Raw genomic sequence first — 115,343 nt, 5'->3', positions numbered from 1 at the left:
GCGCAGAATCGCCAGAAAAAAGCCAAAAAAGTCGCCCGCAAAAAGGTGACGTCCGGCCCGGCATTGCCCGGTAAGCTGGCGGACTGCTCCGGCCAAGACCCTGCCCAGAGCGAGCTGTTTTTAGTCGAAGGGGACTCTGCCGGCGGCAGTGCCAAACAGGCCCGCAACCGCGAGACTCAGGCGATACTGCCGCTGCGCGGTAAAATCCTGAATACCTGGGAAGTGGAGACCCACGAGATTTACGGCTCGCAGGAAGTTCACGATATCGCGGTTGCCATTGGCGCCGACCCCGGCAGCGCCGACTTGGAAAAACTGCGCTATCACAAGATCTGTATTCTCGCCGACGCCGACTCCGATGGCCTGCATATCGCCACGCTGCTGTGCGCGCTGTTTGTGCGTCATTTTCCAAGCTTGGTAGATGCGGGTCACGTCTATGTGGCGATGCCGCCGCTCTACCGCATCGACCTGGGCAAAGAAGTGCACTACGCCCTGGATGAGAGCGAAAAGGCCGCGATTCTCAAGCAATTGGCTACCAAACGCGGTACCCCCAATGTACAGCGCTTTAAAGGCCTGGGTGAGATGAGCCCGCTGCAGCTGCGAGAAACCACCATGTCGACGGAAACCCGGCGCCTGGTGCAGCTCACCTTGACGGAAGGCGACGGCACCCTGGAGATGATGGATATGCTGCTGGCCAAAAAGCGCGCCGGTGACCGTAAAAAGTGGCTGGAAGATTACGGCAATCTCGCAGACATTGAGGTATAACCCCCGATGACCATGGATATTCAAGTAGCGGAGGGAGACGTAGAACAACTCTCCCTGCGCGACTACACCGAAAAAGCGTACCTCGACTACTCAATGTACGTGATTCTCGACCGCGCCTTGCCCAACATTGGCGATGGTATGAAACCCGTACAGCGGCGGATCATTTACGCCATGCGCGAGCTGGCGCTGCATGCCAACGCCAAATACAAAAAGTCGGCGCGTACCGTCGGCGACGTGCTGGGTAAATTTCATCCTCATGGCGACAGCGCCTGCTACGAAGCCATGGTGCTGATGGCGCAACCGTTTAGCTACCGCTACCCGCTGGTCGATGGCCAGGGCAACTGGGGTAGCCCCGATGACCCTAAATCCTTCGCCGCCATGCGCTACACCGAGGCCAAGCTCTCCAAATTTGCCGAAGTGCTGCTTGGCGAACTGGGCCAAGGCACCGTCGACTGGGCGCCCAACTTTGACGGCACCATGCAGGAACCCCTGGTGCTGCCTGCCAAGTTGCCGCATGTGCTGCTCAACGGCGGCACAGGGATTGCCGTGGGTATGGCTACCGATATTCCGCCGCATAATGTCTCGGAAATTGTCGAAGCAACCTGCCATCTGCTGCGCAACCCCAAGGCCACCACCACCGATCTAATGGAATTTGTGCCTGCGCCGGACTTCCCCACCGATGCAGAAATTATTACCCCGCCTGCGGATCTGCGTAAGCTTTACGAATCCGGCCGTGGCTCGGTCAAGCTACGTGCCCGCTATGAGCGCGAAGAAGCCAATATCGTTATCACCGCCGTGCCTTACCAGGTCAGCGGCGCCAAAGTGCTGGAGCAGATTGCGGCGCAAATGCAGGCCAAAAAGCTACCCATGGTGGCGGACCTGCGCGATGAATCGACCCACGAAGAGCCGACGCGCCTGGTGATTGAGCCGCGCTCCAACCGCATCGACGTTGAGTCGCTGATGGCGCACCTGTTCGCCACCACTGACTTGGAAAAGAACGTGCGGGTGAACATGAACGTGATCGGCCTGGATGGCCGCCCGCGGGTCATGCCGCTGCCCGAAATGCTGGGCGAGTGGCTGCAGTTCAGGCGCAGCACGGTACGCCGCCGGTTAGAGCACCGCTTAGGCAAAGTCGAAGATCGGCTGCATATCCTGGAAGGCTTGTTGATCGCCTACCTGGACCTGGACGAAGTGATTCGCATTATTCGCGAAGAAGATGAGCCTAAAGCCTCGCTAATGGCGACGTTTAGTCTCTCTGAGCGCCAAGCTGAAGCTATTCTAGAGCTGCGCCTGCGGCATCTTGCCAAACTCGAAGAGATGAAAATTCGCGGTGAGCAGGACGAGCTGGAAAAAGAGCGCAAGTACCTACAAGGCCTGCTGGGTAGTGAAGCCAAGCTGACCACGCTGATCGAAAAAGAAATCCGCGCGGCGGGTAAAGAGCATGGCGATGAGCGCCGTTCACCGCTGGTCGAGCGCGAAGAGTCCAAAGCGCTCTCCGAGGTCGAACTGCTGGGCGCTGACCCGATTACCGTGGTGCTCTCGGATAAAGGCTGGATTCGCGCCGCCAAGGGGCATGATATTGACCCTGAAGGGCTCTCCTACAAAGCCGGCGATAGCTTCCAGCTGGCCGCAAAAGGTAAAACCAATCAGCCGCTGGTGCTGTTGGATGACACGGGGCGCGCCTATACGCTCTCGGCGCATAACTTACCTAGCGCCCGCGGCCAGGGTGAACCGGTTACCGGGCGTGCCAACGTGGCCGCTGGCGCCAAAATGGCCGGGCTGATGTTTGCGCCACCAGAGCGGCGCTTTGTACTGGCCACCGACGGCGGCTACGGCTTTGTGGCGCGTCTCGATACGCTCACCGGTAAAAACAAAGCGGGCAAAGCGGTACTTAACTTGCCCAAAGGCTGCAATGTCATGGCCCCGGTTGAAGTGCCTAACGGCGATGAGCTATGGGTCGCTTTGGTCTCCAACGAAGGCCGACTACTGCTGTTCCCCTTGGATCAACTGCCCGAGATGGCCAAAGGCAAAGGCAATAAAATGCTCGATATTCCCGGCCCGCGGGCTGCCCGCCGGGAAGAGTATGCTGGCGGCATTGTCGTGCTGGAGGCAAGCGATGCGCTCGTTATTCATGCCGGTAAGCGTAAGCTAACGCTTAAAGCCAACGATCTGGCGTATTATCGCGGCGAGCGCGGCCGTCGCGGCAGCAAGCTGCCCCGCGGCTTCCAAAAAGTTGATCGGTTAGAGGCAGGAGAGTAACTAATGGCAGGAGCTAAGTGATGGCACGCGGTGATTTGATCCTAACCGTTTTAGCGCCGCGTCTGACCGCGGAGATTCAGGCCCAGGTAAACGCCTTAGTAGTGCAGTTTGGTCTGCAGGAGAAGAGTACTCAGCGCCTTGCCGACAGACAGCATGGCGCGCGCATCGACTGCATTGAGCAGCGTCTAGTGGGTGAAGTGGACGTCGAGGCTGTGCGCAATGCCGCGCTGGTACTCAGCGAAACACTGAGCGTGGATGTGGTTATCCAGGCCGATACTCGCGATCACGTTCAGCCCCGTTTGGTCTGCTTCGATATGGATTCCACGCTGATCAAGGCCGAAGTGATAGACGAACTGGCGCGCCGCCATGGCGTGGGTGACGAAGTCGCTGAAGTTACCGAGCGTGCTATGCGTGGCGAACTGGATTTTAAGGCGAGCTTCCGCGAGCGGATGAGCAAACTAGCCGGTTTGGATGAATCTGTGTTGGCCGAGATAGCCGCCGAGTTAACGCTGATGGAGGGCGTTGAACGGCTGATGGCTAATCTAAAGCGCTTGGGCTACCGCACCGCGATCCTCTCCGGCGGGTTTACCTACTTTGCCCACCATTTACAGGCAACGCTTGGCTTTGACGAAATTCACGCCAACGAGCTGGTCATTGAAAATAGCAAGGTCACCGGCGCCGTGAGTGAGCCTATTGTGGACGCCGAACGTAAAGCCGAGCTGTTGGAAACCATTGCGCTACGTGAAGGTTTTAGCCTGGCTCAAACCATTGCCGTGGGCGACGGAGCCAATGATCTAAAAATGCTCGCCAAGGCAGGTATGGGGGTCGCATTCCGCGCTAAGCCCATGGTGCGCGCCAAGGCGCGCCAGGCGATTTCCGCGGTGGGTCTTGATGGGGTGCTCTATCTGCTGGGCTACCATCAGCAGGATTTAACCCCGTAAAGTAATGCGGCTGAAAACTAATTGTGGGAGGAAGCTTCAGCGTGATCCGACACTTCGGTGGTCCGACACGTCGGCGAAAGGTTCTCAAGGTTGTAAGGCTGGCAGACTAAATCGTCGCGAGCTAAAGCTACCTCCCACCTGAGCTGGGCCCATGTTGTAGGAGGGCGCTTCAGCGCGCGAAGGGTGCCGAAGGCACCCCTTAGTCTCATCAGGCTGGCAAGCTGCGAGCTAAAGCTGCCGCTCACTTAAGTAGGCGTTTTTATTGTTATCGTTTCATCCGTGGCCTTTATCCGGGTGCGGCACCGGTTTGTCGCCTACTTCTTCAGGACGTAGCTCTACCGGCTTACCCTGGGTTTTATCGGCGTGTTTTAACTTCAGGTGCAAGCCCGACTTGGCGAGCAGGTGAGCGCTGACCGGCGCGGTGATAAACAGGAACAGCGTAATCAGCAGTTCCTGGATATCCGGTTTGCCGTCCACGCTCCAGAAATACAGCATTGACGCGATTAGCATGCAGCCGATGCCTAGCGTGGTCGCTTTGGTGGGGCCATGCAGGCGCATATAAAAATCGCGTAGGTGGGCCATCCCCAGCGAGCCAATAAACACAAAAATACCGCCCGCGATCAGCAGCAGCGAAATAATCGCTTCAATGATTACTGACATAGTTCCCCCTGACACATATAAATCATTCGATGATATCTCCGCGCAGAATATATTTGCACACGGCCACCGTGCTGATAAAACCTAACATCGCGATCAACAGCGCCGACTCGAAATAGGTTTTGCTGTTAAGCCAGAGCCCCAACAGTACGATTAGCGCAATCGAGTTAACGTACATGGTGTCCAGCGCGAGCACGCGGTCGGGGAGGCTGGGGCCGATGGTGAGCCGATAAAGGTTCATCAGGAGTGCCAGCACGACCAGGGCGAGGGTGATGTAAAGCGCAATGCTCAACATTCGTAAATCTCCTTGAGCGGACGTTCGTAGCGCTCGCGAATCTGGCTAATCAGCGCTTCTTCATCGTCTACATTTAAGGCGTGAATCAGCAGTGACTTACCGTCTAATCGTAAATTGGCAGAGACGGTGCCGGGGGTAAGGCTGATCGTGCTGGCCAGTAGCGTGATCGTAAAGCGCTCTTCGAGCATCAGTGGGTATTCAATAAAGTGGGGTTTTAGTTTGCGCCAAGGGTTGGCAATCAAGTAGGCCACTTCAAAGTTGGCGGTGACGATATCGCCCAGCACCCGGAAGATAAAACGCAGCAGGGCGAAAGGTTTGGCGATACGTGGCCGTGCATCCCAAAAGCGGCGGGTCAGCAAGGGGATCAAAATAGCCAAGGAGCCCCCAAGCACAAACTGACCAAAGGCGTAGCTGCGTACCAGTAACAGCCAAACGACAAGCAATAAGATCGATAAAACAGGCGTGGGCAGCCAGGAACGCGGGGTGATCATTGGGCATCTCCAGCATCGGGCAGTAGCGTGCGAATCAGCACCTGCGGGTGGGTTAATTGCTCAGCTGTTGCCTGTGTATAGCTGCTGACCGGCCCCGCGAATACCACTAATAGCGGCGCCGCGCTGAGTAGCCAAAGCACCCCAAACCACTGGCGGCGAGAAAGCGGCGTACCGCTGACATTGCCACGGTGGCTGCGCCAAAACAACGTGGAACCCGCCCGTGAAAGGGCAATCAGCGACGCCAAGCTGGTCAGCAGCAGCAGCGGCCAGAGCCATAGGCGCTGCGTGCCCTCGGCGGCATTCATCATTAATGCCTTGCCCAAAGCGCCGGAAAACGGCGGAATACCTGCCACGGCGATAGCGCCGACAAAAAACAGCACGGCAAGCCCTGCACCCTGCACCATGGGGCGGCCTTTCACCAAGCGAGTGCCTGCTTTACCACGCTGCAGGCCAATCATTTCGGCGAGTAGAAATAGGCCACCGGTAACCAGCGTGGTGTGGATCAAGTAGTAGAGTAGCGCCGAAACCGCCTGGGGTGAGCGCAGCCCGATACCCGCCAGCAGGGTGCCTACCGATACCAGCACCAGATAAGCAACCAGCAGGCGTAAGTCCCGCGCGGCCATCACGCCAACGCCGGCGGCTGCCAGGGTGCCAAGTGATAGCCACCATACCCAGGGTTGTTCCAACGCTTCCAGACCGCCAGCGCTATCGCCAAAAATCAGCGAATAGACACGCAGAATGGCGTAGACACCCACTTTGGTCATGATCGCGAACAGCGCCGCCACCGGCGCAGGTGCCGAGGCGTAGGCTTTGGGCAGCCAGAAGTAGAGCGGCAGAATCGCCGCTTTTAAGCCAAATACGACCAGCAGCATGAGTGCGCCAGCGGTCACTAAACCCTCGCGCTCGGCGGGTAGTGCCGCCACCCGGTTGGCCATATCGGCCATGTTAAGCGTGCCCGTGGCGCCATACAGGATCCCCACTGCGATCAAGAACAGCGAAGAGCCCGCCAGATTGAGCACCACGTAGTGAACGCTGGCCTGAATGCGCGCTTTGCCACCGCCGTGCAGCAGCAGGGCGTAAGACGCCAGCAGCAGGACTTCAAAGAAGACGAAGAGGTTAAATAGGTCGCCGGTTAAAAAGGCCCCGTTAATGCCCAGCAGCTGCCACTGGAACAGGCCGTGGAAGTTACTGCCTTTTTCATCGTCACCCGCGCAGGCAAACACCACCGCGCCCACGGCCAGAACGGCCGTTAGCAGCAGCATTAATGCCGAGAGGCGGTCTAGCACCAGCACAATGCCGAACGGCGCCTGCCAATCACCCAGGGCGTAGTAGGTGATGTCACCGCTGGCCGCTTGGCGTAATAAGCCAATCGTTGCCAGCAGCAGTAGCACCGAGGCGGTCACACTCACCGCGCGCTTGTAGCGGACTAATCCCTGGCGCTGATAGAGCAGTAATATGCCCGCGACAAGCGGTATCACAATAGGAAAAACAATCAGGTGCTGCATCATTCTCGGTCTTCCTTGTTACCGTCGACATGGTCGTTGCCCACTTCACTGCGCGCCCGCATGGCCAGAATCACCACGAACGCGGTCATCGCAAAGCCGATCACTATCGCGGTGAGTACCAGCGCTTGGGGCAGCGGGTCGGCGTAGTTGGAACCCTCCGACACAATCGCGGGGCCGTCAGTGGTTAATCCGCCCATCGAAAACAGGAACAAATTCACGGCGTAAGACAACAGCGTGAGGCCAACGACCACGGGAAAGGTGCGGCCTCGCAGCGTTAAGTAAAGGCCACAGGCGGTGAGTACACCGGTGGTCATCGCATAAAGCAGTTCCATTAGCGAGGCTCCTGGGGGGAAGAAGAGGCTGCGGTCGCATTTGCGTCTTTTTCTGTCGCCTCAGTGACCGGACGGTGGGCGGTGGTGACTTTGCCCAGGTTGGCAAGAATCATCAGCGTCGCGCCTACCACCGCTAGGTAGACGCCCAGGTCAAACAGCAGGGCGGTGGCCAGTTCAAAGGTGCCGATCAGCGGGAGTTTGAAGTAGCCAAACGCGGAGGTTAAGAACGGGTGACCAAACAGCCAGCTACCCAACCCCGTTAGTGTGGCAATGGCCACCCCGATGACGGCCACCGGTTGGAAGGGGAAGTCCAGGCGCTCTTGTGCCCAGGCCACGCCCCGTGCCATGTATATCAAGATCAGGGCAACGGCGGTAATCAACCCGGCGATAAAACCGCCACCAGGCTGGTTATGGCCACGCAGGAAAATAAACGCAGAGACTAATAACGCCAGCGGCAGTATCGTCATGGCGATCGAGGTCAAAATTGCCGGATGGCGGTCAGGCGACCATACGCGTCCTTCCCCATCGCTGTGAGGGATAAACAACCTCAGGCGATTCAACAGCTTGAAGATGGCCAAGCCGGCCAGGGCCAGCACGGTGATTTCCCCCAGCGTATCGAAACCACGGAAGTCGACCAAAATAACGTTCACCACGTTGTAGCCGCCACCGCCGGGCTTGCTGTTTTCGATGAAGAAGTTGGAAATCGACAGCGTCTCGCGGGTCATGACCGCGTAGTTAAGGCTAGCGACCACCAACCCCAGCGAACCCGCCAGTAGCAGGTCGCGGACGTTACGCAGCGGGCTGGATTCGCGCGGGGTCTTCTGAGGCAGGAAAAACAGCGCCAGCATCAGCAGAATCATGGTCACGACTTCCACCGACAGCTGTGTAAGCGCCAGATCGGGCGCCGAGAAACGCGCAAAGGTGAGGGCCACAAATAGTCCCACCACCGACAGCATTAACAGAGAAATTAACCGGTAACGGTGGGTAGCGGCCGTAGCCACGCCGCCAAACATCAACATGCCAGCGCCCAGGATAAGAATGCCATCTATTGCTTGATTGCCAGCAGCACCCGTTAAATCGGTGATCTGCACTAGACCAACCCCGCCCATCACCAGTGCTCCCAGCCAGAGCCAGCCCACGTAGCGCTGTAGCGAATTGCCTTCGAGGCGGGCAACGAGCTGCTCGGCGCGATAACCGATAGCCACGAGAATGCGCTCAAAGACACGCCTGGCATCGACCCCGACAAACTGCTGGGTGAAGCGGCGTACATCGCCATGGCGCCAATACAGCGCAATGCCAGCGACAAAGGCCAGCAAACTCATCATGAGGGGCAGATTCACGCCGTGCCAAATGGCCAGGTGGAAGTCGAGCGGGCTACCGATCACCGCCTGACTGGCGAGCTCTAACAGCCCCGTTGCCATAAAGGCCGGGAACAGCCCCACTACTACGCACAAGACGACCAATATTTCCACCGGCAGGCGCATCAGATGCGGCGGCTCGTGGGGTGCTTTCGGCGGTGCTTCGCGGGCAGGTTTAAAGAAAACGGCGTGTACCAAGCGCAGCGAGTAAGCCACCGAGAGAATCCCACCGAGAGCTGCTAACGCAGGCAGTAGCCAGCTTAGGCCACCTAAAACCGGGGTCGCCAGCGATTCGGTAAAGAACATTTCTTTGGACAAGAAGCCATTAAAGAGCGGTACCCCCGCCATGGCGGCCGCCGCCAATGTGGTCAATAGCGCCGTCACCGGCATGGCTTTTTTCAGCCCGCCGAGCTGTTTCAGTTCCCGGGTGCCGGTTTCGTGATCGATAATCCCGGCGCTCATAAACAGCGCGGCTTTAAAGGTGGCGTGATTCAGAATGTGGAACAGGGCCGCCAAAATCGCCATGGGGCTGCCGATACCCAGCAGCACGGTGATCAATCCCAAATGACTAACGGTAGAAAACGCCAAAATGCCTTTAAGGTCGGTTTTCATCAGCGCAAACCAGGCGCCATATAGCATGGTGACGATGCCGACCAGCGAGACGACCACGCTCCACAGTTCGCTACCCGCAATGGCGGGGTGCAGCCGCGCCATGAGGAAAATGCCCGCCTTAACCATAGTGGCGGAATGCAGGTAGGCCGATACCGGCGTAGGGGCCGCCATGGCGTGGGGCAACCAAAAATGGAACGGGAACTGGGCCGATTTGGTAAACGCCCCCAGCAATACCAAGCCGAGCATTAGCGGATAGCGCGGGTCGGCAACAATGACCTCGCCGCTGGCGAGCACGTCCCCCATATTGAAACTGCCCGCCATATCGCCCAGCAGCAACAGGCCTGCCAGTAGCGCAAGGCCACCCGCACCGGTAACGGTGAGCGCCATACGTGCGCCTTTACGGGCGTCTGACTGGTGCGACCAAAAGCCGATCAGTAAGAATGACGATAGACTGGTTAACTCCCAGAATAGCCAGAGCAGAATCAGGTTGTCGGACATGGAAATGCCCACCATCGACGCCATAAAAAGCATCAAAAAAGCGTAGAATCGACCAAAGGGCTCATCTTTGGCTAAATAGTAATGGGCATACAAAATGATCAGCAGGCCAATGCCGAGAATCAGCAGGTTGAACAGCAGCGATAGCCCATCCAGGCGAAAGGCTAGGTCGAGCGCCAGTTCTGGCATCCAGGAGGCCGAAAAACGCAGCTGCTCACCGTCTAGCAGCGCTGGCACGTTAAGTAGCGTCATTACTAACGCAACAGCGGGCAGCACGGCCGTGGCCAGTGAACAGTAACGGCGACCGCGCCCTGCGGTGAGTGTCGGCACCAGTACGCCCAGCAGAGGCAATAAGGCTATCCACAGCAGTGTCATGGGATCCATCCAGCGGCTAAAGTTAAAGTCAAAAGAGTGCCAATAGGGCGCCTAAGAAGGCGTTCTAGCAGCACAGGATACATTAGGTGAAACAGCAGGATATCACTTGTGTAGTAGGTGTGTAATTTTAGTATAAAGTGACCGGCCCTAGCCGAACTAACCGTTAAGAGATTTTTTGTTACATGAGCGAGCCCTTTACTACCTGGCAGGCCCGCTTTGAAAAGCTGCGCTCCAACAAGCTTTTCGAAGCGGTGGTGATTGCCATTATCGTTATCTCGGCCCTGGTGATCGGCGCAAAGACTTACGAAGAAACCACCCGGATTGAGCAATGGCTGAGCTATCTGGATATTGCCATCACCGTGTTTTTTCTGGTGGAGGTTTTAATTCGGATGGCCGCCGAGCGCACCTTGCGCGATTTTTTCAAGCGCGGCTGGAACATTTTCGACTTTCTGATTGTGACCGCCAGTTTGATCCCCATGGACGAATCGGAAATGGTCCTGTTGGCGCGGTTACTGCGGATTTTCCGGGTATTGCGCCTGGTGTCGATGATCCCCGAGCTACAGATGCTGCTCGGCGCCCTAGTGAAGTCGATACCGCGAATGGGCTATGTGGTCCTGCTGATGTTTATCATCTTCTATATTTACGCCGCCATTGGCAGCTTTTTGTTTGCCGATATCGATGAGTTCCTATGGGGGAATATTTCGACAGCGATGCTGACGTTGTTTCGCATTGCCACCTTTGAAGATTGGACAGACGTGATGTATGCCACTCAAGAGATGTATGCCTGGAGCTGGCTTTATTACCTGACCTTTATTTTTCTTACGGCGTTTATATTTCTCAATATGATGATCGGTATCGTATTGGATGTTATGCAGAAAGAGAGCGCGCAAATGGCGCTGGACAACGGCGAAGGCGAAGAAGCCGAGCTACAGTCGCTGCGCAATGATGTTCGCGGGCTGAAAACACAGCTTGACCGCATGGAGTCAGCCCTCGCTCAAGCATATTCGACAGCCCCCACGCACCAGAACGACGCGGGCAGTAAGTACAATAAGCCCACAACTGACTGATTTTAGGAGAGCCGCCATGATGTTGACTGACCCAGCCAAAAAGTACCGCCCCTTCGTGGCCGTTGATTTACCCGACCGGCAATGGCCAAGCCAGCGGATCGAAACGCCGCCTATCTGGTGCAGCGTTGACCTTCGAGACGGCAACCAGTCGCTGATCGACCCCATGGATCATGAGCGCAAGCAGCGCTTATTCGACCTGCTGCTCAGCGTTGGTTTTAAACAGATCGAAGTAGGCTTTCCCTCTGCGTCGCAAACCGATTTCGATTTTGTGCGCTCGTTGATCGAGCAAGACAAGATCCCCGGCGATGTGACCATTCAAGTCCTGACCCAGGCGCGCCCGCACTTGATCGAACGCACCTTTGAAGCTCTAAAAGGTGCTCAAAATGCCATCGTCCATGTTTATAACGCCACCGATCCAATGTTCCGTCGGGTGGTGTTCAACGTCGATAAGCCTGAGTGCGTGCAAATCGCCGTGGAGGCGACCCAGCAGATCCGCGCGCAGATGGAAAGCGCGCCGGAAACCAACTGGACGTTTCAGTACTCGCCGGAGCTTTTCACCACTACCGAGATGGACTTCGCCGTCGAGATTGTCGAAGCCGTTATGGATGCGTTTGAGCCGAGTGTTGAGAAGCGCATGATCGTTAACCTGCCGGCCACCGTGGAGGTCGCAACCCCCAATAACTACGCCGACCAAATTGAATGGTTCTGCCGCCACGTCAACAACCGTGATCATCTAATTGTCAGCGTTCACCCCCATAACGATCGCGGCACCGGTGTCGCGGCCGCTGAGCTGACGCTGATGGCAGGGGCTGACCGCGTTGAGGGTACGCTGTTCGGCAACGGCGAGCGTACCGGCAACGTCGATATCGTTACTCTGGCGATGAATATGTATACCCAGGGCGTTCACCCCCAGCTCGATTTTTCCAATATCACCCCGATCATGCGCGAAGTGGAGTATTGCAACCAGCTGCCGGTGCACCCGCGCCACCCCTACGTGGGGGACTTGGTATTTACCGCTTTCTCCGGCTCCCACCAGGACGCGATCAAAAAAGGCATGGCGGATCGCCGCGCGAATCCCGACGCGCTGTGGGATGTGCCCTATCTGCCGATTGACCCGCTGGACGTTGGCCGCAGCTACGAAGCCGTTATTCGGGTTAACAGCCAGTCTGGGAAGGGCGGCGTTTCTTATCTACTTGAGCAAGAGCACGGCATTGAGTTGCCACGTCGGCTATCTATTGAATTTAGCCAGGTAGTGCAGGAAGTGGCAGAGCGCACCGGTAAAGAAATCACCGCGCAGATGATTTATCAGGCGTTCGCTGACGAATACTTGGCGCAAAGCGCGCCCTTTGCACTAGTGAGCCACCGTTTGTCGTCCGAGCCCGACAGCCCCAAAGTCACGCTGGACGCCGTCATTGAAGAGAACGGCGCAAGGCAAACGCTCAGCGGCGAAGGCAACGGCCCGCTAGCCGCCTTTGTTAAAGCGCTGGCCGCCGCCGGGCACGATGTGGAAATTATCGACTACCATGAACACTCCCGCGGTCAGGGCGCCGATGCCGAAGCCATCGCCTACGTGGAAGTGCGCATTGATGGTAAAGCGGTGTTTGGGGTAGGCACCGATGAGAGCATTACCAGCGCCTCCATGAAAGGCGTCCTGAGTGCTATCAATCGCCACCATTCGACCCAGGCGCCCGCCGCCAATGTCACGGCGGAGACGTTGGGGTAGCCAGATAGCGTTTTAAGCCCTATAGGCTGACCCTAATGCTTAACTCAGCGTTCGGGCCTGGTGTTACTGTCGCTTTCCGACACTAGGCTCTCGAGTACCTCGCGAATCTCGCTGGTTTCCAGCGTTTCGCGCTCCTCTAGGGCTGATGCCAGCGCATCCAGCGCTTTGCGGTTTTCTTCGAGCAGTTGGCGGCCGCGATCCTCAAGGCGGTTGAGCAGTTCGCGCACTTCCTCGTCAACCAGGCTTGCCGTAGCGTCGCCAAACTCGCGCGGCTGGCCTATTTCCTTGCCCAGGAAGACGTGTTCCTGGCTTTGCGCGAAGGCCACCGGGCCAATGCGGTGATTCATGCCCCAGCGGCCCACCATGCGCCGGGCGGTCTGGGTGGCCTGCTCGATATCGTTTTCGGCACCGCTTGAGACTTCGTCAAACACGATTGACTCGGCCAGGCGGCCGCCGAACATGACCGTGATGCGGTCGCGCAGGTAGGCTTCTCCCAGGTTGTGGCGTTCTTCGTCAGGCATCTGGGCAGTGACCCCGAGTGCCTGGCTGCGGGGTAGCACGGTGACCTTTTCCAGCGGATCCGCTTTTGGCAGTAAATAGGCAAGCAGGGCATGACCCGCTTCGTGGTAGGCCACGATATGGTGCTCTTCGTCTGACAAACCCACGTCTTTGGCCTGGCCTAAAAGCTCGCGGTCACGAGCGTCCGAGAAGCAGCGCCAGTCAATCGTATCCTGTTGACGCCGCCCGGCTTGCAAGGCGGCTTCGTTGGCTAGATTGGCTAAGTCAGCGCCGGAGAAACCCACGGTCATACTGGCAAGGCGTTCAAGGTCCACGTCGTCGGCGAGCGGCATTTTGCGGGTGTGCACCTCAAGTATATGTTGTCGGGCATGGCGATTGGGGTTTTCCAGCGTCACTTTGCGATCAAAGCGCCCCGGCCGCAAAAGCGCTTTATCCAGCACGTCAGGCCGGTTGGTGGCTGCCAATACGACCACCGAATCGTCTTTTTCGAAACCGTCGAGTTCGGCGAGAATCTGGTTAAGCGTCTGCTCGCGTTCATCGTGGCCGCCGCCCATGCCTGCGCCGCGAGTACGGCCGATGGAATCGAGCTCATCGATAAATACCACCGAGGGCGCTTGTTTTTTGGCTTCCTTGAACAGGTCACGCACCCGAGAGGCGCCCACGCCGACGAACATCTCAATGAATTCAGAACCGCTGATGGAGAAGAAGGGCACCTCGGCTTCGCCAGCCACGGCCTTGCCGAGCAGCGTTTTGCCGGTCCCGGGTGGCCCCATCATCAGCACGCCGCAAGGAATCCTCGCGCCCAGGGAACGGTAGCGGTCGGGATTCTTGAGAAAATCGATGACCTCGGTGACCTCGCGTTTGGCGTTTTCGGAGCCAGCGACATCGTCTAGACGAACGTCGCTGTCTTCGCTTTGCACCTGACGGGCCTGAGATTTGCCCATGTTAAAGAGGCCGCCACCGCCAGCCATCATGCGCTGTTGCATGCGCCCCCAAAACCAGAACAGTAGCCCCAGAATAAGTATCCAGGGTAGTGCTCTGACCAATATCTGCTGCCACCAGGGCGGCTCCACCGGGCGGGCAGCCACTTGGATACCGTTTTGCTCCAGACGCTCAAGCAGGCGCTCGCTCTCAATCACAGGGCGCGTGGTTTCGAAGGTCTCGGCGTCACCGACGTCCATAGCCCCGCGGCCGGCTTCGGTGAAGCTGCCTTCCACCGATTGCCCACGCAGGGTCACCTCATCAATATGACCGTTTTCTACCGCTGCGAGAAAGTCGGAGTAGGCCAGATCCACCTGCACCGGCTGTTCTACGTCCTGCAGGTAATAGAAAAGTAACAGGATGGCAAACGTCATCCAGACAAACAGCCCCCACTGATTGGGCTGCCTGTCCTGGGGAGGTTTGCGCATAGAGAAAGGGTCCATGGAGCGGTCGGAGTCTTTCGGTTGCGAATTTGAATCCTGTGAGGCGTTGTTTCTGAAAAGACGTGAAGAGAGAGTTGGTCGTGTCATCGCAGGCTCACTAAGGTAAAAGGTTTGTCATTTACACGATTGTTTTAGGATGCTGATTACAAAGTAGCCCCTGAGCATAAAGCTCAGAGGCTCCAATCGCGTCTACACCAAGCGCCGAGGAATACGGTAGTCCCAAGTGTTGCAGAAGATACGCTGGCACCCCTCGTAGGCATCCAGCGTGGCATGCACCTTGAAGTTCTCGGCATCCGAGGTGATCACGCAATAAGTCACGGTACTTATTTCCCAATCACCGCGCTTTAGCGACCGATGCCAGCGAGTCTCGCCGCGGATGGATTCAAAGTCATCATCCCAGGAACTATAGTTTTCTTCGGCCCGGGTCTGTACTTCAAGCCCCGAATCATCAAGCCGTATACGTCCAGCATCGTTGATCACTTCAAGCGTTGAGACATCCTCTGCCAGATCGCGATGCACGCACCAGTTGTGGTAGGAGGGTTCAAGGCGGGTAGACTCGATAGTGGGCGCGCCTTCTGGTTCCTCGAAGGGGCGTACATCGGCATCCTCGGTTCTAGGCTCGCGCATGGGCAGGTTGAGCACGCTGCCTTGATCCTTAATCGAGAGGCGTACATGTTCGGGCGATGGCCAGGCGATGGGCCAGTAAGAGGTGGAGAGCGACAGGCGTAGCCGATGCCCACGGGGGAATACCTGCGCCACGTCGTTGAGCTGCACGCGCACGTTATAAAAGCGTCCCGGCTCCAACGGTTCCGGATTCTTGTGGCTGTCGCGGTGGGTCAGGTTAAGCAGGCCGTAGGTGACCCGTGTGGCTTTGCCATCTGGGGCGACGTCAGAAAGCCGAACCGCGATCATGGCCACCGCTTTATCCGCGGCGATTTCAAGGTTTACCTCTGGCGCACCCATCATCTCAGTATCTTGATCAAGCGGCAGGGTATCGAAGGTTAACGCACCGCCATCCTCCTCGCGCTGATCGTGGGCAAGGTCAGGGCCAGCGGCATAGGAACACCATTTGCCGGCGTAGAGACCGCAGCTAAGCGGCGACTGCACGCTCATCACCGCCGCGTCCCCGGCGGGCTGTTCTTCTTCCAGCAACTGCCCCGGTGATAGTGACAGCCGCCAATTATGGATATTGGGCGACGGCCAAACGGGCTCGGTGACCCAACGCCCCGGGCGTTGAGTATAGCGGGTAGTAGGTGGCATGCTTTCCTGCATCCAAACTCGCAGGGCGGGGTCGTCTTTCGCCCCCGTATCCTTACCCTTGAGCCATTGATCCCAAAAGCGCAGGCACTCTTGAAGAAAACCGATGGCGGGTCCTGGCTCGCCAAGGTGCGGATACTTGTGGCTCCATGGACCAATGAGCCCCTTACACTGACCGGGCAAGGCCTCCACCAGACGCGAGACGGCATTAGAGTAGCCGTCGGCCCAACCGCTAGCTGCCAGTACCGGTACTTTGACCCGAGCAATATCCTCGCACACTGAGCCGTGCTCCCAGTAGGCATCCCGATGCGAGTGTTCAAGCCAGGTGGCAAGCCAGGGGCGCAGGCCCTTGAGGCGTTCACGCCACATCTCCCGCCAGCGCTCACCCACAATTGAAGGATCTGGCGGCAACGAGTTGTAGGCGAACATGGTTGAGGCCCAGGAGAGGTTGTCGCCCAGCATGCAGCCGCCCATGTAGTGCACATCATCAGTATAGCGGTCGTCCGTTGAACAGATGGTGATCACGCCTTTGAGCTCGGGTGGCTGACGATAGGCCAGCTGTAGGCCATTAAAACCACCCCAGGAAATGCCGATCATTCCCACATTGCCATCGCACCAGGGCTGGTCGGCAAGCCAGGCAAGGATGTCCTCGCCGTCTTGGAGCTCTTGTTCTAAGTACTCGTCGTAAAGCACACCTTCCGAGTCGCCGGTGCCGCGAATATCCACCCGGACCGAGACATAGCCATGGCCGGCAAAATAGTGGTGGTGAATGGCATCGCGCAGCGCTGAACCGTCGCGTAAACGATAAGGGATGTACTCCAGAATGGCTGGCACTGGTGCCTGTTCGGCCCCTTCGGGTTTCCAGATACGGGCATTGAGGCGGGTGCCGTCTCTCATGAGAATCCATACCGGATCAATGCACTCCACGTCGTGGGGAAACTCGCTCACCACTTTCATGATTTCTCCTCATCTATTGGATCGATCTCGAAAGGCAGCATTGCCATACAGCGTTCGATGTTGGCGTCGAGCTGTGCCTTGTTCTCGCCACCGATAAAGACCACGGCTAGCTCATAAGAGAAAGAGTCCTGATGAAGCAGCTTGGACAGACGCTTACCTTCCTCTACTTCCAGGTTGACCTTGGTGCCGGGAAAGGTTTCCTCTACCTTACGGATCTCTTCCTGGGTGGGAATCCGCTTGACGATGCCGTCCTCGAATACCCGGATCATCTGCTTAGCGGCGATGTTATAGCGCCCTTCGCCTTTGGGCATGCGGGTGTCGATACCGATGGCTACATCCACCATGACTTGGAAGTGGGGCGCGCCGTCAACCAACTGAAAAATGGCCGCATGGGAACGCGATAGTCGTGAGTTGACCTCAAGGAGGCGAAGTTCGTCGCTGTCGCGGTGGTAGTAGTACTCGATGTTGAACGGCGAATCATCGAAGCCGAAATGGCGCATTACCTTAGCGGAAATAGTGAAGATCCGCTGCTGTACTTCCTGCGGCAGACGAGAGGGGTAAATGTAGCGCATGAGTACCGAACGGTGCTTCTCATCGCGCTCGGTATCAATGAGCCCCGTCATATACGCCTCACCATTTTGCATGTAGCCCTCAATGGTGCACTGCTCGCCCTGGGAAATAATTGCCTCGGCGATGCAATGGTACCCGGTCACCTTGGCGATCTCTTCGGGGGCGCTGGTATAGGCCATGACCTCTTCAAAGGGCCGAGCGAAGCTGCCGATTTTATCGCGGATTTTGGGGATGGCGTTACGCAACTGATCGGCGTTCTCAATCATAAACCCGAGGTGCGAGGAGTGAGCCTTGATAGGCTTGATCCAGAAGGGATAGTCAATGTGAATCTGCGCTACCGGATCGTCGCCGAAGGGGTCTACGACCTGGAAGTCGGGCACACATTCGGGCGCTACCTTCGCTTGCTCAACCCGGCTCCAGTACTTGTGTTCACACTTAAGCACGGCTTCAAGGCTTGGCCCGGGTAAGTTAAAGCGTTGGCGTAGCACTGGCGCCAGTGCCGTGGTGGGGAAGTCCCAGTATCCGACGATAGCGTCTGGCGATACCTCGGCATGTTCGATCTCCTTTACCGCATCCTCCACCAGCTGGTCAAAATGGTAATTGCGGGCGTAAACCACCTCGTTCAGCGGCAGCAGAGGGTAAAACGCGTAGTTATCCGCGTACTTTAGCTCTGGAGTGAGACGCTTTCCCAAGTCGTCGTAACCAATTACAAATACATTCCATTTCATGGTGTGTCCTTACTTTTCTGGAATTCACTATAGAAAAGGTGGTCGATGGTTTCGAATGCAGCAAGTTGGATTGCGAACGGCCCCTTTTAATACGGTCCCTTTCAATATAGGCGTAAGAAGACACCAATGGCTGAAGAAGTTTGCTATCAAGTTTGACTGTTCTAGAGGCACTATAGGAAATCATGTGGCGTGTGGATTCTGTGGATGTCCATTTGGTAATCACACCGCTGTTATGACTGCTAGTGCCGATGATGCGGCTGTGTTGCAAGAACGCTAATAAAACGTTAGCTAAGCGTGTCCATAAGCAGGGTGATGACGTCGTCTGAAAAGCTGCTGGGTTATATTGACAGCCGTATGCAGCACTGCCGGGGCAAGCCATAGCTTGCCCCGGCGACGAGAATGGTTATTCTTCGTAGGGCGTGATTTGGACATCAACAGGCTCGTGGCGATTGAGCATCTCTTGTGCTTCACGCTGGCCGGGGTCGGGTACGATTACCTTGACCACGTTAGCGTCTTTATCGAAAAATACTTTTTCCCGTGGAAAATCCATGGATATCAGCTCGTCGTAGGCGTTGACGGCTTGCATAGTGCTATTGTAAGTGGCGGAAACGACTTGGGTCATGGCATCCTCCATTGATATCGGTTTTGTTTGAAAACGAACGTCATGTCCGGTTATTGATAAGGGAAGGCAGGATTTTCTTGCCTGCGCCTGCTTTTAGCGTAGTCCAAGAAGCATAGGGGTGCCCAGGCATCAGTTATCACCCCCTGCTGCCATTAGTACTGGTACTTGTATTTCAAGAACGCTAATTCGTGCGCATCGTTGTAGTAGGGTAACGGGACGAGCCAGTAGCTCGCCCCGTTAACTAGATCGATTATTCAGGTAACGCATAGACCGCGATCTGGTCACCGACCTGATCTTTCAAAATGGTATTGCCGCCTGCCACAAAGGCGACATATTGACGACCCTCATACTCATAAACCGCAGGATTTGAGACAGAGGGCGCTTCGACCTGATCCGACCACAGCTCCTCACCGGTTTCGAGGGAGTAGGCACGTACCTTGGCATCCATGGACGCGCCAATAAACACGACACCGCCAGCGGTTATCGCCGGGCCGCCGATGGTGGGTGACCCCCAACTTTCGGGCATAAAGAAGCCATATTGTTGCGATGCCCCCATGGGGCGACGCCATTTAACATCGCCAGTGGTCATATCCAGAGCGACGAGTTCACCGAAGGGCGGTTCCCAGCAGGGCATGCCTAGCCAGTTCTGAGCGATTTCAAGCCGAATTCCATAAGGAGCGCCTTCCTGGGATGCAAAACCACTCTCATTACCTGATGCTCTTTCGGCTGACTCATAAGCCTCTCGATCATAGAGTTTCAGAGTTTGCACAATATGCGAGGTGTTGACGAGGGCGGTTTGGCTTTCAGGATCAAACGCGACGCCACCCCACTGCACACCGCCGGCAGTGATTGGGTAACCAAGCGTCCCTTCGCCTTCAGTTGTGGGAGGCGTGTATAGTCCCTCATACCAGAGGTTCTCCCAGAGTGCCGAGCATTCACCAAAGCCGACAGCATCGGCTAGCGCCCATACGTCGGGTTTTTCCGACTGGTCAAGTAATGGTGCTGGTTTGGTAGGGAATGGCTGTGTCGGGGCGTAGACTTCACCTTCGACGTTTCCATCGCCTTGAGGTACAGAACGCTCTTCAATCGGCCATACGTCTTCGCCCGTCTCGCGATTCACCACAAACAAAAAGCCCATTTTGGTCGCCTGGACCAGTGCTGGAACCTCCTCGCCATCCACGGTGATGTCCATCAGCGTTGGGGCGGCGTTAATGTCGTAATCCCAGATATCGTGATGGACCCACTGACGTGACCAGACCACTTCACCAGTCTCGATATCCAAGGCAGTGGTCGAGGTAGCTAACGGCACTTCTTCGGTACGATTACCACCCCAAAAGTTCGGTGAGGGAGAGGAGACGGGCAAATAGACCAAACCGAGTTCCTCGTCGGCGGACATATGCGTCCAGACATTGGCGGTGCCGCTCTGTTCGCGCATCTCGTCACTCAGCGCCTGGAAGGTCCATTCCTGTTCGCCGGTACGCGCATTGATAGAAAAAACGGTGCCCGGTGGTGCCTGTTCATACGCCCAGTCCATTCCCGCCCAGCCAAGAATCAAACGATCACCGACCACGGTGGGGGGCTGCAACAGCGACAACGGCCACTTTTCGTTGGTGTCGTTCCACTGATTGACGTTAAGCACGCCGTTATCGGCAAATCCTTCGCAGCGTTCGCCGCTATCGGCATCAAGCGCAAAAAGCTGGGCGTCCATGGTGCCCATATAGACAATTTTCTGGCAAGACTCGCCCGCCACTGGATTGTCGGCCTGCCAATAGGCGACACCGCGATTCTTCAAGACAGGCTGGGTCAGTGCTTCCAGAGAAGATTGAGTATCAAAACTCCACTTTTCTTCACCCGTGGCTGGGTTGAGCGCAAGAAGCCGATAAAAAGGAGTGCCGACATAGAGCGTGTCATTGGCGAATACGGGAGTGGCAGACCAAACAGTGGCGGGTAATTCGCCCGAGCCGTCGGCAACATCTCCCGTATGCACTTCCCAGACTTTATTCAGCTCACCTACATTATCGGCATTGATCTGGTCAAGCGGGCTATATTTCTGGGCGTTAAGCTGGCCGTGGAAGCTGTCCCAGGTTGGCTCGCCGGGAACCAGCGGAATAGGGGCGGCGCTAGTCGCTTCTTCCTGTGTGGCGTTCTCTTGCTCTCCTGGCGATGCCTGTTCATCTGTCTGTGCTTGAGCAGTGGGTTGCTCCGTATTTACTGACGGCTCCTGGGCGAGTAGCGGCAAGGGCGTAAAGCCAATAGCCAGAGCGGTAATCGCGCCTAAACCCGAGGTAACAAATTTAAACGGAGTGCTCGGGGCGGATAATAAAGTTGGCATGGGCAGCTCCTTAGGTGTGGGTTAGACGGGCGTGACGTGCTGGGCGAACCATATCCACAATCAAACCGATCAGGCCGAGCACCATGGCAACGCCAATCCACCACTGATGGAGCAGCATTGCGACGAAAAATGTACCGGCAAGCCCTAGCAGAATAAGCCCTCGCAGTGTGAGGGAAGCCCCGCGCGTTTTGACTTGCATTAGCAATAGTGCCATCACCGCAAGAACGAAACAGGCCACAATGGCAACCAGTGCCCCGAGTGTTCCCGTGACCCCGGTCAGTGGTGTGAAATAGGCGTACAGAGCGATTGCAAGCCCGGCGAGTGAGGCTATCAGAAGGACGATAGCGCCCGATTTGGATGAGAGAGGTAACGACATAACGTGTTGGCCTCCTGGTGATTGAGGTAGCCAACATTGAGGCTAAGTCAATGTCGGAAATCATTAGCCCTATAACTTTAGCAGAAAACGATGCTTTTACGACCTTAGTAGGCCACTTTAAAGATGCTAAAAAAACCCACTTTCGGCGTTATTACTTCTGCAAGTGCGCCGTTAGTGGGCTTTGAACCATTTCCAATGACATTATGACCTAGAGGCTTTTGAGAACAGTTAAGCAGGTTGCTGGTTTTAGGCGGTCTGGGTTTTCAACCACCCCCGCCAGCCACCAAATTCGCTGATGTCTTCTGCTGCGCCACCTTCATTGAGCGCCCCTGCGGTGCAGATAAAGCCGCACTTCCAGCTACCGTCGGCAAGTTCCACCTGGCCTAAGCCGAGGGGAGCGGGAATACCCGCTAAAAAGCTGCCCAGCGTCTCAATCGGCAAACGCCACACTTCCACTTCAATGGCCTGGCCGTTGGCATCGCGTACCATCGCCGGGCGTTTGGGTGGCCCGCCTGCCAGAGCAAACAGCTTGTAGTGCGGCGCGCTATGAGTGCTGCTAACCAGTACACCACCGCGTTCAGTCAGTTGATGGTTAAGCGGCAAGCCTTGCAGGTGTGCACCGCACGCGACTAGCTCCATGGTGCCGTCTTGGGCATTGGTTAATGGCGCCGGCAGCGCCGGATGGACAACGCCAGTGGCACCTAATGGCAGCATTAAGCGGGCTTCGAGGGCGCGGCCCAGGGAGAGCAGTTTTAAATCGTCGAATACCGGCCCAAACAGCGTGACGCCTACCGGCAGATCTCGCTCAGTAAAGCCTATCGGAACGGCCAGGGCGCTGTAGTCGAGCAGGTTCATAAAGTTGGTCCAGGTACCCAGGCGTGAATTCACGCCGATGGGGTCCGCCGCCACGTCGGCCTTGGTGGGATGGGTCACCGTGGTGGGCGAGAGCATCACATCTACTTGGCTGATGAGCGCGTCGGCCTGACGCTTATACTCGGCGAGCTTATAGCGGGCATCAAAGGCATCTACCGCCAGCGGGGTGGCCCCGCCCTGGGTGATCTGAAAAGTGACCGGATGCACCGCCTCCGGGTGGCTCTCCATCAAATCGCGAATCACATGGTAGCGCTCGGCTACCCAGGGGCCTTCATAAAGTAAGCGCGCTGCGGCCAGCAACGGCGCGCAGTCGAGCTCGACTTTCTCGCCACCAAGCGCTTCCAGCTCGGCAACCGCCTGGTGCATGCCTTGGGTGTACGCTGCATCGGTTTGCCACTGGGATTGCGTCGGCACACCAAAGCGAAACGCAGCAGGCGCTTTGCCGTAGCGCTTACCGTGCACGGCAAAATCGTGACGGCGCGACCAAGCGCATTGATCATCGTAGGCAGCGGTAATGTCGAACACTTTCGCCGCATCGTCGGCGGTGAGGGTAAACAGGCTGATAGTGTCTAGCGTCGCGCAGGCGGGTACCACGCCTCGGGTGCTAAGCAGCCCCAGGCTGGGCTTAACGCCGTATAAATTGTGGAAACAGGCAGGCACACGGCCGGAGCCGGCTGTATCGGTGCCCAGTGCAAAGCTCACCATACCCACAGCAGTGACCACCGCCGAGCCACTGCTGGAACCGCCGGGAATATAGTCGGGGTTAAAGGCGTTGGCCGGCACGCCGTAGTCACTCAAGGCGCGCTCACCCACCAAGCCGGTGGCGAACTGATCCAGATTGGTTTTACCCATGGGTATCGCGCCCGCATCGATCAACTGCTGCACCACAAAGGCGTTTTCGGTGGGCGTGTAGGCATAGGCCGGGCTGCCCACTGTGGTGGGAATGCCCGCCAAGTCGATGTTGTCCTTCATCGCAAAGGGGATTCCGTAAAGCGGTAACGTGTCAGGCGACTCACCTTCCAGGCGTTGCAGATAAGGGGCCAGCTGTTCACGACTTAAACGGGTAATCCAAGCGGGCTCGTTGCCGTGGGTGTCGGCTTGCGCCAGCAGTGCGTCGATTAACGTTGCAGGTGTTAAATCACCCTGCATATAGGCGGCATGGAGGTTTGTGATATCGAGTGCTAGGCGCTGTGTCATAAGGAAAATCCTATATTTATTAACCGTGGCAGAATGCTAAAAAGCGCTGTTCGTTGGTCAGTATCACGCCTACACCTCACTGCTAAGCACCACAATGGGCTGCCCGGGGGCAATCGACGCCCCTTCAGAAAGCGGCAGGCGAACAACGCGGCCATCACAGTGGGTGGTGATCTCGACTTCCATTTTCATCGACTCCACCACCGCTACCGGCTGGCCAGCCGTGACTTGGTCACTTTCTTCAACCAGTAACTTCCACAGGCTGCCGGTTACGGGGCTTTCGATGCCGATTTCGTTGTCATCAAGCGCTGTGACTTCGGCACTTTCCGGCGCCTGATCCTCAAAGGTGAACTGGCCATTGGCGCGCCAGGCGGCCATCTCCGCCTGGAAGGCGGCTTCGCGCTTGGCGCGGAAGGTCTCAATCGCCTCGGCGTTCTTGTCGATTTCGGCCTGGTAATCCGCCAGGCGAAAACGCGTTGTTTCAATGGGTAAGTCATACCGACCATGGGGGAAGTCGCGGCGAATCTGGGTTAGCTCGTCGTGGCTGACCTCGAAAAAGCGCAGCTGGTCAAAAAAGCGTAGCAGCCAGGGGTTTTCAAAGTGCTGCGTGGTGCGGTAGCGGTTCCACATCTGCAGCGTGCGACCGACAAACTGGTAGCCGCCAGGGCCTTCCATGCCATAAACGCACAGGTAGGCGCCGCCAATGCCCACGGAGTTTTCGGCGGTCCAGGTGCGCGCGGGGTTGTACTTGGTGGTCACCAGCCGTTGGCGCGGGTCAAGCGGGGTCGAAACAGGGGCGCCCAGGTAGACATCCCCCAGTCCCATCACCAGGTAGCGGGCATTAAAAACGATATCGCGCACTTCCTGTTCGCTTTCCAGGGCGTTGATGCGGCGAATAAAATCGAGATTGCTGGGGCACCAGGGGGCATCCGGGCGTACGCTGCGCTGGTATTTGTCGATGGCTTCCTGGCAGGCAGGGTCGTCCCAGGAGAGCGGCAGATGTACCACTCGCGACTCGACTTCCAGCGATTCCACGTCGATCAGCGCCTGCTCGGCGTTTTGCAGGTGGGCGAGCAGTTCATCCAGGGTCAGTTCCAATGGCTCATAGTGAATCTGCAGCGAGCGAATACCGGGAGTTAACTCGCGCAGGCCAGGTAGCAAGTGTTCCTGTAGCCACAGCATCCAGGCGTGTACCCGAAAGCGCAGGGCGATATCCAGCTCCATGGCGCCAAACTCGATGAGCAGAAAGTCATCCCCTGCGCGGCGGTAAATAATTCGCTCACCGGCCTGCTCGGCGGGCACATCGCGCAGGATGGGCGTGTCGCGCTCTTGCTGAATATCTTCAACAGGATTCGCTGTGAGGGTTTCCAATTGGGTGAGCTGGCGCACTTCCAGGGCGCGAGCAGTGGCCAAACTCACCGGCACAAAGCGTATGCTGTCACCGGCGGCGAGTTGACCCAGCTTCCAGCGCTCGGCGCGCACCACGGTGGCGGGGCACACAAAGCCGCCCAGCGATGGGCCATCGGGGCCGAGGATCACCGGCATATCGCCGGTAAAGTCGATAGTGCCAAAGGCGTAGGCGTTATCGTGGATATTGGAGGGGTGCAAGCCCGCTTCGCCGCCGTCGGCCCGTGCCCACGCCGGGCGGGGGCCAATCAGCCTGACGCCGGTGCGGCTGGAGTTGTAGTGGACCTCCCACTCATGGGCAAAGAATTGCTCGATATCGTCATCGGTAAAAAAGTCCGGCGCGCCGTGGGGGCCGTAAAGCACGGCTACCTGCCAGGTTTTACCCCCGTCTTGATGGCCGAAAGTGGGTCGTAATGCGTTATCAAGCTGAGCCGCTGAGATGGGTGCGAGCGCTGGCAAGTCGAGCATATCGCCGCTGCGCAGTGCGCGGCCGCCATGGCCGCCAAACTGGCCCAGGGTAAAGGTGCTACGCGAGCCTAAATAGCGCGGGCAATCAATGCCGCCGCGCACCAATAAATAGGCGCGAGCGCCCGCGGCGGCTTTGCCCAGCGTCAGCGTGGCACCGGCAGGAATATCCACTACCTGCCAAAAAGCTAGCGCTTCGCCATCCAGCGTGGCAGGCAGTTCGGCACCCGTCAGCACGATTTGTGTGGCATGGTGAAAGCGCAGCGTCGGGCCGGTGAGAGTGATTTCCAGCCCGGCGGCATCGGTGGGGTTGTCGAGCAGGCGGTTGCCCAGGCGAAACGACCAGTCATCAAAGGGCCCTGAGGGCGGCACGCCGACATCCCAGTGGCCCTGACGACCGGGGTAATCCTGAATCGTCGTCATTGTGCCGGGCGCCAACACTTCTATGGCGGGCGGCGCCCAATCCAGCGTTGTCAGCCAGTGGGTATCCAGGTCGGCGTCTTGAAAACGCTTGGCGCGCAGCACATGAGCAAGCCAGGTGCGGTTGGTGGTAATGCCATAAACGCTGGCGTTATTCAGCGTGTCCGCCAACTGCTCGATAGCGGCGCCACGGTCGTCGGCGTGAACAATCACCTTGGCCAGCATGGGGTCAAAAAGGGCAGAGATTTCCAGCCCGGCTTCGATAGCATGGTCGATGCGCAGGCCGTCCGCTTGGGGAAAATCGACCTCAGTCAGTAGCCCGGCGCTGGGACGAAAGTCATGAGCAGGGTCTTCGGCGTAAAGGCGCGCCTGAACCGCATGGCCGCTGGGGACGAGATCTTTAGTAAGTGACTCAAGATCGGGCAATTGTCCCGCGCCGAGTTTTACCATCCACTCGACGATATCAATGCCATACACCATCTCGGTAACGCCGTGCTCGACCTGAAGGCGGGTGTTCACTTCGAGAAAATAGAAGGCCTCACGCTGGGTATCGTAAATAAATTCGACGGTGCCGGCGCTGCGGTAGTTGACTGCTTTGCCCAGTTGAACCGCGGTGGCGTGCAGCGCCTGGCGAACGTGTTCCGGCAAATTGGGGGCCGGGCACTCCTCAAGTACTTTTTGGTGGCGGCGCTGGGTGGAGCAGTCACGCTCACCCAGAGCCACCACATTGCCGTGGCCGTCGCCAAACAGCTGCACTTCAATATGGCGGGCGCGGGCAATATAGGCCTCCAGAAACACGCCACCATCGCCAAAGTTACGCTCACCCAGGCCTTTGACCGAGTCAAAAGCGCGCTCAAGCTCGGCAGCGGTTTGGCACACTTGCATGCCAATACCGCCGCCACCGGCGGTGGATTTGAGCATTACCGGGTAGCCGATCTGTTCGGCGCTGGTGAGAGCGTCATCAACGCTGGCGAGAAGTTTGGAGCCGGGCACTAGCGGTACGCCGGCCTGTTCGGCAAGGGCGCGGGCCTGGTGTTTAAGGCCAAACCGTTCAATCTGCTCGGTAGTGGGGCCTAAAAAAGTGAGCCCAGCGGTGTCGCAAGCGTCGATAAAGCGGGTGTTTTCTGACAAAAAACCGTAGCCGGGATGCACCGCTTGGGCACCGCTCTGCTTGGCAATAGCGATCAGCTTGTCGATATTAAGATAGGTGTCGCTGGCGCCGCCCTCACCGAGTGGATAGGCCTCATCGGCTTGATGAACATAAGGCGCATCGCGGTCCGCATCGGCGTAAACCACCACGCTACCTACGCCTAGGGCTTTCAGGGTACGTAAAATACGCGCGGCAATAGCGCCGCGGTTGGCAATCAGGACTTTGCTAAACGTTGTATGGAGTGACATGGTATTGCCTGCAAACAAAGGCGGGCCGTCCCGCAGGTTGCTTTGCCTTCTAGGGTCGTCCCTAGGGCTAATCACTTATTCCCAAACCAACAGCTCAATGGGCGTGGGGTTGTAGCCGTTGCAGGGGTTGTTGAGCTGGGGGCAGTTGGAGACCAGCACGATCACATCCATCTCGGCGACCATCTCCACGTACTTGCCCGGTGCGGAAATGCCGTCTTCAAAGGTCAACCCACCGTCGGCGGTGACCGGCACGTTCATAAAAAAATTGATGTTGTGGGTGATATCGCGCTTGGTAAGGCCGAACGCTGGGTAGTTGGCGATGGCCTGCATCCAGTTGTCGCGACAGGAGTGCATATGGCGCTTTTCCAGGTCGTAGCGAACGGTATTGCTCTCGCTGGCGCAGGCGCCGCCCAGGGTGTCGTGACGGCCGCAGGTGTCGGCGCTAATGGTCAGCATGGCGCGCCCTTCGCTAGAAACCAGTGTCGTACCGGCGGTGAGGTAGACAGCGCCTTGCTCGCGTACCGTGTCCATGGCGCTGTAGCGCTCGCTGGTATCGTCAGCGCTGAAGAACAGCGTATCCGCGGCCTGGTTACCCTCTAAATCGAGAATACGCAGAGTTTGGCCGCGCTTCACGGTGCCAATGTAATGATCGCCCGCGTTAACCGTTGTACGGCTCAGGGCATTTTCGGGGCGTAGGGTGCTTTCAATAATCATGGTGTTCGTTCCCCCTTATAGGCCGAGGTGGTAAAGACGGTTATTGGCGAAGCCGCGGGCGTTTTCGGGCCGCGAGCGGTAGCAGGGGTCGTCTTGCGTGGGCGGCTCGGTGGTGCCGAGGGCAATATCGACGCCGCGACGGGGGTAGTCAGCGCTGGGGTCGAGCGGGTGGGGGCAGGTGTGTAGCAGTACCAGCGTGTCCATCTCGAAACGCAGCGTGACGCTTTGGCCGGGCTGGCAGTGGCCGGGCACATAGCGCAGTTTACCCTCGTCGTCGCTCTCGACCCGGGCGAACAGGTTGAGGTTGGCGGCCATATCCCGGCGGCCCAGGCCATATTTGGCAAGCTCGACCAAAAAGGCGTCGAAGCCGGTGCGCGTCCAGTCGTTGTGGCCCTGTTGATAGCTGACTGGCTGCCAACCCTTGGTCAGTAAATGCTGGGGCATCAGATTGCCGCCCACGTTGTCGTGCCAGCCCAGGTCATCGTGAGTAATGGAGGCAAAAATACGCCCCATGTCCGAGTAAAGGCAGTGGCCCTGGGTCAGCTTAAAGGTGTGCTGGCACTTTAAAGTGTCGGGCAGGTTTAAACGCTCGAGCAGATTTTCCGGGTTGTAGCACAACAGCCCTACGTTGCTATCGGCGTGTTGGGCGGTCAGGGTCAGGGTGGTTCCACGGCGCAGGCGCAGCGACCAGTGATGCCCGCCGGGTAAATGGGTGGTGTAGTCCGGTTCGCTCTTCATAGCAGCGTCTCCTGGGTGTGGGTTTGCAGGCCGCCCTGTTGCAGCTTTTCCTTCAATGCTTCAGACGGGCGGTCTCGGGAGATAGGCAGGTCGTAAGTGATCGTGGCGCCATAGGCTTCCGGCGCCTGGGGGTCGTGGCGAGTTTTATCGAATACCCATAGCCGGGTGCCCAGCTCAAACGCCTCTTTTAAGTCGTGGGTGATCATAAAGATGGTTAGCTGCTGCTCTTGCCACAGGCGGTTGATCAGCACGTGCATGTCTTGGCGAATACCTGGATCCAAGGCGCCGAAAGGCTCATCGAGCAGTAACATGCGTGGCCGCATCATCAACGCCTGGGCGATGGCCAAGCGCTGCTGCATACCGCCGGAAAGCTCATGCGGGTATTTATCCAGGGCTTGGTCTAGGCCGACTTCGTCAATACGGGCGTGGGCTTTTTCAATCGCGCGACGCTTAGCAGCACCGAAACTTTTGCCCAACAATTTAGAGCTGTGCAGCTCATCGGCCATCATTACGTTGCCCAGCACGGTCAGGTGCGGGAACACCGAGTATTTCTGAAACACCACGCCACGGTCAGGGCCCGGCTCGTTGGGAATGGGTTGGTCGTCCAGCGTTAAGCTGCCTTTAGAGATGGCTTCTGTACCCAGCAGCATTTTCAGAAAGGTGGTTTTGCCGCAGCCTGAGGCGCCCACTAGGGTGACAAACTCGCCGGGTTCAACGCTGAAATTGAGATTCTCAAGGACAACATGGTTGCCGTAATGCTTTTCTAATCGTTTGGCCGCTAGCAGGCTCATGCGTTGTCTCCTTCACCTGAGTGGTACCAGGGGAATGCCAGGCGTGATACCCAAGCCAGCAGCTGGTCAAGCAAAAATGCCAGCAGGGTGATCCAGGCCACATAGGGCAGGATGATGTCCATGGAAAGATAGCGACGGACGAGAAAGATGCGGTAGCCCAGCCCCTCTTGGGCGGCGATGGCCTCGGCCGCAATCAAAAACAGCCAGGCGGTACCCAGCGCCAAACGGGTGGCATTTAATAGTCGTGGGGTAAGCTGGGGTAGCAATACCCTTAACAGTACCTGCCAGGAGCTGGCGCCCAGCGTTTGCGCTTTTATCAACTGCTCATCGGGTAGCCGCAGGGCGTGGCCTTGAAGGTCACGAATCAAAAACGGCGTTACACCAATCACGATCAGCGCAATCTTGGCGGCTTCACCGGTGCCAAAAGCGATAAATAGAATGGGCAGTATCGCCATGGGGGGAATCAGTGAGGCAACGGTGACCAGTGGCGATAACTTGGCGCGCAGGATAGGGAGGCCGCCACTGACAATGCCTATTATCAAGCCAATGAAAGCACTAATGCCCACCCCTATAACGATACGCTCCAGGCTGGCGAAGGTGTCAGCCCATAGCACAATTTGCCCGGTGCGGGCGTTCTCGGCGGTGGCCAAGTGGTAAAAAGTGCTGGCCATGTTGGCGGGTGTGGGCAGCAAGCGGTCATTGGGATTCTCTGCCAACCGTGCGTTGGAGAGGCTTATATAAAGCATCGCCAGTAGCAAAAATGGCAGCAGACCGAGTAGCCAACGGCCGCCCCGCGAGGGCGTGAGATTAATTAATCGCTTCATGGCGGTGTCCACAAAAGATGAGAGCTGGGGAGTGGCAAGCGCCACTCCCGTGACACGAATTACTCAGCGTCGAGATAGGCTTGGGTAAAGCTGGGGTCGAAGCGCAGTTGTACATTGCTCTCATCGCCAAACACGCCGCTGGGGGTTTCAATGCCGACGACGCTTGCGTTGGGCGCCATATCGCCGAGTAGGCCGTGTTCAAAGCTGAACTCGGCGACCCGCTCCATCGTGTCGAGCAGTTCTGGGCTTTGCATTAATTCGATGGCTTCCGCCGGGTCGGTATACATGTAGGTGGCGTCGAGCTGGGCGCGATAGCCTTCAAGGTCAGTCCCTGCCGCATCGGCCATGATGCTGAGTGCCTGCTCATCGTCGGCTTCTATCAGCTCCATCACTTCATACCAGGCACCGACTAAGGCATGACCCAGCTCAGGATTAGCCGCCAGCGTGTCGGTATTGACCACCATCATGTCGAGAATTTCGCCGGGAATTTCCGCTGAGGTGTATACCACGTTGCCTTCGGGCATCTCCGCGATCGCGTTTAGTTGGGGGTTCCAAGTGACCACGGCTTCGGTGGTATCGCTTGAAAATAGCCCGACGATATCCGCATCGGAGGTGTTAACCGTTTCGATGTCGCGTTCGGTGAGACCTACGCTCTCAAGCGCACGTGCCAGGAAGTAGTGGGAAACGCTGAACTGAACGAGATTGACTTCGCGGCCTTCGATATCGGCAAGGTCATCGCTGCCTTTAAGCACGATGCCGTCGTTGCCATTTGAGTAGTCACCGACAATCAGTGCGGTAGAGTCGACGCCGCTGGCGGCGGGAATGGTTAGCGCATCCATATTGGTCATCGCGCAGCCGTCAACGTTGCCAGAGGTAAACTGGTTAATCGACTGGACGTAGTCGTTGACCTGGACCACATCGATGCTGATGCCGTATTCATCGGCCCACTTATCGACCACGCCTTCTACATCGGCGTAGGCCCAAGGCATCCAGCCAGCATAGATCGACCAGCAGACGCTAAACTCATCGCGCTCTTGGGCCTGGGCAGGCGTTACAGCCAGAGGAGAGGCAAGCGTAGCGACCAACAGCGCCGCGGATAGCGGAGCAAGGGGCAGGCTTTTGGCGGACATACGCTGATGGTGCGTAGAATTCAGGGGAGTACGAATGGCACGGGTCATAAAAGCCTCCAACGGCTAGGGGAAAACTCGGGGGCATCGGCGCATCGCTGCACCTTATCCTCCCGGGCTTTTGTCCCGCCGTGTAACCTACCGCCTAAGCGTTAGGTCGATTGCTCTCGGACCAGCCACAGCCATCAGGGGTGATACGTTGATGGTGTCGGAACCCTAGCGATCTATTGGAAACTAGATTGTCTGGCAGCGTTTGCAGCCAATACCCCGTATGTATCACTCAGGTACAAAGCAAAAACATGGCCGATTAGCTGAAATATTTTTTAATTCAGCGGTTTGAAGTCAATAAATAATGATAGTTAATCCACTGCCAATGGCATTTTGAACCATATTAGTGCGATTAAAGCGGTGTTTGCACTTTTTTGGCGCGCTTGTGGCGTGGTGAGTCCTTGCTTATGCTATTCACAGTGGCGTTTTACTCCCTTGGCCGGGAATTTCACGCACCAGGCGCGGCATTAAAAATCCGGGGAGGTGCTCGCGCAGTTGAGTCACCAGCTCGCGGGCTTCGTCATCAGACACATCAAAGTGGGCGGCGCCTTGCACCGGGTCGAGCACGTGTAAGTAGTAGGGCAGTATGCCAGCGTCGAACAGCCGCTCGGAAAGCGTGGCCAGCGTATCGACGCTATCGTTGACCCGGCGCAGTAGCACGCTTTGGTTGAGTAGCGTTGCGCCTGCCTGTTTAAGCCGCGAGCAGGCGTCAACCACTGCCTGATCGATTTCGTTGGCATGGTTGATATGTAACACCACGACTTTTTGCAGGCGGGTGCCAGCCAGCCAGCCGAGCAAGGCATCATCGACCCGGTCGGGAATCACTACCGGCAGGCGGGTATGAAGGCGCAGCCGTTTCAGGTGCGGGATGCTTTCCAGCTGCTCGACCAGCCAGGCCAGTTGGCGGTCATTGGCGGCCAGTGGATCGCCGCCGGAGAGAATCGCCTCGTGCAGCGTGGTGTCGGCGCGCAGGTAATCCAGCGCCTCCTGCCACTGCGCTCGGGAAGGCGAGTTGTCGCTGTAGGGGAAATGGCGGCGAAAGCAGTAGCGGCAATTGATGGCGCAGTTAGGGCTGGCGATAAGTAGCACTCGGCCAGCGTACTTATGGATCAGGCCTTTCGCTGGCCGATGCTCGGCTTCTTCCAGCGGGTCGGTAACATAGCCCTGGGGCGTTAACGTTTCATCGCTAACAGGCAGCACTTGACGCAGCAGTGGATCATTGGGGGCGTTGGCCGCAATACGCGCCAGATAAGCCTCAGGCACGCAGATTTCAAACAGTTGCCCGCCTGCGCGCGCGCCGGGCAGCCAGTGATCGCTCAGCCCCAACCGTTGGCAGAGGGCGAGAGGATCGCGAATGGCCTGGGAAAGCTGCTGCTGCCAGGACAGAGAGGCCTGGGCAGATGCCTGCTGAGCGGCGATAATCATGTTCTCCTGCAAAAAAGCCCTCCTTCGGGTTATCATGCGCGCACCTAATTTAATAACGCCATTTACGACGCTATGCGCTACGCCATTGGCAAATAACCAAGCTAATAGCGGCAAAGTATGGCGTTATGCACCACATTGTGAAATACATAACTGAAATGGATGATTGAGAGACATTTATGGCGAACTATTCTACCAACGAATTCAAAGCCGGTTTGAAAGTAATGCTCGATGGCGACCCTTGTTCGATCGTTGAGAACGAGCTGGTCAAGCCGGGCAAGGGCCAGGCGTTTAACCGCGTTAAGCTGCGGAACCTGATGACTGGTCGCGTAGGTGAGAAGACTTTCAAATCCGGTGACTCGCTGGAAGGTGCCGATGTCATGGATTTGGAGATGGAGTATCTCTACAACGATGGCGATATGTGGCACTTCATGAAGACTGACGGCTCATTTGAGCAATATGCGGTAGAGAAAAAAGCGCTAGGCGATACCATCAAGTGGCTGAAAGAGCAGGTGCCCTATATCATTACACTATGGAATGATAAGGCCATTTCCGTGACGCCGCCTAACTTTATCGAGTTGGAAGTCGTGGAAACAGATCCCGGTTTGAAGGGCGATACCGCCCAAGGCGGTTCTAAGCCTGCGACGCTATCGTCGGGTGCCGTGGTTCGCGTACCGTTGTTTATTAACCAGGGCGAAGTACTTAAAATTGATACGCGTAGTGGCGAGTACGTTTCCCGCGCCTAAACTGTTAATTAACACTATTTAATGGCCACGCAGGGTGCGTGGCCATTTTTATTTGGGAAGCGTTTGTCTAAGGAGTCGTAATGGTCATTGATTGGCAACCCTCGGCGTCAATTGAAACGCTGCGCGAACGGGCGCGGTTAATGGCTAGCGTGCGGGCATTTTTTGCCCAGCGCGACGTGCTGGAAGTAGAAACCCCGGCGCTGGGCCAGGGGGGGAGCACGGAGGTGCATTTGGTCTCGCTGCACACCTTGGCACGTACGGATAAAGGCCAGCGCCGCCTGTGGCTACAAACGTCTCCGGAATTCCACATGAAGCGCCTGCTGGCGGCTGGCAGCGGCGCTATTTTTCAGCTTGCCAAAAGCTATCGCGACGGCGAGGTGGGCAGCCGCCACAATATTGAATTTACCATGCTGGAGTGGTATCGGCCGCAGTTTACCCTGGAAAAGCTGATTGATGAGACGGCAACGCTGGTGATGACGCTGCTACCTAGCTTCCCAGGTCCCGTGGTGCATTACCGCTACCGCGAGCTGTTCCATACCTATTTAGCGGTTGACCCTTTTACCACTTCCTTGGAGAAGCTGCGGGACGTTGCCGCGGAACGGGCGAAAATGCCTGCCCATGCGCTAGCCGATGAAGGCCGCGATACCTGCTTGGATTTGCTGATGAGCGTGGTAATCGAGCCGCAGTTGGGCCAGTACGAGCTTAGCGTGGTAACCGATTACCCCACCAGCCAGGCGGCGTTAGCGCGGCGCCATCAGGATGCCGACGGAGAGTGGGTGGCTTCCCGCTTCGAGCTTTATTTGAACGGTATTGAGTTGGCGAACGGTTACGATGAGTTAACCGATGCCGCTGAACAGCGTGCGCGCTTTAGTGAGGATAACGCTGAACGTCGTCGCTTGGGTTTGCCGGAAGTCGATATCGATGAGCGCCTGTTAGCGGCGCTTGAGCACGGGATGCCTGCGGGTGCTGGAGTCGCGTTGGGCATTGACCGTTTGATTCAGCTGGCGCTGGGCAAAGCACGCCTGGACGACGTGCTCGCGTTTGCTACCCCTAATTGTTAGCTAGCGACTCTCCCATGCTGACCATGGTGGGCAGAGCACGCGCTTCGAAATTAACCGGCTTGGCAAAGCACATGACCACCGTGGAGCCGAGCTTGAAGCGGCCCATTTCAGCGCCTTTTTCTAGCGTGATGGGCTTGCCAAACTGCATGCGCTGAGGTTGGCCGGAAAGCGGTGTGACCTGGCCCGACCAAACGGTTTCAATCGCGGCGACGATCATCGCTCCCACCAATACCATGGCCAGTGGCCCTTGGGGGGTATCAAAAATACACACCAGCCGCTCATTGCGGGCAAATAGGCCCGGCACGTAGTTGGCGGTGGCCTGATTGACCGAAAACAGCCGCCCCGGTACGTAGATCATCTCGCGCAGCGTGCCGGTGACCGGCATGTGGACGCGGTGATAATCCCGCGGGGAGAGATACACCGTGGCAAAGCTGCCGCCCATGAACTCTTCTGCCAATGCCGTATCGCCGCCGAGCAGGGTTTGGGCAGAGTAGGTGTGACCCTTGGCCTGCACCAGTTGCCCTGCCTGAAGGCGACCATATTGGGAAAGCGTGCCATCAGCGGGGCTCAGGATGCCTTCGCCCAAGGGGCGTGCATCGGCTTTTAGCGCGCGGGTGAAGAAGTCGTTGAAGGTGGCGTAGGCGCTGGGGTCTGGTTCCAGCGCCTGGCTCATATCGACGTTAAAGCGTTTGATAAACGCTTTAATCAAGGTGTCTTTCAGCCAGGGGTTATCGCACTGGGCGAACTTGCCGGTCAGACGCGACAGCGCGTGTTGAGGCAGCGGATATTGAAGTAGCGAAAAAGCTTTTTGGGCAAGAGTCACGGTAATAGTTTCACTTCTCAATCGGGGTGTCGTCGCGGTTGCCCCATTCGCCCCAGGAGCCCGCGTAGCCGCGCATATTAAAGCCCAAGGCTTTACCGACCAGCCATGTAAAGCTGCTACGATGGTGGCTTTGGCAGTGGGTGGCAATTTCCATTTCCGGCGTTAAGCCCAAGGCGTCCAGCTCGGTGATCAGTTCGGCGTAATCGCGTATGCGCAGTGCGCGCTGACGATCCATGGCGTTAAGCCAGTCCATATTCACCGCGCCAGGGATGTGGCCCAGATGCTTGTTATTACCGCGGACGCCGTCGTATTCATCCTTGGAGCGTGCATCCCACACCGCGAATTGTTTATCATCAAGCTTTGCTTTGATTTCATCCGCCGTGATCAGCGCCTGAGGATTCAGAATCTCCGCATGGTAATCGCTGGGCGTGGGCGCCGTGAGTTCGGTGCTCTCTTCAAGACCCGCATCGCGCCAGGCATGAATGCCGCCGTTTAAGTAGGAGTAGCGGGTGTGGCCGATGAGGTCTAGCGTCCAGAGTAGCCGGGCCGCCCAGCCGCCGCCTTCGTCATCGTAAGCTACTACGTGGGTATCACGGGTCAGGCCAAGCGCACTAAATAGCTGTGATAGCGTCTCGACGCTGGGCACATCGCTAGGAACGGGGCCGTCACCGCGCATCAAATAGCGAAAATCGAGGAAAACAGCGCCGGGCACATGGCCTTGGCGATAGCTGTCGCCGTTAACCGGCACATCGATAATCAGCAGCTGCGGATCTGCTAAATGCTCTTGCAGCTGTTCGGGCTCAACGATCAGCGGTAGCAGGTTAGCTTCTGACGATTGGCTTTCAGTACTCATGGGTAACTCCTGTCAACGTTAGCCATCCAAGCTATCAAGAATGCGTCGATAGCTGGCAAAGCGTGCTGGATGAATCTTGCCTGCCTCGACCGCCGCGAGTAAAGCGCAGCCGGGTTCATTACGATGGCGGCAATCACGGAAACGGCAGTGACCAATATAGTCGCGAAACTCGATAAAGCCCTCGGTGACTTCCTGCTCGTTAAGATGAACCAGGCCAAATTCGCGAATGCCCGGCGAGTCGATCAAATCACCATCGGCCACTTCTGCGCGGCTCATGGTGTAAAGCCGTGCTGTGGTGGTGGTGTGAGTGCCTTTGCGAGAGTCCTCCGAGAGCGCGCCAATGCGCAGCGTTTCATCGGGTAGCAGCAGGTCAATCAGCGATGACTTGCCAACGCCGCTCTGGCCAACAAACACGGAGGTGCGCCCTTCAAGCTGGCTGCGTAGCTCGTCCAGCCCGGTTTCTGTGGCGGTGGTGGTGCGTACCACGGGGTAGCCCAGGTCGGAGTAGCGTTCAAGCAGCTTGCCCAAATCGCCGCCACCTTCCGGCAGCAGGTCGGTTTTGTTGAGCACCAGCACCGGCGCAATGCCGGTGGCTTCGGCAGCGACCAGGTAGCGGTCGATAAGGTTGGCGTGGGGCGCGGGTTCCACCGCAAACACGATCAATAGCTGATCAATATTGGCGGCTACCGGTTTGAGCAGGCCGCGGGCGTCGGGGCGTTTAAGCACGCTATCGCGCTCTTCACGAGCCACCACGACGCCAGAGCCTTCCTGCCCCGCGCGCCATATCACCCGGTCGCCGGTGACAAGGCCCGCCAGGTTGGCGCGTAAATGGCAGCGGACCGGTTCATTGTCGCTGTTACGCACCTCTAGGGTTCGCCCAAAGTGAGCAACGACGCGGCCCGGCTGTTCGGCGCCGTATTCGCCGGCGGCAAGCTTTTCAGCATCTTGCACATCGCGCTTTTCAGCGCGCTGGGCACGTTCCGCCTGGACTTTATCGACGCGCCACTGCTGCTGGCGACTTAATTTGCGTTTGCTCATGACCACCTGATGATCGTTACAATAGACGTTATTGTACCTACCAACGGGGCAAGCTGTCCTGTATGGCCTGCTTGGCAACGCGATTTAAGACACATTTTTGAATTTAAGGCACAATTGCACACTGATAACCGCCAATCTGGCAAAGGAACGAAGCGAATGAGTAACCAAACGACAGCGCCGCGGGATGATCTACTGGTCTGGATTGATCTGGAAATGACCGGTTTGGACCCGAATAAAGAGCGCATTATTGAAGTGGCAACGCTAATTACCGATGCGGATTTGAATGTCGTGGCGGAAGGCCCGGTGATGGCGGTGAAGCAGCCCGATAGCCTGCTGGCGCAGATGGATGACTGGAATCAGAAAACCCACGGCGAGTCCGGCTTAGTCGCACGGGTGAAAGCCAGCAAGGTAGAAACTGCAGAAGCTGAGCAGCAAACCCTGGCGTTTTTGCAGCAGTACGCGGTGGCGGGGTCGTCGCCCATGTGCGGCAATAGTATTCATCAGGATCGGCGCTTTTTGGAGCGCGAAATGCCGGCGCTGCTCAATTTTTTCCACTATCGCAACCTTGATGTATCGACCTTGAAAGAGGTGGCCAAACGCTGGAACCCTGGCGCGCTGGTGGGCTTTAGTAAAAAGAATGTCCACTTGGCGATGGATGATATTAAAGAGTCGATTGCCGAGCTTGCCCATTACCGCAACACGTTTTTGATTGTTGATCAGCACAGCGACGAAGAAGAGTAGGTGTCAGTAGCAATACGCTTAACGCGCTTCCCGCGCTGTTCTTCAAGTGCCCAGGCGACGTGTTCACGCACTAGCTCACTTGGGTAGGCTCTGCGTGACCATAGTGCGGCTTCTACGGCCTCGCTCCAGGGCGCATTGCCCAAGCCAACGGCGATATTGCGCAGCCAGCGTTCATAGCCTATTCGCCGAATCGGGCTGCCGGCGGTTTTATCCAGAAACTCCGCTTCGCCCCAGGCGAACAGGCTAATAAGCGACGCGCGGTCTAGGTCGTGGCGCGGTGCAAAGTCATTCTCTTTCGTTATGCGGGTGAAGCGGGTGAACGGGCATACCAGCTGGCAGTCGTCGCAGCCGTAGACACGGTTGCCCATGGCGCGGCGAAACTCAACGGGAATGGCGCCATCCAGTTCGATGGTGAGATAAGAAATGCACTTGCGCGAGTCAATGACTTTATCATCGACGATAGCGCCGGTGGGGCAGGCGGTACGACAAGCGCTACAGCTGCCGCAGTGTTCCTCGCTAAACGGCGTATCGACGGGTAACGGCAGGTCGGTATACAGTTCACCCAGAAAGAACAGCGAGCCCGCTTTGGGGTTGAGCAGCATGGCGTTTTTGCCAAACCAGCCAAGCCCGGCTTTTTGCGCCAGGGCGCGTTCCATGACCGGCGCGGAGTCGACAAAAGCGCGGTAGCCAAAGTCGCCGACTTCGTGCTCAATTTTTTTGGCTAACTGGGCTAACCGTTTGCGCATAAGCTTGTGATAATCGCGCCCCAAGGCGTAGCGCGATACATAGGCGCGGCTGGGTTGACCAAGTACCTTGGTGCTTTCGACCTCGGCGGGCAGGTAGTCCATGCGCACGCAGATAATGCGCTGCGTCCCAGGCTCAAGCTCAGCGGGTCGCGTACGCTTGGTGCCATGTTTGGCCATAAACCCCATTTCGCCGTGGTAGCCTTTTTCGAGCCAGGCGTCCAGGTGGGCTTCATGGTTTGAGAGCTCAGTATCGGTGATGCCCACCTGCTGAAAGCCCAGCTCGCGGCCCCAGGTTTTGATCAGGTCGGCAAGGCGAGCAAGCGCTTGGTCAGAAAATGCGTCGCGAGAACGTGCTAAGGCGGTGGAATCCGGCATGGTTCTTCAAAATGGCTCTGAAAATAGTAGTGTCTACAAGTCAGTCAACGGCAAGGCGTTAAGCGCTATGCTAACGCATTAGCAGCCATCAAAATATGCGCAAGGAGAGATCGTGACGGTCCCCAATACTTCCACACTACGCCCTCTATACAAAGCTGCCCAGGTGGGCGAACTTGACCGACGCACCATTGCCGCTGGCATCGACGGTTTTGCATTGATGCAGCGCGCTGCATCAAGTGCCTGGCACAGCTTCCGTTCACGCTGGCCGCAAGCGCGTAGTTTAACCGTTATGTGTGGGGGCGGTAATAACGGCGGCGATGGCCATGTGCTGGCGGCGTTGGCCATGCAATCAGGGCTAAAAGTGCAGCGAGTCGCGCTTAAACCCCTTGATGAGCTAAGCGGTGATGCCTCACAGGCCGCGCAGTTGGCAACCTCGGCGGGCGTCGGCTGCGAAGATTGGCACGCCGGGATTGAATTGACCGGGGAAGTGATCGTCGACGCGTTGCTGGGGACTGGCTTGACCGGCGAAGTAGCGGGACGCTTTCGCCGCGCGGTTGAAATGATCAATGCCGCGCATCGCCCGGTACTGTCGATTGATATTCCTTCGGGCTTAGTGGCTGATACGGGCGCCGCGCCGGGCGTTGCGGTACAGGCCGCCTGCACGGTGACGTTTATCGGCGATAAAATCGGTTTGCACACCGGCGATGCGCCAGCCTACACCGGGGAGATCGATTTTCGCCCTCTGGGTGTCAAGGCCCAGGCCTATTTCGACATTTTTCCCACCGCTTGGCGGCTGGATGATTTGCTGCTGACAGAGGCGTTTGCGCCGCGCCTACGCACGAGCCATAAAGGCGACATGGGGCACGTACTGGTGATGGGTGGCGCGCCCGGTTTTGGCGGTGCGGCATTGCTGGCTTGCCAGGCCGCCGCGCGGTTGGGCGCAGGCAAAGTGAGCTTGGCGACGGCCCCCGAGCATATTGTCGCCAGTTTGCTACGCTGCCCTGAAGTGATGGCACACGGTGTACGTGGCGGCGCCGATGTCGGTGAGTTGCCTGAGTCAGCGGACGTAGTGGTGGTAGGGCCAGGCCTTGGCCAAGCCGCCTGGGGGCAGGCGGTGCTACAAAGTGCGCTGCAGTCAGAGGCGCCGCTGGTGATCGATGCTGACGGGCTTAATTTATTGGCCAGCCAGTGGCCGGACACTCAGCGTGAAAACTGGGTGTTGACCCCACATCCTGGCGAGGCCGCGCGGCTGTTGGGCTGTTCTGTAGCGGAGGTTCAAGCCGACCGTCCTGCCGCTGCCCAGGCGCTTCAGCGCGCTCGCGGCGGTGTGGTGATTTTAAAAGGCGCGGGTAGCTTGGTTGCTGGCCCTGGCGGGCTGGTGGTGTGCCCCTACGGCAATCCCGGCATGGCCAGCGGCGGCATGGGCGACGTACTCAGCGGTATGCTGGGGGCGCTGATCGCCCAGCGCGGTAACATCGAGTTCAGCGCCTGGCTGGCCACCATGGTACATGCGCTAGCCGCTGATCGTGCCGCCGCGCAAGAAGGTGAGCGTGGCCTGCTGGCTAGCGATCTGGCATCCTATGCGCGAATGTTGATCAATCCGTGAAGGCAGCCTTTATGCAGGTGCAAGTAGATAATGAAGAGGCTCAGGTCGCCTTTGGCGAAGCGTTAGGGCACGTATTGGAAGCACGTGGGCGGGTTTATCTGGAAGGCGAGTTAGGGGCCGGTAAAACCACCCTGACGCGGGGCATCCTGCGGGCTTATGGTTATCAAGGGGCGGTCAAAAGCCCCACTTATACGCTAGTCGAGCCTTATGAGTTGGGAACCCTGCGCGTTTATCATTTAGATTTGTACCGCTTGGCGGACCCTGAGGAGCTTGAATTTATCGGCGGCCGCGACGTGCTCGCCGACGAGGCGCTCAGCATCATTGAGTGGCCCAGCCGCGGTGAAGGGTGGCTACCCGCGCCGGATCTTCGTCTGATGCTGGAGGTGGCGCCTCAAGGGCGTCGCATCTCGTTAACGGCCTGTAGTGATAACGGCCAGCGTTTGCTGGCTTTATTACACCACAAAGTGGGTTCCGAGCAGCGGGGAAACGGTGTGATTCAATGGAAATGAAGGGCACAGTGGCGCGTTTATGTCGCCTGTTGGTCGCCAGTTTTTTTGCCCTTGTGGCGGTTAACGTCCAAGCCACCACTGTCGAGAGTATGCGCCTCTGGGCGGCGCCAGATCATGCGCGGTTGGTGTTTGATTTATCCGCGGCAACAGACGCCAACGTGTTTTCGCTTGAGAACCCCGCACGCTTGGTGATTGATTTGGAGGACACCCAAATAGACACCGACCCCAGCACGCTGCCGCTAAATGACAGTGCGATTACCTCGGTGCGAACCGGCGTGCGCGATGGCGGCGGTTTGCGTGTGGTGCTTGAGCTCAACCGGGAAATACAGCCGCGCCATTTTACCTTGAGGCCCAATGATCAATACGGGCACCGCCTCGTGGTCGACCTTGAATACCCTGGGGAAAGCGCCGTTGAGAACCCCATTGACCCCATTGAAGCGATGATTCGCGATCAGGAGACTCAGTCCCAGCGCCAAGCGACCGCGCAACAGCAAGTGCCGGGCAGCGCGTCGTCCCCGGACGAAGCCGTAAAAGTACAGCCAGCCAAGCCGCACCCGCGCAGAGACATTATTATCGCCATTGATGCCGGTCACGGCGGCGAAGACCCGGGGGCAATTGGCCCCTCAGGCACCCGTGAAAAAGACGTGGTGCTGGAAATTGCCCGGCGTTTAGCTTCTGAGGTTAATGGAACGCCGGGCTTTAAGGCGGTGTTAACGCGGGATGGCGACTACTATATAGGGCTGCGTCAACGTACGGCCTTGGCGCGTGAACAGAAGGCGGACTTTTTCGTTTCCATCCACGCCGATGCCTTCACCAGCCCACGGCCTCAAGGCAGTTCGGTGTATGCGCTTTCCCAACGCGGCGCGACCTCGGAAACCGCTCAATGGCTGGCGGATAGCGAGAACCGCTCCGACCTGATTGGCGGTGTTGATGGCACCCTTTCGTTACGTGATAAAGATCAGGTGCTGCGCGGCGTCTTGTTGGATTTGACCATGACCGCCACGCTCAACGACTCGCTGTCGATCGGCGGACAGGTATTAGAACAGTTAGGACGGATGAATCGGCTGCACAAATCACGGGTGGAACAGGCCGGGTTTATGGTACTGAAGTCACCTGATATCCCCTCGCTACTGATTGAGGTTGGCTTTATTTCCAATCCCGATGAGGAGCGTCGCCTACGCGACCCGGTGCATCAGTCGGGGCTTTCGAAAGCTATATTTAGTGGTCTGCGCGAGCATTTTGAGCGCTATCCGCCACCGGCCAGCCTGCTCGCTTGGCAGCGCGATAATCAGCGCCGTCCTTCGGGTAATGAGTACCGGATTCAGTCGGGCGATACCTTGTCGGCGATTGCCGTACGCCATGGCGTACCGGTCAATCAGTTGAAGCAGGCCAATGATATTAATGGCGACGTGATTCGTGTCGGCCAAGTGTTACAAATTCCCCGTTCATGAGATTCCGTTTATGAGGTGCCGAGTTGACTGATAGTACCGCTACCGCGCCGCGTATTCATGTGCTTGATCCCCGGCTGGCTAACCAGATTGCCGCGGGTGAGGTGGTCGAGCGGCCTTCGTCGGTGACCAAAGAGCTGATTGAAAATGCTATTGATGCGGGCAGCCAGCGCATTGAAGTGGAGATTGAGCAGGGCGGTGCGCGGCTGATTAAGGTGCGCGACGACGGCATCGGCATTGGCGAAGAGGATTTACCGCTGGCATTGGCCCGCCACGCCACCAGTAAGATCGGCAGCCTGGAGGACTTAGAGGGCGTTAGCTCGCTAGGCTTTCGTGGCGAAGCGCTGGCCTCAATTAGTTCCGTCTCGCGGCTGGAGCTGATCTCCAACGCCGAAGACGACCCCCGCCATGGCTGGCGGGTAGTCGCTGAAGGGCGAGGAATGGACGCGCGGGTGACCCCGGCACCACATCCTCGGGGGACTAGCGTCGGCGTGCGCGATCTGTTTTTTAATACGCCCGCCCGGCGTAAGTTCCTGCGCACCGAAAAAACCGAATTTGCCCACGTGGAAGAGGCGTTTCGCCGTCAGGCGCTATCGCGCTACGATATTGCCTGGGTGCTGCGCCACAATCAAAAAGTGATTCATCAGCTACCGCCGGGGCACTCGACGGCTGCTCGCGAGCGGCGTATTGCCTCGCTACTAGGCAAGAACTTTATCGAGCACGCTCGCTATATTGAGCGTGAAGCCGGTTGGTTGCGATTAAGTGGCTGGGTAGGACTGCCTACCCATTCACGCTCTCAGGCCGACCAGCAGTACTTTTTTGTTAACGGGCGCGTAGTGCGCGACCGCTTGGTCGCCCACGCGGTACGCCAGGCCTACCGCGACGTTTTGTTTAACGGCCGTCATCCGGTGTTCGTGCTTTATCTGGAGCTTGATCCGGATGTCGTGGACGTTAACGTGCACCCCACCAAACACGAAGTGCGCTTTCGCGACGGTCGCATGGTCCACGACTTTCTCTATTCGAGCTTGCATCACTGCCTGGCGTCCGCGAAACCCGCCGAGAGCATAGCTGAGACCGATGCTGCCGATACGTTAGGCGCATCGCCACAGGGTGTGGCAGACTCATTTGCGGGTCCAGGTGAGGGTTCTGGTGAGCATTCAGGCGCTAGCGAGCAGGCCCGCTGGCAGCAGCAGGGCATCGCATTAACCCACTCGCCGGATCGCCACCCAGGTGCGGCGCGCGTGCGCCGCTTTATGCAGGGCTATCAGGCGCTTCACCCCAATCATGAAGAGTCGCTGTTAACGCCGCAGGTGAGTGCGGCTAATGAGCGCGGCAATGAAGTACGCGAAGCACCGCTGGCAATGCCTGCTGACGACCCCACTGCGCCGCCGCCGTTAGGGTTTGCGCTGGGTCAGTTGCACGGTATTTATATTTTGGCCCAGAACGCCGAAGGGCTTGTGCTGGTGGATATGCACGCCGCCCACGAACGGATCGTTTACGAGCGTATGAAAAACCAGCTGGCTGCCGCCACAGGGTTGGATGCTCAGCCGCTGCTGGTGCCAGTTTCCATCGCTGCTAGCCGCGCAGAAGTAGCCACCGCCGAGAGCGAGCAAGCCGCCATCGCCAAACTGGGGATTGAACTGGATATTGCCGGGCCAGAGACGCTGCTGGTGCGCCAATTGCCCGCGCTGCTGGCCCAGGCTGACCCTGAGGCGCTGGTGCGGCAAATGCTGGAAGAGTTGGCGCGCTATGGGCGTACACATCAAGTGGAGGCGCGGTTGCATGAGCTACTTTCCACCATGGCTTGCCATGGCAGTGTGCGCGCCAATCGGCGGCTGACCATCGATGAAATGAATGCACTGCTGCGCGATATGGAGCGCACCGAGCGCAGCGATCAATGCAATCACGGGCGCCCTACCTGGACCCAGATGGGGCTAAAAGCGCTTGATCGGCTCTTCTTGCGGGGGCAATAGTCGTGCGACCACTAGCCGTGTGACCACTAACAACCATTTTCTTAGCTAACGGAACCGCGCATGGCTGATACCCGCCCCTGGGCGATTTTTTTGATGGGCCCCACGGCCGCCGGTAAAACCGATACCGCGATAGCGCTACACGAGCGTTTAGGCCACGAGCTGATTAGCGTTGATTCAACCATGGTGTATCGTGGTATGGATATTGGTAGTGCCAAACCCAGTGCGGCGGAGCTTGCCCGTGCGCCACACCGCTTAATCGATATTCGTGATCCCGCTGAGCCCTATTCGGCGGCCGATTTTCGCCAAGATGCGCTAAGCCATATGCGACAAATCAGCGCGACGGGTAACGTGCCTTTATTGGTAGGGGGCACAATGCTCTACTACAAGCATCTGATCGAAGGCGTGGCCAATTTGCCTTCAGCGGACGCCGCCATTCGCCAGCAATTAGAGGTGCAGTGGCAATCACAGGGCCTTGCCTCGCTGCATGAAACGTTGTCGGCAGTGGACCCGGTATCAGCTCAGCGTATTCATCCCAATGATCCGCAACGGCTGATGCGCGCGCTAGAGGTCTATTACGCCAGTGGGCGACCGATGAGTGAGCTATGGGCGGAACAGCAGCCGGAAACCTTTCCCTGGCGGGTGTTGTCAGTAGCCTTAGCGCCCAGCGATCGCAACCTTTTGCACCGTCGTATCGAGCAGCGTTTTAAACTAATGTTGGCACAGGGCTTGATAAATGAAGTGGGCGCCCTCAGAAAGCGTAATGACTTGCATTTAGGTCTACCGGCGATGAAAAGTGTTGGCTATCGTCAAGTGTGGGAGTACCTGGAAGGTAGCTACGACTATGCCACGCTTGTTGAGCGTGGCGTGATCGCCACGCGTCAGCTCGCCAAGCGACAATTAACCTGGTTAAGAAGCTGGCCCGAGCTTACCTGGGTAGATTCACAACGGCCAGACGCGTTGGATAAGGTGCTGAAATTCGTGCGTGAAAGCAGTGCTTAGCGTAAGATGGTTTTTTAGGATAGTGTCTAGTAAGTGTGTTTTCGGCCGGGCTGTTAGCTAAGCCTTTCGAGTAACACAGGCTCTTCGGGCAACACTTGACCTTTCGGGCAGTAAAAAAATAGTGCGGCGTAGCACCAGTAGGGCACGCCATTTGATAATTAACCCCAACGACAGTTTTAGGGAGAGCAACATGTCCAAAGGGCAGTCCCTTCAAGATCCGTACTTGAATATTTTGCGTAAAGAGCGCATTCCGGTCTCTATCTTTTTGGTCAACGGCATTAAGTTGCAGGGCCAGATTGAGTCCTTTGACCAGTTTGTTATTTTGTTACGCAATACCGTTAGTCAGATGGTTTATAAACACGCTATTTCCACGGTTGTGCCATCTCGTAACGTACGTTTGCCTGCGCAAGACCCGGCAGAGCAAGATGCGGAGATTTAACAGCGCTGGATAAGCAAGAGAGTCCACGAGGTATTGATTGTTTTTCGAACGCCCAGACGCCGGTGAAACGGCAGTTCTTGTTCACGTCGATTTTCATGATGAACAAAAACGTGAAGACCCGGGTGAGTTTTTAGAGCTCGTACGCTCTGCTGGTGCAGAGCCTGCGACTCTACTCACTGCTAGCCGCCATCGACCTGATTCGCGTACCTTTATCGGGTCAGGTAAGTTGGAAGAGTTGCGGGCATTGCTCGCCGCTCATGCGGCAGAATTGGTTATCTTCAACCACAGTTTAAGTCCCTCTCAAGAGCGCAACGTTGAGCAAGAGCTTAAATGTCGAGTGCTTGACCGTACTGGTTTGATCCTCGATATCTTTGCCCAACGGGCACGAACCCACGAAGGTAAGCTGCAGGTTGAACTTGCTCAGCTTGAATATATGTCGACCCGCCTTGTGCGGGGCTGGACACACCTTGAGCGCCAAAAAGGCGGGATTGGTCTGCGTGGCCCAGGTGAGACGCAGCTTGAAACGGATCGTCGCCTGCTGCGTGGGCGAATTAAATCGATTCATAAACGGCTGGATAAAGTCCGCAGTCAGCGCGACCAGAATCGTCGTGCCCGCTCGCGTGCTGAAATTCACAGTGTTTCGCTGGTGGGTTACACCAACGCGGGCAAGTCGACGCTGTTCAACGCCTTGACCAATGCCGAGGTGTTCGCCGCGGACCAGCTGTTTGCGACCCTGGACCCCACCTTACGGCGGCTTGAGATTGAAGACGTGGGTCCCGTGGTGATGGCGGATACCGTGGGCTTTATTCGCCACTTGCCGCACAAGCTGGTCGAGTCGTTTCAAGCCACGCTGCAGGAAGCCTCCGAAGCCACGCTGCTAGTCCACGTGATTGATGCGGCAGACCCAGACCGTGAGCTGAACGTTGAGCAGGTAGAGTTGGTGCTTAAAGAGATCGGTGCCGATGATGTACCGGTGCTTAAAGTCATGAATAAAATTGATAAGCTGGATAGTTCGCCGCGTATTGAACGCGACGGCCAGGGTGTTCCAGAGGTTGTGTGGCTTTCAGCCCAGCAGGAACAGGGGCTTGAACTGCTGCACGAGGCGCTTTCTGAGCGCTTGGCAAAGGATGTTATTGGCTTTTCGCTGACACTAAACCCTGAGCAAGGTAAGCTGCGTGCTGGCCTGCATGAGCTGAATGCCGTTCGCGGGGAAGACTTTGACGATCAGGGACATTCGGTGTTGGATGTGCGTTTGCCGCGTCGCGATTTTAACCAATTGATGGCACAGCTGGGCGAACGCGCCAATACCTATTTACCTGAAGCACTGCGTGAAACTGATGAGTGGTAGTCTATCCACCCTGTTTTCTAGTACGCTGCAGTATGCTACCTCGTATAAAAATGGTACAAGATTTATATAGCAACAATATCAAAACGTGGTGGCATCGTTTAACCACGACGCCACTGGCGTTAGTGAATACCTTAGTGGAGACGAAGTATGGCCTGGAATGAGCCTGGTGGTGGCAATCAGCACGACCCTTGGAGCAGTGGCGGCCGACGCGGTGGAAACGACGGCGATGGCAACCGTGGCGGTAATAATGGCGGCAATAAAGGAGGCAACAACCAAGGCCCTCCCGACTTGGATGAAGCGCTCAAAAAGTTTCAAGACAAGCTAAATAGCATGCTGGGTGGCGGCAAGAAGGGCGGTGGCAAAAAAACCGGCGGCGGTGGTGGCGGTAAAAGCCGTAATCCTTTTGCGCTGCCGGGCTTGCTAATTGTCGCCGCATTGGCGATTTGGGCGGCGATGGGGTTCTACCTCGTCGACCAATCCGAGCGCGGCGTTGTGCTACGCTTTGGCGAATTCCAAAGCATTGTCGATCCAGGTTTGCAATGGAACCCGCCGCTGATCGACGAAGTGCGTATGGTTAATGTGACCCGCGTACGCTCACTGACGCAAACGCAGTCGATGCTGACCCGTGACGAAAATATCGTTGAAGTGGAAATTTCAGCGCAGTACCAAGTGGCTAACCCTGGTGACTTTGTGCTCAACGTGCGTGATCCGGCCACTTCGATTGAAAACGCGTTGGATTCAGCATTGCGCCACGTGGTGGGTGGTACCGATATGATCGATATCCTTACCTCGGGCCGTGAGATTCTGGGTAGCTCGGTGTCTAGCCGTTTGCAGTCCTATCTCGACAACTATGGTGCCGGTATTCGTTTACAAACCATCAACATTGAGTCCACCTCGGCCCCCGAGCCCGTGATTGACGCCTTTGATGACGTTATCCGTGCCCGTGAAGATCGTCAGCGTACGATTAACCAAGGTATCGCTTACGCCAACGCGATCATTCCTGAAGCGCAAGGTCAGGCCCAGCGTGTGGTTGAGCAAGGCCAGGGTTACCGCGAGTCAGTGGTTGCTAGAGCGCAGGGTCAAGCTAACCGCTTTAATTCGCTGTTGACCGAGTACCGCAATTCACCGGGCATCATGCGTGAGCGGATGTACCTGGACGCAATCGAAGAAGTCTTTGGTAATACGCCGAAGGTGTTGCTGGATGTGAGTGACAACGCCCCGCTAATGTATCTACCGCTGGATCAGCTGCGGGGTGGCAATCGTTCATCGTCGGGTAATAATGCCAATAGTAACGAGTCGCTAGACCCCGCTGTGCTTGAGCGCTTGCGCAATACACAGGGCAGCAGTTCCTCATCCAGTAACAATAATAGCTCTATCCGCAGGGAGGGCCGGTAAATGATTAATAATCGATCCCTGCTGATTGTTGGTGGTCTAGCTGCCGTGGCGTGGCTGGCGAGCAACACTCTGTACGTGGTAGATGAAACCGAACGCGCCGTGAAACTGCGTTTTGGTGAGGTCATCGAAGAGAACATTCAGCCTGGTTTACATACCAAGGTGCCGATCGCGCAAACGATTCGTAAATTTGATGTGCGTTTGTTGACGCTGGACACCGATACCAGCCGCTATCTGACCCTTGAGCAGAAAGCGGTGATCGTCGACTCCTACGTCAAGTGGCAGGTGATTAACCCCACTCGCTACTACGAGGCGACGGCGGGCGATGAGTTAATGGCGGTTCGTTTGATTCAGCCGCGGGTGGATGAAAGCCTGCGTAACGAGTTTGGCCGCTTGAATCTTCAGGAAATTATCGCCGAGCGCCGCGATGATCTAATGACCGGCCCTACTGCAGAGCTAGACGAGTTAATGCGTGACGAGCTGGGCGTGGCGATTCGCGATATTCGTATCAAGCGGATTGATCTACCCCAAGACGTCTCCGCGGCTGTGTTTGATCGCATGCGCTCTGAGCGTGAGCGTGAAGCCCGTGAATGGCGCGCCCAGGGTGAGGAAGAAGCCGAGCGTATTCGCGCTAACGCGGATCGTCGTCGTCAAGTCCTGCTTGCCCAGGCCAATGAGCGCTCTGAGACACTACGCGGTGAAGGTGATGCCCAGGCCGCGGCGATCTTTTCAGAAGCTTACGGTCAGGATCAGGAGTTCTTCTCTTTCTGGCGCAGCCTAAATGCTTATCGTGAAAGCTTTGCTGACGATAACAACATGATGGTCTTGGAGCCGGATAGCGATTTCTTCCGCTATCTGCGCAATCCTTCACCAGCAGGTAGTGACAGCGAGTAACTCGTCACTGGTCGGGTCTCCCCGCCTCGGTTTACCTACCGCCAAGCGGGGTTCACCCGGCCAATAAACGTGATAGAATTTATTAACCGGGCGTCGCCCGGTTTTTTTGTGGCCCTTATTCAACGCTGATGCAGTCAATGGCCAAGTGCCAGTACTGCCTGAATGGATTGGGCCTTCATCGTCTTGCAGGATTGTTCACATGACCATCGCTGACCGCTGGCTATTGCCCGACGGCATGGATGAGGTACTTCCGCCTCAGGCAAGCCGCATGGAAGAGCTGCGCCGTGCGCTGCTCGATCTTTATCATCGCTGGGGCTACGACCAGGTAATGCCGCCGCCAGCAGAGTTTCTGGACTCCTTGTTAACCGGCACCGGTACCGACCTTGATCTCCAAACCTTTAAGCTGACCGATCAGTTAACCGGTCGTATGATGGGCGCTTCGGCGGACGTTACGCCACAGGTGGCGCGTATGGATGCCCATTCGTTAAAGCGTCAGGGGCCAGTGCGCCTGTGCTACTGCACTAACGTTTTACGTGCCAAGGCAGACCAGCACCAAGGTGGGCGCAGCCCCGTGCAGGTGGGTGTTGAGCTGTTTGGGCATGCCGGTCTTGAGGCTGACGGGGAAATTATTCACTTGGCCCTGGCCAGTCTGCAAGCAGCGGGTGCCGAAGAGGTCCACTTGGCGCTAGGGCATATCGGTATTTACCGTAGCCTTGCCGAGGCGGCAGCACTCAGTGACGAGCAAGAAAGTGCGCTATTCGAGGCGCTGGCGCTGAAGTCGCCTAGCCAGTTGGCGCAGCTTGTACATGCCAGTGTGAGCGACCCGGCAATAGCCGACATGTTGTTAGCCCTGGGTGAACTGCATGGCGGCGCGGAGGTTTTAAGCCAAGCGCGGGAGCGTTTCGCGGGCGCGCCGGCCTCGGTCACCGCGGCGCTGGATCAGCTGGATGCACTTTATCAAGGCGTGTTGGCACGCTTTGACGTATCGCTGTACGTTGACTTGGCAGAGCTGCGTGGCTATCAATATCACACGGGCATGATGTTTGCTGCCTACGTGCCAGGCTACGGACATGCGCTTGCGAAAGGTGGGCGTTACGACGATACCGGGCGAGCCTTTGGCCGTGCGCGCCCGGCCACCGGTTTCTCGATGGACCTGAAGCAGCTGGCCTCGTTAGCGCTGGTATCGCCGCGTAGCGGCGCTATCTGGTCGCCCGCCAAGCAAGATGAGTCGCTTAACGCTGCCGTTGTTGCGCTGCGTGAGCAGGGGGAACGCGTGATTCAAGCGCTGCCTGGGCAGCGTACTGGGCCGGCGGAGCATGACTGTGACCGCCGTCTTGAGCTTATCGATGGTCGTTGGCAGCCAACGGCCCTGACACAAGAGACGAGTGCATCATAATGGGTAAGAATGTTGTAGTGCTGGGCACCCAATGGGGTGACGAAGGCAAGGGTAAGATTGTTGACCTGCTCACCGAGTCAGCCTCCGCCGTAGTGCGTTTTCAGGGTGGTCATAACGCGGGTCACACGCTAGTGATTGACGGTGAAAAAACCGTCCTCCACCTGATTCCCTCCGGCGTTTTGCGCCCAGGCAAAAGCTGTGTGATTGGCAATGGTGTGGTGCTTTCGCCGGAAGCGTTAATCAAAGAGATGCGTGAGCTGGAAGCCAAAGGTGTTCCAGTCCGCGAGCGCTTGCGCCTGTCGCCTGCCTGCCCGCTGATTCTGCCTTACCACGTGCGCTTGGATCAGGCTCGCGAAAAAGCCCGTGGGATTGCCAAAATTGGCACGACCGGCCGCGGTATTGGTCCTGCTTACGAAGACAAAGTCGCCCGCCGTGGTATCCGCCTAGGCGATATGCTGCACCGCGAGCGGTTTGCCTCCAAGCTGGGAGAAGTGCTCGACTACCACAACTTTGTGCTGGTCAATTACCACGGCGAGCCCGCGGTGGATTTCCAGGAGGTGCTCGACACCGCGATGCAGATGGCAGAAGAGCTGCGTCCCATGGTGTGCGACACCGTCAGCATGGTGCACGACCTGCGCAAAGCCGGTGAGAATATCCTGTTTGAAGGGGCGCAAGGCTCGCTTTTGGATATCGACCACGGCACCTACCCGTACGTGACCAGCTCCAATACCACGGCGGGCGGCACCGCGACAGGCTCTGGCGTTGGCCCGCTGTATTTAGACTACGTGCTGGGTATCACCAAAGCGTATACCACTCGCGTTGGTTCAGGCCCGTTCCCCACCGAGCTATTTGACGTCGATGGCCGTCATCTTGCCGAGCGCGGCCACGAGTTTGGTGCCACCACCGGTCGTGCGCGCCGCTGCGGCTGGTTTGACGCCGTGGCACTGCGCCACGCGGTACAGATCAACTCGGTCTCGGGTATCTGTTTGACCAAGCTTGACGTGCTGGATGGGCTGGAAAATATCCGCGTTTGCGTTGGCTATCGCAGTAAAGATGGCGACGTGCTGGATAACCCGGTGGATTCGGAAGGCTACGAAGCCATCGAGCCGCTTTACCAGGACCTGCCAGGCTGGAAAGAGTCGACGCTGGGGGTCAAGCAAGTCGCCGATTTGCCTGCCAATGCCCGCGCTTACATCAGCTTCCTGGAAGAGCAGGTGGGTACCAGTATCGATATTATTTCCACCGGTCCTGATCGTATGGAAACCATCGTGCTGCGCAACCCGTTCGATGATTAAGCGTGGTTCAAGCGGGTTATTAATGAATAGATGAGCAGATGAACAAAAAGGGGCAACTACGTTGCCCCTTTTGCATTGCTAAATCGCCATTAAAAGTCGATGCCGCGACGCGCCTGTATCCCATTGTTAAAGGCGTGGCGCACTTCCTGCATTTCGGTCACCGTATCGGCCATGTCGACTAATTCGCGGTGGGCGTTACGGCCAGTGATAATCACCGTCTGCTCCGTCGGGCGATTTTCTAGCGCCTGCTTGACGGTAGCGATGTCCAGGTAGCCAAACTTGAGCATATAGGTGATTTCGTCGAGCACCACCAGATAGGTGTCTGGGTCCGCCAGCATGCGCTCGGCTTCTTTCCATACTGCGTGACAGGCGTCGGTATCCGCTTGGCGATTTTGCGTATCCCAGGTGAAGCCGGTCGCCATGATCGCCACTTCTAGGTTGGTATCCTCCTCCAAACGATTGCGTTCGCCACACTCCCAAAGCCCTTTAATAAACTGCACCACGGCTACTTTATAGCCATAGCCTAACGACCGGGTAACCGTGCCCCAGGCGGCCGTTGTTTTGCCTTTGCCATTGCCGGTGTTAACGATAACCAGACCGCGCTGCTCATCGGCACTGGCGACTTTCTCGTCAACGCGGGCCTTGAGTTTTTGCATGGAGGCTTTGTGGCGGGTGTCGCGGTCACTCATGGTATCTCCTGGTAAAAAAAGAGTAGGTTGAACAATAGACGATTTTATAAACCGCTAGCCTAAGCCATCCGGAGAGGGTTGAACATCTTTACGGAGGTGCTTGAAGATAATTTCTGTACAAATATTTTTCAGTCTTGGCGAAGATTTGTCTTAATAATGGGTGCGGTAAAGCAACAAAAAACAACAGAATTGGCCCCTAGGGGGTTGGCTGCTCTAGAATAGGGGGTCATGTCTCGCCAGGAATTACATAATGCCCTCATTTGATATTGTCTCAGAGTTCGATAAGCACGAAGGCGCCAACGCCGTTGATCAAGCCAACCGAGAAGTGCAGTCGCGGTTTGATTTTAAAGGCGTCGATGCCAGCTTCACCCTTGAAGGTGACAAAGTGCAGCTCGAGGCTGAAGTTGATTTCCAGCTTAAGCAAATGCTCGATGTGCTGCGTGCACGTCTTATCGCCCGGGGCATCGATGCCCGCTGTATGGATATCCAAGACCCCGTACTCACAGGCGTGAAAGCGCGCCAGGAAGTCGCTCTCAAGGAAGGGCTCGACGCGGCGGAAGCCAAAGATGTGGTTAAGCGTATCAAAGCCAGCAAGTTAAAAGTGCAGGCGCAAATCCAAGGTGAGAAAGTCCGGGTAACGGGTAAAAAACGCGACGACTTACAAAACGTCATGGCGCTACTACGCGGCGAAGAGGGGCCGGATCTACCCCTTCAATTTGATAATTTCCGCGATTAAGCGGTGATGTTAACTAAACTGATTATGTAATATTCGTTTTATACAGGAGTCCCGCACTATGTCTGATCCGCAGCCGGTTTATTTAAGCGACTACCAGCCGCCCGCCTACCGGGTAACCCATACCGAGCTGACGTTTGATCTTGACCCCGCCGCGACCCGTGTGAAAGCGCGACTATTGATGGAGCGTCATCCAGAGGCTGACGCTAACGCGCCGCTTGTGTTAAATGGCGAGCATTTAAAGCTGATCTCCCTGGCGATAGATGCAGCGCCGCTGGAGGCCTCTGCTTATACGCTGGACGAACAAGCCCTGAGCATTGCGCAAGTGCCCGAGCAGTTCACGTTGGAAAGCGAGGTGGAGATTGCCCCGCAGGAGAACACGGCGCTAGAAGGCCTGTATCAATCCAATGGCATGTACTGCACTCAGTGCGAGGCGGAAGGCTTTCGGCGGATCACCTTTTACCCCGACCGCCCGGACGTTATGGCGACGTTTAAGGTCACTGTCATCGGCAATCAGCAACATGAGCCGGTTTTGCTGGCCAACGGCAATCCGCTAGAGCGCGGCGAGCTGGAAGGTGGGCGTCATTTTGCGACTTGGGAAGACCCGCACCCCAAGCCCTGTTATTTGTTTGCTCTTGTTGCGGGCAATTTACACAGCATAGAAGACCACTTCACCACCATGAGCGGTCGCGATGTCACGCTGCAGATTTGGGTGGAAAAAGACAATCTAGACAAGACCGAGCATGCCATGGCCTCGTTAAAGCGCGCCATGGCGTGGGACGAGCAGACCTACGGCCGCGAATATGACCTGGATCTGTTTATGATTGTGGCGGTCAACGACTTCAATATGGGGGCGATGGAAAACAAAGGCCTTAATATTTTTAACGCCGCTGCGGTATTGACCCACCCCCATACGGCGACTGACGCTGCTTTTCAGAGTGTCGAAGGCATCGTTGCCCATGAATACTTTCACAACTGGTCGGGTAATCGCGTCACCTGCCGCGACTGGTTTCAGCTCTCGCTGAAAGAGGGCTTTACGGTCTTTCGTGATCAATGCTTTTCGGCGGACACCAATTCTGCCCCGGTCAAGCGTATTCAGGATGTGTCGTTTTTCCGCACTGCGCAGTTTGCCGAAGATGGCGGCCCAACGGCGCACCCGATTCGCCCCGACCATTTTATTGAAATTACCAACTTCTATACTCTGACGATTTATGAAAAAGGTGCCGAAGTCGTGCGCATGCTGCGCAACCTGGTCGGCTGGGAGAATTTTCGTCGCGGCTCAGACCTGTATTTTGCTCGCTTCGACGGCCAGGCGGTGACCATTGAGGATTTCGTCGGCTGTATGGCGGAGGTTTCCGGTGAAGACCTGAGTCAGTTTATGCGCTGGTACGCCCAGGCAGGCACGCCCGAGATCGACGCCCATGGCGAGTACGATTACGTGCATGGTGAGTACCAGCTAACGCTACATCAGCGCACGCCTGCAACGCCAGGGCAGCCGAATAAGCAGCCGCTGCATATCCCCGTGCATATGGGCTTGGTGGGCACCAAGTCGGGCCAGGATCTAACCCTGACGCTCGATGGCGAAAAGATCGGTAAAGACGCGGTTATTCACCTGCGTGACGACGAGCAGACGTTTGTCTTTACCGATGTTGCCGAAGCGCCGGTACCTTCCTTGCTGCGTGAGTTTTCTGCGCCGGTTAAGCTGAATTACCCCTATTCCCGGGAGGAGCTGGCCTTTTTGCTGACCCACGACAGCGATGGCTTCAACCGCTGGGATGCCGGTCAGCGATTGGCCTTGTTAGCGTTGGAAGACTTGATTGCCGCCCACCGCAACGGCGTCGAAAAAGTCATGGATAGCCGCGTGGTGGATGCCTTTAAAGCATTGCTGACCGGGCCAATGAACGATAAGGCCGTATTGGCAGAGATGTTGACGCTGCCTTCTGAAGCGTATATCGCCGAGCAGCAGCCCATTGTCGACGTTGAGGCCATTCACGCCGCGCGTGAATTTGTGCGCCAGTCCCTGGCCGTTACCCTGCGCGATGAATTTCTCGCTATCTTTGCGGCCAATGTGGCGGAAGCGCCCTATGCGCCGACGCCAGCACAAATAGCTCAGCGTAGCTTGAAAAACGTCGCGCTTGCCTATTTGATGTCGATTGAAGACGAGCAGGGCCTAGCACTGTGTGAAGCGCAGTTTGCCGACGACCACAATATGACCGATGTGCGTCAAGCGCTCACGCTATTGGTGCACAGTGACCGCGATGATCTTGCCTCGCCAGCCTTGAAAGCCTTTGGCGAGAAGTGGGCTCACGACCCCTTGGTGATGGATCAGTGGTTCACTATTCAGGTATCGCGCCCTCAGCCAGACGTGCTGGAACGGGTGAAGTACTTAATGCAGCACCCTGCTTTTTCGCTCAAAAATCCCAACAAGGTCCGCGCGCTAATCGGTGCGTTTGCTCAGAACCGGGTTAATTTCCACCGCATCGATGGTCAAGGCTACCAACTATTGGCTGATGTGGTTATTGAGCTTAACCTGCTCAATCCTGAAATTGCCGCGCGGCTCATTACCCCGTTAACGCGCTGGCAGCGCTTTGATGAAACCCGCCAGGAATTAATGCGGTCACAGCTTGAGCGGATTAAACAACAGCCCCTTTCTGCCAATGTGTATGAAGTGGTCGAGAAGGCGTTAGTGCAGTAAGGCGATAGGTGCTTAAAGCGGTTAACCAAGGAAAGGATTAACACCAGTGACAGACTCTAAGCAGCATTATTTACTGATTGTCAACGGTAAATCGGCCGGGAATCCGGCATTGCGCGAAGCAGTCGAAGGGCAACGCCAGGCAGGGAAGCAGGTTACTGTTCGCGCTACCTGGGAAGGGGGAGATGCGGAAGATATTGTCGAGCAATATGGGGCAACGGATATCACCCATGCGATCGCCTGTGGTGGGGATGGTACCGTGAGCGAAGTGATGAATGGCTTAATGCGCTTGCCCCACGATCAACGTCCGGCGTTAGGCATTGTGCCATTAGGCAGCGCCAACGACTTTGCAACGTCGTTAGGTCTGCCGCTGGAGCCCGGGCCGGCTTTGGCGTTGGCAATGACGCTAAGTGCTTACCCGATTGATGTCGTCCGAGTATCGGCGGGGCGTGGTAGTGAATCGTCTACTGGCTACTATATCAATATGACCACCGGCGGATTCGGCGCTGAAATAACCTCCTCAACGCCGAAAACCCTGAAACGCATGCTGGGTGGCGGCGCCTATTCGTTAATGGGCGCGCTAAAAGCGTGGCGTCACCGTAGCTATCGCGGCTCGCTGCACTGGGACGAAAAACAAGAGGAGGCGTCACTGCTATTATTGGCGCTAGGTAATGGCCGCCAGTCGGGGGGCGGGCAGGTGTTAGCGCCTCGCGCCAAGCTTGATGATGGTCTTTTGGACGTGTTGCTGGTCAAAGACTTCAAATCGATGATGGAGTTGACCAAGCTAATCAATGAGCTACAGAGCTTTCCTTACGACGGACGCTTTGTGCGTTACTTCACGACGACCAAAATGACGGTAACGGCGGAGGCGGGTGACCCAGCCTGGCCGCTCACGTTGGATGGCGAGGCGCGCTGTTATAAACACTTTTGCGCTGAAGTGGTGCCTCTCGCGCTGCGGGTGCTAATGCCCGATGATTGCCCTTTGTTGTCGGCAAATCATGCGGCTTAAGTGTTTAATACCCACGTTCTACTGTTTATATGGAGAAAAATTAAATGGCTAATCGCATATGGATACCCGCACTCGCCGCCCTGGCGCTTATGTTGAGCGCCTGCGGAGACGCCCAGGAAGAGCCCACCGCGCCTTCAGACGATGAAAGCGCAACGGTCTCGGAGGGCGAAACGGTAGGCGAGGAAGAGGCCCCATCGGCTGCGGCCGAAAACACGCCAGCCAGCGCTGACGAAGTGGAAGACACTATCGAGGCACAAGCCGCCGAAGAGCTTGAGCAGGCTGAGACCATGCGTGAAGGCAGTGATACGGAAAATGCCGAGGCGGCTACCGCACCCGCTGAAGACGTTGACGCTGGAGAAGAGACGCTCGCCGCTGATCCTGAGGATGTGCTCAATGAAGAGAGCGCAATGCCCGGCGAGGCGACTCGTTCCGATGTGGATGAGATGATCGCCGAAACCGAACGCCGTTTTGAAGAAGCCGAACAGCGTCTTGAAGAACAGTTTCAAGAGGTAGAGCAGCAGGCACCTACGTTAGAGCCAGCCGAAGATGAAGATTTCTCGTCTACTTGGGAGACTGAGGGCAGTGTGCCCGAGCGGACGCCCCTAGACGATGGTCTTGAGTCTACCGATGTAGACGCCCTGATTGAGGAGACCGAGCGTCGCTTCGAAGAAGCGGAGCAACGTCTTGAGGAGCAGTTTCAAGAGCTGGAAAGTCTAGATCCTGAGAGCGGGGCCGTATTGGAGCCCGGCGAACTGGACGCCGGTGAGGACAGCCAGGAAGTCGGTGATGGTGGTAACGGAGAATCTCGAAGCGAAGGCTAACCGCTAAAGTGATGATGGTCGGTGCTGAAGTATTCAAATAGGCAATAAAAAAAGGCCCGCTTATGCGGGCCTTTGTCCATCCGTTTGCAATTAAGCAGGGCGGATGTTGGAAGCCTGAAGGCCTTTTTTACCCTGAGTCACTTCAAAGCTGACTTTTTGACCATCTTGCAGGGTCTTAAAGCCTTCAGCTTGAATTTCGGAGAAGTGGGCGAACAAGTCGTCTCCGCCGTCATCAGGAGAGATGAAGCCGAAGCCTTTAGTATCGTTGAACCACTTAACGGTGCCAGTTGCCATTTTCTGTTTCCTTAACTTGCTTAGTTATCTTGCTTAGTTACAACGGGCAACTCGATTGTTCACCCGCTATAATTACTCTAGATGTAAACACCGCCGTCGTCCAGCGACATTGCTAAGATTTTTTCTTTGGTTGCGAGCAGGCTCACATGACCCAGTTTGGCTTTATTGATGCGCAGTTTGTTTCTTTTCTGGTGGCGATCACGCTGCTAACGATTAGCCCAGGGGTCGACACGCTGCTGGTGATTCGCAATACGGCCCGGGGTGGCGTTCGCGATGGCGTCACCACCAGCGTCGCGATCTGCTGTGGCCTGTTTATTCATGCGACGATTTCGGCGCTGGGGATCTCGCTCATCCTGCTGCAATCAGCCTGGGCCTTTCATGCCCTGAAGTGGGTGGGCGCGGGCTATTTGATTTGGCTGGGTATTACCAGTTTATTGGCGGCGCGGCGTGGGCAGCCGCTACCGGTTAATGGCGTACTGGAAGGCACCTCCGTAAGCTCTCGCTGGCAGCCGGTCAAAGAAGGCTTTTTGTCCAATGTGCTGAACCCTAAAACGGTGGTGTTCTATATGGCCTTTTTGCCTCAGTTCATCGCGCCGAGCGACCCGGTATTGCTGAAGTCGCTATGGTTAGCAGGGGTACACTTTATGATTGCTAATATATGGCAAATTAGCGTTGTGTTAATGGTGGGGAGTGCCACTCGGTGGTTAGCCAATGCGCGTTTTGCGCAAACCTTAAACGCCGCCACTGGCACCGTGTTGATTGCCTTTGGAATTCGCCTCGCGCTAACCCAGCGCCCGGTATAACCGGGCGCGAATGCAAACAGCGCAGCAGGGTGGCTTATCGGCGGGCGAGTAACGCACGATCGTAGCGTACCTGCTGCTCGCTATCGCTAAGCAGTGAAACGCCTTCGCTATTACCGCCGTTGGCGAGGCTCTCAAAAATCACCCGGTAGGTAAGCACCGCCTGCACATAGTTGCGGGTTTCTCGGTAGGGAATGCTCTCTACAAAGAGATCAAAGGCCTCTACGCCATCGCCAAGCCATCGGTCGACGCGCCCAGGGCCTGCGTTATAAGCAGCGGCGGCGGCCAGGCGGTTGCCCTGGTAGCGTTGCAGTTTGTCGCGCAAGTAGGTGCTGCCCAGGCGGATGTTGAGCTCTGGATCGAGCACGCCGTAAGGGCCAGGGTCATTAATGCCCAGTTCACGGCTGACTTGGCGGGCGGTGCCCGGCATTAATTGCATTAAACCACGCGCGCCGGCGGGCGAAAGCGCATTGGGGTTATAGGCGCTTTCCCGACGGGTAATCGCCATCAGCAAGTAAGGATCAACGCCGGTGAGACGGCCCCAGTGCTGAAAGTCATCGTGGTAGGCCTGGGGGAAGCGCCAGTCCAGGGCATCCCACATTTCGGCGGCAATGGTGGTCTGCACTAAGCGGGCGTGCCACTGCTGGCGGGCGGCGTAGTCGGCCAATTCCCGTGCCTGCTCAGGAGAGCCGTTCTGCGCCGCGTGCAGCCACTCGCTGTTGGCGAGGCCGTCTTCGCCGATGCGCAGGAGGGCCTCGGTACGTTGCACAACGGGGAGTTGAGCAATACGTTGCCGTGATACTTCGTCAAAGTGATGGCGCTCAAGATTTAGCTGATAGGGTTGACCAAGTTTTTCGGCCGCGGCAAAGCCGTAAAAACTGCGATCCTGAGCGGCCTGCTGATAGCGCGCTTCAGCGGCTGCCTGGTTGCCAATCTGCGTATTGGCGCGGCCCAGCCAGTACTGCCAGCGGCTATTTTCCTGCTGACCCGCGGGCATTTCAGCAATCCAGTGGATCACATCGTTCCAATCCCGGTTAGCCAACGCATGGCGAACACGCAGTTCTAACACACGCTCGCTTTCAAGGCTGGGTAGCACGCTGTCGACCCAGCTCAGCGTGCCGGGTACTTCGCGCACCAGGGCATAAAAGGCCAGTTCTTCTTCAATGGCCTGCCGGTCGCTGGGCAACAGATTCAAGCGTGGCGAGAGTGCTTGCCAGGCGGCAAACGCGGCCGGCGTGTCCTCGCGGGTGTAGCGCTGCATGGCGGCCCGGTAGAAGCTTGCTGTGGCGGCACACTCCGGGCCCAAACAGGCGGGCGCCTGAGTAATTGCGCCACTGCGCTCGCTGACGCTTTCCATGGTCTCAACGGCGGTTTGCCACTGGCCGCTTAATAGCCCACCCAGGTAGCTGGATAGACGTGACTCACCCGCCTGCCAGGCCAGCATTTTGCGTTCCCAAATCGCCGTGGCATCAATCGTGCCGTTGGCCCGCAGACGGTCAAAAAGCGGGTCGCAAGCATCGGGCTGAGAGCTGCCGACGTGCCATAGCTGCAACCCGGCCGCATTTGCCTGCTGCGGTTGAGCATCAAGCAACGCCGTGTAGTAGTAGCATTGGCGCGCCGTGCCAGCGGGTTCGCCGTCAGCAACGGCGAGCAGGTCGCCATAGCGACCCGCATAGCCGTATTGAGCAATCGCCTGACCCCGGAGCCACACAGCCAAAGGAGAGTCGGCGTATTGGTCAAGAAAGCGCTGCACTTGCTCAGGGGAAGCATTCGGCAACTGTCCTTTTAGGCGGTGGTATTCGACATAGCCTCGTAGCGGGTGGTCTTCAATCGAGCGTTCATCAACCCGCGCCCACTGTTGTTCCCGGGCCGCGGCGAGGGCGTTGCGTAACTCACTATCGGATGCGGCCCACGAGACGGCGGGCATTCCCACCGAAAGGGCGGTGCCCAGCACAACGCTACAAAGTGCACGGGCGGTATGGCGAAATGGCGAAACCAGCATGGTGCTCTCTCTCTATCGATGTCAGGCAATGGTGATCTGGAAAGGTGGGGCGGTGACAGCTGAGCGCTTGCTATAATGAACGAATGTTGACAGCGACTATCCGACATTACAGGTACTCAGAGGATTCAATGACAATGGCCCCATTATCCACTTGGTGGTTCTTGCGTCGACTCAAATCTCGCCTTTGGGCGACAAAACGTATTGTGCGTGCGCTAAAGCTGTTCCTGCCCATGACCCGTGACGTGCTGCGTGGCCGTTTTCGGCCTGTTCCCTGGTCAGCCTTTGCCATGATGGCCCTGGCGCTGGGCTACCTGATAATGCCGTTTGACCTGATACCCGATTTTTTGATGCTGATCGGCGTGGTCGATGACGTGCTGATTGTCGGTTGGCTGCTCAACCGTATCGATCAATGCTTAGAAGATTATCGCGCCTGGAAATATGGCGACCCCGATATAACTCCTTCTTAATGCGCAGCCGCTTGAAAAAAACGCGGCGTATCCCCATATCAGGCTCACGAACTAACTTTATGCCTCTGCTGCTATGGCGCAGAGGCGAATGACTCAACGTGATCTATAAGGGCTAAGCGCATGACGACAGCTACCCACGAAACAGCCAACCACGAAGAAACGCTAGGCTTTCAGACGGAAGTTAAGCAGCTGCTGAATTTGATGATCAATTCCCTGTACTCGAACCGGGAAATTTTTCTACGCGAACTTATCTCGAATTCGGCGGATGCCTGCGACAAGCTGCGCTACGCGGCACTCGATAACGACGCGCTGTATGAAGGCGACAGCGAACTGCGTATCGAAATTGAGCATGATAAAGAGGCCAACACCATCACGTTACGTGATAACGGTGTGGGCATGAACCGCGAAGACGTCATCGCCAATTTAGGCACCATTGCCCGTTCGGGCACTGCCGAGTTTCTTAATCAGCTCTCCGGCGAGCAGCAAAAAGACGCTAAGCTGATCGGGCAGTTCGGCGTTGGCTTCTACTCGGGCTTTATTGTCGCTGATGAAATTGCGGTACGCACGCGCAAAGCGGGCACAGACGTTGCTGAAGGCGTTGAATGGCGCTCCAAAGGGGAGGGCGAGTTTACCGTTGCCGATATCGAGCGTGCCCAGCACGGCACCGAAATCACCCTGCATCTGAAAGACGACGCTAAAGAGTTTGCCGACGACTATCGCCTGCAGGGCCTGGTTCGTAAGTACTCGGATCACATCGAAGTGCCGGTGCGCATGCCGAAAACCGAAACGGCCAAGGATGACGAAGGCAACAGCATCGAAGGCAGTGAAGTGACCACCTGGGAAACCGTCAATGAGGCGACCGCGCTGTGGGCGCGCCCCAAGAGCGAGATTTCCGACGATGAGTACCAAGCGTTTTACAAGCACGTTGCCCACGATTTCTCTGACCCGCTGACCTGGAGCCACAACAAGGTAGAGGGCAAGCTTGAATACACCAGCCTGCTTTATGTGCCGGGTCGCGCGCCGTTTGACATGTTTGATCGCGATGGCTCGCGGGGCGTTAAACTTTACGTCCAGCGGGTCTTCATCATGGACGACGCTGAACAGTTCCTACCGCTCTATCTGCGCTTTATCAAAGGCGTGCTAGATACCCGCGAGCTATCGCTAAACGTTTCTCGCGAATTGCTTCAGCAGGACCCGAAGGTCGACAAGATCAAAGCGGCGCTTACCAAGCGCGGTTTGGACATGCTCAAGAAGCTCACTCAAGATAAAGAGCAGTATCAAGCGTTCTGGAACAGCTTCGGCAGCGTGCTCAAGGAAGGCCCCGGTGAAGATTCAGCTAACCGTGAAAAAATCGCTGGCCTGCTACGTTTTGCCTCAACTCACACCGATACGGCGGCCCAGGAGCATGGCTTAGCGGACTACGTTGAGCGCATGAAAGAAGGCCAGCAGAAGATTTACTATGTGGTAGCCGACAGCTTCAATGCGGCCAAGAGCAGCCCGCATCTGGAAATCTTCCGCAAAAAAGGCATCGAAGTGCTGCTGCTGTCGGATCGCATCGACGACTGGCTGATGAGCCATCTGACCGAGTTCGATGGCAAAACCTTCGCCGATGTGGCCAAAGGTGAGTTGGACCTGGGCGATGTAGAGGACGAAGAAGAGAAGAAGGCTCAGGAAGAGACGGCCAAAGCCAAAGAGGATCTGGTCAAGCGCGTTAAAGAGGCGCTGGACGGTGGTGTTCAAGACGTAAAAGTGACTCACCGCCTCACTGATTCGCCGGCCTGTGTGGTATTGCCGGAACACGAGATGGGCTATCAGATGCGCCGCATTATGGAAGCCGCCGGTCAGCCATTGCCTGAGGTGAAGCCGATTCTAGAGCTTAACCCCGAGCATGCCCTGGTCGCGCGTTTAGAAGGCGCAGAAGGCGATCTCTTCAACCAGCTTGCCTATATCCTGCTTGATCAAGCCATTATTGCTGAAGGCGGTCACCTCGATGATCCTGCCGCCTATGTTAAGCGTTTGAACAGCGTATTGACCGCTTAGTTTAGGTTTTATCGCTAGGGCACTATGCTTATCTGTGCCTAAGACGGCCCGTTTGGTTTCCCAAACGGGCCGTCTGTTTTGATGGGCCAACTTTGATAGACCAACCTTATTAGAACCCCGATTTGATGGGCTCGATTTGATAACCCCGATTTGATAAACCAAGTTTGTTAGACCAACTTTGATAAAGTAGCGATATACGTTCTGCAAGATTGATTAGGACATCCTTATGGCTGAGCAACAAACCAACGTCGCGGTACTGGGGGGCGGCAGCTTCGGTACGGCGCTAGCGAGTATTGCTGCCGATAACGGCGCCTGCGTTCGTCAGTGGATGCGTGACGAAACGCTGGTCACGCAAATCAACCGAGAGCATCGTAACGGGCGCTATTTGCCGCACTACGCAATGAATCCGGCCGTGGAAGCCTCAACGGATCTTCAAGCGGTGCTGGCCGATGCGGAGCTGGTGCTGATTGCGATTCCTTCAAAGGCGTTTCGCAGCGTCGTTCAGGCGGCGAAAGCCTGGCTGCGCCCTGAGCAGATACTGGTCAGTACCACCAAAGGTATTGAGCAGGACGGTTTTTTGCTGATGAGCCAGGTGCTTGAGCAGGAGACGGGTTATCACCATGTGGGGGTGATCGCAGGGCCTAACCTGGCCTCAGAAATTGCCGACAAACAGCTGACCGCTACCGTGATTGCCAGCGCCGACCCGCTAACGCGTACCCGGGTTCAGCAGGCGTTAGGCTGTGGTTACTTCCGCGTTTACGCCAGCGATGACCGGCACGGCGTTGAGCTTGCCGGTGCGCTGAAAAATATTTACGCCATCGCCGCGGGTATGGCGGCAGCACTGGGGATGGGCGAAAATACCCGCAGCATGTTAATGACCCGCGCCTTGGCGGAAATGAGCCGTTTTGCCGTTGCCCAAGGGGCTAATCCCATGACCTTTTTAGGCTTGGCGGGGGTAGGCGATTTAATTGTCACCTGTTCGTCGAATTTATCCCGCAACTATCGGGTCGGTTATGCCATGGGCGAAGGGCGTACGCTGGAAGAGGCCGTTGATGCGCTTGGTCAGGTCGCGGAAGGGGTTAATACCGTTAAACTTGTCTGCGCCAAAGCGCGTGAAATGGGCGTTTATATGCCCCTGGCAGAAGGCCTTTCCCACGTGCTGTTTGACGGCGTGGCGGCTAAGGAGATGGCGCGCACGCTAATGATGGGTGAACAGAGCAGCGACGTTGAGTTTATCCTGCCTCGTGAAGCCGTGCAGCAGGCGCATCGGGACCAGGCTCCTCACAACCCAGCGGCTAACAGCCACGCTCCTCAAAACCAAGCTCCTCAAAACCACGCTCCTCACAACAGTGGAGGCAGAAATGCCTGATGTGCTGATAATGCGCCACGGTGAAGCAGCGCCGGGGGCCCCCGATGCGGCACGTCGCTTAACATCGCACGGCGAACAGGAAGCCGAAAAAATGGCGCGTTGGCTGGTAAAGCGAGTGGTCGACGGCGAGCTGGCAATGCCAAGGCTTTACGCCAGCCCCTACGTGCGAGCGCAGCAAACCGCCCGGCAACTGTGCGATGCGCTGGGCTGTTCGCTTGAAACGCTGGCTATGATTACCCCGGATGACTCGCCCAATGCGGTGAGTGACTGGCTGCTTGAGCAGCCTGATGGCGCGCCGATTATGCTGGTCAGCCATATGCCGCTGGTGGGCGATCTGGCTGGACTGTTGGTCGAGGGTAGCCCTGCCCAGGGCATTGGTTTCCCTACCGCCGCTATCGCCGAGCTTGAGGCCGAGGTGTGGGCAGCAGGCTGTGCGCAGTTGAAGCGATTTACCCAGCCCAGCCAGCTGTCCTAGTTTAGATTTGTGCCATTAAAAAACGGCTGCCAAGGCAGCCGTTTTTTAGGTTTTACAGCAACGCGTCGAGCTTCTCTTTTAGTAAGCCGTTCACCTGCTGTGGATTGGCGGTGCCACGCGATGCTTTCATCACTTGGCCGACAAAGTAGCCGATCATTTTGCCCCGCTTTTCCGGCTCAGCGTCGCGGTACTGGGCAACCTGGGCGGGGCTATCGGCGATGACCTGATCAATCATCGCTTCAATGGCGCCGGTGTCGGTCACCTGCCTGAGCCCCTTGGCGTCAATGACCGCATCGGCGCTTTCGCCTTGGCCATTCCACAGCGCCTGAAAAACCTCTTTGGCGGCTTTGCCGTTAATGGTGTCGTCCAGCACCCGGCTGATCAGTTCGCCAAGCTGGCGCGCCGAAATTGGGCTATTGGCAATGCTCAGGCTTTCACGGTTAAGCGCCCCGGAAAGCTCACCCTGCACCCAGTTGGCGGCCTGCTTGGCGTCGCCGCATTCGTTATGCACCGCCTCAAAGAACTCGGCCATATCGCGGCTGGCGGAGATCACGTTGGCGTCATAAGCAGACAGGCCAAGCTCGTTCTTAAAGCGCGCACGCTTATCCGCCGGTAGTTCCGGCAACTGGCTGCGCAGGTGATCCAGGTAGGCCTGGTCGAGCACTACCGGCAGCAGGTCGGGGCAGGGGAAGTAACGGTAGTCGTTGGCTTCCTCCTTGGTGCGCATGCTGCGGGTTTCGTCGCGCTCAGGGTCGAACAGGCGTGTCTCCTGCACTACGCTGCCGCCATCTTCGATCAGCTCAATTTGCCGCTCGACCTCGAAGGCAATCGCGCGCTCGACAAAGCGAAACGAGTTAACGTTTTTAATCTCGGCGCGGGTGCCGAATACATCCAGCCCTTTGTGGCGTACCGAGACGTTGACATCGCAGCGCATTGAGCCTTCGGCCATATTGCCGTCGGAAATGCCCAGGTAGGTGACGATCGAGTGAATCGCCTTGAGATACGCGGCGGCTTCTTTGGCGTTGCGCATATCCGGCTCGGAGACGATTTCCAACAGTGGTGTGCCTGCCCGGTTCAAATCGATACCGGTCATGCCGTGAAAGTCTTCGTGCAACGACTTGCCGGCATCTTCTTCAAGATGGGCATGATGAATGCGGATACGCTTGGTACTGCCGTCTTCAAGCGTGATCTCAACGTCGCCCGGGCCGACGATGGGGTGATACATCTGAGTGGTCTGATAGCCTTTGGGTAGGTCGGGGTAAAAGTAATTCTTGCGGTCAAATACCGACACCTCGGCGATATCCGAATGCACCGCCAAACCAAACTGCACGGCCATGGCCACGGCCTGCTCATTAAGCACCGGCAACACGCCGGGTAGACCTAAATCCACCGCGCAGGCCTGGGTGTTTGGCTCCGCGCCAAACGCCGTTGACGCGCCGGAGAAAATCTTTGAATGCGTTGCGAGCTGAACGTGGACTTCAAGCCCAATCACGGTTTCCCATTGCATTAGGCGTACTCCTCGGCAAAGGCAGGGCGTTGTAAGTGCCAGTCGGTCGCTTGCTGAAACTGGTGCGCGACGTTAAGCAACTGCGCTTCGGCAAAGTGGGTGCCCAGAATCTGTAGGCCCACAGGGCGATTGCCGACAAAACCCGCCGGTACGCTGATGCCGGGGATGCCGGCCAGGTTGACCGCGATGGTGTAGATATCCTGCAGGTACATCGATACCGGGTCTTTTTTGGCGCCCAGGTCAAAGGCCGGCGTGGGCGAGGCGGGACCCATCAGTACATCGACGTCTTCAAAGGCGTCCAGAAAGTCTTGGCGGATCAGGCGACGCACCTGCTGGGCCTTGGTGTAGTAGGCGTCAAAGAAGCCTTCAGAGAGCGTGTGCGTGCCGATCAGGATGCGGCGTTTGACCTCTTCGCCAAAGCCTTCAGCCCGCGAGCGGGTGTAGAGGTCGATCAAATCGCTGGGGTTGTCGCAGCGGTGGCCAAAACGCACCCCGTCGTAGCGTGACAGGTTGGAAGACGCTTCCGCAGGGGCGATGACATAATAGGCCGGGATCGCGTAGTGGGTGTGCGGCAGGCTGACATCGCGCACCGTGGCGCCCAGGGATTCGTACACTTTCACCGCGTCGCGGACGGCTTTTTCGACTTCAGGGGCTAAGCCATCGCCAAAATACTCTTTGGGAAGGCCGATTTTAAGGCCCGAGAGCGGGGCATCAAGGCTTTCTACATAGTCGGGCACACCGCGGGCAACGCTGGTGGAGTCGCGGCCATCGTGGCCGGCAATCACGCCCAGCAGGTGAGCGCAATCTTCGGCGCTGCGTGCCATCGGCCCGGCTTGGTCAAGGCTGGAGGCGTAGGCAATGATGCCAAAGCGCGATACCCGGCCATAGGTGGGCTTTAACCCGGTGATGCCACAAAACGCCGCGGGCTGACGAATAGAACCCCCGGTATCGGTACCCATGGCGGCAGGTACTAAACCCGCCGCTACCGCCGCCGCACTGCCGCCTGAGCTGCCGCCGGGCACCGCAGTGAGATCCCAAGGGTTTTTGACCGGACCGTAATAGCTATTTTCGTTGGAGGAGCCCATGGCGAACTCATCCATATTGGTTTTGCCCAGGCTGATGGTGCCAGCGGCGCTGAGTTTTTCAACCACCGTGGCATCGTAGGGGGCGATAAAATTATCCAGCATTTTCGAGCCGCAGCTGGTTTTAACATCACGGGTACAGAAAATGTCTTTTAGCGCCAGAGGGATGCCCGCTAGCGTTCCCGCGGTGCCATTGGCTCGCGCATTGTCGGCTATTTCCGCCTGTTGAAGTGCCTGCTCAGCGGTCACGCTGATAAAGCTGTTCAGCTTGGTGTCAGCTTTTTCAATGCGCTGTAAATAATGCGCGGTCAGCTCGCGGCTGGAAAACTCGCCACTTTTTAGCGCCGCAGCGAGTTGCGTTAATGTTTTCTCATACATGACCCGAAAGCTCCGTTCAGGGGCGAAAAAAAGAACCGATGGGTGTGGCTCGGGTGAACTCGAAAGCGCGCTGATTCATTCAGCCCTATTCGACGACGCGCGGAACGAGATATAAGCCGTTTTCCACCGCCGGCGCGCAGCGCTGAAAAGCGTCGCGCTGATTGGCTTCGGTTACTTCATCGGCGCGCAGTCGCTGGGTCGCATCTAACGGATGGGAGAGCGGGGCAACGCCTTTAGTATCAAGGCTTTGCAGCTGATCAACCATATCCAGTATGCGGCTTAGGTCGTCGACGAAGCCACTGGCTTGGTCATCGCTGACGGCGAGTCGGGCCAGGTGAGCAGCCCGGCGCACATGAGAGTCTTCAAGCGCCATGATCGAGATTTCCTCGCAAACGTGATGGAACATATTCCACATTAAGCGGTATACATACCGACATCAAAGAAACGTCTTGTGTAGCAGACGTGGAAAATAGCCGCAAAAGGTACCACATCTTGGCCTCAACGGGCAGTGTTAGGCGCGACTCGTGCTTGCTGCCAGGGGGTTGCGGTGATACCGTTTGCATCCGCACAGGGTTCCCGGTCTGCACTAGGTAACAACATCCATGTTTAAACGTTTGAGGGGGCTGTTTTCCAGCGATCTATCGATCGATCTGGGTACGGCCAATACACTGATTTACGTACGCGGTCGCGGTATCGTGCTTGATGAGCCGTCCGTGGTTGCCATTCGCCAGTCAGGCAATATGCGCAGCGTTGCTGCGGTAGGCACCGATGCCAAGCGAATGTTAGGGCGTACGCCTGGCAACATTACCGCGATCCGTCCGATGAAGGATGGCGTTATCGCCGACTTCACCGTGACCGAGCAAATGCTCCAGCATTTTATCCGCAAAGTTCACCAAAGCACTTTCTTGACGCCGAGCCCACGTGTACTGGTGTGTGTGCCTTGCATGTCAACGCAGGTTGAACGCCGCGCAATTCGCGAGTCTGCCGAAGGTGCCGGTGCCCGCGAGGTGTTCTTGATAGAAGAGCCCATGGCGGCGGCAATTGGCGCAGGGCTTCCGGTTGAGGAAGCGCAGGGGTCGATGGTCGTGGATATTGGTGGTGGTACCACTGAAATCGCGATTATCTCACTCAATGGCGTGGTCTACTCCGAGTCCATTCGCGTAGGCGGCGACCGCTTCGACGAAGCCATTACCGCCTACGTGCGGCGCCACTACGGCAGCCTGATTGGCGAGGCAACGGCCGAGCGCATTAAAGAAGAGATTGGTTGTGCCTACCCCGGTGGCGAGCTGCGTGAAATTGACGTGCGCGGGCGCAACCTGGCCGAAGGCATTCCGCGTAGCTTTACGCTCAACTCCCACGAAACCTTGGAAGCTCTGCAGGAAACGCTGGGTTCCATTGTTGCCGCCGTGAAAAGTGCGCTAGAGCAATCGCCGCCTGAGCTGGCGTCCGATATCGCCGAGCGTGGCTTGGTGCTAACCGGCGGCGGCGCTTTACTGCGCGATCTGGATAAGCTGATTGCTGAAGAGACAGGGCTGCCGGTCATCGTTGCCGAAGACCCGTTGACCTGTGTCGCGCGCGGCGGTGGCAAGGCGTTGGAAATGATTGATCAACACACTTTTGAGTTACTGTCGAGCGACTAATCGCAGCGGTTAATTGCGGGGGGATTGCCTATTAAACCGCTGTTTTCGCACGGACCACTGCCGGGCTATCGGCTGTTTTTCTGCGTATTGGCCGCCAGTGTCTTGATGTTTGTCGACGAACATTTCACGCGCATGGAACAAGTGCGCGCGCAAATGTCGATGGTCGTTGCCCCCATTCAATGGGTCGTTAGCGTGCCTAGTGACTTATTGAACTGGGGGTCGCTGGCACTCTCGGATCAACAGGCCTTGGTGGACGAAAATCGCCGCCTGCGCGAGCAGATTCTCACCCTTTCTCATCGCGGCCAGCGGATGGCGAATCTGATAGCGGAAAATCAGCAACTGCGTGATTTACTAAAGGCCGCCGAGCGCCGAGAAATTCCGTCTATTACCGCTGAGCTGTTGTCGCTGGATAACGATCCTTTCAGCCATCAAATGGTGGTTAATCGCGGCCACCGCAACGGTGCTTACGTAGGCCAGCCGGTGATTGATGCGACTGGGCTAGTGGGGCAAATTATCGCGGTGTCGGCTTACTCCAGCCGTGTATTGCTATTGGCGGATGCCAGCCATGCGCTGCCGGTTCAATTGAACCGCAACGGGCTGCGCTTTATTGTCCAGGGGGCGGGGCGTTACAGCAGCGTTAATGTGATGCACGTGCCCGATACCGCCGATATCCGCGAGGGTGATTTGCTCACCACCTCGGGCTTGGCCGGGCGCTTTCCACCGGGTTATCCCGTTGCCCGCGTGACGGAAGTTTATCACGACCCAGGGCAGCCCTTTGCGCGGGTAACGGCTGAACCGATGGCACAGCTGCAACGTTCGCGTCACTTTTTGCTGCTTTTTCCGCCCCCGCAAGAGGAAGTGGATGAGCAGGCGTGGGATGAAACGTTGGATATCTCGGCAGAGGCATTGCGCTCTTCGCTTCAGCTCTCCGATTCTGACATATCTCTTAAAAGAGCTCTGGCCGTACAAAACGCATCATCTCAAGAGGTGCCCTGATGCCCCGCGCACCCGCTGTTCCGCTCTTGGTGGTTTGGTTTAGCCTTATTTTAGCGCTGTGCCTTCAAGTCATGCCGCTGGCCGATGGATGGCAAGTCTATCGACCTGAATGGCTGGGGCTTATGCTCATTTATTGGTGTATGCGTACCCCCGATAGAGTCGGCGTTTTCCACGGTTTTGTGCTGGGCATTCTGATGGATTTGATTGAAGGCACCGCGCTGGGACAGCATGCGCTCATTTATGCGTTATTAGCTTTCTTATGCGCCCTGGTTTATCCCCGTTTTCGGGCCTATTCGCTGGTACAGCAGTCGGCGCTCGTGCTGGTGTTGCTTGGCTTGATGCAGTTGGTCGCCCAGTGGCTACGCACCATTGTGGGCGATTTTTCGATTCATTTAGCCTTTTTGATTCCTGCATTGATCAGCGCCTTTCTATGGCCCTGGCTGGCGACCATGTTTCAGGCCCTTGAGCGTCGGTTGGTGGCCTCATGAGCGCGCCTGTGTTGTGCTTAGCGTCCGCCTCTCCGCGCCGAAAAGCCTTGCTGGCATCGATTGGTGTGCCGGTCGCGGTTCACCCTTGTGATATTGATGAGACCCCGCTGGTCGATGAGCCTGCCGATGCCTATGTGCATCGTTTAGCCGTCGCCAAAGCCGAGGCCGCCGCTCCATTAACTGACCTACCTACCCTAGGTTCAGATACCGCCGTCGTCGTTAATGGGCGTATTCTAGGCAAACCCGGGGGTTTTGATGAGGGCGCAGCAATGCTGCGGCTGCTTTCGGGAAGGCAGCATGAGGTGCTTACCGCCGTGGCGGTGAAGGGGCCTGAAGGCATGCTTTCCTGCTGCGTGGCTACCCAGGTCACCATGCGTGATATCGACGCACAGGAAATTGCCGACTACTGGCGGACTGGCGAGCCCGTCGATAAGGCCGGTGGCTATGCCATACAGGGATTTGCCGCCATATTTGTACAACAGATTCACGGCAGTCACTCTGCAGTGGTAGGGCTACCACTGTTTGAGACGACGCACTTGCTGCGCCGACAGGGGGTTCCTATCTGGCAGCGCGTCTAAGTCTTTGGATGAAAGGCATCGACGCCTGTAACGCTGGCAAGGAATACGTCAACCAATAAGGATTTTCGCATGAGCGGTGAAGTTCTCATCAATTTAACACCCATGGAAACCCGCGTTGCGCTGGTGGAAAATGGCGTGTTGCAAGAGGCACTGATCGAACGTTCCCGTCGGCGCGGCATCGTAGGCAATATCTACAAAGGCAAAGTGGTTCGTGTACTGCCTGGCATGCAGGCTGCCTTTGTCGATATTGGCTTAGAGCGTGCGGCATTTATTCATGCTCACGAAGTCATGCCGCCAAGCACGCCGCCCGATGAGCAGCAAACCATCGGCCAACTGCTTCACGAGGGCCAGGCACTGGTCGTGCAAGCCACCAAAGACCCTATCGGTAGCAAAGGGGCACGCTTAACCACCCACTTATCGATTCCTTCCCGCTATTTGGTGTATATGCCCGAATCGCCGCACCACGGCGTTTCTCAGCGCATCGAAGACGAGCGCGAACGCGAGCGTTTAAAAGCCCTGCTGGATAGCAGCCTGGCGGAACAGACGCTGGAAGTGACGGGTGGGTTTATTGTCCGCACGGCGGCGGAAGGCGTTGGCGACGAAGAGCTGAAAGGTGATATGCACTTTCTGCTGCGGCTATGGCGCAAAGTGAGCGAGCGCAAAGTGACCGCGACGCCGCAAAGCGTGATTTATGATGACCTGCCGCTGTTTATACGTACGCTACGCGATGTGATGCGCGACGATATCGAAAAAGTGCGCATCGACTCGCGGGAGAATTTTGTCAAGCTGGTCGAATTTGCTGAAGAATTTATGCCCGACGCGGTTGACCGCATCGAGTATTATCCCGGCGAGCGGCCTATCTTTGATCTGTATAGCGTCGAAGACGAGATTCAAAAAGCCCTGGGGCGTAAGGTGCAGCTGAAATCGGGTGGGTACCTGGTGATTGACCCCACCGAGGCCATGACCACTATCGATGTTAATACCGGTGGTTATGTCGGCCATCGCAACCTTGAAGAGACCATCTTCAAAACCAACCTTGAGGCCGCCACGGCGATTGCCCGCCAGCTTAGGTTGCGTAACCTGGGCGGCATTATCATTATCGACTTTATTGATATGGCCGATGTGGAGCATCAACGGCAAGTATTGCGCGTGCTGGAAAAAGCCTTGGAGCGCGATCACGCCAAAACCAAGTGCACCGGCGTGACCGAGTTGGGCCTTGTTCAGCTCACCCGTAAGCGTACCCGGGAGAGCTTAGAGCAAACGCTCTGCGAAGCGTGCCCTACTTGCAGCGGGCGGGGGACGCTTAAAACCCCTGAAACGATTTGCTACGAAATTTTTCGCGAGATTCTACGCGAAGAAAGGGCTTACAGTGCTGAGACTTACATGGTGCTAGCGTCGCAGTCTGTGGTTGATCGTTTGTTGGATGAAGAATCAGCGGCGGTGGCCGACCTGGAAACGTTTATTAATAAAACCATTCGTTTTCAGGTTGAGCAGCACTATTCCCAAGAGCAATACGACATCGTACTGATGTAAGCCATGGCAACTCGTTCGCTGGTGCGTTGGAGTTGGCTAATCGCTGCCTGGTTGTTGGGCAGTGTCGCAGTACTGCTGCTACTGTTCCGCTTGGTGATTAGCCAATCCAACGCCCTCACCCCCCATATCGAAGCGCTGCTTGAGGCGCGGATCGGCGCGCCAGTGACAATTGAGCGCTTATCGCTTTCGCTTGCCCGTAATGACCTGCTATTACGCCTGGAAGGGGTCAACGCGGAAACCGCCGATGGCCAGGCGCTGTTTGGGTTGGACCGCATGGCGCTGCGTTTGGATACCTGGGCGTCGCTTGTCAATCGGGCGCCTATTTTTAGCGATGCACGGATTAGCGGTACCGCGTTTCATCTCTATCAAGGCAGCGGCATGGCTTGGCAATGGCCTGAACCCGCCGAATTGCCGCTGCTGGCGACGGAGCCCGACGTGGACCTGACCGCTATTGATGACTGGACGGGCTTGATTTTACGCCAGCGCCTATGGGCTAACGACACCCGCGTAGTGCTCCACGGCCAGCACAATACCGTGATGTTGTATGCCCAAACCTTATTGCTGTCGGGCGATGAGCGGCGCACGCGCTTAGAAGGGGCCATTAATATCGCCGAATCGCTCGAGCAAGCCCGCGAGCAGGCGCTGCCTGCGGCGGAAATGAAGGTTGAGATGCAACCTGGGCAGCATGGCTTTAGGGACTTTTCGGCTGCCTTGCAGTTGGATATCCAGCTTGACCAGTTAGTGGTGCTGGCCGATATGTTCCGGCCTGATCATGCGGCCTATTTAGAGCAGGCCGGTGGCAGTGCACGGCTTTGGGGGCGATGGCGCTCAGCCCGCCTTGACGAAGCGCGTATGGCGGTTGATATTCCCCAGCTAACGCTGCGCCATCAAGTGCAGTACGCGGTGTTAACAGATATTGAGGCCAACGGCTTGTGGCAGCGCGACGGTGAAGGCGGCGAAGCCTGGCTAAGCGGCGATGCCGATAGCGTCGAATGGGCGCAGCCCGCTGGGGGCAACGTTGGGCCCGCGTTACCGCGCCACTGGCACGCGACCCATCAGCCGGGAAACTGGGAAATGCGCACCAGTGCCTTTGAATTGGCATCGCTTACCGCCTGGCGCGACTATGTGCTGCTACCCGAGTCGGTGACACGGGTCTTACAGACGCTAGCACCTCGCGGGCAGGTTCAGGGGTTGCACGTGGGGCAGCAAGATGGTCACTGGGGCGTCAATGCGGCGATAACCGGTTTGGAAGTGTCGCCTTGGCAGCAGGCGCCAGGGGGAGGCCCGTTGGACGCCTGGGTACAGGCGCGGGATTTACGGGGCCGCGTGCTGTTTAGCAGCAATGGCGACAGCACCCTCTACTTCCCGCAATTTTTTGCCGTGCCCATGCAGCTGCGGCGCGCCGCAGGGGAAGTTGAATGGGTGTATGACGGCCCCAATACCATGGTGAGCGGCAAACGACTCAGCGCTGACTGGGACGGCGCGCAGGTGTCAGGGGGGTTCGGTTTAGTGGCGGGTAACCAGCGAGGGCATTTAGGCTTAGACCTTGAATTTAGCGACGTCGATGCACTAGAACGCCCGCTGGCCCAGTGGCTGCCGTTAAAGGTGATAGACGACGAGCTGCGTGAATGGCTGCTCAATGATATTGGCGGTTATGTCAGCGATGGCTCTTTGCAGCTCAGCCAGCCGTTAGGCAGCGGCGCCACCGCCGACGATTTGACCGCAACGCTGGCGTTGGCGATTACCCAGGGACATTTGCCGATTGCCCCAGGCTGGCCGCGCCTCGATGAGGTTGAAGGCCGCCTGAAATGGCAGAACAGAGTGCTAAAAGCCGAGATAGACCATGCGCAAAGCCATGGCATTACCGCTTCCCAGGGCGCGCTGGTGATGGCGGATGAAACGCTTAATCTGTCTGGACAGCTAGCGGGCGACGGCGCCTCGCTAAGGTCTTTTTTACAGGCAATGCCCGATGTTGACCTTTCGCCACTTAGTGATTTGCGGCTAACGGGCGACGTTAATGGCGACATATCGCTGGCGTTGCCATTGGAAGCCCCCGAGGCTCTGCAGTTGGAAGTCAATGCGCGGCCGCGTTTTTCTGAGGTGGTCTATCTGCCGCTGGATCTAGCCCTTCGGTCGGTAGAGGGCGACCTAGCCTGGCTGCAGAACGGTGAGCGTGGTGGGTTAGTGGGCAGTGCCAGTGGCCGACTGTTGGGGGGCGAGATTAATGCGGATATTGATACACTGCGCGATCACATACGGCTACGGGGCAATGTCGCCACCGGCGCGCTTTTCGGCCTGGCTGGGTTAGACGCTAGCCAAGGGCGCCTGCCGCTGGAAGGCCAGCTGCAGTGGCAAGGCGATGTCGACCTACTGCCCACGCCTTCCCTGCGACTGGAGAGTCGTTTGCTGGGGGTCACCAGCCATTTGCCCGACCCCTTTGCCAAATCGGCGCAGCAGCCATGGCCTTGGGTCTTGACGGCGGATATCGCCGCTGGGCGTATTGAGAGTCAACTGGCTAATATTGCCTCTGCCCGACTCCAGCAGCGCGATGGCGCTTTCGCCGGGGCGCTCACGTTAGGCAGCCAAGCGCAGCGTTTGCCCGCCTGGCCCGCCCAGCCGGGGATTAGCCTCGATGCGGCTGTGCCGCGCTTGGACCCGCTAGCCTGGCAGCAGGCGATTAAGCCGCTAATGGCGGCAGGTGTACCATCACAGGGCAGCGAGGGCCAAATGCCGCTAGCGGTGTCACTAACCACCCCCTGCGTGGTTTACCAAAACGCGTGCTTGGGCAGTCTTGGCGCGACCGGCGACATTAACCCCGGCCTGATTGATATGGCGCTAAGCGGTAATTTGCTCACCGGGCGATTAAACTACGATGTTCAATCACCGCAGCCGTTGGACATGACCATTGAAGCATTGGGGCTTGATCGCCTGCTGCGGTTAGCCAACGTGGCGTATGACAGCGACGCGCCAGCCCCCGACTCCTGGCTAGAATCGGTCGAAACCCAGCGCGAGGCGCCGGCGACAATGCCTAATTGGCTGGCCGATGTGCCCGACGGGCGCCTGCGGATAGCCGAAATTGCCATGGGCCAGCGCCGCTTTGGGCCCTTAACCGCGTATTGGCAAACCAGCGGGCAACGCTTTTCGTTGACCCCGGTGGGGCTGACCATCGGAGAGCTCTCCGCGCGGGGTGAGCTATACTGGGAGGGGAATTTGGCAACCAGTCATACCCGCGCGAATATATCCATTCTAGGCGGGGATCTAGGCACGGCGCTGGAGCGCCTTGAGCAACCCGTGGTCATGCGCAGCCGCAGCACCGATGTGGATGCCGATCTCGACTGGCCGGGCGCCCCCTGGCAGTTGGATTTAAGCCGCGCCGACGGCTCTATTCGTACCGATATTCGCGATGGGCGCTTTTTAACCCTGGAGTCCGCACCGGCACGGTTAATTGGCCTACTGAATTTCGATAATATTTTACGCCGCCTACGCCTAGACTTTTCCGATGTCACCGGGCGAGGAACGGCATTCGACCGGGTCAAGGGTATTGCGGACGTGACCGGTGGACGATTGACGCTACGTGGCCCATTGCAAATTGACGCCCCGGCCACCACTCTAACGCTTACCGGCAGCGCAGACCTTGTTTCGCGTGAACTCGACCAACGGCTTGGCGTCACACTGCCAGTGACGCAGAGTTTGCCTATCGCGGCGATTGCCGTTGGTGCGCCCATTGTGGGCGGCGCGCTGTTCATCGCCGACCAGCTGTTTGGCGACGCGCTAGATCGCGCCACGACACTCCATTATCGCGTGCGAGGCCCTTGGACCTCGCCGCAGGTTACTTTAGAAGGCCCCCAATGACCGCATATAAAAGTGATGTAGATACGGCTGCTGCCATTTTGTTAACCCCCGGTGGACTGGATTTAGACGCGCTAGAAACCGGCTTGGACTACGCCATGGGCGCGGGCATTGATTACGCCGATCTCTACTTCCAGCGTACCTGGCAGGAAGGCTGGGTACTCGAAGATGGCGAGGTCAAAGAGGCCAGCTATAACATCGACGGCGGTGTCGGCGTACGCTCTCTCGCCGGTGAAAAAACCGGCTTTGCCTACTCCAACCAAATTACTGCCGATGCGCTTATCGATACCGGCCGCACCGCAGCGGGTATTGTGCGCAGTGGCAAGCGCTTGCCGGGGCAAGTGGTTCACTCGGTGTCTGCGCTATCACGCTATGTCGGGGTTGATCCGTTGGCGGGGCTAAGCGCGGATGAGAAAGTCGCCATGCTCCAACAGGCCGACCGCGTGGCGCGCGCCGCAGACCCCAGTATCAGCCAGGTGAGCGCTTCTTTATCAGGCACCTATGAGGTGGTGCTGGTGCGCGCCAGCGATGGCACGCTAGCGGCGGATATTCGCCCCCTGGTGCGTTTTAATGTCAGCGTGATCGCGGTTAAAAATGGCCGCCGTGAGCGCGGCAGCGCCGGCGGTGGTGGCCGTTATTCGATGGCTCGACTACGCGATGAAAATGTCGCGGAGCAGTATGCCAAAGAAGCCGTACGCCAAGCGTTGGTTAATCTTGAAGCCATTGATGCGCCTGCTGGGCAAATGCCGGTGGTGCTAGCGTCCGGGTGGCCGGGGATTTTGCTCCATGAGGCGGTGGGCCATGGTCTGGAAGGCGATTTCAACCGTAAGGGCAGTTCCGCTTTTGCCGGGCAGATGGGCCAGCGGGTCGCCGCTAAAGGGGTGACCGTCGTGGATGATGCCACCTTGGCAGATTGCCGTGGCTCCATGAGCGTGGACGACGAGGGCACGCCGGGCCAATACACGCCGTTGATCGAAGACGGCATTTTAACCGGCTACATGCAGGACAAGCTCAATGCGCGCTTGATGGGCATGGCGCCCACTGGTAATGCCCGCCGTGAGTCGTTTGCCCACTTACCGATGCCACGCATGACCAATACCGTTATGCTCGCCGGGCAAGACGAGCCCAGCGATATTATCAAAAGCGTTAAGCGCGGCATTTACGCAGTGAGCTTTGGCGGCGGACAGGTAGACATTACGTCTGGCAAGTTCGTGTTTTCTGCCAGCGAAGCCTACCTGATTGAAGACGGTAAAGTGACCGCGCCAGTGAAAGGCGCCACGCTGATTGGCAACGGGCCGGAAGCGATGGGGCGGGTATCCATGATTGGTCACGATATGGCGCTGGATACCGGGATTGGCGTGTGCGGTAAAGAGGGGCAGGGCGTGCCGGTGGGTGTCGGTCAGCCCACCCTGAAACTGGATGAACTGACCGTCGGCGGCACGCAATCTTAAAGAACGGTCTTTAAAGGGCGAGGGTTTCGCGCAGGTGCTTGAACAGCTTGCGCGAGCTGGTGGGCGGTTTACCCTGTTCGCGCTCACGCTGGGCGTTGCGAACTAATTGACGCAGCGTCTGGCGGTCGGTGTCGGGGTTCTCGGCCATGAACAAGTCGACCGCCGCATCGCCTTCGTCGATTAAGCGTTCCCGCCATTTTTCGAGTCGGTGAAACGCGTGGTCGCGCTGCTGCTGTTCCTGATCAATTGAATCGAACACCCGCTGAATGGCGGCAAGATCCTCTTTACGGATTAATTTGCCGACATACTGCATATGGCGGCGGCGCCCTTCATGAGAACGGATGCGCGCGGTTTCTTCGATCGCGCGCAGCATATCGTCAGAGAGGGGGAAACGGGCGCGTTCCGCCGGTCGCATGGCGATCAAAGTTTCCCCAAGTGCCTGTAAGGCATGCATTTCGCGTTTGAGTTGCGACTTGCTGGGGCGTTCTTCCTGCTCTTCTATTGCTACGGGATCGGGACGTTGCTTACGCATAGTGTGACTCACAGACAAGATTCGTGGCGGCATTATACCAGCTGCGAGAACAACATTGATTCCACCGAAGGCATTCGGTTGAGAAAGGAGGCCATATGGCACAGGCATTTGATGCATCGGCCCAGCAGTCGTTACTGACCGCCCGGGCAGAAGAGGCGCTCGCGCTGGCCAAGCGACTGGGCGCGGATGCCGCTGAAGTAGGCGCCAGCGTTGATCAAGGATTAGGCGTCAGCGTGCGCTTGGGTGAGGTTGAAACGGTAGAGTTATCGCGTGATCAAGGCATCGCCGTCACGCTATACGTGGGGCAGCGCAAAGGCAGCGCCTCGTCCACCGATGCTAGCAGTGTTTCGATTCAGGCGGTGGTTGAGAAAGCGCTGGCGATTGCCCGTTATACTGGCGAAGACCCGGCCTCGGGGTTGGCCGATCCGGCGCTAATGGCGACCGAGCTACCCGATTTAAAGGTGCACCACCCTTGGGCGCTAACGACCGATGAAGCCATTGAGTTAGCGCTTGCCTGCGAGCAGGCGGGGCGCGATGTTGAAGGCATTTACCAGTCGGATGGTGCGTCGCTCTCCAGCGGTGAAGGGGTGCGCGTTTACGCCAATAGCCACGGCTTTTTAGGCACTCAAAAGGGCAGTCGTCACTCGCTCTCGTGCATGCTGATTGCTCAAGACGCGGCAGGCATGCAGCGCGACTATGATTACACGTCCGCCCGTGATCCTCAGGCGCTGCGTGATCCCGCCGAGGTGGGCCGCGAAGCCGCCACCCGAACGCTGCGCAGGCTGGGCGCTAAACGCCCGCCAACGGGTACCTTCCCGGTGCTGTTTGACCCGTCATTGGCCGGTGGCTTGATCGGCCACTTGCTGGGCGGTTTAGCCGGCGGGGCGCTCTACCGTCAGGCCTCGTTTTTATGCGACCGGCTTGGCACGCCGCTGTTTCCCGACTGGTTTAGCCTTGAGGAGCGGCCGATGGAAATTGGCGCCACGGCAAGCTCGCCGTTCGATGGCGAGGGGGTGCAAACGCGCAACAATCGCTTTATCGATCAGGGCGCCATAGCCAGCTACATGCTCTCGTCCTACAGCGCTCGGCGGCTTGGCATGCAAACCACGGGGAACGCCGGGGGGGCACGTAACGTGCGTTTGAACGCGCCGCTGCAATCCCGCGATAGCCTGCTGCAAGAAATGGGGCGGGGTATTTGGGTCACTGAGCTAATGGGCCAAGGTGTCAACGGCGTGACCGGCGATTACTCGCGTGGGGCCGCAGGCTTTTGGGTCGAGAACGGCAAAGTGCAGTACCCGGTCGAAGAGTTCACGATCGCCGGAAATCTTGAACGGATGTTTGCAGGATTAGTGGGCGTTGGCGATGACACCGATACCCGTGGCAGTGTTCACACGGGTAGCTGGTTGATTGACGCCATGACGGTGGCGGGTGACTAAGCACTAAAAGCGGTTACTGGTCCTCTTCAAAGCGAGCGTCGAACAGTGCTTGAATGGCATCAAGCGCCTGTTCGGCGTCATCGCCTTCGGCGGTGATGGTAAGCTCGGTGCCGCAGGGAGCGGCAAGCATTAGCAGCGACATAATGTTAGCGGCGTCGGCCATCTGCCGCTGCTTATAGACACGTATGTCAGCCGCGAACTGCTGGCCACATTTGACCAGTTTCGTGGCTGCGCGGGCATGCAGGCCGCGTTGATTGGTGAGGGTAAGTGTTCGTTCTGGCACCCTGGTTCCTTTTCGCCGAGTGGTGTCATTAATCAAAAGAAGCGCTTAAGAAGTCTCTCGCGGCTCATCGGTGTGGCGCACGTTGGCTGGCGACGCGGCAGGCTGTTCGCTTAGAGTGTGTAGTGCAGCCCAAGCTCTCGATGGCGCAGCTGAACCTCTCCCATGCTCGCCGTTAGCCGTTTAGCGAGCTGCTCTGCCATATACACCGAACGGTGCTGGCCGCCGGTGCAGCCAATGGCGATTGTCATATAGCTACGCTGGCTGTTCAGGTAGGCCGGTAGCCAACGCTCAAGCCACGCCTGTATATCCTCGCTCATGGCGTCGACAATCGGGTAGCCGCTCAAAAAATCGACAATTTGCTCATCGCGGCCGGTAAATTGCCGCAAGGTCGGGTCCCAATAAGGGTTGGGCAGGCAACGTACGTCAAAGACCAGATCGGCATCCAGGGGGACGCCGCGCTTATAGCCGAACGATTCAAGCGTCAGGGTAAGCTGGTCGCGCTGCTGATGGGCGACTTGATCGGTAATACGGCGGCGTAAGTCGTGTACCGACAAGCGCGATGTGTCGATTAAAAGATCGGCCAGATCGCGAATACCGTGCAGCGTTTCTTCTTCTTTATTGATCGCTTCTTCGAGCGTCATTTCGCTATCGCGGGTCAGCGGATGGCGCCGCCGCGTGGCAGAATAACGCTCAAGCAGAATGCGCGCATCGGTGGTCAAATAGATCACTTGGAAATCTATCTGACGCTGGCGCAGCTCCTCTAGAAGCGAAGGTAATTGTTCCAGCGCCCCCGGTAAGTTACGCGCATCAATACTGACCGCCAAATGAGCACGGTCACCCTGGTCGCGTAATTCGTCCACCAACGACCCCAGTAGCATGGCAGGGAGGTTATCAATCGCGTAATAGCCGAGGTCTTCCAGCGCTTGCAATGCGATAGACTTACCGGACCCGGAGCGGCCGCTAATGATTACCAGTTGCATAGAATCTCTCTTTACTTTGCTCAAGCGGCATTGGTAGGGGTGGGCGAATAACCAACTGTCGTAAGACCAGCATCTTCGGTAACAGTGCATCCCCCTGCTGAGGGATGGTTACTCGCGAATTTTGGCGGTGATCAGCTCGAGTAGCTCACGCTGACTGCTGGCTTTGCGCAACTGCTGGCGGGTCCCCGCATCATTCATGATGGTGGCTACCTGACCTAGCAGGGAGAGGTGGGTGTCATCTGCTTCTTCTGGTACCAGCAGGACAAACACCAAGTCAACTGGTTCGCCGTCGATGGCGTCAAAATCAATCGCTTCTGAGAGCTTTAAAAACCCAGCGATCGGGGCAGCGCAATGGGGGCTGCGCGCGTGGGGAATAGCCACACCGTTGCCGATGCCGGTACTGCCTAAGCGCTCGCGGCCGATTAACCGGCTAAACACTTCTTGGCTGTCCAGGCTGGGAATATTTTGGGCAATAAAGGTGCTGTAAAACTCCAGCACCCTTTTTTTGCTGCCCCCGGGTACGTCAAATAGCACTCGTTCCGGGGGGAGTATGGTTTCCAACGTCATTGATTTAACGCACACCCGCGCCTTGGGCGCGCGCTTGTGCTTTTTCCTTATGTTTGACGAGTTGACGGTCAATTTTGTCCGCCAGGGCGTCGATCGCGGCGTACATATCACTGTCCTGGGCCTCCGCGTGTAAATCGGCACCGGCGGCATGCAGTGTACACGCGGCCTGCTGGCGCTCTTTCTCAACCGATAGGGTGACTTGCACCGTGGTTATATTGTCGTAATGGCGCTCTACACGCTCCAGCTTTTCATTAACATAGTCACGCAAGGCGTCAGTCAGTTCTACGTGATGACCAGTGATATTAACTTGCATTGACGTACTCCTTATCCATCGGACTGTGCTTTGATTGTAACCCTTTTTGCCATGTTGCAAAGCCCCTGTCGAGAGTTTCCTAAAACGGCAGCCGGGCCTAGCGCAAGCGACGCCGTTCGCTGGACGAGGGAATGCCCATGGCTTCGCGATATTTCGCCACCGTACGCCGCGCCACTTGAATCCCTCCCTCGTCTAACAGCGTGACCAAACGGCTGTCAGAAAGCGGTTTGCCGGGTGGTTCTTCGTGGATGAGTTTCTTGAGCCGAGCACGAATGGCGGTGCTGGAGTGGCTGTCGCCATCTTGGCCGCTCACCTGGCTTGAGAAAAAGTATTTGAGCTCGAACACGCCTCGAGGAGTATGGATATATTTTTGCGTCGTTACCCGCGAGATAGTCGACTCGTGCATCTCCACGGCGTCGGCAATATCGGCCAATATCAGCGGCTTCATGGCTTCCTCGCCGTGTTCCAAGAAACCAATTTGGCGGGTGACGATTTCACGCCCGACGCGCAGCAAAGTGTCGTTGCGGCTAGAGAGGCTTTTAATTAACCAACGCGCTTCCTGCAAGTGCTCTTTGAGAAACTGGTTGTCCTGGCTTTTATCCGCACGCTTTATCAAGCTGGCGTAGTCAGGCTGAATGCGCAGCCGCGGTAAGGCTTCAGGGTTAAGTTCTAAATGCCAGCCCTCATGGTCGTGGCGTACCACAAGGTCGGGCGTCACATAGCTGTCGTTGGTATCGCCGTAGGCACTGCCGGGGCGTGGGTCAAGGCCGCGAATCAATTGAATAACAGCGTTGAGCTGTTCGTCGTCGAGTCCCAAGCGCCGTTTTAGCAAGCGCATGTCATCCTTGCCTAAGGCCTCAAGAAATTGGCGCACAAGTCGGCGTGCGGGCACTAGCAGCGGGGTGTCATCGGGAAGGGCAGCGAGCTGCAGCATTAAACATTCGCGCAGGTCCCGGGCAAAGATACCGGTAGGTTCGAACTGCTGTAGTTTGAGCAGGATAGTTTCGACTTCGCGCTGGCTGAGTCCCTCCACGCCTTGAGCGCGGAGCCCTTCGCGAATGTCGTTAATCGGCTGGGTCAAATAGCCGTTGGCGTCCAGCGCGTCGATGAGGCTCTCGGCGACGAGCTGCTCGCGGGCACTGAAGTCGGTCATGGCAAGCTGCCATAAAAGATGGCCATGCAGGCTTTGGCCAGCGGCCTGGCGTTCGAAATCGGGGCCTTCGCTGCTGCCACTGCTACCCGTATTGCCCAGGTCTTGATAAGTGTCTGACCAGTCGCTATCGACGGATAATTCAGTGGGAATGCTCTCTGACCACTCCTCCTCTTTAGGCTCGCTGGCAGCCTCTTCGCTGAATTCGTCCTCCTGCTCCAGCATGGGGTTGGCATCTAGGGCCTGCTGGATTTCTTGACGTAGATCCAGCGTCGACAGCTGCAACAGAGCGATTGCCTGCTGCAGCTGAGGTGTCATGGTCAGCTGTGTGCCAATACGCAGCTGTAGAGAAGCTTTCATGACCATCTGAGAACCACTCGCTAATCGGAAAGGTTTACCCTAGTGCGAGTGGCTGTCAGGTGCAAGTGCAATAAGCATGCCATTGGTCGTAAAGTTGTTGCAGAGCGCTGTTTATCGGCAGAAAAAATGAGCGTAGGGATAAAAACAAGCCTACAGGCGGAAGTCGGCGCCTAAATAAACATCCCTTACTTTTTGGTTGTTGAGAATCGACGCCGGTGGGCCGCTGGCAATGATTTGACCATCGCCGACAATGTAGGCGATGTCGCAAATATCCAGGGTTTCGCGCACATTGTGGTCGGTAATCAGCACGCCGATATGGCGCTGCTTAAGGGCGCGAATGATGGTTTTGATCTCACCCACCGAAATGGGGTCAACGCCGGCAAAGGGTTCGTCGAGCAAGATAAAGGCGGGCTCAGTGGCGAGCGAGCGGGCAATTTCTACCCGCCGACGCTCACCGCCCGAAAGGCTCATGCCCAGGTTGTCGCGAATATGGCTGATGTGGAAATCGTCAAGCAGCGCCTCCAAGCGCTGTTCGCGGTCGCTGCGGCTAAGCGCTTTGCGGGTTTCGAGTATCGCCATAATATTGTCGGCAACCGACAGTTTACGGAAAATAGACGCCTCCTGGGGAAGGTAGCCAATCCCCGCCGCTGCGCGCTCGTGCATGGGTGCGCGGGTCAGATCCAGCGCGTCAATGCCCACGTTGCCCGCATCGGCTTTCACCAGCCCGACAATCATATAGAACGAGGTGGTTTTGCCCGCGCCATTCGGGCCGAGTAGGCCGACAATGCTGCCTTGGGCAATTTCCAGGTTGATATCTTTTACCACCCGGCGGCGCTTGTAACTTTTCGCCAAGTGGTGGGCATAGAGGGTTTTGATCGGCGCCGTTTCAGTCGTTTCAGCAGTTGCCACAAGTTGACTCCCTATTCTTCCGGCTGAAGGGTCATGCGAATCCGCTGGGGCTCGCTGCCGTCAACGTCTGAGCGCGCTTGAATCACTTCACGGTCAATAAAATATTCGAGCCGCCCGCCGTTAAAAGTATCTTGTCGTTGGATCAGTTCGGCTTGGTCGATCAGCTCCACCCGGCGTTCGGCGACGTGATAAATAATCCGCCGTGCCCAGCCTTCGGTAGGGGTGTCCTGGTTTTGCGCTTGATGGCGCAAGTAGGCGCGCTCACCGGTCGAGGTCGCGCGGGAAAGTTCGCCGGCGTCATTGCGTTGGATTTCGACCCGCTCGCCACGCAGCTGCATTTCGCCCTGGCGTACCTCCACATTTCCGGTGTAGACGGCGGTGCCGGCCCGCTGATCAAGATCTAAGCGGTCGGCTTCAACTTCCACAGGCGCTTGTTGCGGGGCAGCGTCGGGTTGGGCTGCCGCCGTGAACGGTAGCGCAAGCGCAAAAAGAGCAGCGTAAAAGAGGGTGTTGTCGATAAGCGCTTTCATGGCGATTCCTATTAACGTTGCGTGGTCGGCGGGTGGATGCCGCGGACATTGTCAGTGAGCCGAACCCGGCTATCGTCAAGCCATGCATCCATTCGTGACGCGGTCATTTGCTGGGGCGGTTGCTGCAGCATTACCGGTGTTTCGCTCCAGGCATGCCGGTGTAAACCATCATAGTGCAATTCTTGCGTATCCAGTTGCCAGCCTTCGTCCGGGGCGGTAAGTCGCGCTGAGCCCGTTAAAACCAGTTCCTGAGTCGCAGTATTGAGCGTGCCCTCATCGGCGTTGGCCAGCCATTGGCGGCTGTCGCTGTCGTACAATACCGCTCGGGGCTCTTCCGCCCAGGTGTCGTTGAGCTGAGGGGTATGAATCAGGCGCGGCGTTTTTAGCGACTGCATGATCTTGCCATCGTCACCAAACAGCGTTATTTCAGCGTTTTCCAGCACGTGGCCGGGCTCTTGGGCCTGCGCTTCGGGGTCGATGGCGGTTGGTTGCGGTCCGCCTGGGCCAAGCCATACCAGTAGCGCGCCCAGGGCAATAACCAGCCCCGCTAGCCAGGCGCGCGTTTTTAGCCGCTTAAACATTTACCCACGACCGTGCAAATAGGTATCGAGCACCGCGCCCCAGTGCCCCTGGGATTCAAGCAGTGTGTCGCAAATTTCGCGCACAGCGCCGTGCCCACCCAGTCGCTCCGTTGTCCAGTCGGCATGGGTGTGCATGTAGTGGGGGGCGTTGGGCACGGTGATGCCGACACCGCAGCGCTTGATAGCGGCGAGGTCGGGCAGGTCGTCGCCGCCATAGGCCACGTTTTCCAATGCTAAATCCAAACGCTGGCAAAGCCCCCGCAGAGTGGCTAGCTTGTCTTCGCAGCCTTGATGGACATGATCAATGCCAAGCGCCGCGGCGCGCTGGCTAACCATGGGTGAGTCCCGGCCGGTAATCAGGGCAACGTGGATGCCTACGCGTTTAAGCAGTTTTAATCCATGGCCGTCCTGGGTATGGAAGGCTTTGATTTCGATACCGTCAGCCTGGAAATAGAGACGACCGTCGGTCAGTACACCGTCAACATCCAGCGCCAATAGGCGGACGCGGCGGAGTTGATCAAGTAGCGCAGCAGATAGCGTCATAAAGTCTCCCTAAAAAATCGGTAGGTCTTGCTGTTGATTAGTTGCTGTTAATTGGTTAGATAACGCCGCTCGCCAGCAGGTCGTGCATATGCAACGCGCCAATGGGGCGCTGCTGTTCATCGACTACCGCCAGCGCCGTAATTCGGCTCTCTTCCATAATGCGCACGGCTTCTGCTGCCAGTATGTCGGGGCCAATGCGCTTGCCCGGCCGAGTCATCACATCATCGACGCGCACATCGTGCAGGTTATGAAATTGGTCCAAAGTGCGGCGTAGATCGCCGTCGGTGTAAACCCCGGCGAGGCGTCCGTCACTATCCACAACGCAGGTGAAGCCTAAGCCCTGCCGGGTAATTTCCAATAGCGCGTCGCGCAGTGGGCTGCCTAACGCGACCTGGGGCAACCGTTCGCCCGCGTGCATTAGGTCTCTAACGCGCAGCAGTAACCGTTTGCCCAGGCTGCCGCCGGGGTGGGAAAGGGCAAAATCTTCGGCAGTAAAGCCGCGCGCTTCGAGTAGCGCGACGGCGAGCGCGTCGCCCAGCGCCAGGGCCGCCGTGGTGGAGCTGGTAGGCGCGAGATCCAGAGGGCACGCTTCGCGTTCAACGCCGCTGTTCAGGTGCGCATCGGCGTGTTTGGCAAGAGTAGAATGAGGACGCCCCGTCATGCTTACCAGCGGCGTGCCCAGGCGCTTTAGCAGCGGCAGCAGGGCGGTCACTTCGGCGGTTTCGCCCGAATTGGAGAGCGCCAACACCACATCTGTGCGGGTAATCATGCCTAGATCGCCGTGACTAGCCTCCCCCGGATGCACAAAAAAGGCCGGTGTACCGGTGCTGGCAAGCGTCGCGGCGAGCTTGCCCGCTATATGGCCGGATTTCCCCATGCCGGTGACGACCACGCGCCCTTGGCAGGCCAGTATCAGCTCGCAGGCGTGGTCGAAACCTTCGTCAAGCTTGGCCTGGAGGCCGCCAATGGCTGCCTGCTCAATTTGCAGCGTACGCAGGGCACTTTCGCGTAGTAGGCTGGGTGGGGCCATGGCGTGATCTCTTAACGATTGAAAATATAAAAGCTATATCAAAACTAATAGCCGCTTAGAATAACACCTTGGCGCCCCTGATAGGCAGTGCTGAGCCCGCGGGTATGCTGGTAGACGCTATTAGTTAGTGAACCACTGGCGGATTAAGGCGCTTAAAATCGAGCGATAATGTTATGTAGCGTTATAGTACAATGTTTGATAACGTTTTAGAAACGCCGTTTTTTAACTGCGAGAGCAGCAAGTAAGGTATGATAGCCAATCAATATGATGCGCCTCGCTAAGGGTCAACTAAGCCATGACAGACGCTCCCTTTATCGAAATTGAAGAGCTTTATTTTTCACGCGGCGATTACGAGATTTTTCGCGGCGTGAACATGACCATCCCACGTGGCAAGGTAACCGCGATCATGGGGCCCAGCGGCTCCGGCAAAACCACGCTGCTCAAGCTGATAGGCGGGCAGTTGACGCCAGATCGGGGGCGGGTGTTGATTGACGGACAGGACGTGCATCGGCTATCCCGCAAAGCGTTGTTCTCGCTGCGTAAGCGGATGGGCATGCTGTTCCAAAGCGGCGCGCTTTTTTCCGATTTGGATGTATTTGAGAACGTCGCTTTTCCGCTGCGGGTGCATACCGACCTGCCCGATACCATGGTGCGTGACCTGGTGCTGCTTAAGTTGCAGGCGGTCGGTTTACGCGGCGCGTATCGGTTGACGCCCGCTGAACTGTCGGGGGGAATGGCGCGTCGGGTTGCCCTGGCGCGGGCGGTGGCACTCGATCCTGAGCTGATTTTGTACGACGAGCCGTTTGTGGGTCAGGATCCTATTTCCATGGGCGTGTTGGTCCAGCTGATTAAGCGTCTTAATCAAGCGTTGCAACTGACCTCGGTAGTGGTGTCGCACGATATTAAGGAAACCTTGAGTATTGCGGACTACCTCTATTTGATTTCGGATGGTCAGGTAATCGCTCATGGCACACCGCAAACCCTAGACACCAATCAAGACCCGCGGGTTAGCCAGTTTATTCACGGTGAACCCGATGGTCCGGTGCCGTTTCACTATCCCGCTGACGCTTTTTATCGCGATATCTTGGGTGACACCATGACCACGAAGGCAGGGTAAATGCAGTCAAAATTTTCTAGCAGCAGTGCCCGCATCACCCGGTTGGGGCGTAGAGGGTGCGATTTGATCGAAGCCTGGGGCCGGGCTGGCGTGTTTCTTGCTCAGTCGGCAGTCAGTGTGCCCTCTCGGGAGGGCTGGCGGCTATGGCTGCATCAGATGCACTTTGTGGGCGTGCTTTCGCTAGCCATTGTGCTGGTGTCGGGGCTGTTTATCGGCATGGTGCTGGCGCTGCAGGGATATACCATCTTGGTCGACTTTGGCGCTGAGCAGGCGTTGGGGCAAATGGTGGCACTTTCGCTATTGCGCGAACTCGCTCCCGTGGTGGCCGCGCTGTTGTTTGCTGGCAGGGCGGGCTCCGCCTTGACAGCTGAAATAGGTTTGATGAAAGCCACCGAACAGCTCACCAGCATGGAAATGATTGGCGTTGATCCGCTGCGTCGAGTGGTGGCTCCGCGCCTATGGGCCGGCTTTGTATCGCTGCCGATACTAACGATCGGGTTTGGCGTGGTGGGTATTTGGGGTGGCTACCTGGTAGGCGTCGAGTGGCTAGGCGTGTTTGAAGGCTCTTACTGGAGCAACATGCAGGCTAACGTGAATTTTATCAGCGATATTGGCAACGGTGTCATAAAAAGCATGGTATTCGCTGTGGTGGTCACCTGGATTGCGGTCTTCCAGGGCTACGACCTGGTGCCCACGTCTGAAGGTATTTCGCGCGCGACCACGCGTACGGTGGTGTATTCGTCGCTTGCAGTTCTGGGGCTTGATTTTGTCTTAACTGCCGTTATGTTTGGCGGTCTTTAATGGGTGGAGCAGTTTCATGAAACGCAGTAAAACCATGGAGTTCGGTGTTGGTCTGTTTATGATCGCGGGCATCTTGGGACTGGTATTCCTCGGCTTGCGTGTCAGTGGTTTAACGCTCTCTGCGCCCAATCAGTCGTTTCAATTGGAAGCCAATTTCGCCAATATTGGCAGCTTAAAACCACGTGCTCGGGTCACCATGGCCGGGGTGACGGTGGGGCGGGTTGAATCCATTGAGCTGGATACCCAGTGGTACGATGCGCGTGTGGTAATGAGCCTGGATAGCGAGCTTGAGGGCCAGCTGTCTCGAGATTCCATTGCCTCTATTTTGACGGCCGGTCTATTAGGCGAACAGTACGTCGGCCTTAGCGTGGGCGGGGATCCCGAGACGTTGGAAGATGGGGATGCCATTCGTGATACCCAGTCGGCGCTGGTATTAGAAGAACTTATCCAGCAGTTTGTGTCCAATATGGCAAGTAATTAAACACTAATCCAACGTAGGTTGGGGTAGGGAGGTAGACGTTATGAAGGGAGTAAGCTGGGTGCTAAGTCGTTGGGTATTAGCGGTTACGACGATGATCGCATTATTGGCGTCGCTGCAGACGCAAGCGCAGTCTCAGACGCCAGAAGAGCTGATTCGCGATAACGTTGAGTCACTGATGGCGGATATCGAAGGGCGTAAGGAGTACTACGCCAATAATCTTGACGAACTTGAAGCTTTGGTAGATAGCAATCTGGAACAAGTGGCCGATTTTCGCTATATCGGGGCTAGCGTCATGGGCAATTATTTCCGCAATGCTACCCCAGAACAGCGCCGCCGGTTTGCCGAGGTGTTTCGTCAAACGCTGATTGATACGTACACCCGTGGTCTGGTGACATTTGATTACGAAGAGCTGCGGGTATTGGATAACCAGCAGTCTCAGCGTTATGAGGATCAGGCCAATGTTGCTATGGAAGTGGTCGCTGATGACGGTGACGTCTACCCGGTGAGCTATAGCTTGCGGCGCTCTGACGGTGAATGGCGGGTGGTCAATGTGATCGTTAATGGCATTAATCTGGGGTTAACCTTCCGTAACCAGTTTGATCAAGCCATGCGCGATAATAACCGCGACTACGATGCGGTCATCGATGGCTGGTCACCTGACGTGGGTGTTGAAGAGCTGGAGCAGGGAGGCGATGCGTGACAGCCCTATTCTCGCGCGGTAGCGTTGCTGTGGTTGAAGAGGGTGAAACCTTGTCGGTGACAGGCGATGTGGATGTGACGCTGGCGGCCGATGTGGCCGCCAGTGGCGTTCAATGGCTGCAGTCAACGTCGCTTTCAGCGGTTACGCTGGATTTTAGCCAGGTTAATAAAGCTAGCAGCGTTGCTATTAGCGTCCTGTTTGAATGGTTACGTATTTGTCAGCAGCGTGCTATCAGTGTCCAGGCGATACATTTTTCAGCGCCTTTGTTGCGGCTTGCGTCCCTAGCGGAGCTGGATGATTTAATCGAACACCCAGCGGCCACGCTGGGTGTTTAATGCGCCGCCATCGCCAAGCGCGCTGGTTTTCTTTATTATGTCGCTCCAATCACGCTTATCAATAATGACGACCCCAAAGGAGTTTTTTGCGCCATGCAACCCAACGAGGTTAAAGCACTGCTTGAATCCCGCATCGACGGATGCCAGTTTCATATCCAGGGTGAAGGCTGTAATTTTCAGGTGATTGCGGTTGGTGATGCCTTTGAAGGTCTCTCTCCGGTGAAACGTCAGCAGCTAGTTTACGCTGCGCTTAGCGACGAGATCGCCTCGGGGGCGCTCCACGCCATTAGCATCAAAACGTTTACCCCGACGCAGTGGCAAACTGCGCCGGAAAACGTCCAATAACGGCCGCCAAATGGATAAATTACTTATTACTGGCAACGGGTCAGTAGACGGTGAAGTATGGGCAAGCGGCGCTAAAAATGCCGCGCTGCCCATCCTGTGTGCCAGCCTATTGGCCGATGGACCGGTGGTGATTGGCAATTTGCCCCATCTACAAGATATTACCACCACGCTAGAGCTGCTCGGCCGCATGGGGGTTGAGCCGGTGATGGGTGAAAAGCTAAGTATCCAGCTGGATGGTTCGCAGGTCACTCAATGCCACGCGCCCTATGAATTAGTCAAAAAGATGCGCGCCTCCATCCTGGTGCTGGGCCCTCTGCTTGCCCACTTCGGTAAAGCCGATGTGTCGTTGCCCGGTGGCTGTGCCATTGGCTCGCGTCCTGTCGATTTGCATATCCGTGGCCTGGAGGCCATGGGCGCTAAGATTCGCGTTGAGGCTGGCTATATCCGGGCGAGCGTCGATGGCCGCTTGAAAGGGGCGACGATTTACTTCGATACCGTAACGGTCACCGGTACCGAAAATTTGCTGATGGCCGCAACCTTGGCCGACGGCAAAACCGTGCTGGAAAATGCTGCCCGCGAGCCTGAAATCGTCGACTTGGCGGAGTGTTTGATCAAAATGGGCGCTAAAATCAGCGGCCAAGGGACTGACACCATTATCATCGAGGGTGTCGAAAAGCTCCACGGCTGCGAGCACGATGTGATGCCTGACCGTATTGAAACGGGCACTTTCCTGGTCGCCGCCGCCATGACCGGCGGGCGCGTTAAAGTTAACCGCACGCGGGCAGATATCCTCGATGCGGTGATTGCCAAGCTCGAAGAAGCCGGGGCCGAGGTGACTAGCGGTGAGGGCTGGATTGCCCTGGATATGCATGGCAAGCGTCCTACTGCCGTCAATATTCGCACCGCGCCCTATCCGGCATTCCCGACGGATATGCAGGCACAGTTCGTGGCCATGAACGCCGTCGCCGTGGGGCATTCTCGGGTGGTCGAGACCATCTTTGAAAATCGCTTTATGCACGTTCAAGAACTCAACCGCATGGGCGCTAATATTGTGCTGGAAGGCAACACCGCCTTGATTGAAGGGGTTGAGAAGCTTTCCGGTGCGCCGGTGATGGCAACCGACCTGCGTGCTTCTGCTTCGCTAGTGATTGCAGCCATGATGGCTGAGGGCGAAACCCTGGTAGATCGTATCTATCACATTGATCGTGGCTACGAATGCATCGAAGAAAAACTGCAGCTGCTGGGTGCGCGTATTCGCCGTATTCCTGGGTAAGTCATGCTATTAATCTCCTGCATGCGAATAACGACGGGCCGACACGATGAGTAAGCAACTGATTTTAGCCCTCTCGAAGGGCCGTATCCTGGAAGAGACGCTGCCGCTGCTAGCCGACGCGGGTATTGCCCCCGTTGAAGATCTCAGCAAAAGCCGCAAGCTACTCTTTGCTACCAACCTGCCCGATGTAAAGCTGGTGGTTATCCGCGCCACCGACGTGCCCACCTACGTTCAGCTCGGGGCCGCCGATGTAGGGATTGCAGGTAAAGATGTGCTGCTGGAGCACGGCGCTGAAGGGTTTTATGAGCCGTTAGATCTCGATATTGCCCGTTGCAAATTGATGACGGCTGGCGTTACCGGTGAATTGCCTGCCCGTGCGCGGCGCCGGGTGGCGACTAAGTTTGTCAATATCGCGCGCCGCTACTACGCCGAGCAGGGCATCCAGGCCGAAGTCATCAAGCTCTATGGCGCCATGGAACTTGCGCCTTTGATGAATCTGGCCGATGAAATTGTCGATATTGTCGATACTGGCAATACCTTACGTGCCAACGGCATGGAGCCGCGTGAATTAATCGCCCATATCAGCACGCGATTGATCGTCAATAAGGCCGCCATGACCATGAAACATGAGCGTATTAAGCCGTTATTGGCCCGTTTAGACAGTGCGGTTAAAAAGCGTCAGGCACAGCTTGCCGAATAACCTGAGGTGACCTATGAGCGATCCTACTAGCGAACAAGCGATCAGCGAACAGCCCACGATTACTCGTCTATCGACGAACGATACGGGCTTCCATCAGCGGCTTGATAGTCTGCTGGATTGGGAAGGCGTGTCTGATAAGGCGGTGCGAACGCGGGTTGAGGAAATACTCGCCAGCGTTAAGCAGCGTGGTGACGCGGCCGTTATTGAAGCCACGAATCGTTTTGACCGGCTCGCTGTGACCCAGATGGAAGAGTTACAGTTAACCCCTGAGCAGTTAAAGCGAGCGTTTGATCACCTGCCCGCCGAGCAGCGCGGGGCGTTGTCTAGCGCCGCCGAGCGGATTAAGCGTTACCACGAGCGTCAAAAGCCTGATTCTTGGCAGTATCAAGAGGCCGATGGCACGGTGTTAGGGCAGAAAGTCACCCCGCTGGATCGCGCCGGCATCTATGTTCCCGGTGGCAAGGCGGCGTACCCCTCGTCGGTGCTGATGAATGCGATTCCAGCCCACGTAGCCGGTGTGCGCGAAATCGTGATGGTCGTACCCACGCCTGACGGCGTATTAAACGAGCTGGTGCTGGCGGCTGCACATTTAGCCGGTGTTGACTACGTCTTCACCATCGGTGGGGCTCAAGCCATCGCCGCACTTGCGTATGGCACAGAAAGCGTTCCTCGGGTCGATAAAATCGTCGGGCCGGGTAATATCTATGTCGCCACGGCAAAGCGCGCCGTGTTTGGTCAAGTGGGTATCGATATGATTGCCGGCCCATCGGAAATTATGGTGGTTTCCGATGGACAGACCGATCCCGAGTGGCTGGCGATGGATCTATTCTCTCAGGCCGAGCACGACGAAGACGCTCAGGCAATCTTAGTTAGTTGGGATTCTGACCACCTGGATGCCGTGGAAGCGGCGATTGAGCGGCTGCTGCCGAGCTTAGAGCGCGCAGAGATCGTGCGTGAGTCGCTGCGTAAGCGGGGCGCATTGATTCACTGCCAGGATGCTCAAGACGCCATTGCCATGATTAACCGCATTGCGCCTGAGCACCTGGAGCTTTCGGTGTCTGAGCCTGAGACATGGTTGGATGATATTCGTCATGCTGGGGCGATCTTTATGGGGCGCTATACCGCTGAAGCCCTAGGCGATTACTGTGCCGGGCCCAATCACGTCTTGCCTACCTCCGGTACAGCGCGCTTCTCTTCACCGCTGGGCGTTTACGACTTTCAGAAACGCTCTTCGATTATTCATTGTTCTGCTGCCGGTGCTTCTGAGCTGGGCAAAATCGCCTCGGTACTTGCGCGAGGGGAATCGTTAACCGCTCACGCGCGCTCAGCGGAGTACCGGATTCGCGACTGATGCTGCTAAAAGGCGCCTAAGCCGTAGGTGCGCTAGGCGTTTATATGCGGCCGTTAATGAGATCATTATGAGCCGCGTTGGCGTGGCATGCCTTCTTCGTTAACCGTGGGGGTGGGCGGCGGGCGTTCTCCCACCTCAAGGGTCATTTGCATGCGCTCGCCGCTGCGTACGATCGTCAGCGGAAGGGACGTGCCGGGTGGGATGGAAGCAATGTCACTCATGGCGGTACGTGCATCCAAAATAGGCTCTCCATCGACGGCGAGCAAAACGTCCCCCGGCTCTAGTCCCGCTTTGTCGGCTGGGCCGTTATTGACGACCCCCGCGATAATGACCCCCTGCGGCGTCTGCAGGCCAAAAGAGGCGGCCAGTTCGCGTGACAGCGCCTGCGCCTCGATACCCAGCCAGCCGCGAATCACGCGGCCTTGGGTGACCAGTTCATCAAGAATGCTATGGGCGAGGTTGGCAGGAATCGCAAACCCAATGCCCTGCGACCCGCCTGAGCGTGAAAAAATCGCGGTATTAATGCCAACCATGGCGCCCTCTGGGTTGACCAGCGCGCCGCCTGAATTGCCCGGATTGATGGCGGCATCGGTTTGAATGAAGTCTTCGTAGGCGTTAAGGCCGAGGTGGTTGCGTCCTGTCGCGCTAATGATCCCCATCGTGACGGTTTGTCCTACGCCAAAGGGGTTGCCAATGGCCAGCGCCACATCGCCTACCGCGACATCGGCTGAGTCCGTCAGCTCTATCACTGGCAAGTCGTCCAGGTTAATTCTTAACACGGCCAAGTCGCTCTCAGGGTCGGTGCCGATCACTTCGGCCAGTGTCTCACGACCATCGCGCAAGGCTACCTGGATCTCGTCGGCACCGTTGATGACATGGTGATTGGTCAGCACATAGCCGTCCTCGCTAACGATCACCCCGGAGCCTAGGCTCGAAAGCATGCGTTGGTGGGTTGTCGCGTCATCGCCCTGGTTATCAAAAAACTGTTGGAAAAATGGGTCCGACATCAGCGGGTGCTGATCGCGCTCAACAATTCGCGACGAGTAGATATTAACGACCGCGGGCGCCGCTTGGTTCACCGCGTGAGAGTAGCTTGCAGGCCCTTGGTTGCGGGTTAGCGGTGCTGCCTGGTGAATTTCGGGCGCAGGGCGGTTAGTATCTCGCTCAACGGCGGCCGGCGTCGTGGAAATGGCAGGCGCCGGCGTTTGGGGGGGCGTATCACTCAACGGATTAGGCAGTCGTTCGGGGAGAGCAACTAAAATTAATATAGCGAGCAGTACGCCTGTGATGACAGGCCATAGGTAAGGCAGCACATAGCGTCGCATGCAAACATTCCTTAACGGGGTCGGTCTCGCTATTGGCGATGCGAAGAAGCGAGTCTTTATAATAAAGTGATGGTAACACTTTATTAGCAAGTTCCTCACGGGTGCATTTTAATCATTAACGGAGTCTTTATGATTCATCGCGACCAATTAGTGGCAGCCTGTGATCATCAGTTGCGCGCCTCACAGTTTAAAGACTTTACGATTAACGGATTGCAAGTAGAGGGTGGCGACCAAGTTAGGCGAATTATGACCGGCGTGACGGCCTGTCAGGCGTTGCTGGATGAAGCGGTCGCCTGGCAGGCGGATATGCTGTTGGTGCATCACGGCTATTTTTGGAAAAACGAGCCCGTGGCGATTACCGGCATGAAGCAAAAGCGGATTAAAACGCTGCTTGATCATGATATCAGTTTATTGGCGTATCACCTGCCCCTGGATGCTCATGCAGAGATGGGTAATAACGCCGAATTGGCTAGGCGTCTTGGCTGGAAGGTTGAGGGCTGTCTTGATGGGGAGCTTGGCGACGGGTTGTTATGGTCTGGACGCCTAGCGCAGCCTCAGACTGTGCAAACCTTGGCCGCGCATGTTGCGTATACACTGCAGCGTGAACCGTTGGTGATTGAGGCCCCACAAGTGGGCAATATAGAGCGTATTGCCTGGTGCACCGGCGGTGCACAGGACATGATAACGGCCGCGTTTGAGGCCGGGGCGCAGGCCTTTGTGTCGGGTGAAATATCCGAGCGAACTACGCATCTTGCGCGTGAAATGGGCATTCACTACATCGCAGCGGGCCACCATGCGACTGAGCGCTACGGTGTTCAGGCCCTGGGCGAATGGCTAAGCGATGGGTACGGTGTCGAGCACCGCTTTGTGGATATCGATAATCCCGCCTAATGAAGGGCTTGCCCCCTAAGCGTCGATGACGTTCAAGGGGGCTCGGTAACCTCTTGGGTTGATTAATAACGCGGGGGCTGAGGCGTCGCTGCTTCTTTGCCCTTCAAGCCAAAGTCTTCCGATAGCGTGCCGTTTTTGCCGTCGGCGTAGTCGCGGGGAGTTGCCGGGGCGGCGCTTTCCTCGGTCGACTCTTCGCCTGCGTCTATGTCGGTTAGATCAAGGCCGGGTTGAATGGCGGCGTCGCGAATATTCCACTCTTCGGCGTCCGCTTTGAGCTGTCGCTCTAGCTGGTTGGCTTCATCACGTATGTTGCTGAGGCGTGTGTATATCCCTGTCAAGTGACTGCCCACGCTGCTCTTCAGTTCAGCGATTTGGTGTTCGTGTTCGAGTAGCTGTTGCCGCAAGGCAGCTCTCTCGCGCTGGCTTTTGCTGAATAAGCGATAGCAACCCATGCCAGCGATAAAGCCGACGATAAGACCGATCACAGCAAATGTTAATGGTGAGCTTGCGTCCACAGTGTTCTCCCTGGCGCTTTGTAACTATAACTGTCGGCTGCATTAGCCATCAGCTTAACGATCAAACAGGCTGCTATTATAGGCGTCAGTCAGGCGGTTGGGTCAATCCGCTCATGCGCGATGGCGTCTCAGTGGGTATAATCGCAGTCTTCTTAGGGGTGCCAGCGGTCATGCTGGTGGCTGCGTTTCATGGTTTGGGAGGCGATTGCATGTCATTAACACCTGCGGGTAAACCGATGTCAAAAGCGCGTCCTAAAACGCCGATAGAGCGCTATCGAGCGGATTTGGAGCGTGATGATTTTCAATACGATGCGGCGCAGGAAGCCGCAGTTAAGCACCTTCAGCGGCTTTACGATGAGCTGGTCGCCGCGCCCACCACCGTGCCTAAAGCCCTGGTCGCTAATAGAGGGCTAAAAGCCAAAATGGCGGGTTTTATGGGCAAGAGGTCCTCATCGGCTGATGCCCCCGTTTTGCCCCAAGTGAAGGGGCTGTATTTTTGGGGTGGGGTAGGGCGTGGCAAGACCTACTTGGTGGATACCTTTTACGAGGCGTTGCCCTTTGCCGATAAAATGCGTACCCACTTTCATCGTTTTATGCAGCGTGTGCATAACGAGCTGACCCATTATAAAGGCGAAAAAAATCCGTTAACGCTGATCGCCGGTAAATTTGCGGCGGAAGCACGGGTTATCTGCTTTGATGAATTCTTTGTCAAAGATATTACCGATGCGATGATTCTAGCCAACTTGCTGGAAGCGCTGTTCGAGCGCGGGGTCGTGTTAGTGGCGACCTCCAATATCGTACCCGATGAGTTGTATAAAAACGGCCTGCAGCGGGCGCGTTTCCTGCCCGCTATCGCGCTTGTTAACAGCCACTGCGAGGTGGTCAACGTTGACTCTGGGGTTGATTACCGATTGCGTGCGCTAGAGCGTACTGCCATCTTCCATTCGCCGCTGGATGAGGCGGCTGAGCGTGAATTGGCGCGTAGCTTTCGGGAAATAGCCGGGCACGAAGGCGAAGCAGAGGCGTCGCTAGAGGTGAATCACCGCGTGTTAACAATGCGCCGTCTGCATGACGACGTGGCGTGGTTTGAGTTTCTCGAGCTGTGCGACGGGCCGCGCAGTCAGAATGATTATATTGAGCTGGCTCGGGAGTTCCACACGGTGCTGGTATCTAACGTCGTGCGGATGGATGCCCAAAACGATGATCAGGCGCGCCGCTTCATTAACATGGTCGATGAATTTTATGACCGTGGTGTAAAGTTGCTGATGTCGGCGGAAGCGCCGATAGAAGAGCTTTATAGCGATGGCAAGCTAACGTTTGAATTCCAGCGCACGCTTTCACGCCTGCAAGAAATGCAGTCTAAAGAGTATCTCGCCATGGCGCATAAGCCCTAGCCTGAACCGTCGGCAAGCCCGCGATAAAAAAGTCGTGATACGGCTTAACTTGTCATATTCCTTGCTGTAGAATGCGCTCGCTACATGTTGCTTGCCATGCTTGCCATGCTTGCCATGCTTGCCATGCTTGCAACCAAAAAGAATAGGGATGGTGCTTCGCCGTGCAACGGTGTAAGTCACCCCATACATTTAATCTGGTGATTTCATCCATGAAGACGTTCAGTGCTAAGCCGCAGTCCGTCCAGCGCGACTGGTATGTAGTCGACGCCAAGGACAAAACGCTCGGTCGTCTGGCAACCGAGATTGCTCGCCGCCTACGCGGTAAGCATAAACCCGAATTTACCCCTCACGTTGATACCGGCGACTACATCGTCGTTATCAACGCAGAGAAAGTCCACGTAACCGGTAATAAGGCGAAGGCTAAAACCTACTATCGCCACACGGGTTACCCGGGCGGTCTGCGCTCCATGACATTCGACAAAATGCTTGATCATGCGCCCGAGCGCATCATTGAGTCTGCCGTTAAAGGCATGTTGCCGAAAGGTCCTTTGGGCCGTGCCATGTACACAAAACTAAAAGTGTACGCCGGTGCCGAGCATCCGCATGCTGCCCAACAGCCGCTTGAACTGAACCTCTGAGGAAATCTTCGCCATGACACAGCAGTATTACGGTACCGGGCGCCGCAAGACTTCCACCGCTCGCGTGTTTATGAAGCCGGGCTCTGGCAAAATTAGCGTCAACAACCAAGACCTCGATCTCTATTTTGGTCGTGTTACCGGTCGCATGGTTGTTCGTCAGCCGCTTGAATTGACTGAAACATTGAATCAATTCGACATCTTCGTCACCGTCGCTGGTGGCGGTGGTTCGTCTCAAGCTGGCGCCATTCGCCACGGCATTACCCGCGCCCTGATGAACTACAACGAAGACCTGCGTCCTTCGCTACGTGCCGCTGGCTACGTCACGCGTGACGCACGTCAAGTTGAGCGTAAGAAAGTCGGTCTACGCAAAGCGCGTCGTCGTCCGCAGTTCTCCAAGCGTTAAGCCTTTACGCTATGCGACAAAACGTCCAGGTCTCCGACCTGGGCGTTTTTTATTGGAATATCAAAAAACTATATTGCTGTTACCACTATGGTCACGGGCGGTTGTTCTTGTGCACAGCGCTTAGTTTTTTTACCATAGAGCGTAATTAATATTCGTCGCCGCAGACACCTTTTGTGGCGGAACGGGTAAGCTGATGGGAGAAACCTTAAATGGCAGATAACGGCATAAACAAAGGCCGACGCCGTTTCCTTGTAGGCGCCACCTCTGTTGTGGGTGCGGTGGGCGCTGTCGGGGTTGCGGTCCCCTTTGTGGCTTCTTGGCAGCCTAGTGCCAGGGCAAGAGCGGCGGGTGCTCCCGTTCAGGCGGATATATCCAGGCTTGAACCAGGGCAGCGCATGACTGTGGAATGGCGTGGTCGTCCTATATGGATCATCAACCGCACACCGGAGATGATTGAGCGCACTGAAGCTCTGAATGCCGATAGCTTGGCGGATCCTGATTCAGAGGTGCCGCAGCAGCCAGTGTACGTGACCAGTGAATTGCGCTCCATTAGACCAGAAATCGGCGTGTTAATTGGTATCTGTACCCACCTGGGCTGTTCGCCGCTTTTCCGGCCAGAGCCTGATGCAGAAGGTGTGGGCGTTGATAACTGGCCGGGTGGTTTCTTCTGTCCTTGTCATGGGTCGCGCTTTGATCTGGCGGGTCGCGTGTTTAGTAACGTCCCCGCGCCGACCAACCTTGAGGTGCCACCCTATCGCTTTGAAAACGATGACATCATCGTGGTGGGCGAAGATGAGGAGACTGCCTGATGGCCAATCCCAATAAAGCCAAAGCAGAAAGCGGCATCATGCGCTGGGTAGACGACCGCTTTCCTGCTACTCAGATGATGCAAGATCATCTGACAAAGTACTACGCACCGAAGAATTTTAACTTCTTCTATCTGTTTGGCGTGCTAGCGATGCTGGCGCTCGTCAATCAGATACTGACGGGCGTATGGCTTACCATGAGCTATAACCCTTCCGCAGAAGGTGCTTTTGACTCCATTGAGTACATCATGCGTGATGTCGAGTGGGGTTGGCTGATTCGCTATATGCACACGACAGGCGCGTCTGCCTTCTTTGTCGTCATTTATATGCATATGTTCCGCGGGCTATTATATGGCTCTTACAAGGCGCCTCGCGAACTGGTGTGGATATTTGGTATGACCATTTATCTGGCACTCATGGCGGAAGCCTTTATGGGCTACCTGCTGCCATGGGGGCAGATGTCCTACTGGGGCGCTCAGGTCATTATCTCACTGTTCTCCGCTATTCCGGCTATTGGCCCCGATTTGGCGCAGTGGGTGCGTGGTGACTTCCTGATTACCGGCATTACCCTTAACCGTTTCTTTGCGCTGCACGTGGTGGCGTTACCAATCGTGATTCTAGCGCTTGTGGTGCTGCACATTATTGCCCTTCACGAAGTGGGTTCTAATAACCCAGACGGTATCGATATCAAGCAGAAAAAGGATGAAACCGGTAAACCGCTGGATGGTATTGCGTTTCACCCCTACTACACGGTTAAAGACCTAGTGGGCATTGCGATCTTCCTGTTTGTATTCTGCGTGGTGGTGTTCTATTTCCCGGAAGGGGGCGGCTACTTCATTGAGAAGCCCAACTTTGAGCCGGCTAACCCGCTGAAAACGCCGGATCACATTGCGCCTGTCTGGTACTTTACGCCGTTCTACGCCATTTTGCGTGCGATTACTTTCTCGGTGTTTGGCTTAGACGCCAAGTTCTTGGGGGTCATATTTATGGGCGGCGCTATCGCGGTGCTGTTCGTTCTGCCGTGGCTTGATCGCAGCCCGGTACGCTCCATGCGCTATAAAGGCTGGATCTCTAAAACCATGCTGCTGCTGTTTGCCATCAGCTTCGTGATTCTGGGCATCTTGGGTGTGTTGCCATCGACTGAAGGGCGAACCCTTCTTGCGCAGGTGTGCACCGTCGTCTACTTCGCCTACTTCGTCTTGATGCCTTTCTACACCAGGCTAGAGAAGACTAAACCTCTTCCGGAAAGGGTGACTGGCTAATGAAAAAGCATCTATTAGCACTACTTTTCGCGATAGTGCCAGTAACCGCGATGGCTGCAGGGGGCGCCAGCGTGTCTCACTCGATGGACCCTGATCTGCACGATAAGGCTTCCTTACAGAACGGTATGAAACTGTATGTGAACTACTGCATGGGCTGCCACTCGCTTGAGCACCAGCGTTTTGCCCGTGCGGCTGAAGATCTGGCAATGCCTCAGGATCTGGTGGAAGAAAATCTAATTTTCTCACCGGCATTAGGCTACAACGATCAGATGCATATCGCCATGGACAGCGGCGATGCAGAAAGCTGGTTTGGCGCGGCGCCGCCGGATTTAACGCTAGAGGCGCGTCTGCGTGGAACCGATTGGATTTACTCTTATTTGCTCGGTTTCTATAAAGACCCTAGCCGTCCGACAGGCGTCAACAACACGGTGTATGAGTTGGTGGCGATGCCTAACGTGCTGGAGCCTTTGCAAGGCGTTCAGGAAATGGTTTGCGCGGAAACCGATCATCCGGTCGAGGGCCAGGAGCCTGATCCTCTGTCGGGTAAATATCAGTCGTGCGAGGTGCTGCAAGTCACCGAGCCGGGGGCGCTCGAGCCTGATGAGTTTGAGGAAGCGGTGTATGACCTGACCAACTTCCTGGCTTATGTGGGTGAGCCTTCTAAGCTGCAGGCGCAAGCATTAGCGCCTAAAGTGCTGATCTTTATCTTTATTTTCGGGGTGGTCGCGTACTTCCTTAAACGTGAATACTGGCGAGATGTGCACTAATTAGCAGTGGCTGATGATCAAGAGGGCGCACGGCGTAAGCCGTGCGCCTTTTGTTTGTTGGTAAGGCAATATAAGCAAAGCAAGCTAGCTTCCCCTAAGGGCGGGCTGGCATGTTATTATCCAAGATTGTTTTGATGCGAGGATGCTTTCATGGGTGTTGTGGCCAAGCGGTCGTCGATGATCTTTTACTCAGGTGGTGATGATCATTTCAGTCATCGTGTGCGCATTGTGCTGGCCGAGAAGGGGGTTGCCGTCGATATTGTCGATGTGCTCGACGAAAAACCGCCGGAAGAGTTGGCAGACCTCAACCCGTACAACAGCGTACCGACGCTGTTAGATCGAGATTTGGTGCTGTATGAATCCAAGGTCATGATGGAGTACTTGGATGAGCGTTTCCCGCATCCCCCGTTGTTGCCTGTTTATCCCGTAGCCCGCGCGCAGAGTCGGCTGTGGATGCACCGTATTGAGCGCGAGTGGTGCCCGATGGTTGATCAGATTCGCAGCGGCGGTAAGAAAGAGGCGGATAAGGCGCGTAAAGAGCTGCGTGAAAGCTTGATTGGTATCTCGCCGATTTTCGAAGATATGCCTTATTTCATGAGCGAAGAGTTTACCCTGGTGGATTGCTGTTTAGCGCCCGTACTGTGGCGTTTGCCGGAACTCAACATCGAGTTGCCTGAAAAACAGGTTAAGCCGCTGTTGGCCTACATGTCACGGGTATTTGAGCGTGAAGCGTTTAAGGCATCTTTAAGTGAGCGTGAAAAAGAGATGCGCGCTTGAATTCATTTGGCTCCTTTGCCTGTGATAAAGGTGGGGGAGCCTTACTTGTTAGGAGGAGGGAGTCCAGATGAAATCGAGTCGCCCCTATCTCGCCCGAGCACTGTATGAGTGGTTGTTGGACAATGAGTTAACCCCTTATGTAGTGGTCGATGCCACCTTGCCTGGCGTCGAGGTGCCCCGCCAGTTCGTTCAAAATGGTCAGATTGTTTTGAACGTGGCACCAACGGCCGTGCGCGATCTGTTCATGGAGAACCAGGCGATAGGCTTTAATGCGCGCTTTGGCGGGCAACCCATGCAGGTAATGATTCCCACGCCGGCGTTAATTGCTATCTACGCTCGAGAAAACGGCGCGGGCATGGTCTTTGGCCATGAGCCTGAACTTGAGGATGGAGCTGAGTCCTCGGGTGATATTGAGGACGAAGATAATGCTTCTGGTAAGTCGGCGCCTTTAGCCAAGAAAGAGCCTTCAGCCAAGGGCAAGAAAGAGCCTTCAGCCAAGCCAGAGCTGTCAATCACAGCAAAGGATGGTGATCATTCGAAGACGTCCTCAGCGGAAGCCGACAAAGACCCCAAGTCGAAGAAAAAGCCGACGCTGCGGGTGGTCAAGTAAAACGCCTGATGCGGCACAATAAAAAGCCTCGCTCTGATAAGAGCGAGGCTTTTTTAATTCAGTCGAGGTACTCAAACACCTTAACAATGCGCTGTACGCCGCCTACAGCAGAGGCTGCATTGACGATACGGTCCGCCTCTTCACGGCTAACGCGGCCCATTAGATAAACGCTGGCATTTTCAGTGGTGACTTTTATTTTGGAGGAGTCGATGCGGTCATTCGTAGCTAACTGGCTGATCACATTGGTGGTTAACCACGTATCGGCGAGGCGCTGAGTAGCGGGCAGGCGGGCGGCGATGGTCAGTTCATTATGAACCCGGTCAACGCCGCGCAAGTTGCTGGTGACGTTGCCGGCCATGTCGCGCAGTTCCTCGCTGGGCACCTGGCCCACCAGTAGCACAACGCCATCGAAGCTATGAGCGCGGATGCGGGCATCGCCTAGCCGCGCGTCGGCACGTTTCAGTGCGCTTTCCACCTCGCGCTCAATGGTTGCATCAATGGCCTCAACGTCTTCGCTACGCTGGGCGTAGTTGGACGGGTTGGACGCTGAGTTGTTGGCACAGCCGCTGATAAAGAGGGCCGCACAAAGCGCGACGGCGATTAGGCCACGAGAGGAGAGGCGTTGGGTCATCGGTATGACTCCTTAATGTAAGTGGTGACGCAGTTGAACAGGGCCGATAGGCGCTTAAGCACTGCCAAACAGCTGTTCATCAATAAGGTCGCACAAGCAGTGGATCACCAGCAGGTGGACCTCTTGGATGCGCGCCGTCGAAGTGGCGGGAACGCGAATTTCACAGTCATCCTGGCCTAACAGCGACGCCATATCGCCACCGTCGCGGCCGGTAAGTGCTACCACGGTCATGTCTCGGTCGTGGGCGGCCTGGATCGCTTGCACAATATTGCCTGAATTGCCGCTGGTAGAAATGGCCAATAGCACATCGCCGGGCTGACCGAGGGCACGGATCTGCTTTGAAAACACCTCATTATAGCTGTAGTCGTTAGCGATTGAGGTGAGCGTAGAGGTATCGGTAGTGAGCGCCAGCGCGGGTAGGCTGGGGCGTTCACGTTCAAATCGATTAAGTAGCTCAGAGGAGAAGTGCTGGCTATCACCAGCGCTACCGCCGTTACCGCAGGCAAGAATTTTACCTTCGCTGACCAGGCACTGCACCATCATTTGGCTGGCCACCTCGATAAAGGGGGGCAATACTTCGCTGGCATAGGTTTTGGTGTCGATGCTGGCGTTAAAGTGATCGAGTATACGAGCTTGAAAGTCCATCAGGGCTTCCTGATTAAAATGGAGGGTTTAAATAGTCTCAAAAGGCGTCAAAAGCGGCTTTTACCCAGTGAAAGTCGAGATCAGGCGGCTTGCCAATAATCGCCAGGATATCAAAGCGGCAGGGTGATGAAAGCCCTCCGCGGGCAAGATATAAGCTGGCCGCCCGCACCAGGCGTTGTTGCTTTTGATAGGTGATGGTTTCCAGCGGGTGTCCGTAACGCGCAGTGGTACGATGTTTGACCTCAACAAACACAAGAATATCGTCATCGCGCATCACCAAGTCAAGCTCACCGCCCTTGACGTGATGGTTCTGCGCAATGAGGGTGAGGCCCCGCTGACATAGCCATTCAGCGGCGACTTGCTCAATGGCAGCACCGCGAGCCCTAGCGGTACGGGCGTTATTCGTCACTGCTTTCCTGGGCCGTATCCGCGGGGAGGGGTATTAAAATAGGCGCAGGGACGCCGTTTTGAAATTTTGCCCAGGGCAGTTCGCGGTAAATGCGCCCGTCACCGTTGAGAGAGAGGGTGCCGGTGCTACCATTCAGACCGTTCAGTTCGTCGAGGTTGGAGAGGCGGATGGCCAGTTCGTAAGCATCCACGCCCATTGCCATTAGGCGGAACATGGAGGCGTCGGATTCGTCGCGTAAACGCTGGTAGGTCGCTGCGAAGGGCAGTGCTTCTTCGCCACCCACGGCCGCGTCGGGGATTTGCCAGGGAATATCCATAAACATCACGTCGTTCAGATCTTGGTCAAGGCGAGTTTGCAGGCGCCCTTCGTGTAAATGTGAGGTGGCATAAATGGGGAGATCAGGTGCGTAGTAGTAGTCCATGGTAGGCGGCACCTGACGCGCGTACTCAGGCAGGGCGAGCAGAAACAGCGCGTCTATATTGCCCAGCCGGGCGCGGTCACCGCTAACGTTGAGGGCGGTTTGAACGGCATTGGCAACCGAGCTTTCAGGGTTGTAGCGCACGGCATTGGTAATCTCACCGCCTTGGCGTTGCCACTCATTCCAAAAGGCTTCGCCTACCCGGCGGCCCCAGTCATTATCGGGCACCATCACGGACATTTGGCGTTGACCATCCTGCCAGGCGCGCTGAGCGGCTTGGCGGGCCTCGTCTTCCGCCGACAGGCCGTACTGGAACAGCCGCTGGGCCTGATTGCTGTCACCGCTACCATAGTTAAGCGCTAGCGTGGGAAGCGGCACGCTGGCGCGCTGTTCCAGCTGGGTGACTTGGTCTTTGGCTAACGGGCCGATAATTAGCTGCGCGTTCATTTGCTGTGCGCGATCATACAGCTCGTCCGTTGAGTAGCGTGAGGCGTCTAGAAAGCTGAGCTCGACATTGTCGCCGGTAACCTCATGGTGCTGACGCATGGCCGTGGCAATCGTATTGGCAACGCTGCTAAGCGGTCCTGATTCGGGCAACGCAACCACGATACGGCGAATATCTTGCCCTTCAAGCTCGGGCAGCGCGATGCTGACCGCGCTGGGCTGATCCAGTGCGTCGCGGGCCCAGCGCTGACGCTCGGCAAGCCTCTCTTGCTGATTGGCTTGCATCGGCAGTTCGTCATCGAGCACCTGTGTCGCCCGCAGTACGGCGCGCGGCTCGTCTAAGGCGCGCGCAAGTTCGGAAAACAGCAAGGCCCAGCGCACACGGTCAGGCTCTGATAGCAGGCTTTCATCAATGCCACTGGCGGTGTCGAACGCGTTATCGCGCTGCCCCTGGCGGGCAAGGATATTGGCAGCTTCCAGGCGCGTTCTGGCGGCTTGCTCCGGCGCTTGCTGCTCCGCCTGGCTGAGTAGCTGGCCAGGGTCTTCATCGGGCACACGATCCACCACGCTAGGCGACTGCATCGCACAGCCAGCAACGAGAAATGCCATGAGGGCAGCGGCGAGTAAGCCACGTAATGACTGTTTCATGTATCCTTCCTTAGGTTTCCATTTGCGCTGTCGCTGTTTGCCAGCGATTGACGGTGCCACGGCACAAGCATAGCGCACCGGCCGAGCAAGCCACCAACGAATCGAGAGTCATTAACGAATTGAAAGTCATTAACGAACTGAAAGTCATCAACGAATTGAGAGTCAATAATGACAGATCATAATCCGGGCACATTGTACGTGGTTGCCACGCCAATTGGGAATTTGGACGACTTAACCGCGCGTGCCGCTCGGGTGTTAGGGCAAGTAACGCGGATTGCGGCTGAAGATACCCGCCATAGCGGACGCTTGTTAGCGCACTTGGGGCTCAACAAGCCCATGCTCTCACTGCACGAGCATAATGAAGCACGCCGTGTGGATACGCTCGATAGTTATCTCGCCGCCGGTGAAGATATTGCCCTGATCAGCGATGCCGGAACGCCGTTAATTAGCGACCCTGGCTTTGTATTGGTGCGCGAGCTGCGCGCACGCAATCGCCATATTGTGCCTATTCCAGGCCCCTGTGCGTTGATTACCGCTTTATCGGGCGCGGGCTTGCCGACAGACCGCTTTGTATTTGCCGGTTTTCTACCCGCTAAACCCGGCGCGCGCCGCCAAGCGTTAGACGGTTGGAAAGCCCGCGAAGAGACGCTGGTGTTTTATGAGTCCCCCCACCGTATCGTGCACACGCTTGAAGCGTTGCAAGAGCAAATGGCGGATCGCGATGTGGTATTGGCCCGAGAGCTAACCAAAACCTTCGAAACGTTTTTGCACGGCACGCCTGCATCGTTATTGGCGCAGTTGACGGCTGATCCGAATCAAGCCCGCGGCGAATTTGTGGTGATCGTCGCTGGCGCGCCACCGGTCGAGCAGAGCGAGCATCAGGCTATATCAGCAGATGCCTTGCTAGAAACACTGTTGGCCGAGGGGGTTGGCGTTAAACAGGGCGCTGCGATTGCCGCGCGAATGCTCGGCGGTCGCAAGCAGACTTGGTACGCTCGTTTGCAAGCAATCAAAGGTGACCATTGAGGCAAATCGAGGGCGCTGGTATGCTTGCCGCCGGAGTTGGCCAGACAGTCGCCGCTAACACCCGTTAAAAGGTGTTGGGGGAGGAAAGTCCGGGCTCCATAGGGCAGAGTGCCAGGTAACGCCTGGGCGGCGTGAGCCGACGGAAAGTGCAGCAGAGAGTAGACCGCCTAAGCCCCTGAAATAAACCTCTGGGGCCGGTAAGGGTGAAAGGGTGCGGTAAGAGCGCACCGCGCGCCTGGCAACAGTGCGTGGCAAGGTAAACCCCACTCGGAGCAAGACCAAATAGGGACCCAATGGCGTGGCCCGCGCTGGGTCCGGGTAGGTTGCTTGAGCGCTGTGGTAACGCAGCGCCTAGAGGAATGGCTGTCCACGACAGAACCCGGCTTATCGGCCGACTCCCCATTTTCCTTTCAGGGCGTGCATGCACGCCCTTTCTAGCGTTATTTTTAACGATATCGTCTTTTATATTCTTGTGTGAGAAAAACATGCCGTCTGCTGACGCTGAACAGGTTGCTTCCCGCTTTCGCCATACCAGCGTACTCCTGGAAGGGGCTGTCGATGCCTTGGTTCACGATGCTCAAGGCATTTATCTAGACGGAACCTTCGGCAGAGGCGGGCACTCACGGCTAATTCTTGATCGTTTGGATGCCCAAGGCCAGCTGCTCGCCATGGATCGCGACCCTCAGGCGATTGAGGCGGCCGCTGCGATAGACGATTCGCGCTTCCAGATTGCCCAGCGTGAGTTTGCGCAACTTGGCGAGTTTGCCCGTGAGCAAGGCGTGTTCGGTCAGCTTTCCGGTGTGCTGCTTGATGTTGGCGTTTCTTCCCCCCAGCTTGATGATCCCGAGCGCGGCTTCAGCTTTATGCGCGATGGCCCGCTGGACATGCGCATGGACCCAACCCAAGGCCAGAGCGTTGCTGACTTCCTGGCGCGGGCCAGCGAGTCAGACATTGCCTACGTGTTTAAAACCTACGGTGAAGAGCGCTACGCCAAGCGTCTCGCCCGCGCCGTGGTGACTCGCCGGGTCGAAAAGCCGTTCACCCATACGGTGGACCTGGCTGAAGTGCTCAAGGTAGCCCACCCAGCGTGGGAAAAGGGTCGTCACCCGGCCACCAAGGCGTTCCAAGGGCTGCGTATTTTTGTTAATGCCGAGCTTGAGCAGTTAGACAGTGCGCTGGATGCTGCCTTGGAGGCACTCGCCCCCGGCGGGCATCTCGTGGTGATCAGTTTCCATTCGCTCGAAGACCGTCGCGTGAAGCGCTTTATCCGTTACCATGTCCGCGGTGATACCCATCTGCCGCGCGGGGTGCCTATTCGCGACGATCAATTGAATCGGCGGCTAGAAGCGCTGGGCAAAGGCGTGCGGCCGAGTGATGTTGAAGTGGATGCCAATCCTCGTGCTCGCAGTGCCGTCATGCGGGCTGCACGCAAACGGAAGTAAATGTCATCATGAGCATGGATCGGATTGAGCAGTGGGCAACCACGCTACGCACCGAATGGCCTTTTAAACTGCGTCTGCGTGCCTGGCCGGTAATCATTGGTCTGCTGTTTTTACTCTGTATGGCTTCAGGGCTGGGCGTGGTTATCACTACCCATATGACGCGGGTCCACTTTGCGCAGCTGCAACAGCTGGAACAAGAAGAAAACCAACTGCAAACCGAATGGGGGCAATTACTGCTAGAAGAGGGCGCCTGGTCAACGCCTGCCCGTATTGAGCAAATTGCCACTGAACGCCTGGGTATGCGAATCCCCGATGTCAACGACGTTGAGGTGATTCGGCCATGAGGCGTGAGCGCCGAGGCAGTACCTCTCGTCAGGCTCCGATCGCGCCGCCTTTGGGTAGCGGCCGGTTTATGTTTATTTTATTGGCGATTGGGCTGGCGACTGCCATCCTAATCGGCCGTATTACGCTTTTGCAGGTCATCGATCGCCCCTTTCTGCAGAGCCAGGGTGACGCGCGGACTCTCCGCCACGAAACAATCCCTGCCCACCGCGGTATGATTACTGACCGTAATGGCGAGCCGCTGGCAATTTCCACGCCGGTAGTGACCATCTGGGCCAATCCGCAGGAGTTACCCGACGATGCTATTCAGCGCATAGTGCTAGCCCAGGCGCTGGGGATGACATTGGATGACTTTGAGGCGCGGGTGGCGCGCTTTAGCGAGCATGAGTTTATGTACTTGCGCCGTCAAATGACCCCCGCGGCAGCCCAGCAGATTCTTAATTTACGCACCCCCGGTGTTTACCCGCAGCGCGAATACAAACGCTATTATCCTGCCGGCGAAGTCGCCGCCCAGCTGCTCGGGGTGACCAACGTTGATGATGTTGGTCAAGAGGGCTTGGAACTCGCCTATCAGCCTTATTTAGCCGGCCACCCTGGCCAGCGGCGGGTGATTAAAGATCGTCGTGGGCGGCTAGTCCGTGAGCTGGGCGTGATTAACGAAGCCCAGCCCGGGGGAGAGCTGACGCTTGCCATCGATCAGCGTATTCAATACATGGCGTACCGTGAGTTGCGCAATGCCGTGGTCGAAAACGATGCCGATGGCGGCGTGTTGGTAATGATGGATGCGCGGACAGGGGAGGTGCTGGCCATGGCCAACTTGCCTTCCTATAACCCCAATAACCGGGCGGGACTTGACCCGCGTGGGTTGCGTAACCAGGCGCTGGTCGATGTCTTTGAGCCAGGCTCGGTCATGAAGCCCTTGGCCATGGCTGCCGTGCTGGAAAGCGGCGTGGTGGATCGCGACGCAATGGTCGATACGTCCCCCGGCTGGATGCGCCTGGACCAGTTTACCATTCGCGATTTCCGGAATTACGGTGAGCTGGATCTGGCCGGCATTCTTGAACATTCTTCAAATGTGGGCATGTCGCGCTTGGCGCTGCGCCTGAGCGATACGGCGATTTGGGAAAAATATAATCAATTAGGGCTGGGGCAGGCTCCGGGTACCGGTTTTCCTGGTGAATCAACGGGTAGCCTGCCTGCCCCTGTGCGCTGGTCACGCAGCGAGCGAGCGACCCTTGCCTATGGTTACGGTCTTTCTGCGTCGGCGGTTCAGTTGGCGAGTGCCTACACGGCGTTAGCCAATGATGGCGTGCGATTGCCACCCTCGCTACTGCGTCTTTCTGAGCCCCCTCAGGGTATTCTTGCGATCGAGCCAACGGTTGCCAATGACCTACTGAATATTCTCGAAACCTCGGTCGCGGCTTATACCGGCGGTCGGCGAGCACGGGTAGAAGGCTATCGCGTTGGCGGTAAAACAGGCACGGTGCGTAAAATAGGCCAGCAAGGCTATACCACCGATGCTTATCGCAGCGTTTTTGCCGGGATTGCGCCGATATCTGACCCGCGTATTGTCACCGTGGTGATGGTCGACCACCCCAAAGCGGGTGAATTTTACGGTGGCGCTGTCGCCGCACCGGTATTTTCCAGTGTGACGGGCAATGCCTTACGCTTATTGGATGTGCCGCCTGATCACGAAGTGGAATAGTTTTTTAAGGAGATTGCATGACGCTGAGTCCAAGCGATGTGTTGACGGCGCTCACGCAAGTATGGCCCGAGTCATCACTGCCCGCCGAGCTGCCTACGTTGCCGGAGCAAGTGCGCATTGAAACCGATTCGCGCAAGCTCACCCAGGGCGACGTTTTTGTGGCAGTGCCCGGTAGCCAGCACGACGGCCGCGACTTTATCGAGCAAGCGCTTGACGCCGACGCTGCGCTAATCTTGGCGCAGGGTGATCAAGGCGCTGTTCAGTTGGATGGCCGGGTGCTTTGGCTGCCCGATCTAGCGCTGCAGTTAGGTGAGCTGGGGCGGGCTTTATTCAACGTGCCGCATGATCTTGAAGTGATCGGCGTGACCGGCACCAACGGCAAAAGCTCGGTCACTCATTACATCGCCGCACTGAGCGAGGTGCTAGGCAAGCCGGCGGGCGTTATCGGTACCCTGGGCATGGGGCGGCCCGGCAAATTGCTGGACAGCGGCTTAACTACGCCAGGCCCGCTGGCGCTGCAAGCCACGCTGGGCGAATTGGCCCAGCAGGGGGTGCGACGAGTTGCTCTAGAGGCCTCTTCCCATGCCTTGGATCAGCACCGTTTAGACGCGGTGAACGTCAGCGTCGGTGTTTTCACCAACCTGACCCGCGATCATTTGGATTACCACGGTAGCATGGCGGCCTACGCTGCCTCGAAAGCGAAGCTGTTTCGCCGTCCTGAGCTTAGTTTGGCGGTGGTTAATGGCGATGACGCACTGGTGCGCTTAATGCTAGCGGGCTGTGCTAAGAGCGTGCGGGTATTGGCGACCGGCCAGGATGAGGCCGTGACGCTGCGGGTGCTGGACTGGCAGGCGTTTGAGCAAGGTCAACAGGCGATGGTCGCGACCCCCGACGGCGAAAAAATGCTGCACTTAAGTTTAATCGGGCGCTTTAATTTAGATAACGTGCTGCTGGCGATGGCGGTGCTCTACGGTTTAGGCGAACCGCTCGATGCCCTGTTCGAGGCCGCGTCGTCGCTTGCCCCTGTGCCAGGCCGTATGGAGCTGTATGGCGATGTTGGCGCCCCCAGCGTGGTGGTGGACTATGCCCACACGCCGGATGCTCTGCAGAGCGCGCTTAAAGCATTACGCGCACACTTGGGCGATGCAGGCAAATTATGGTGCGTGTTTGGCTGTGGCGGCGAACGGGATACCGGGAAAAGAGCTGAAATGGCCAAAGCCGCTGAGCCGTTAGCGGATCATATCGTGGTCACCGACGATAACCCACGGCACGAAGCCGCTGGGCAAATTCGCCAGCAGATCCTGGCCGGATTTTCCGCTAACGCCGGAGTGACTGAAATAGGCGAGCGTCGCGACGCTGTCGCCGCCGCTATTCGCCAAGCGGCCCCGCAGGATGTGGTGCTGATCGCCGGAAAAGGCCATGAGGCCTATCAGGATATTCAGGGCGTACGCCACGCCTATGCCGATAGCGATGAGATTCAGCGCGCCTTTGCCCTGCGGAGAGCCCAGTAATGCGCTGGGCTCTTAGCCAAGTGGCCGCGGCGCTCGGCATCGAGGCGTCGCCAGAGTGTGCGCAATTAACCGTTCATTGTGTGATTACCGATACTCGCAACATTGAGCCCGGGTGCCTGTTTGTCGCTTTAAGAGGCCCGCGTTTTGACGGCCACGACTTTGTTGACGATGCCCGTGCGCAGGGCGCAGCTGCCGCGCTAGTCGAGACGCCTGTGGCGAGCGACTTACCCCAGCTAGTGTGCCCTGATACGCGCTTAGCCTTAGGCCTGCTGGCCGGTGCGCACCGACGCACCTGGCAGGGCCCTTTGGTGGCGGTCACCGGCAATAGCGGTAAAACCACGGTAAAGGAAATGTGCGCTGCACTACTGGCCCCGTTAGGGGAGGTGTTAGCGACCCAGGGGAATCTGAACAACGATTTTGGCGCACCGCTTACGTTGCTGCGACTGCGCCAGCAGCATCAAGTCGCCGTGATAGAGCTAGGCGCGAATCATCTCGGCGAGATTGCTTGGACGGCGCCATTGGCACAGCCCGCTATTGCCATTATTACCAATGTCACCGGTGCCCATGTCGGCGAATTTGGTGGCATGGGGCAGATTGCCCAGGCGAAAAGCGAACTGCTTGCCGGGCTGGGCAAGCAGGGTACGGCCATTCTGAATCGCGATGACCACTACTACGCCTTTTGGGCTGCCCGAGCGGCCCCGCGGCGAGTCATCAGCTTTGGCTTCCACTCCCTGGCCGATGTGAGCGCCGCAGCGCTTTCCTGT

107 protein-coding genes, 1 other RNA gene and 1 riboswitch (2 of these 109 cut by a window edge) are annotated in these 115,343 nt (G+C 57.0%); of the genes, 61 read left to right on the top strand and 47 right to left on the bottom strand.

Going from position 1 to position 115,343, the window contains the following annotated elements:
* The 3 genes in view from parE to serB are tightly spaced (at most 20 nt apart) and all read left to right on the top strand, a layout consistent with a single transcriptional unit that may run on beyond the window.
* A protein-coding gene (parE, locus tag HVA01_RS06530; RefSeq protein ID WP_146874115.1) for a DNA topoisomerase IV subunit B crosses the window boundary here: on the top strand, positions 1-762 show its end. 1,134 nt of this gene lie to the left of the window's left edge; the window shows 762 of its 1,896 coding nt (coding positions 1,135-1,896); its start codon lies off the left edge, out of view; the stop codon is at positions 760-762.
* A 6-nt stretch (positions 763-768) separates the two neighbouring features.
* Positions 769-3,021 (top strand): DNA topoisomerase IV subunit A, encoded by a 2,253-nt coding sequence (parC, locus tag HVA01_RS06525; RefSeq protein ID WP_146874113.1) that lies wholly within the window; start codon positions 769-771, stop codon positions 3,019-3,021.
* A gap of 20 nt (positions 3,022-3,041) precedes the next feature.
* Positions 3,042-3,962, top strand: a complete 921-nt coding sequence (gene serB, locus HVA01_RS06520; protein WP_146874111.1) for a phosphoserine phosphatase SerB — start codon at positions 3,042-3,044, stop codon at positions 3,960-3,962.
* Between the two features lie 273 nt (positions 3,963-4,235).
* Here the strand turns inward: serB and HVA01_RS06515 are convergent, their stop codons facing one another.
* From HVA01_RS06515 to HVA01_RS06490, 6 genes are read right to left on the bottom strand one after another with little or no spacing between them, the layout of a single operon-like run.
* Complete coding sequence (locus tag HVA01_RS06515) at positions 4,236-4,622, bottom strand: Na+/H+ antiporter subunit G (protein WP_146874109.1); 387 nt, start codon at positions 4,620-4,622, stop codon at positions 4,236-4,238.
* 22 nt (positions 4,623-4,644) lie between these two features.
* Complete coding sequence (locus HVA01_RS06510) at positions 4,645-4,914, bottom strand: K+/H+ antiporter subunit F (protein WP_146874107.1); 270 nt, start codon at positions 4,912-4,914, stop codon at positions 4,645-4,647.
* Positions 4,908-5,405, bottom strand: coding sequence for a Na+/H+ antiporter subunit E (locus HVA01_RS06505; RefSeq protein ID WP_146874105.1), 498 nt, complete (start codon positions 5,403-5,405; stop codon positions 4,908-4,910). The genes HVA01_RS06510 and HVA01_RS06505 overlap by 7 nt, the downstream gene beginning before the upstream one ends.
* The gene (locus tag HVA01_RS06500; RefSeq protein ID WP_146874103.1) at positions 5,402-6,913 is read right to left on the bottom strand and encodes a monovalent cation/H+ antiporter subunit D; all 1,512 of its coding nucleotides are present in this window, start codon (positions 6,911-6,913) and stop codon (positions 5,402-5,404) included. The genes HVA01_RS06505 and HVA01_RS06500 overlap by 4 nt, the downstream gene beginning before the upstream one ends.
* Positions 6,910-7,242 carry a Na+/H+ antiporter subunit C gene (locus HVA01_RS06495; protein WP_146874101.1) on the bottom strand — a complete coding sequence of 111 codons (333 nt, stop codon included), beginning with the start codon at positions 7,240-7,242 and terminating at the stop codon, positions 6,910-6,912. The genes HVA01_RS06500 and HVA01_RS06495 overlap by 4 nt, the downstream gene beginning before the upstream one ends.
* Complete coding sequence (locus HVA01_RS06490) at positions 7,242-10,082, bottom strand: monovalent cation/H+ antiporter subunit A (RefSeq protein WP_146874099.1); 2,841 nt, start codon at positions 10,080-10,082, stop codon at positions 7,242-7,244. The genes HVA01_RS06495 and HVA01_RS06490 overlap by 1 nt, the downstream gene beginning before the upstream one ends.
* A gap of 182 nt (positions 10,083-10,264) precedes the next feature.
* Between HVA01_RS06490 and HVA01_RS06485 the strand changes: the two genes are divergently transcribed.
* Together HVA01_RS06485 and leuA are read left to right on the top strand one after the other, a co-directional pair.
* A complete protein-coding gene (locus tag HVA01_RS06485; protein WP_146874097.1) occupies positions 10,265-11,149 on the top strand; it encodes an ion transporter in 885 nt (294 codons plus the stop codon).
* Between the two features lie 16 nt (positions 11,150-11,165).
* Positions 11,166-12,872 (top strand): 2-isopropylmalate synthase, encoded by a 1,707-nt coding sequence (leuA, locus tag HVA01_RS06480; RefSeq protein ID WP_146874095.1) that lies wholly within the window; start codon positions 11,166-11,168, stop codon positions 12,870-12,872.
* A 44-nt stretch (positions 12,873-12,916) separates the two neighbouring features.
* Here the strand turns inward: leuA and ftsH are convergent, their stop codons facing one another.
* The 14 genes from ftsH to epmB form a co-directional block, all read right to left on the bottom strand.
* Positions 12,917-14,800, bottom strand: a complete 1,884-nt coding sequence (gene ftsH / locus HVA01_RS06475; protein ID WP_218031538.1) for an ATP-dependent zinc metalloprotease FtsH — start codon at positions 14,798-14,800, stop codon at positions 12,917-12,919.
* Between the two features lie 204 nt (positions 14,801-15,004).
* Complete coding sequence (locus tag HVA01_RS06470) at positions 15,005-17,029, bottom strand: CocE/NonD family hydrolase (RefSeq protein WP_146874092.1); 2,025 nt, start codon at positions 17,027-17,029, stop codon at positions 15,005-15,007.
* The gene (locus tag HVA01_RS06465) at positions 17,026-18,327 is read right to left on the bottom strand and encodes an ATP-grasp domain-containing protein (RefSeq protein WP_146874090.1); all 1,302 of its coding nucleotides are present in this window, start codon (positions 18,325-18,327) and stop codon (positions 17,026-17,028) included. Before HVA01_RS06465 ends, HVA01_RS06470 begins: the two co-directional genes overlap by 4 nt.
* Positions 18,328-18,730: 403 nt before the next feature.
* Positions 18,731-18,949, bottom strand: coding sequence for a hypothetical protein (locus HVA01_RS06460; RefSeq protein WP_146874088.1), 219 nt, complete (start codon positions 18,947-18,949; stop codon positions 18,731-18,733).
* 250 nt (positions 18,950-19,199) lie between these two features.
* Complete coding sequence (locus HVA01_RS06455) at positions 19,200-21,281, bottom strand: pyrroloquinoline quinone-dependent dehydrogenase (protein WP_146874086.1); 2,082 nt, start codon at positions 21,279-21,281, stop codon at positions 19,200-19,202.
* A 10-nt stretch (positions 21,282-21,291) separates the two neighbouring features.
* Positions 21,292-21,657, bottom strand: coding sequence for a hypothetical protein (locus tag HVA01_RS06450; RefSeq protein WP_146874084.1), 366 nt, complete (start codon positions 21,655-21,657; stop codon positions 21,292-21,294).
* 246 nt (positions 21,658-21,903) lie between these two features.
* On the bottom strand, positions 21,904-23,727 hold the full coding sequence (gene atzF / locus HVA01_RS06445; protein WP_146874082.1) for an allophanate hydrolase: 1,824 nt from the start codon (positions 23,725-23,727) through the stop codon (positions 21,904-21,906).
* 69 nt (positions 23,728-23,796) lie between these two features.
* Positions 23,797-27,414, bottom strand: a complete 3,618-nt coding sequence (gene uca, locus HVA01_RS06440) for an urea carboxylase (protein WP_146874080.1) — start codon at positions 27,412-27,414, stop codon at positions 23,797-23,799.
* Positions 27,415-27,489: 75 nt separating this feature from the next.
* A complete protein-coding gene (locus HVA01_RS06435; protein ID WP_146874078.1) occupies positions 27,490-28,128 on the bottom strand; it encodes an urea amidolyase associated protein UAAP2 in 639 nt (212 codons plus the stop codon).
* A gap of 15 nt (positions 28,129-28,143) precedes the next feature.
* Complete coding sequence (locus tag HVA01_RS06430; RefSeq protein ID WP_146874076.1) at positions 28,144-28,866, bottom strand: urea amidolyase associated protein UAAP1; 723 nt, start codon at positions 28,864-28,866, stop codon at positions 28,144-28,146.
* Positions 28,863-29,657 carry an ABC transporter ATP-binding protein gene (locus HVA01_RS06425; protein WP_146874073.1) on the bottom strand — a complete coding sequence of 265 codons (795 nt, stop codon included), beginning with the start codon at positions 29,655-29,657 and terminating at the stop codon, positions 28,863-28,865. The genes HVA01_RS06430 and HVA01_RS06425 overlap by 4 nt, the downstream gene beginning before the upstream one ends.
* Positions 29,654-30,481 (bottom strand): ABC transporter permease, encoded by an 828-nt coding sequence (locus HVA01_RS06420; protein WP_146874071.1) that lies wholly within the window; start codon positions 30,479-30,481, stop codon positions 29,654-29,656. Before HVA01_RS06420 ends, HVA01_RS06425 begins: the two co-directional genes overlap by 4 nt.
* A 59-nt stretch (positions 30,482-30,540) precedes the next feature.
* Positions 30,541-31,659 carry a putative urea ABC transporter substrate-binding protein gene (locus HVA01_RS06415; RefSeq protein ID WP_146874069.1) on the bottom strand — a complete coding sequence of 373 codons (1,119 nt, stop codon included), beginning with the start codon at positions 31,657-31,659 and terminating at the stop codon, positions 30,541-30,543.
* Positions 31,660-31,716: 57 nt separating this feature from the next.
* Positions 31,717-31,839: riboswitch (guanidine-I (ykkC/yxkD leader) on the bottom strand.
* A 231-nt stretch (positions 31,840-32,070) separates the two neighbouring features.
* On the bottom strand, positions 32,071-33,093 hold the full coding sequence (gene epmB, locus HVA01_RS06410; RefSeq protein WP_246129506.1) for an EF-P beta-lysylation protein EpmB: 1,023 nt from the start codon (positions 33,091-33,093) through the stop codon (positions 32,071-32,073).
* 164 nt (positions 33,094-33,257) lie between these two features.
* Between epmB and efp the strand changes: the two genes are divergently transcribed.
* Both efp and epmA read left to right on the top strand, forming a co-directional pair.
* Positions 33,258-33,824 carry an elongation factor P gene (gene efp, locus HVA01_RS06405; RefSeq protein WP_146874065.1) on the top strand — a complete coding sequence of 189 codons (567 nt, stop codon included), beginning with the start codon at positions 33,258-33,260 and terminating at the stop codon, positions 33,822-33,824.
* An 80-nt stretch (positions 33,825-33,904) separates the two neighbouring features.
* The gene (epmA, locus tag HVA01_RS06400; protein WP_146874063.1) at positions 33,905-34,885 is read left to right on the top strand and encodes an EF-P lysine aminoacylase EpmA; all 981 of its coding nucleotides are present in this window, start codon (positions 33,905-33,907) and stop codon (positions 34,883-34,885) included.
* Here the strand turns inward: epmA and asd are convergent.
* Genes asd through rsgA form a run of 3 tightly spaced genes read right to left on the bottom strand, consistent with a single transcriptional unit; the run spans position 34,875 to position 37,599 of the window.
* Positions 34,875-35,708, bottom strand: coding sequence for an archaetidylserine decarboxylase (asd, locus tag HVA01_RS06395; protein WP_146874061.1), 834 nt, complete (start codon positions 35,706-35,708; stop codon positions 34,875-34,877). The genes epmA and asd overlap by 11 nt on opposite strands.
* 10 nt (positions 35,709-35,718) lie before the next feature.
* Positions 35,719-36,561: a sulfurtransferase gene (locus tag HVA01_RS06390; RefSeq protein ID WP_146874059.1), complete on the bottom strand. Its 843-nt coding sequence runs from the start codon at positions 36,559-36,561 to the stop codon at positions 35,719-35,721.
* Positions 36,562-36,579: 18 nt separating this feature from the next.
* On the bottom strand, positions 36,580-37,599 hold the full coding sequence (rsgA, locus tag HVA01_RS06385) for a small ribosomal subunit biogenesis GTPase RsgA (protein ID WP_146874057.1): 1,020 nt from the start codon (positions 37,597-37,599) through the stop codon (positions 36,580-36,582).
* A 156-nt stretch (positions 37,600-37,755) separates the two neighbouring features.
* Between rsgA and orn the strand changes: the two genes are divergently transcribed.
* Positions 37,756-38,340 (top strand): oligoribonuclease, encoded by a 585-nt coding sequence (orn, locus tag HVA01_RS06380; RefSeq protein WP_146874055.1) that lies wholly within the window; start codon positions 37,756-37,758, stop codon positions 38,338-38,340.
* Here the strand turns inward: orn and queG are convergent.
* Positions 38,316-39,461, bottom strand: coding sequence for a tRNA epoxyqueuosine(34) reductase QueG (gene queG, locus HVA01_RS06375; RefSeq protein WP_146874053.1), 1,146 nt, complete (start codon positions 39,459-39,461; stop codon positions 38,316-38,318). The genes orn and queG overlap by 25 nt on opposite strands.
* Before the next feature lie 112 nt (positions 39,462-39,573).
* Between queG and HVA01_RS06370 the strand changes: the two genes are divergently transcribed.
* The 11 genes from HVA01_RS06370 (at position 39,574) to HVA01_RS06320 (ending at position 52,760) form a co-directional block, all read left to right on the top strand.
* Positions 39,574-41,067 (top strand): NAD(P)H-hydrate dehydratase, encoded by a 1,494-nt coding sequence (locus HVA01_RS06370; protein WP_146874051.1) that lies wholly within the window; start codon positions 39,574-39,576, stop codon positions 41,065-41,067.
* An 11-nt stretch (positions 41,068-41,078) separates the two neighbouring features.
* The gene (gene tsaE / locus HVA01_RS06365; protein ID WP_146874049.1) at positions 41,079-41,576 is read left to right on the top strand and encodes a tRNA (adenosine(37)-N6)-threonylcarbamoyltransferase complex ATPase subunit type 1 TsaE; all 498 of its coding nucleotides are present in this window, start codon (positions 41,079-41,081) and stop codon (positions 41,574-41,576) included.
* Positions 41,567-43,027 (top strand): N-acetylmuramoyl-L-alanine amidase, encoded by a 1,461-nt coding sequence (locus tag HVA01_RS06360; protein WP_146874047.1) that lies wholly within the window; start codon positions 41,567-41,569, stop codon positions 43,025-43,027. Before tsaE ends, HVA01_RS06360 begins: the two co-directional genes overlap by 10 nt.
* 23 nt (positions 43,028-43,050) lie before the next feature.
* Complete coding sequence (gene mutL, locus HVA01_RS06355) at positions 43,051-44,997, top strand: DNA mismatch repair endonuclease MutL (protein WP_146874045.1); 1,947 nt, start codon at positions 43,051-43,053, stop codon at positions 44,995-44,997.
* Between the two features lie 60 nt (positions 44,998-45,057).
* A complete protein-coding gene (gene miaA, locus HVA01_RS06350; RefSeq protein ID WP_146874043.1) occupies positions 45,058-45,996 on the top strand; it encodes a tRNA (adenosine(37)-N6)-dimethylallyltransferase MiaA in 939 nt (312 codons plus the stop codon).
* 190 nt (positions 45,997-46,186) lie between these two features.
* Positions 46,187-46,435, top strand: a complete 249-nt coding sequence (hfq, locus tag HVA01_RS06345) for an RNA chaperone Hfq (protein ID WP_007114649.1) — start codon at positions 46,187-46,189, stop codon at positions 46,433-46,435.
* Positions 46,436-46,472: 37 nt separating this feature from the next.
* Positions 46,473-47,783, top strand: a complete 1,311-nt coding sequence (gene hflX / locus HVA01_RS06340; RefSeq protein WP_146874041.1) for a ribosome rescue GTPase HflX — start codon at positions 46,473-46,475, stop codon at positions 47,781-47,783.
* Positions 47,784-47,930: 147 nt separating this feature from the next.
* Positions 47,931-49,178, top strand: a complete 1,248-nt coding sequence (gene hflK, locus HVA01_RS06335; protein ID WP_146874039.1) for an FtsH protease activity modulator HflK — start codon at positions 47,931-47,933, stop codon at positions 49,176-49,178.
* A complete protein-coding gene (hflC, locus tag HVA01_RS06330) occupies positions 49,179-50,069 on the top strand; it encodes a protease modulator HflC (RefSeq protein ID WP_146874037.1) in 891 nt (296 codons plus the stop codon). It begins immediately after the preceding gene.
* Between the two features lie 199 nt (positions 50,070-50,268).
* Positions 50,269-51,465, top strand: a complete 1,197-nt coding sequence (locus HVA01_RS06325; RefSeq protein ID WP_146874035.1) for an ATP phosphoribosyltransferase regulatory subunit — start codon at positions 50,269-50,271, stop codon at positions 51,463-51,465.
* Positions 51,465-52,760 carry an adenylosuccinate synthase gene (locus HVA01_RS06320; protein WP_146874033.1) on the top strand — a complete coding sequence of 432 codons (1,296 nt, stop codon included), beginning with the start codon at positions 51,465-51,467 and terminating at the stop codon, positions 52,758-52,760. The genes HVA01_RS06325 and HVA01_RS06320 overlap by 1 nt, the downstream gene beginning before the upstream one ends.
* Positions 52,761-52,849: 89 nt before the next feature.
* Here the strand turns inward: HVA01_RS06320 and cobO are convergent, their stop codons facing one another.
* The gene (gene cobO, locus HVA01_RS06315; protein ID WP_146874031.1) at positions 52,850-53,449 is read right to left on the bottom strand and encodes a cob(I)yrinic acid a,c-diamide adenosyltransferase; all 600 of its coding nucleotides are present in this window, start codon (positions 53,447-53,449) and stop codon (positions 52,850-52,852) included.
* A gap of 250 nt (positions 53,450-53,699) precedes the next feature.
* Between cobO and HVA01_RS06310 the strand changes: the two genes are divergently transcribed.
* From HVA01_RS06310 to HVA01_RS06295, 4 genes are read left to right on the top strand one after another with little or no spacing between them, the layout of a single operon-like run.
* Positions 53,700-54,185, top strand: coding sequence for a YajQ family cyclic di-GMP-binding protein (locus tag HVA01_RS06310; RefSeq protein WP_146874029.1), 486 nt, complete (start codon positions 53,700-53,702; stop codon positions 54,183-54,185).
* Between the two features lie 58 nt (positions 54,186-54,243).
* Positions 54,244-56,877, top strand: coding sequence for an aminopeptidase N (gene pepN, locus HVA01_RS06305; RefSeq protein ID WP_146874027.1), 2,634 nt, complete (start codon positions 54,244-54,246; stop codon positions 56,875-56,877).
* 46 nt (positions 56,878-56,923) lie between these two features.
* Complete coding sequence (yegS, locus tag HVA01_RS06300) at positions 56,924-57,883, top strand: lipid kinase YegS (protein ID WP_146874024.1); 960 nt, start codon at positions 56,924-56,926, stop codon at positions 57,881-57,883.
* Positions 57,884-57,927: 44 nt separating this feature from the next.
* Positions 57,928-58,704: a hypothetical protein gene (locus tag HVA01_RS06295; RefSeq protein WP_246129504.1), complete on the top strand. Its 777-nt coding sequence runs from the start codon at positions 57,928-57,930 to the stop codon at positions 58,702-58,704.
* Between the two features lie 90 nt (positions 58,705-58,794).
* Here the strand turns inward: HVA01_RS06295 and HVA01_RS06290 are convergent, their stop codons facing one another.
* Entirely contained in the window at positions 58,795-58,998 is a 204-nt protein-coding gene (locus tag HVA01_RS06290) for a cold-shock protein (RefSeq protein ID WP_007114660.1), read from the bottom strand.
* A gap of 146 nt (positions 58,999-59,144) precedes the next feature.
* Here HVA01_RS06290 and HVA01_RS06285 point away from each other — a divergent pair, with 146 nt between their 5' ends.
* Complete coding sequence (locus tag HVA01_RS06285) at positions 59,145-59,801, top strand: LysE family translocator (protein WP_146874023.1); 657 nt, start codon at positions 59,145-59,147, stop codon at positions 59,799-59,801.
* Between the two features lie 34 nt (positions 59,802-59,835).
* Here the strand turns inward: HVA01_RS06285 and HVA01_RS06280 are convergent, their stop codons facing one another.
* Entirely contained in the window at positions 59,836-61,800 is a 1,965-nt protein-coding gene (locus HVA01_RS06280) for a transglycosylase SLT domain-containing protein (RefSeq protein WP_146874021.1), read from the bottom strand.
* A 134-nt stretch (positions 61,801-61,934) separates the two neighbouring features.
* On the opposite strand from HVA01_RS06280, the gene HVA01_RS06275 reads away from it, so the two are divergent.
* The 4 genes from HVA01_RS06275 to sixA all read left to right on the top strand — a co-directional run bounded on the left by HVA01_RS06275 (position 61,935) and on the right by sixA (position 66,151).
* Positions 61,935-62,267: a YkvA family protein gene (locus HVA01_RS06275; RefSeq protein ID WP_146874019.1), complete on the top strand. Its 333-nt coding sequence runs from the start codon at positions 61,935-61,937 to the stop codon at positions 62,265-62,267.
* A gap of 120 nt (positions 62,268-62,387) precedes the next feature.
* A complete protein-coding gene (gene htpG / locus HVA01_RS06270; protein WP_146874017.1) occupies positions 62,388-64,307 on the top strand; it encodes a molecular chaperone HtpG in 1,920 nt (639 codons plus the stop codon).
* A 226-nt stretch (positions 64,308-64,533) separates the two neighbouring features.
* Entirely contained in the window at positions 64,534-65,676 is a 1,143-nt protein-coding gene (locus tag HVA01_RS06265; protein WP_246129502.1) for an NAD(P)H-dependent glycerol-3-phosphate dehydrogenase, read from the top strand.
* A complete protein-coding gene (gene sixA, locus HVA01_RS06260; protein ID WP_146874015.1) occupies positions 65,669-66,151 on the top strand; it encodes a phosphohistidine phosphatase SixA in 483 nt (160 codons plus the stop codon). The genes HVA01_RS06265 and sixA overlap by 8 nt, the downstream gene beginning before the upstream one ends.
* Before the next feature lie 52 nt (positions 66,152-66,203).
* Here sixA and gatB read toward each other — a convergent pair whose 3' ends face one another.
* The 3 genes from gatB to gatC all read right to left on the bottom strand — a co-directional run bounded on the left by gatB (position 66,204) and on the right by gatC (position 69,491).
* Positions 66,204-67,658, bottom strand: coding sequence for an Asp-tRNA(Asn)/Glu-tRNA(Gln) amidotransferase subunit GatB (gatB, locus tag HVA01_RS06255; protein WP_146874013.1), 1,455 nt, complete (start codon positions 67,656-67,658; stop codon positions 66,204-66,206).
* A complete protein-coding gene (gene gatA / locus HVA01_RS06250; RefSeq protein WP_146874011.1) occupies positions 67,658-69,118 on the bottom strand; it encodes an Asp-tRNA(Asn)/Glu-tRNA(Gln) amidotransferase subunit GatA in 1,461 nt (486 codons plus the stop codon). The genes gatB and gatA overlap by 1 nt, the downstream gene beginning before the upstream one ends.
* An 85-nt stretch (positions 69,119-69,203) precedes the next feature.
* Positions 69,204-69,491: an Asp-tRNA(Asn)/Glu-tRNA(Gln) amidotransferase subunit GatC gene (gene gatC / locus HVA01_RS06245; RefSeq protein WP_146874009.1), complete on the bottom strand. Its 288-nt coding sequence runs from the start codon at positions 69,489-69,491 to the stop codon at positions 69,204-69,206.
* A gap of 229 nt (positions 69,492-69,720) precedes the next feature.
* Between gatC and HVA01_RS06240 the strand changes: the two genes are divergently transcribed.
* The 7 genes from HVA01_RS06240 (at position 69,721) to tldD (ending at position 79,653) form a co-directional block, all read left to right on the top strand.
* Positions 69,721-70,758, top strand: a complete 1,038-nt coding sequence (locus HVA01_RS06240) for a rod shape-determining protein (RefSeq protein ID WP_146874007.1) — start codon at positions 69,721-69,723, stop codon at positions 70,756-70,758.
* Between the two features lie 24 nt (positions 70,759-70,782).
* On the top strand, positions 70,783-71,754 hold the full coding sequence (gene mreC, locus HVA01_RS06235) for a rod shape-determining protein MreC (RefSeq protein ID WP_146874004.1): 972 nt from the start codon (positions 70,783-70,785) through the stop codon (positions 71,752-71,754).
* Positions 71,754-72,242 (top strand): rod shape-determining protein MreD, encoded by a 489-nt coding sequence (mreD, locus tag HVA01_RS06230; RefSeq protein ID WP_146874002.1) that lies wholly within the window; start codon positions 71,754-71,756, stop codon positions 72,240-72,242. The genes mreC and mreD overlap by 1 nt, the downstream gene beginning before the upstream one ends.
* The gene (locus HVA01_RS06225; RefSeq protein WP_146874000.1) at positions 72,239-72,820 is read left to right on the top strand and encodes a Maf family protein; all 582 of its coding nucleotides are present in this window, start codon (positions 72,239-72,241) and stop codon (positions 72,818-72,820) included. Before mreD ends, HVA01_RS06225 begins: the two co-directional genes overlap by 4 nt.
* Positions 72,821-72,889: 69 nt before the next feature.
* Positions 72,890-74,353 carry a ribonuclease G gene (rng, locus tag HVA01_RS06220; protein WP_146873998.1) on the top strand — a complete coding sequence of 488 codons (1,464 nt, stop codon included), beginning with the start codon at positions 72,890-72,892 and terminating at the stop codon, positions 74,351-74,353.
* A gap of 3 nt (positions 74,354-74,356) precedes the next feature.
* Complete coding sequence (locus tag HVA01_RS06215) at positions 74,357-78,205, top strand: YhdP family phospholipid transporter (RefSeq protein WP_146873996.1); 3,849 nt, start codon at positions 74,357-74,359, stop codon at positions 78,203-78,205.
* A complete protein-coding gene (tldD, locus tag HVA01_RS06210; RefSeq protein ID WP_146873994.1) occupies positions 78,202-79,653 on the top strand; it encodes a metalloprotease TldD in 1,452 nt (483 codons plus the stop codon). Before HVA01_RS06215 ends, tldD begins: the two co-directional genes overlap by 4 nt.
* Before the next feature lie 10 nt (positions 79,654-79,663).
* Here the strand turns inward: tldD and yjgA are convergent, their stop codons facing one another.
* Complete coding sequence (gene yjgA / locus HVA01_RS06205; protein ID WP_146873992.1) at positions 79,664-80,185, bottom strand: ribosome biogenesis factor YjgA; 522 nt, start codon at positions 80,183-80,185, stop codon at positions 79,664-79,666.
* 95 nt (positions 80,186-80,280) lie between these two features.
* Between yjgA and pmbA the strand changes: the two genes are divergently transcribed.
* Complete coding sequence (gene pmbA, locus HVA01_RS06200) at positions 80,281-81,621, top strand: metalloprotease PmbA (protein WP_146873990.1); 1,341 nt, start codon at positions 80,281-80,283, stop codon at positions 81,619-81,621.
* A 13-nt stretch (positions 81,622-81,634) separates the two neighbouring features.
* Here the strand turns inward: pmbA and HVA01_RS06195 are convergent, their stop codons facing one another.
* From HVA01_RS06195 to HVA01_RS06150, 10 genes are all read right to left on the bottom strand, one after another.
* Positions 81,635-81,904 carry an HPr family phosphocarrier protein gene (locus tag HVA01_RS06195; protein WP_146873988.1) on the bottom strand — a complete coding sequence of 90 codons (270 nt, stop codon included), beginning with the start codon at positions 81,902-81,904 and terminating at the stop codon, positions 81,635-81,637.
* A gap of 110 nt (positions 81,905-82,014) precedes the next feature.
* Complete coding sequence (gene rapZ / locus HVA01_RS06190) at positions 82,015-82,884, bottom strand: RNase adapter RapZ (RefSeq protein ID WP_146873986.1); 870 nt, start codon at positions 82,882-82,884, stop codon at positions 82,015-82,017.
* Positions 82,885-82,992: 108 nt separating this feature from the next.
* Entirely contained in the window at positions 82,993-83,451 is a 459-nt protein-coding gene (locus tag HVA01_RS06185) for a PTS sugar transporter subunit IIA (protein ID WP_146873984.1), read from the bottom strand.
* A 4-nt stretch (positions 83,452-83,455) separates the two neighbouring features.
* Positions 83,456-83,764 (bottom strand): ribosome hibernation-promoting factor, HPF/YfiA family, encoded by a 309-nt coding sequence (gene hpf / locus HVA01_RS06180; RefSeq protein WP_146873982.1) that lies wholly within the window; start codon positions 83,762-83,764, stop codon positions 83,456-83,458.
* Positions 83,765-83,861: 97 nt separating this feature from the next.
* A complete protein-coding gene (locus tag HVA01_RS06175; protein WP_146873980.1) occupies positions 83,862-85,280 on the bottom strand; it encodes an RNA polymerase factor sigma-54 in 1,419 nt (472 codons plus the stop codon).
* A 144-nt stretch (positions 85,281-85,424) separates the two neighbouring features.
* On the bottom strand, positions 85,425-86,150 hold the full coding sequence (gene lptB, locus HVA01_RS06170) for an LPS export ABC transporter ATP-binding protein (protein ID WP_146874226.1): 726 nt from the start codon (positions 86,148-86,150) through the stop codon (positions 85,425-85,427).
* Positions 86,151-86,194: 44 nt separating this feature from the next.
* Positions 86,195-86,713: a lipopolysaccharide transport periplasmic protein LptA gene (lptA, locus tag HVA01_RS06165; RefSeq protein ID WP_146873978.1), complete on the bottom strand. Its 519-nt coding sequence runs from the start codon at positions 86,711-86,713 to the stop codon at positions 86,195-86,197.
* A gap of 11 nt (positions 86,714-86,724) precedes the next feature.
* A complete protein-coding gene (gene lptC / locus HVA01_RS06160; RefSeq protein ID WP_146873976.1) occupies positions 86,725-87,294 on the bottom strand; it encodes an LPS export ABC transporter periplasmic protein LptC in 570 nt (189 codons plus the stop codon).
* Positions 87,295-87,837: a KdsC family phosphatase gene (locus HVA01_RS06155; RefSeq protein WP_146873974.1), complete on the bottom strand. Its 543-nt coding sequence runs from the start codon at positions 87,835-87,837 to the stop codon at positions 87,295-87,297.
* Between the two features lie 55 nt (positions 87,838-87,892).
* The gene (locus HVA01_RS06150; RefSeq protein WP_146873972.1) at positions 87,893-88,867 is read right to left on the bottom strand and encodes a KpsF/GutQ family sugar-phosphate isomerase; all 975 of its coding nucleotides are present in this window, start codon (positions 88,865-88,867) and stop codon (positions 87,893-87,895) included.
* Positions 88,868-89,162: 295 nt separating this feature from the next.
* Here HVA01_RS06150 and HVA01_RS06145 point away from each other — a divergent pair, with 295 nt between their 5' ends.
* From HVA01_RS06145 to hisD, 9 genes are all read left to right on the top strand, one after another.
* Positions 89,163-89,984, top strand: a complete 822-nt coding sequence (locus tag HVA01_RS06145) for an ATP-binding cassette domain-containing protein (protein WP_146873970.1) — start codon at positions 89,163-89,165, stop codon at positions 89,982-89,984.
* Positions 89,985-90,785, top strand: coding sequence for a lipid asymmetry maintenance ABC transporter permease subunit MlaE (mlaE, locus tag HVA01_RS06140; RefSeq protein ID WP_146873968.1), 801 nt, complete (start codon positions 89,985-89,987; stop codon positions 90,783-90,785).
* 16 nt (positions 90,786-90,801) lie between these two features.
* Positions 90,802-91,266, top strand: a complete 465-nt coding sequence (gene mlaD / locus HVA01_RS06135) for an outer membrane lipid asymmetry maintenance protein MlaD (protein ID WP_146873966.1) — start codon at positions 90,802-90,804, stop codon at positions 91,264-91,266.
* Between the two features lie 40 nt (positions 91,267-91,306).
* A complete protein-coding gene (locus HVA01_RS06130; RefSeq protein ID WP_146873964.1) occupies positions 91,307-91,966 on the top strand; it encodes an MlaC/ttg2D family ABC transporter substrate-binding protein in 660 nt (219 codons plus the stop codon).
* Positions 91,963-92,301, top strand: coding sequence for an STAS domain-containing protein (locus HVA01_RS06125; protein WP_146873963.1), 339 nt, complete (start codon positions 91,963-91,965; stop codon positions 92,299-92,301). The genes HVA01_RS06130 and HVA01_RS06125 overlap by 4 nt, the downstream gene beginning before the upstream one ends.
* Before the next feature lie 93 nt (positions 92,302-92,394).
* Positions 92,395-92,646: a BolA family protein gene (locus tag HVA01_RS06120; protein ID WP_146873961.1), complete on the top strand. Its 252-nt coding sequence runs from the start codon at positions 92,395-92,397 to the stop codon at positions 92,644-92,646.
* A 10-nt stretch (positions 92,647-92,656) separates the two neighbouring features.
* Entirely contained in the window at positions 92,657-93,919 is a 1,263-nt protein-coding gene (gene murA / locus HVA01_RS06115) for a UDP-N-acetylglucosamine 1-carboxyvinyltransferase (protein WP_146873959.1), read from the top strand.
* Between the two features lie 46 nt (positions 93,920-93,965).
* Positions 93,966-94,619 carry an ATP phosphoribosyltransferase gene (hisG, locus tag HVA01_RS06110; protein WP_146873957.1) on the top strand — a complete coding sequence of 218 codons (654 nt, stop codon included), beginning with the start codon at positions 93,966-93,968 and terminating at the stop codon, positions 94,617-94,619.
* Positions 94,620-94,632: 13 nt separating this feature from the next.
* Positions 94,633-95,970, top strand: a complete 1,338-nt coding sequence (gene hisD, locus HVA01_RS06105; protein WP_146873955.1) for a histidinol dehydrogenase — start codon at positions 94,633-94,635, stop codon at positions 95,968-95,970.
* Positions 95,971-96,035: 65 nt separating this feature from the next.
* On the opposite strand, the gene HVA01_RS06100 is transcribed toward hisD, so the two are convergent.
* On the bottom strand, positions 96,036-97,295 hold the full coding sequence (locus HVA01_RS06100; RefSeq protein WP_146873953.1) for a Do family serine endopeptidase: 1,260 nt from the start codon (positions 97,293-97,295) through the stop codon (positions 96,036-96,038).
* 129 nt (positions 97,296-97,424) lie between these two features.
* On the opposite strand from HVA01_RS06100, the gene HVA01_RS06095 reads away from it, so the two are divergent.
* Positions 97,425-98,186, top strand: a complete 762-nt coding sequence (locus HVA01_RS06095) for a Nif3-like dinuclear metal center hexameric protein (protein ID WP_146873951.1) — start codon at positions 97,425-97,427, stop codon at positions 98,184-98,186.
* A 62-nt stretch (positions 98,187-98,248) separates the two neighbouring features.
* Here the strand turns inward: HVA01_RS06095 and HVA01_RS06090 are convergent, their stop codons facing one another.
* Positions 98,249-98,701: a Z-ring associated ZapG family protein gene (locus HVA01_RS06090; RefSeq protein ID WP_146873949.1), complete on the bottom strand. Its 453-nt coding sequence runs from the start codon at positions 98,699-98,701 to the stop codon at positions 98,249-98,251.
* Between the two features lie 209 nt (positions 98,702-98,910).
* On the opposite strand from HVA01_RS06090, the gene zapE reads away from it, so the two are divergent.
* The 8 genes from zapE (at position 98,911) to HVA01_RS06050 (ending at position 105,358) form a co-directional block, all read left to right on the top strand.
* Positions 98,911-100,095 (top strand): cell division protein ZapE, encoded by a 1,185-nt coding sequence (gene zapE / locus HVA01_RS06085; protein ID WP_146873946.1) that lies wholly within the window; start codon positions 98,911-98,913, stop codon positions 100,093-100,095.
* 209 nt (positions 100,096-100,304) lie between these two features.
* Positions 100,305-100,733: a 50S ribosomal protein L13 gene (gene rplM, locus HVA01_RS06080; protein ID WP_146873944.1), complete on the top strand. Its 429-nt coding sequence runs from the start codon at positions 100,305-100,307 to the stop codon at positions 100,731-100,733.
* 13 nt (positions 100,734-100,746) lie between these two features.
* Entirely contained in the window at positions 100,747-101,136 is a 390-nt protein-coding gene (gene rpsI, locus HVA01_RS06075) for a 30S ribosomal protein S9 (protein ID WP_146873943.1), read from the top strand.
* Positions 101,137-101,345: 209 nt separating this feature from the next.
* Positions 101,346-101,945: a ubiquinol-cytochrome c reductase iron-sulfur subunit gene (gene petA, locus HVA01_RS06070; RefSeq protein ID WP_146873941.1), complete on the top strand. Its 600-nt coding sequence runs from the start codon at positions 101,346-101,348 to the stop codon at positions 101,943-101,945.
* Positions 101,945-103,204, top strand: coding sequence for a cytochrome b (locus HVA01_RS06065; RefSeq protein ID WP_146873939.1), 1,260 nt, complete (start codon positions 101,945-101,947; stop codon positions 103,202-103,204). The genes petA and HVA01_RS06065 overlap by 1 nt, the downstream gene beginning before the upstream one ends.
* Positions 103,204-103,971 carry a cytochrome c1 gene (locus tag HVA01_RS06060; protein ID WP_146873938.1) on the top strand — a complete coding sequence of 256 codons (768 nt, stop codon included), beginning with the start codon at positions 103,204-103,206 and terminating at the stop codon, positions 103,969-103,971. Before HVA01_RS06065 ends, HVA01_RS06060 begins: the two co-directional genes overlap by 1 nt.
* 150 nt (positions 103,972-104,121) lie before the next feature.
* Entirely contained in the window at positions 104,122-104,748 is a 627-nt protein-coding gene (gene sspA, locus HVA01_RS06055; protein WP_146873936.1) for a stringent starvation protein SspA, read from the top strand.
* Between the two features lie 67 nt (positions 104,749-104,815).
* Complete coding sequence (locus HVA01_RS06050; protein WP_146873934.1) at positions 104,816-105,358, top strand: ClpXP protease specificity-enhancing factor; 543 nt, start codon at positions 104,816-104,818, stop codon at positions 105,356-105,358.
* Positions 105,359-105,416: 58 nt separating this feature from the next.
* On the opposite strand, the gene HVA01_RS06045 is transcribed toward HVA01_RS06050, so the two are convergent.
* Genes HVA01_RS06045 through HVA01_RS06030 form a run of 4 tightly spaced genes read right to left on the bottom strand, consistent with a single transcriptional unit; the run spans position 105,417 to position 108,553 of the window.
* A complete protein-coding gene (locus HVA01_RS06045; protein ID WP_146873932.1) occupies positions 105,417-105,989 on the bottom strand; it encodes a BON domain-containing protein in 573 nt (190 codons plus the stop codon).
* Positions 105,990-106,043: 54 nt separating this feature from the next.
* Positions 106,044-106,634 (bottom strand): phosphoheptose isomerase, encoded by a 591-nt coding sequence (locus HVA01_RS06040; RefSeq protein WP_146873930.1) that lies wholly within the window; start codon positions 106,632-106,634, stop codon positions 106,044-106,046.
* 37 nt (positions 106,635-106,671) lie between these two features.
* On the bottom strand, positions 106,672-107,043 hold the full coding sequence (locus tag HVA01_RS06035) for a YraN family protein (protein ID WP_146873928.1): 372 nt from the start codon (positions 107,041-107,043) through the stop codon (positions 106,672-106,674).
* Complete coding sequence (locus tag HVA01_RS06030) at positions 107,033-108,553, bottom strand: penicillin-binding protein activator (protein ID WP_146873926.1); 1,521 nt, start codon at positions 108,551-108,553, stop codon at positions 107,033-107,035. Before HVA01_RS06030 ends, HVA01_RS06035 begins: the two co-directional genes overlap by 11 nt.
* 168 nt (positions 108,554-108,721) lie before the next feature.
* On the opposite strand from HVA01_RS06030, the gene rsmI reads away from it, so the two are divergent.
* The 7 genes from rsmI to HVA01_RS05995 form a co-directional block, all read left to right on the top strand.
* Positions 108,722-109,579: a 16S rRNA (cytidine(1402)-2'-O)-methyltransferase gene (gene rsmI / locus HVA01_RS06025; protein WP_146873923.1), complete on the top strand. Its 858-nt coding sequence runs from the start codon at positions 108,722-108,724 to the stop codon at positions 109,577-109,579.
* A 32-nt stretch (positions 109,580-109,611) separates the two neighbouring features.
* Positions 109,612-109,982: RNase P RNA component class A (rnpB, locus tag HVA01_RS06020), an RNA gene on the top strand.
* A gap of 82 nt (positions 109,983-110,064) precedes the next feature.
* Positions 110,065-111,021: a 16S rRNA (cytosine(1402)-N(4))-methyltransferase RsmH gene (gene rsmH / locus HVA01_RS06015; RefSeq protein ID WP_146873921.1), complete on the top strand. Its 957-nt coding sequence runs from the start codon at positions 110,065-110,067 to the stop codon at positions 111,019-111,021.
* 8 nt (positions 111,022-111,029) lie between these two features.
* Positions 111,030-111,365, top strand: a complete 336-nt coding sequence (ftsL, locus tag HVA01_RS06010) for a cell division protein FtsL (protein ID WP_146873919.1) — start codon at positions 111,030-111,032, stop codon at positions 111,363-111,365.
* A complete protein-coding gene (locus HVA01_RS06005) occupies positions 111,362-113,068 on the top strand; it encodes a peptidoglycan D,D-transpeptidase FtsI family protein (RefSeq protein ID WP_146873917.1) in 1,707 nt (568 codons plus the stop codon). The genes ftsL and HVA01_RS06005 overlap by 4 nt, the downstream gene beginning before the upstream one ends.
* Positions 113,069-113,085: 17 nt before the next feature.
* Positions 113,086-114,579, top strand: coding sequence for a UDP-N-acetylmuramoyl-L-alanyl-D-glutamate--2,6-diaminopimelate ligase (locus HVA01_RS06000; RefSeq protein WP_146873915.1), 1,494 nt, complete (start codon positions 113,086-113,088; stop codon positions 114,577-114,579).
* A protein-coding gene (locus HVA01_RS05995; RefSeq protein ID WP_146873913.1) for a UDP-N-acetylmuramoyl-tripeptide--D-alanyl-D-alanine ligase crosses the window boundary here: on the top strand, positions 114,579-115,343 show its 5' portion. Its footprint extends 594 nt past the window's final position; 765 of the gene's 1,359 nt are visible here — the first part of the coding sequence; it begins with the start codon at positions 114,579-114,581; its stop codon lies beyond the right edge, outside the window. The genes HVA01_RS06000 and HVA01_RS05995 overlap by 1 nt, the downstream gene beginning before the upstream one ends.

It is taken from the genome of Halovibrio variabilis (assembly GCF_007991175.1).
GTDB classification, from domain to species: Bacteria; Pseudomonadota; Gammaproteobacteria; order Pseudomonadales; family Halomonadaceae; genus Vreelandella; species Vreelandella variabilis.
The sequence above is the reverse complement of the archived record's forward strand: the minus strand, read 5'-3'. Positions and strand labels throughout refer to the sequence as shown.

Coding starts and splice junctions, on each gene's coding strand:
- murA (WP_146873959.1), top strand. CDS start 92,657: ATGGATAAATTACTTATTACTGGCAACGGGTCAGTAGACGGTGAAGTA.
- HVA01_RS06130 (WP_146873964.1), top strand. CDS start 91,307: ATGAAGGGAGTAAGCTGGGTGCTAAGTCGTTGGGTATTAGCGGTTACG.
- gatC (WP_146874009.1), bottom strand. CDS start 69,491: ATGGCGCTTGAAGACTCTCATGTGCGCCGGGCTGCTCACCTGGCCCGA.
- rapZ (WP_146873986.1), bottom strand. CDS start 82,884: ATGCAACTGGTAATCATTAGCGGCCGCTCCGGGTCCGGTAAGTCTATC.
- HVA01_RS06500 (WP_146874103.1), bottom strand. CDS start 6,913: ATGATGCAGCACCTGATTGTTTTTCCTATTGTGATACCGCTTGTCGCG.
- tldD (WP_146873994.1), top strand. CDS start 78,202: ATGACCGCATATAAAAGTGATGTAGATACGGCTGCTGCCATTTTGTTA.
- hisD (WP_146873955.1), top strand. CDS start 94,633: ATGAGCGATCCTACTAGCGAACAAGCGATCAGCGAACAGCCCACGATT.
- hpf (WP_146873982.1), bottom strand. CDS start 83,764: ATGCAAGTTAATATCACTGGTCATCACGTAGAACTGACTGACGCCTTG.
- HVA01_RS06510 (WP_146874107.1), bottom strand. CDS start 4,914: ATGTTGAGCATTGCGCTTTACATCACCCTCGCCCTGGTCGTGCTGGCA.
- parC (WP_146874113.1), top strand. CDS start 769: ATGACCATGGATATTCAAGTAGCGGAGGGAGACGTAGAACAACTCTCC.
- HVA01_RS06310 (WP_146874029.1), top strand. CDS start 53,700: ATGCCCTCATTTGATATTGTCTCAGAGTTCGATAAGCACGAAGGCGCC.
- tsaE (WP_146874049.1), top strand. CDS start 41,079: ATGCAGGTGCAAGTAGATAATGAAGAGGCTCAGGTCGCCTTTGGCGAA.
- HVA01_RS06045 (WP_146873932.1), bottom strand. CDS start 105,989: ATGACCCAACGCCTCTCCTCTCGTGGCCTAATCGCCGTCGCGCTTTGT.
- HVA01_RS06225 (WP_146874000.1), top strand. CDS start 72,239: ATGAGCGCGCCTGTGTTGTGCTTAGCGTCCGCCTCTCCGCGCCGAAAA.
- gatA (WP_146874011.1), bottom strand. CDS start 69,118: ATGTATGAGAAAACATTAACGCAACTCGCTGCGGCGCTAAAAAGTGGC.
- miaA (WP_146874043.1), top strand. CDS start 45,058: ATGGCTGATACCCGCCCCTGGGCGATTTTTTTGATGGGCCCCACGGCC.
- petA (WP_146873941.1), top strand. CDS start 101,346: ATGGCAGATAACGGCATAAACAAAGGCCGACGCCGTTTCCTTGTAGGC.
- HVA01_RS06285 (WP_146874023.1), top strand. CDS start 59,145: ATGACCCAGTTTGGCTTTATTGATGCGCAGTTTGTTTCTTTTCTGGTG.
- efp (WP_146874065.1), top strand. CDS start 33,258: ATGGCGAACTATTCTACCAACGAATTCAAAGCCGGTTTGAAAGTAATG.
- epmA (WP_146874063.1), top strand. CDS start 33,905: ATGGTCATTGATTGGCAACCCTCGGCGTCAATTGAAACGCTGCGCGAA.
- HVA01_RS06000 (WP_146873915.1), top strand. CDS start 113,086: ATGACGCTGAGTCCAAGCGATGTGTTGACGGCGCTCACGCAAGTATGG.
- rplM (WP_146873944.1), top strand. CDS start 100,305: ATGAAGACGTTCAGTGCTAAGCCGCAGTCCGTCCAGCGCGACTGGTAT.
- HVA01_RS06455 (WP_146874086.1), bottom strand. CDS start 21,281: ATGCCAACTTTATTATCCGCCCCGAGCACTCCGTTTAAATTTGTTACC.
- HVA01_RS06320 (WP_146874033.1), top strand. CDS start 51,465: ATGGGTAAGAATGTTGTAGTGCTGGGCACCCAATGGGGTGACGAAGGC.
- zapE (WP_146873946.1), top strand. CDS start 98,911: ATGTCATTAACACCTGCGGGTAAACCGATGTCAAAAGCGCGTCCTAAA.
- HVA01_RS06420 (WP_146874071.1), bottom strand. CDS start 30,481: ATGAAGCGATTAATTAATCTCACGCCCTCGCGGGGCGGCCGTTGGCTA.
- HVA01_RS06360 (WP_146874047.1), top strand. CDS start 41,567: ATGGAAATGAAGGGCACAGTGGCGCGTTTATGTCGCCTGTTGGTCGCC.
- HVA01_RS06425 (WP_146874073.1), bottom strand. CDS start 29,657: ATGAGCCTGCTAGCGGCCAAACGATTAGAAAAGCATTACGGCAACCAT.
- HVA01_RS06415 (WP_146874069.1), bottom strand. CDS start 31,659: ATGACCCGTGCCATTCGTACTCCCCTGAATTCTACGCACCATCAGCGT.
- HVA01_RS06505 (WP_146874105.1), bottom strand. CDS start 5,405: ATGATCACCCCGCGTTCCTGGCTGCCCACGCCTGTTTTATCGATCTTA.
- rsmI (WP_146873923.1), top strand. CDS start 108,722: ATGACAGATCATAATCCGGGCACATTGTACGTGGTTGCCACGCCAATT.
- lptC (WP_146873976.1), bottom strand. CDS start 87,294: ATGTTTAAGCGGCTAAAAACGCGCGCCTGGCTAGCGGGGCTGGTTATT.
- HVA01_RS06185 (WP_146873984.1), bottom strand. CDS start 83,451: ATGACGTTGGAAACCATACTCCCCCCGGAACGAGTGCTATTTGACGTA.
- hfq (WP_007114649.1), top strand. CDS start 46,187: ATGTCCAAAGGGCAGTCCCTTCAAGATCCGTACTTGAATATTTTGCGT.
- HVA01_RS06515 (WP_146874109.1), bottom strand. CDS start 4,622: ATGTCAGTAATCATTGAAGCGATTATTTCGCTGCTGCTGATCGCGGGC.
- HVA01_RS06240 (WP_146874007.1), top strand. CDS start 69,721: ATGTTTAAACGTTTGAGGGGGCTGTTTTCCAGCGATCTATCGATCGAT.
- yjgA (WP_146873992.1), bottom strand. CDS start 80,185: ATGCGTAAGCAACGTCCCGATCCCGTAGCAATAGAAGAGCAGGAAGAA.
- HVA01_RS06120 (WP_146873961.1), top strand. CDS start 92,395: ATGCAACCCAACGAGGTTAAAGCACTGCTTGAATCCCGCATCGACGGA.
- pmbA (WP_146873990.1), top strand. CDS start 80,281: ATGGCACAGGCATTTGATGCATCGGCCCAGCAGTCGTTACTGACCGCC.
- rpsI (WP_146873943.1), top strand. CDS start 100,747: ATGACACAGCAGTATTACGGTACCGGGCGCCGCAAGACTTCCACCGCT.
- HVA01_RS06065 (WP_146873939.1), top strand. CDS start 101,945: ATGGCCAATCCCAATAAAGCCAAAGCAGAAAGCGGCATCATGCGCTGG.
- cobO (WP_146874031.1), bottom strand. CDS start 53,449: ATGAGTGACCGCGACACCCGCCACAAAGCCTCCATGCAAAAACTCAAG.
- rsgA (WP_146874057.1), bottom strand. CDS start 37,599: ATGAGCAAACGCAAATTAAGTCGCCAGCAGCAGTGGCGCGTCGATAAA.
- HVA01_RS06030 (WP_146873926.1), bottom strand. CDS start 108,553: ATGAAACAGTCATTACGTGGCTTACTCGCCGCTGCCCTCATGGCATTT.
- HVA01_RS06150 (WP_146873972.1), bottom strand. CDS start 88,867: ATGGCCCCACCCAGCCTACTACGCGAAAGTGCCCTGCGTACGCTGCAA.
- HVA01_RS06495 (WP_146874101.1), bottom strand. CDS start 7,242: ATGGAACTGCTTTATGCGATGACCACCGGTGTACTCACCGCCTGTGGC.
- HVA01_RS06460 (WP_146874088.1), bottom strand. CDS start 18,949: ATGACCCAAGTCGTTTCCGCCACTTACAATAGCACTATGCAAGCCGTC.
- HVA01_RS06295 (WP_246129504.1), top strand. CDS start 57,928: ATGGCTAATCGCATATGGATACCCGCACTCGCCGCCCTGGCGCTTATG.
- HVA01_RS06325 (WP_146874035.1), top strand. CDS start 50,269: ATGACCATCGCTGACCGCTGGCTATTGCCCGACGGCATGGATGAGGTA.
- HVA01_RS06275 (WP_146874019.1), top strand. CDS start 61,935: ATGGCCCCATTATCCACTTGGTGGTTCTTGCGTCGACTCAAATCTCGC.
- HVA01_RS06470 (WP_146874092.1), bottom strand. CDS start 17,029: ATGAAAGTGGTGAGCGAGTTTCCCCACGACGTGGAGTGCATTGATCCG.
- htpG (WP_146874017.1), top strand. CDS start 62,388: ATGACGACAGCTACCCACGAAACAGCCAACCACGAAGAAACGCTAGGC.
- HVA01_RS06465 (WP_146874090.1), bottom strand. CDS start 18,327: ATGAAATGGAATGTATTTGTAATTGGTTACGACGACTTGGGAAAGCGT.
- HVA01_RS06450 (WP_146874084.1), bottom strand. CDS start 21,657: ATGTCGTTACCTCTCTCATCCAAATCGGGCGCTATCGTCCTTCTGATA.
- leuA (WP_146874095.1), top strand. CDS start 11,166: ATGATGTTGACTGACCCAGCCAAAAAGTACCGCCCCTTCGTGGCCGTT.
- serB (WP_146874111.1), top strand. CDS start 3,042: ATGGCACGCGGTGATTTGATCCTAACCGTTTTAGCGCCGCGTCTGACC.
- pepN (WP_146874027.1), top strand. CDS start 54,244: ATGTCTGATCCGCAGCCGGTTTATTTAAGCGACTACCAGCCGCCCGCC.
- HVA01_RS06155 (WP_146873974.1), bottom strand. CDS start 87,837: ATGACGCTATCTGCTGCGCTACTTGATCAACTCCGCCGCGTCCGCCTA.
- HVA01_RS06100 (WP_146873953.1), bottom strand. CDS start 97,295: ATGCGACGCTATGTGCTGCCTTACCTATGGCCTGTCATCACAGGCGTA.
- sixA (WP_146874015.1), top strand. CDS start 65,669: ATGCCTGATGTGCTGATAATGCGCCACGGTGAAGCAGCGCCGGGGGCC.
- HVA01_RS06060 (WP_146873938.1), top strand. CDS start 103,204: ATGAAAAAGCATCTATTAGCACTACTTTTCGCGATAGTGCCAGTAACC.
- atzF (WP_146874082.1), bottom strand. CDS start 23,727: ATGACACAGCGCCTAGCACTCGATATCACAAACCTCCATGCCGCCTAT.
- ftsH (WP_218031538.1), bottom strand. CDS start 14,800: ATGCGCAAACCTCCCCAGGACAGGCAGCCCAATCAGTGGGGGCTGTTT.
- hisG (WP_146873957.1), top strand. CDS start 93,966: ATGAGTAAGCAACTGATTTTAGCCCTCTCGAAGGGCCGTATCCTGGAA.
- ftsL (WP_146873919.1), top strand. CDS start 111,030: ATGAGCATGGATCGGATTGAGCAGTGGGCAACCACGCTACGCACCGAA.
- HVA01_RS06005 (WP_146873917.1), top strand. CDS start 111,362: ATGAGGCGTGAGCGCCGAGGCAGTACCTCTCGTCAGGCTCCGATCGCG.
- HVA01_RS06280 (WP_146874021.1), bottom strand. CDS start 61,800: ATGCTGGTTTCGCCATTTCGCCATACCGCCCGTGCACTTTGTAGCGTT.
- HVA01_RS06040 (WP_146873930.1), bottom strand. CDS start 106,634: ATGGACTTTCAAGCTCGTATACTCGATCACTTTAACGCCAGCATCGAC.
- mreD (WP_146874002.1), top strand. CDS start 71,754: ATGCCCCGCGCACCCGCTGTTCCGCTCTTGGTGGTTTGGTTTAGCCTT.
- HVA01_RS06265 (WP_246129502.1), top strand. CDS start 64,534: ATGGCTGAGCAACAAACCAACGTCGCGGTACTGGGGGGCGGCAGCTTC.
- HVA01_RS06145 (WP_146873970.1), top strand. CDS start 89,163: ATGACAGACGCTCCCTTTATCGAAATTGAAGAGCTTTATTTTTCACGC.
- mlaD (WP_146873966.1), top strand. CDS start 90,802: ATGAAACGCAGTAAAACCATGGAGTTCGGTGTTGGTCTGTTTATGATC.
- hflK (WP_146874039.1), top strand. CDS start 47,931: ATGGCCTGGAATGAGCCTGGTGGTGGCAATCAGCACGACCCTTGGAGC.
- HVA01_RS06485 (WP_146874097.1), top strand. CDS start 10,265: ATGAGCGAGCCCTTTACTACCTGGCAGGCCCGCTTTGAAAAGCTGCGC.
- hflC (WP_146874037.1), top strand. CDS start 49,179: ATGATTAATAATCGATCCCTGCTGATTGTTGGTGGTCTAGCTGCCGTG.
- mlaE (WP_146873968.1), top strand. CDS start 89,985: ATGCAGTCAAAATTTTCTAGCAGCAGTGCCCGCATCACCCGGTTGGGG.
- queG (WP_146874053.1), bottom strand. CDS start 39,461: ATGCCGGATTCCACCGCCTTAGCACGTTCTCGCGACGCATTTTCTGAC.
- HVA01_RS06430 (WP_146874076.1), bottom strand. CDS start 28,866: ATGAAGAGCGAACCGGACTACACCACCCATTTACCCGGCGGGCATCAC.
- lptA (WP_146873978.1), bottom strand. CDS start 86,713: ATGAAAGCGCTTATCGACAACACCCTCTTTTACGCTGCTCTTTTTGCG.
- HVA01_RS06435 (WP_146874078.1), bottom strand. CDS start 28,128: ATGATTATTGAAAGCACCCTACGCCCCGAAAATGCCCTGAGCCGTACA.
- rng (WP_146873998.1), top strand. CDS start 72,890: ATGAGCGGTGAAGTTCTCATCAATTTAACACCCATGGAAACCCGCGTT.
- gatB (WP_146874013.1), bottom strand. CDS start 67,658: ATGCAATGGGAAACCGTGATTGGGCTTGAAGTCCACGTTCAGCTCGCA.
- uca (WP_146874080.1), bottom strand. CDS start 27,414: ATGTCACTCCATACAACGTTTAGCAAAGTCCTGATTGCCAACCGCGGC.
- HVA01_RS06290 (WP_007114660.1), bottom strand. CDS start 58,998: ATGGCAACTGGCACCGTTAAGTGGTTCAACGATACTAAAGGCTTCGGC.
- HVA01_RS06215 (WP_146873996.1), top strand. CDS start 74,357: ATGGCAACTCGTTCGCTGGTGCGTTGGAGTTGGCTAATCGCTGCCTGG.
- HVA01_RS06490 (WP_146874099.1), bottom strand. CDS start 10,082: ATGACACTGCTGTGGATAGCCTTATTGCCTCTGCTGGGCGTACTGGTG.
- HVA01_RS06095 (WP_146873951.1), top strand. CDS start 97,425: ATGATTCATCGCGACCAATTAGTGGCAGCCTGTGATCATCAGTTGCGC.
- HVA01_RS06390 (WP_146874059.1), bottom strand. CDS start 36,561: ATGAGTACTGAAAGCCAATCGTCAGAAGCTAACCTGCTACCGCTGATC.
- orn (WP_146874055.1), top strand. CDS start 37,756: ATGAGTAACCAAACGACAGCGCCGCGGGATGATCTACTGGTCTGGATT.
- sspA (WP_146873936.1), top strand. CDS start 104,122: ATGGGTGTTGTGGCCAAGCGGTCGTCGATGATCTTTTACTCAGGTGGT.
- rsmH (WP_146873921.1), top strand. CDS start 110,065: ATGCCGTCTGCTGACGCTGAACAGGTTGCTTCCCGCTTTCGCCATACC.
- HVA01_RS06050 (WP_146873934.1), top strand. CDS start 104,816: ATGAAATCGAGTCGCCCCTATCTCGCCCGAGCACTGTATGAGTGGTTG.
- HVA01_RS06175 (WP_146873980.1), bottom strand. CDS start 85,280: ATGGTCATGAAAGCTTCTCTACAGCTGCGTATTGGCACACAGCTGACC.